At 38.4% G+C, this 115,343-nt stretch carries 110 protein-coding genes, 12 tRNA genes, 8 rRNA genes, 1 pseudogene and 2 other annotated features (2 of these 133 only partly in view); of the genes and pseudogenes, 128 read left to right on the forward strand and 3 right to left on the reverse strand.

Going from position 1 to position 115,343, the window contains the following annotated elements:
* The 4 genes from NSQ92_RS22545 to rrf (NSQ92_RS22560) all read left to right on the forward strand — a co-directional run.
* A tRNA-Ile gene (locus NSQ92_RS22545) sits at positions 1-15 on the forward strand; it begins 62 nt to the left of the window's first position.
* A 28-nt stretch (positions 16-43) separates the two neighbouring features.
* Positions 44-119: transfer RNA gene (locus NSQ92_RS22550), tRNA-Ala, on the forward strand.
* A gap of 261 nt (positions 120-380) precedes the next feature.
* Positions 381-3,316, forward strand: a 23S ribosomal RNA gene (locus tag NSQ92_RS22555).
* Positions 3,317-3,445: 129 nt separating this feature from the next.
* Positions 3,446-3,562 (forward strand): 5S ribosomal RNA (gene rrf / locus NSQ92_RS22560).
* A 49-nt stretch (positions 3,563-3,611) separates the two neighbouring features.
* Here rrf (NSQ92_RS22560) and NSQ92_RS22565 read toward each other — a convergent pair.
* Entirely contained in the window at positions 3,612-3,815 is a 204-nt protein-coding gene (locus NSQ92_RS22565) for a sigma factor G inhibitor Gin (protein WP_047944345.1), read from the reverse strand.
* Positions 3,816-4,071: 256 nt separating this feature from the next.
* On the opposite strand from NSQ92_RS22565, the gene NSQ92_RS22570 reads away from it, so the two are divergent.
* From NSQ92_RS22570 to rsmI, 10 genes and pseudogenes are all read left to right on the forward strand, one after another.
* A complete protein-coding gene (locus tag NSQ92_RS22570) occupies positions 4,072-5,508 on the forward strand; it encodes an aminotransferase class I/II-fold pyridoxal phosphate-dependent enzyme (protein ID WP_341153244.1) in 1,437 nt (478 codons plus the stop codon).
* 20 nt (positions 5,509-5,528) lie between these two features.
* Positions 5,529-6,158 (forward strand): dTMP kinase, encoded by a 630-nt coding sequence (gene tmk, locus NSQ92_RS22575; RefSeq protein WP_061801128.1) that lies wholly within the window; start codon positions 5,529-5,531, stop codon positions 6,156-6,158.
* Positions 6,159-6,332: 174 nt separating this feature from the next.
* Entirely contained in the window at positions 6,333-6,662 is a 330-nt protein-coding gene (locus tag NSQ92_RS22580) for a cyclic-di-AMP receptor (protein ID WP_016204713.1), read from the forward strand.
* A gap of 340 nt (positions 6,663-7,002) precedes the next feature.
* Positions 7,003-7,098 (forward strand): annotated as a pseudogene (locus NSQ92_RS26885) (hypothetical protein); the annotation flags it as partial.
* 126 nt (positions 7,099-7,224) lie between these two features.
* Positions 7,225-8,232, forward strand: coding sequence for a DNA polymerase III subunit delta' (gene holB / locus NSQ92_RS22585; protein ID WP_047944349.1), 1,008 nt, complete (start codon positions 7,225-7,227; stop codon positions 8,230-8,232).
* On the forward strand, positions 8,225-9,052 hold the full coding sequence (locus tag NSQ92_RS22590; protein ID WP_047944350.1) for a PSP1 domain-containing protein: 828 nt from the start codon (positions 8,225-8,227) through the stop codon (positions 9,050-9,052). Before holB ends, NSQ92_RS22590 begins: the two co-directional genes overlap by 8 nt.
* Before the next feature lie 12 nt (positions 9,053-9,064).
* Entirely contained in the window at positions 9,065-9,442 is a 378-nt protein-coding gene (yabA, locus tag NSQ92_RS22595; protein ID WP_047944351.1) for a DNA replication initiation control protein YabA, read from the forward strand.
* Between the two features lie 127 nt (positions 9,443-9,569).
* Positions 9,570-10,313: a tRNA1(Val) (adenine(37)-N6)-methyltransferase gene (locus tag NSQ92_RS22600; RefSeq protein WP_047944352.1), complete on the forward strand. Its 744-nt coding sequence runs from the start codon at positions 9,570-9,572 to the stop codon at positions 10,311-10,313.
* Entirely contained in the window at positions 10,303-10,590 is a 288-nt protein-coding gene (locus NSQ92_RS22605; protein WP_047944353.1) for a GIY-YIG nuclease family protein, read from the forward strand. The genes NSQ92_RS22600 and NSQ92_RS22605 overlap by 11 nt, the downstream gene beginning before the upstream one ends.
* Positions 10,568-11,431, forward strand: a complete 864-nt coding sequence (gene rsmI, locus NSQ92_RS22610; protein ID WP_047944354.1) for a 16S rRNA (cytidine(1402)-2'-O)-methyltransferase — start codon at positions 10,568-10,570, stop codon at positions 11,429-11,431. The genes NSQ92_RS22605 and rsmI overlap by 23 nt, the downstream gene beginning before the upstream one ends.
* 169 nt (positions 11,432-11,600) lie before the next feature.
* On the opposite strand, the gene NSQ92_RS22615 is transcribed toward rsmI, so the two are convergent.
* Positions 11,601-11,885, reverse strand: a complete 285-nt coding sequence (locus tag NSQ92_RS22615) for an AbrB/MazE/SpoVT family DNA-binding domain-containing protein (protein WP_047944355.1) — start codon at positions 11,883-11,885, stop codon at positions 11,601-11,603.
* A gap of 469 nt (positions 11,886-12,354) precedes the next feature.
* On the opposite strand from NSQ92_RS22615, the gene metG reads away from it, so the two are divergent.
* From metG to NSQ92_RS22755, 28 genes are all read left to right on the forward strand, one after another.
* A complete protein-coding gene (metG, locus tag NSQ92_RS22620; RefSeq protein ID WP_047944356.1) occupies positions 12,355-14,343 on the forward strand; it encodes a methionine--tRNA ligase in 1,989 nt (662 codons plus the stop codon).
* 196 nt (positions 14,344-14,539) lie between these two features.
* Complete coding sequence (locus tag NSQ92_RS22625; RefSeq protein WP_061801127.1) at positions 14,540-15,307, forward strand: TatD family hydrolase; 768 nt, start codon at positions 14,540-14,542, stop codon at positions 15,305-15,307.
* Positions 15,308-15,544: 237 nt separating this feature from the next.
* Entirely contained in the window at positions 15,545-16,726 is a 1,182-nt protein-coding gene (locus NSQ92_RS22630) for a G5 and 3D domain-containing protein (protein ID WP_061801126.1), read from the forward strand.
* 260 nt (positions 16,727-16,986) lie between these two features.
* Complete coding sequence (gene rnmV / locus NSQ92_RS22635; RefSeq protein ID WP_047944360.1) at positions 16,987-17,547, forward strand: ribonuclease M5; 561 nt, start codon at positions 16,987-16,989, stop codon at positions 17,545-17,547.
* The gene (gene rsmA, locus NSQ92_RS22640; RefSeq protein WP_047944362.1) at positions 17,540-18,421 is read left to right on the forward strand and encodes a 16S rRNA (adenine(1518)-N(6)/adenine(1519)-N(6))-dimethyltransferase RsmA; all 882 of its coding nucleotides are present in this window, start codon (positions 17,540-17,542) and stop codon (positions 18,419-18,421) included. The genes rnmV and rsmA overlap by 8 nt, the downstream gene beginning before the upstream one ends.
* Positions 18,422-18,674: 253 nt before the next feature.
* Positions 18,675-19,559, forward strand: coding sequence for a sporulation peptidase YabG (yabG, locus tag NSQ92_RS22645; protein WP_047944409.1), 885 nt, complete (start codon positions 18,675-18,677; stop codon positions 19,557-19,559).
* Positions 19,560-19,884: 325 nt separating this feature from the next.
* Positions 19,885-20,148, forward strand: coding sequence for a biofilm formation stimulator Veg (gene veg, locus NSQ92_RS22650; RefSeq protein ID WP_016204729.1), 264 nt, complete (start codon positions 19,885-19,887; stop codon positions 20,146-20,148).
* 199 nt (positions 20,149-20,347) lie between these two features.
* A complete protein-coding gene (locus NSQ92_RS22655; RefSeq protein WP_016204730.1) occupies positions 20,348-20,530 on the forward strand; it encodes a small, acid-soluble spore protein, alpha/beta type in 183 nt (60 codons plus the stop codon).
* Positions 20,531-20,949: 419 nt separating this feature from the next.
* The gene (gene ispE, locus NSQ92_RS22660) at positions 20,950-21,819 is read left to right on the forward strand and encodes a 4-(cytidine 5'-diphospho)-2-C-methyl-D-erythritol kinase (protein WP_047944410.1); all 870 of its coding nucleotides are present in this window, start codon (positions 20,950-20,952) and stop codon (positions 21,817-21,819) included.
* Positions 21,820-21,874: 55 nt separating this feature from the next.
* Entirely contained in the window at positions 21,875-22,696 is an 822-nt protein-coding gene (purR, locus tag NSQ92_RS22665; protein WP_047944363.1) for a pur operon repressor, read from the forward strand.
* Between the two features lie 20 nt (positions 22,697-22,716).
* Positions 22,717-23,091: a RidA family protein gene (locus NSQ92_RS22670; RefSeq protein ID WP_061801125.1), complete on the forward strand. Its 375-nt coding sequence runs from the start codon at positions 22,717-22,719 to the stop codon at positions 23,089-23,091.
* A gap of 185 nt (positions 23,092-23,276) precedes the next feature.
* Complete coding sequence (gene spoVG, locus NSQ92_RS22675) at positions 23,277-23,567, forward strand: septation regulator SpoVG (protein ID WP_026574035.1); 291 nt, start codon at positions 23,277-23,279, stop codon at positions 23,565-23,567.
* A gap of 302 nt (positions 23,568-23,869) precedes the next feature.
* Complete coding sequence (gene glmU / locus NSQ92_RS22680) at positions 23,870-25,228, forward strand: bifunctional UDP-N-acetylglucosamine diphosphorylase/glucosamine-1-phosphate N-acetyltransferase GlmU (protein ID WP_047944365.1); 1,359 nt, start codon at positions 23,870-23,872, stop codon at positions 25,226-25,228.
* An 85-nt stretch (positions 25,229-25,313) separates the two neighbouring features.
* Positions 25,314-26,270 (forward strand): ribose-phosphate diphosphokinase, encoded by a 957-nt coding sequence (locus NSQ92_RS22685; RefSeq protein ID WP_047944366.1) that lies wholly within the window; start codon positions 25,314-25,316, stop codon positions 26,268-26,270.
* 169 nt (positions 26,271-26,439) lie between these two features.
* The gene (locus tag NSQ92_RS22690; RefSeq protein ID WP_047944368.1) at positions 26,440-27,081 is read left to right on the forward strand and encodes a 50S ribosomal protein L25/general stress protein Ctc; all 642 of its coding nucleotides are present in this window, start codon (positions 26,440-26,442) and stop codon (positions 27,079-27,081) included.
* A 156-nt stretch (positions 27,082-27,237) separates the two neighbouring features.
* Complete coding sequence (pth, locus tag NSQ92_RS22695) at positions 27,238-27,801, forward strand: aminoacyl-tRNA hydrolase (RefSeq protein ID WP_341153245.1); 564 nt, start codon at positions 27,238-27,240, stop codon at positions 27,799-27,801.
* Between the two features lie 89 nt (positions 27,802-27,890).
* Entirely contained in the window at positions 27,891-28,121 is a 231-nt protein-coding gene (locus NSQ92_RS22700) for an anti-sigma-F factor Fin family protein (protein WP_047944370.1), read from the forward strand.
* 415 nt (positions 28,122-28,536) lie between these two features.
* Entirely contained in the window at positions 28,537-32,076 is a 3,540-nt protein-coding gene (mfd, locus tag NSQ92_RS22705; RefSeq protein WP_047944371.1) for a transcription-repair coupling factor, read from the forward strand.
* A 628-nt stretch (positions 32,077-32,704) separates the two neighbouring features.
* Positions 32,705-33,241 (forward strand): stage V sporulation protein T, encoded by a 537-nt coding sequence (gene spoVT, locus NSQ92_RS22710; protein ID WP_047944373.1) that lies wholly within the window; start codon positions 32,705-32,707, stop codon positions 33,239-33,241.
* A 169-nt stretch (positions 33,242-33,410) separates the two neighbouring features.
* Positions 33,411-33,794 (forward strand): GntR family transcriptional regulator, encoded by a 384-nt coding sequence (locus NSQ92_RS22715; protein ID WP_321198374.1) that lies wholly within the window; start codon positions 33,411-33,413, stop codon positions 33,792-33,794.
* A gap of 4 nt (positions 33,795-33,798) precedes the next feature.
* Positions 33,799-34,896 carry a DUF1648 domain-containing protein gene (locus NSQ92_RS22720; protein WP_321198373.1) on the forward strand — a complete coding sequence of 366 codons (1,098 nt, stop codon included), beginning with the start codon at positions 33,799-33,801 and terminating at the stop codon, positions 34,894-34,896.
* Positions 34,897-35,291: 395 nt separating this feature from the next.
* Positions 35,292-36,902 carry a putative polysaccharide biosynthesis protein gene (locus NSQ92_RS22725; RefSeq protein ID WP_082138432.1) on the forward strand — a complete coding sequence of 537 codons (1,611 nt, stop codon included), beginning with the start codon at positions 35,292-35,294 and terminating at the stop codon, positions 36,900-36,902.
* 1 nt (position 36,903) lies between these two features.
* The gene (gene mazG, locus NSQ92_RS22730; RefSeq protein ID WP_095323099.1) at positions 36,904-38,361 is read left to right on the forward strand and encodes a nucleoside triphosphate pyrophosphohydrolase; all 1,458 of its coding nucleotides are present in this window, start codon (positions 36,904-36,906) and stop codon (positions 38,359-38,361) included.
* A 21-nt stretch (positions 38,362-38,382) separates the two neighbouring features.
* On the forward strand, positions 38,383-38,640 hold the full coding sequence (locus tag NSQ92_RS22735; RefSeq protein WP_016204747.1) for an RNA-binding S4 domain-containing protein: 258 nt from the start codon (positions 38,383-38,385) through the stop codon (positions 38,638-38,640).
* Between the two features lie 135 nt (positions 38,641-38,775).
* Positions 38,776-39,078: a sporulation protein YabP gene (gene yabP / locus NSQ92_RS22740; RefSeq protein WP_047944382.1), complete on the forward strand. Its 303-nt coding sequence runs from the start codon at positions 38,776-38,778 to the stop codon at positions 39,076-39,078.
* A complete protein-coding gene (yabQ, locus tag NSQ92_RS22745; protein WP_047944383.1) occupies positions 39,075-39,698 on the forward strand; it encodes a spore cortex biosynthesis protein YabQ in 624 nt (207 codons plus the stop codon). Before yabP ends, yabQ begins: the two co-directional genes overlap by 4 nt.
* Before the next feature lie 19 nt (positions 39,699-39,717).
* Positions 39,718-40,113 carry an FtsB family cell division protein gene (locus NSQ92_RS22750; RefSeq protein ID WP_047944384.1) on the forward strand — a complete coding sequence of 132 codons (396 nt, stop codon included), beginning with the start codon at positions 39,718-39,720 and terminating at the stop codon, positions 40,111-40,113.
* A 94-nt stretch (positions 40,114-40,207) separates the two neighbouring features.
* On the forward strand, positions 40,208-40,690 hold the full coding sequence (locus tag NSQ92_RS22755) for a S1 domain-containing RNA-binding protein (RefSeq protein ID WP_047944385.1): 483 nt from the start codon (positions 40,208-40,210) through the stop codon (positions 40,688-40,690).
* Between the two features lie 173 nt (positions 40,691-40,863).
* On the opposite strand, the gene NSQ92_RS22760 is transcribed toward NSQ92_RS22755, so the two are convergent.
* Positions 40,864-40,937: transfer RNA gene (locus NSQ92_RS22760), tRNA-Met, on the reverse strand.
* 404 nt (positions 40,938-41,341) lie between these two features.
* Between NSQ92_RS22760 and spoIIE the strand changes: the two genes are divergently transcribed.
* The 86 genes from spoIIE to secY form a co-directional block, all read left to right on the forward strand.
* Positions 41,342-43,819, forward strand: a complete 2,478-nt coding sequence (gene spoIIE, locus NSQ92_RS22765; RefSeq protein WP_047944387.1) for a stage II sporulation protein E — start codon at positions 41,342-41,344, stop codon at positions 43,817-43,819.
* Between the two features lie 184 nt (positions 43,820-44,003).
* Positions 44,004-44,738 (forward strand): vWA domain-containing protein, encoded by a 735-nt coding sequence (locus tag NSQ92_RS22770; RefSeq protein ID WP_047944388.1) that lies wholly within the window; start codon positions 44,004-44,006, stop codon positions 44,736-44,738.
* Positions 44,707-45,714, forward strand: a complete 1,008-nt coding sequence (locus NSQ92_RS22775) for a serine/threonine-protein kinase (RefSeq protein WP_328283079.1) — start codon at positions 44,707-44,709, stop codon at positions 45,712-45,714. The genes NSQ92_RS22770 and NSQ92_RS22775 overlap by 32 nt, the downstream gene beginning before the upstream one ends.
* A 150-nt stretch (positions 45,715-45,864) precedes the next feature.
* On the forward strand, positions 45,865-47,250 hold the full coding sequence (tilS, locus tag NSQ92_RS22780) for a tRNA lysidine(34) synthetase TilS (protein ID WP_095320978.1): 1,386 nt from the start codon (positions 45,865-45,867) through the stop codon (positions 47,248-47,250).
* Positions 47,251-47,272: 22 nt separating this feature from the next.
* Positions 47,273-47,821, forward strand: a complete 549-nt coding sequence (gene hpt / locus NSQ92_RS22785; RefSeq protein WP_047944392.1) for a hypoxanthine phosphoribosyltransferase — start codon at positions 47,273-47,275, stop codon at positions 47,819-47,821.
* 107 nt (positions 47,822-47,928) lie between these two features.
* A complete protein-coding gene (gene ftsH, locus NSQ92_RS22790; protein WP_047944393.1) occupies positions 47,929-49,836 on the forward strand; it encodes an ATP-dependent zinc metalloprotease FtsH in 1,908 nt (635 codons plus the stop codon).
* A 219-nt stretch (positions 49,837-50,055) separates the two neighbouring features.
* Entirely contained in the window at positions 50,056-50,832 is a 777-nt protein-coding gene (locus NSQ92_RS22795; RefSeq protein WP_047944396.1) for a type III pantothenate kinase, read from the forward strand.
* Between the two features lie 60 nt (positions 50,833-50,892).
* Positions 50,893-51,771, forward strand: coding sequence for an Hsp33 family molecular chaperone HslO (gene hslO / locus NSQ92_RS22800; RefSeq protein WP_095259495.1), 879 nt, complete (start codon positions 50,893-50,895; stop codon positions 51,769-51,771).
* Positions 51,772-52,134: 363 nt separating this feature from the next.
* Entirely contained in the window at positions 52,135-53,067 is a 933-nt protein-coding gene (cysK, locus tag NSQ92_RS22805; RefSeq protein WP_047944399.1) for a cysteine synthase A, read from the forward strand.
* A gap of 170 nt (positions 53,068-53,237) precedes the next feature.
* Positions 53,238-54,650, forward strand: coding sequence for an anthranilate synthase component I family protein (locus NSQ92_RS22810; protein WP_047944400.1), 1,413 nt, complete (start codon positions 53,238-53,240; stop codon positions 54,648-54,650).
* Entirely contained in the window at positions 54,647-55,228 is a 582-nt protein-coding gene (gene pabA / locus NSQ92_RS22815) for an aminodeoxychorismate/anthranilate synthase component II (RefSeq protein ID WP_047944401.1), read from the forward strand. The genes NSQ92_RS22810 and pabA overlap by 4 nt, the downstream gene beginning before the upstream one ends.
* A 3-nt stretch (positions 55,229-55,231) precedes the next feature.
* A complete protein-coding gene (pabC, locus tag NSQ92_RS22820; protein WP_047944402.1) occupies positions 55,232-56,107 on the forward strand; it encodes an aminodeoxychorismate lyase in 876 nt (291 codons plus the stop codon).
* The gene (folP, locus tag NSQ92_RS22825) at positions 56,101-56,934 is read left to right on the forward strand and encodes a dihydropteroate synthase (protein ID WP_047944403.1); all 834 of its coding nucleotides are present in this window, start codon (positions 56,101-56,103) and stop codon (positions 56,932-56,934) included. Before pabC ends, folP begins: the two co-directional genes overlap by 7 nt.
* The gene (gene folB, locus NSQ92_RS22830; RefSeq protein WP_047944404.1) at positions 56,927-57,292 is read left to right on the forward strand and encodes a dihydroneopterin aldolase; all 366 of its coding nucleotides are present in this window, start codon (positions 56,927-56,929) and stop codon (positions 57,290-57,292) included. Before folP ends, folB begins: the two co-directional genes overlap by 8 nt.
* Positions 57,289-57,816, forward strand: a complete 528-nt coding sequence (folK, locus tag NSQ92_RS22835; protein ID WP_047944405.1) for a 2-amino-4-hydroxy-6-hydroxymethyldihydropteridine diphosphokinase — start codon at positions 57,289-57,291, stop codon at positions 57,814-57,816. Before folB ends, folK begins: the two co-directional genes overlap by 4 nt.
* Positions 57,765-57,980 (forward strand): helix-turn-helix domain-containing protein, encoded by a 216-nt coding sequence (locus tag NSQ92_RS22840; protein WP_047944406.1) that lies wholly within the window; start codon positions 57,765-57,767, stop codon positions 57,978-57,980. The genes folK and NSQ92_RS22840 overlap by 52 nt, the downstream gene beginning before the upstream one ends.
* Positions 57,981-58,006: 26 nt before the next feature.
* Entirely contained in the window at positions 58,007-59,008 is a 1,002-nt protein-coding gene (gene dusB / locus NSQ92_RS22845; RefSeq protein WP_047944407.1) for a tRNA dihydrouridine synthase DusB, read from the forward strand.
* 192 nt (positions 59,009-59,200) lie between these two features.
* Positions 59,201-60,691 (forward strand): lysine--tRNA ligase, encoded by a 1,491-nt coding sequence (gene lysS / locus NSQ92_RS22850; protein ID WP_047944408.1) that lies wholly within the window; start codon positions 59,201-59,203, stop codon positions 60,689-60,691.
* A gap of 452 nt (positions 60,692-61,143) precedes the next feature.
* A 16S ribosomal RNA gene (locus NSQ92_RS22855) occupies positions 61,144-62,691 on the forward strand.
* 219 nt (positions 62,692-62,910) lie between these two features.
* A 23S ribosomal RNA gene (locus NSQ92_RS22860) occupies positions 62,911-65,846 on the forward strand.
* Positions 65,847-65,935: 89 nt separating this feature from the next.
* Positions 65,936-66,052 (forward strand): 5S ribosomal RNA (gene rrf / locus NSQ92_RS22865).
* 9 nt (positions 66,053-66,061) lie between these two features.
* A tRNA-Val gene (locus tag NSQ92_RS22870) sits at positions 66,062-66,137 on the forward strand.
* Between the two features lie 25 nt (positions 66,138-66,162).
* Positions 66,163-66,238: transfer RNA gene (locus tag NSQ92_RS22875), tRNA-Thr, on the forward strand.
* Between the two features lie 6 nt (positions 66,239-66,244).
* A tRNA-Lys gene (locus tag NSQ92_RS22880) sits at positions 66,245-66,317 on the forward strand.
* A gap of 14 nt (positions 66,318-66,331) precedes the next feature.
* Positions 66,332-66,416: transfer RNA gene (locus tag NSQ92_RS22885), tRNA-Leu, on the forward strand.
* Between the two features lie 22 nt (positions 66,417-66,438).
* Positions 66,439-66,513 (forward strand) — tRNA-Gly (locus tag NSQ92_RS22890).
* Positions 66,514-66,522: 9 nt separating this feature from the next.
* Positions 66,523-66,611: transfer RNA gene (locus NSQ92_RS22895), tRNA-Leu, on the forward strand.
* A gap of 16 nt (positions 66,612-66,627) precedes the next feature.
* Positions 66,628-66,704, forward strand: a tRNA-Arg gene (locus NSQ92_RS22900).
* Between the two features lie 8 nt (positions 66,705-66,712).
* Positions 66,713-66,789 (forward strand) — tRNA-Pro (locus NSQ92_RS22905).
* Between the two features lie 15 nt (positions 66,790-66,804).
* A tRNA-Ala gene (locus NSQ92_RS22910) sits at positions 66,805-66,880 on the forward strand.
* 184 nt (positions 66,881-67,064) lie between these two features.
* A 16S ribosomal RNA gene (locus NSQ92_RS22915) occupies positions 67,065-68,612 on the forward strand.
* 219 nt (positions 68,613-68,831) lie between these two features.
* Positions 68,832-71,767 (forward strand): 23S ribosomal RNA (locus NSQ92_RS22920).
* An 89-nt stretch (positions 71,768-71,856) separates the two neighbouring features.
* Positions 71,857-71,973 (forward strand): 5S ribosomal RNA (rrf, locus tag NSQ92_RS22925).
* The 16S, 23S and 5S rRNA genes sit together here with 9 tRNA genes alongside, the layout of an rRNA operon.
* Positions 71,974-72,152: 179 nt before the next feature.
* Positions 72,153-72,638, forward strand: a complete 486-nt coding sequence (gene tnpA, locus NSQ92_RS22930; protein ID WP_047944525.1) for an IS200/IS605 family transposase — start codon at positions 72,153-72,155, stop codon at positions 72,636-72,638.
* 433 nt (positions 72,639-73,071) lie between these two features.
* A complete protein-coding gene (locus NSQ92_RS22935; RefSeq protein WP_047943688.1) occupies positions 73,072-73,533 on the forward strand; it encodes a CtsR family transcriptional regulator in 462 nt (153 codons plus the stop codon).
* A gap of 30 nt (positions 73,534-73,563) precedes the next feature.
* Complete coding sequence (locus tag NSQ92_RS22940) at positions 73,564-74,112, forward strand: UvrB/UvrC motif-containing protein (protein ID WP_047943689.1); 549 nt, start codon at positions 73,564-73,566, stop codon at positions 74,110-74,112.
* A 1-nt stretch (position 74,113) separates the two neighbouring features.
* Positions 74,114-75,181 (forward strand): protein arginine kinase, encoded by a 1,068-nt coding sequence (locus tag NSQ92_RS22945; protein WP_047943690.1) that lies wholly within the window; start codon positions 74,114-74,116, stop codon positions 75,179-75,181.
* A 22-nt stretch (positions 75,182-75,203) separates the two neighbouring features.
* Positions 75,204-77,657 carry an ATP-dependent protease ATP-binding subunit ClpC gene (clpC, locus tag NSQ92_RS22950; RefSeq protein ID WP_047943691.1) on the forward strand — a complete coding sequence of 818 codons (2,454 nt, stop codon included), beginning with the start codon at positions 75,204-75,206 and terminating at the stop codon, positions 77,655-77,657.
* 138 nt (positions 77,658-77,795) lie between these two features.
* Positions 77,796-79,175, forward strand: coding sequence for a DNA repair protein RadA (gene radA / locus NSQ92_RS22955; RefSeq protein ID WP_047943692.1), 1,380 nt, complete (start codon positions 77,796-77,798; stop codon positions 79,173-79,175).
* Between the two features lie 374 nt (positions 79,176-79,549).
* Complete coding sequence (locus NSQ92_RS22960; protein WP_047943693.1) at positions 79,550-80,623, forward strand: PIN/TRAM domain-containing protein; 1,074 nt, start codon at positions 79,550-79,552, stop codon at positions 80,621-80,623.
* 17 nt (positions 80,624-80,640) lie between these two features.
* A complete protein-coding gene (gene ispD / locus NSQ92_RS22965; protein WP_047943694.1) occupies positions 80,641-81,345 on the forward strand; it encodes a 2-C-methyl-D-erythritol 4-phosphate cytidylyltransferase in 705 nt (234 codons plus the stop codon).
* Positions 81,346-81,390: 45 nt separating this feature from the next.
* On the forward strand, positions 81,391-81,873 hold the full coding sequence (ispF, locus tag NSQ92_RS22970) for a 2-C-methyl-D-erythritol 2,4-cyclodiphosphate synthase (protein WP_061800919.1): 483 nt from the start codon (positions 81,391-81,393) through the stop codon (positions 81,871-81,873).
* A 96-nt stretch (positions 81,874-81,969) separates the two neighbouring features.
* Positions 81,970-83,427, forward strand: coding sequence for a glutamate--tRNA ligase (gltX, locus tag NSQ92_RS22975; protein WP_047943696.1), 1,458 nt, complete (start codon positions 81,970-81,972; stop codon positions 83,425-83,427).
* Between the two features lie 42 nt (positions 83,428-83,469).
* Positions 83,470-83,708, forward strand: a binding site (T-box leader).
* A gap of 258 nt (positions 83,709-83,966) precedes the next feature.
* Positions 83,967-84,617, forward strand: coding sequence for a serine O-acetyltransferase (gene cysE, locus NSQ92_RS22980; protein WP_047943697.1), 651 nt, complete (start codon positions 83,967-83,969; stop codon positions 84,615-84,617).
* Positions 84,617-86,017, forward strand: coding sequence for a cysteine--tRNA ligase (gene cysS, locus NSQ92_RS22985; protein WP_061800916.1), 1,401 nt, complete (start codon positions 84,617-84,619; stop codon positions 86,015-86,017). Before cysE ends, cysS begins: the two co-directional genes overlap by 1 nt.
* Before the next feature lie 3 nt (positions 86,018-86,020).
* Positions 86,021-86,428, forward strand: coding sequence for a Mini-ribonuclease 3 (locus NSQ92_RS22990; protein WP_047943699.1), 408 nt, complete (start codon positions 86,021-86,023; stop codon positions 86,426-86,428).
* A gap of 11 nt (positions 86,429-86,439) precedes the next feature.
* Positions 86,440-87,183: a 23S rRNA (guanosine(2251)-2'-O)-methyltransferase RlmB gene (gene rlmB / locus NSQ92_RS22995; protein WP_047943700.1), complete on the forward strand. Its 744-nt coding sequence runs from the start codon at positions 86,440-86,442 to the stop codon at positions 87,181-87,183.
* Positions 87,184-87,185: 2 nt separating this feature from the next.
* Entirely contained in the window at positions 87,186-87,695 is a 510-nt protein-coding gene (locus NSQ92_RS23000) for an NYN domain-containing protein (RefSeq protein ID WP_061800915.1), read from the forward strand.
* Positions 87,696-87,765: 70 nt separating this feature from the next.
* A complete protein-coding gene (gene sigH / locus NSQ92_RS23005) occupies positions 87,766-88,425 on the forward strand; it encodes an RNA polymerase sporulation sigma factor SigH (protein WP_047943702.1) in 660 nt (219 codons plus the stop codon).
* Positions 88,426-88,527: 102 nt separating this feature from the next.
* Positions 88,528-88,671, forward strand: coding sequence for a 50S ribosomal protein L33 (gene rpmG / locus NSQ92_RS23010; protein ID WP_047943703.1), 144 nt, complete (start codon positions 88,528-88,530; stop codon positions 88,669-88,671).
* Positions 88,672-88,714: 43 nt separating this feature from the next.
* Positions 88,715-88,897 carry a preprotein translocase subunit SecE gene (gene secE, locus NSQ92_RS23015; RefSeq protein ID WP_047943704.1) on the forward strand — a complete coding sequence of 61 codons (183 nt, stop codon included), beginning with the start codon at positions 88,715-88,717 and terminating at the stop codon, positions 88,895-88,897.
* Between the two features lie 171 nt (positions 88,898-89,068).
* Positions 89,069-89,602, forward strand: coding sequence for a transcription termination/antitermination protein NusG (gene nusG / locus NSQ92_RS23020; RefSeq protein WP_016204544.1), 534 nt, complete (start codon positions 89,069-89,071; stop codon positions 89,600-89,602).
* Positions 89,603-89,769: 167 nt separating this feature from the next.
* Entirely contained in the window at positions 89,770-90,195 is a 426-nt protein-coding gene (rplK, locus tag NSQ92_RS23025; RefSeq protein ID WP_031537888.1) for a 50S ribosomal protein L11, read from the forward strand.
* Positions 90,196-90,309: 114 nt separating this feature from the next.
* Positions 90,310-90,999 (forward strand): 50S ribosomal protein L1, encoded by a 690-nt coding sequence (rplA, locus tag NSQ92_RS23030; protein ID WP_047943705.1) that lies wholly within the window; start codon positions 90,310-90,312, stop codon positions 90,997-90,999.
* 56 nt (positions 91,000-91,055) lie between these two features.
* Positions 91,056-91,207, forward strand: a sequence feature (ribosomal protein L10 leader region).
* Positions 91,208-91,239: 32 nt separating this feature from the next.
* Complete coding sequence (rplJ, locus tag NSQ92_RS23035; protein ID WP_047943706.1) at positions 91,240-91,740, forward strand: 50S ribosomal protein L10; 501 nt, start codon at positions 91,240-91,242, stop codon at positions 91,738-91,740.
* A 54-nt stretch (positions 91,741-91,794) separates the two neighbouring features.
* Positions 91,795-92,154 (forward strand): 50S ribosomal protein L7/L12, encoded by a 360-nt coding sequence (gene rplL, locus NSQ92_RS23040; RefSeq protein WP_047943707.1) that lies wholly within the window; start codon positions 91,795-91,797, stop codon positions 92,152-92,154.
* A 271-nt stretch (positions 92,155-92,425) separates the two neighbouring features.
* Positions 92,426-93,031 (forward strand): class I SAM-dependent methyltransferase, encoded by a 606-nt coding sequence (locus tag NSQ92_RS23045; protein ID WP_047943708.1) that lies wholly within the window; start codon positions 92,426-92,428, stop codon positions 93,029-93,031.
* A gap of 248 nt (positions 93,032-93,279) precedes the next feature.
* Complete coding sequence (rpoB, locus tag NSQ92_RS23050; RefSeq protein WP_047943709.1) at positions 93,280-96,840, forward strand: DNA-directed RNA polymerase subunit beta; 3,561 nt, start codon at positions 93,280-93,282, stop codon at positions 96,838-96,840.
* A gap of 205 nt (positions 96,841-97,045) precedes the next feature.
* Positions 97,046-100,645 (forward strand): DNA-directed RNA polymerase subunit beta', encoded by a 3,600-nt coding sequence (gene rpoC / locus NSQ92_RS23055; protein WP_047943710.1) that lies wholly within the window; start codon positions 97,046-97,048, stop codon positions 100,643-100,645.
* A gap of 216 nt (positions 100,646-100,861) precedes the next feature.
* Positions 100,862-101,110 carry a 50S ribosomal protein L7ae-like protein gene (locus tag NSQ92_RS23060; RefSeq protein ID WP_047943711.1) on the forward strand — a complete coding sequence of 83 codons (249 nt, stop codon included), beginning with the start codon at positions 100,862-100,864 and terminating at the stop codon, positions 101,108-101,110.
* A 100-nt stretch (positions 101,111-101,210) separates the two neighbouring features.
* The gene (gene rpsL / locus NSQ92_RS23065; protein WP_047943712.1) at positions 101,211-101,633 is read left to right on the forward strand and encodes a 30S ribosomal protein S12; all 423 of its coding nucleotides are present in this window, start codon (positions 101,211-101,213) and stop codon (positions 101,631-101,633) included.
* Between the two features lie 40 nt (positions 101,634-101,673).
* A complete protein-coding gene (gene rpsG / locus NSQ92_RS23070) occupies positions 101,674-102,144 on the forward strand; it encodes a 30S ribosomal protein S7 (protein ID WP_016204554.1) in 471 nt (156 codons plus the stop codon).
* Positions 102,145-102,191: 47 nt separating this feature from the next.
* Complete coding sequence (gene fusA, locus NSQ92_RS23075; protein WP_047943713.1) at positions 102,192-104,267, forward strand: elongation factor G; 2,076 nt, start codon at positions 102,192-102,194, stop codon at positions 104,265-104,267.
* Positions 104,268-104,384: 117 nt separating this feature from the next.
* The gene (gene tuf / locus NSQ92_RS23080; RefSeq protein ID WP_047943714.1) at positions 104,385-105,572 is read left to right on the forward strand and encodes an elongation factor Tu; all 1,188 of its coding nucleotides are present in this window, start codon (positions 104,385-104,387) and stop codon (positions 105,570-105,572) included.
* A 546-nt stretch (positions 105,573-106,118) separates the two neighbouring features.
* Positions 106,119-106,427, forward strand: coding sequence for a 30S ribosomal protein S10 (gene rpsJ, locus NSQ92_RS23085; RefSeq protein ID WP_009336571.1), 309 nt, complete (start codon positions 106,119-106,121; stop codon positions 106,425-106,427).
* Between the two features lie 39 nt (positions 106,428-106,466).
* Positions 106,467-107,093, forward strand: a complete 627-nt coding sequence (gene rplC / locus NSQ92_RS23090) for a 50S ribosomal protein L3 (RefSeq protein WP_047943715.1) — start codon at positions 106,467-106,469, stop codon at positions 107,091-107,093.
* Between the two features lie 28 nt (positions 107,094-107,121).
* Entirely contained in the window at positions 107,122-107,745 is a 624-nt protein-coding gene (gene rplD, locus NSQ92_RS23095; RefSeq protein WP_047943716.1) for a 50S ribosomal protein L4, read from the forward strand.
* Complete coding sequence (gene rplW / locus NSQ92_RS23100) at positions 107,745-108,029, forward strand: 50S ribosomal protein L23 (protein ID WP_016204560.1); 285 nt, start codon at positions 107,745-107,747, stop codon at positions 108,027-108,029. Before rplD ends, rplW begins: the two co-directional genes overlap by 1 nt.
* A gap of 30 nt (positions 108,030-108,059) precedes the next feature.
* The gene (rplB, locus tag NSQ92_RS23105) at positions 108,060-108,890 is read left to right on the forward strand and encodes a 50S ribosomal protein L2 (RefSeq protein ID WP_016204561.1); all 831 of its coding nucleotides are present in this window, start codon (positions 108,060-108,062) and stop codon (positions 108,888-108,890) included.
* A 60-nt stretch (positions 108,891-108,950) separates the two neighbouring features.
* A complete protein-coding gene (rpsS, locus tag NSQ92_RS23110; protein ID WP_016204562.1) occupies positions 108,951-109,229 on the forward strand; it encodes a 30S ribosomal protein S19 in 279 nt (92 codons plus the stop codon).
* Between the two features lie 18 nt (positions 109,230-109,247).
* Positions 109,248-109,589 carry a 50S ribosomal protein L22 gene (gene rplV / locus NSQ92_RS23115; protein WP_047943717.1) on the forward strand — a complete coding sequence of 114 codons (342 nt, stop codon included), beginning with the start codon at positions 109,248-109,250 and terminating at the stop codon, positions 109,587-109,589.
* 3 nt (positions 109,590-109,592) lie between these two features.
* Positions 109,593-110,249 (forward strand): 30S ribosomal protein S3, encoded by a 657-nt coding sequence (gene rpsC, locus NSQ92_RS23120; RefSeq protein WP_047943718.1) that lies wholly within the window; start codon positions 109,593-109,595, stop codon positions 110,247-110,249.
* Position 110,250: 1 nt separating this feature from the next.
* The gene (gene rplP / locus NSQ92_RS23125) at positions 110,251-110,685 is read left to right on the forward strand and encodes a 50S ribosomal protein L16 (RefSeq protein ID WP_016204565.1); all 435 of its coding nucleotides are present in this window, start codon (positions 110,251-110,253) and stop codon (positions 110,683-110,685) included.
* The gene (gene rpmC / locus NSQ92_RS23130) at positions 110,675-110,878 is read left to right on the forward strand and encodes a 50S ribosomal protein L29 (protein ID WP_003351417.1); all 204 of its coding nucleotides are present in this window, start codon (positions 110,675-110,677) and stop codon (positions 110,876-110,878) included. Before rplP ends, rpmC begins: the two co-directional genes overlap by 11 nt.
* Positions 110,879-110,898: 20 nt before the next feature.
* The gene (rpsQ, locus tag NSQ92_RS23135) at positions 110,899-111,162 is read left to right on the forward strand and encodes a 30S ribosomal protein S17 (RefSeq protein ID WP_031537905.1); all 264 of its coding nucleotides are present in this window, start codon (positions 110,899-110,901) and stop codon (positions 111,160-111,162) included.
* A 38-nt stretch (positions 111,163-111,200) separates the two neighbouring features.
* Positions 111,201-111,569 carry a 50S ribosomal protein L14 gene (gene rplN / locus NSQ92_RS23140; protein ID WP_016204567.1) on the forward strand — a complete coding sequence of 123 codons (369 nt, stop codon included), beginning with the start codon at positions 111,201-111,203 and terminating at the stop codon, positions 111,567-111,569.
* Between the two features lie 36 nt (positions 111,570-111,605).
* Positions 111,606-111,917: a 50S ribosomal protein L24 gene (gene rplX, locus NSQ92_RS23145; RefSeq protein WP_016204568.1), complete on the forward strand. Its 312-nt coding sequence runs from the start codon at positions 111,606-111,608 to the stop codon at positions 111,915-111,917.
* 27 nt (positions 111,918-111,944) lie between these two features.
* Entirely contained in the window at positions 111,945-112,484 is a 540-nt protein-coding gene (gene rplE, locus NSQ92_RS23150; RefSeq protein WP_047943719.1) for a 50S ribosomal protein L5, read from the forward strand.
* A 25-nt stretch (positions 112,485-112,509) separates the two neighbouring features.
* Positions 112,510-112,695, forward strand: coding sequence for a 30S ribosomal protein S14 (gene rpsN, locus NSQ92_RS23155; protein WP_009499044.1), 186 nt, complete (start codon positions 112,510-112,512; stop codon positions 112,693-112,695).
* Positions 112,696-112,725: 30 nt separating this feature from the next.
* Positions 112,726-113,124, forward strand: coding sequence for a 30S ribosomal protein S8 (gene rpsH / locus NSQ92_RS23160; protein ID WP_016204570.1), 399 nt, complete (start codon positions 112,726-112,728; stop codon positions 113,122-113,124).
* 31 nt (positions 113,125-113,155) lie between these two features.
* Positions 113,156-113,692 (forward strand): 50S ribosomal protein L6, encoded by a 537-nt coding sequence (rplF, locus tag NSQ92_RS23165; protein WP_047943720.1) that lies wholly within the window; start codon positions 113,156-113,158, stop codon positions 113,690-113,692.
* A 32-nt stretch (positions 113,693-113,724) separates the two neighbouring features.
* Entirely contained in the window at positions 113,725-114,087 is a 363-nt protein-coding gene (gene rplR, locus NSQ92_RS23170) for a 50S ribosomal protein L18 (protein ID WP_047943721.1), read from the forward strand.
* Positions 114,088-114,111: 24 nt separating this feature from the next.
* Complete coding sequence (gene rpsE / locus NSQ92_RS23175; RefSeq protein ID WP_047943722.1) at positions 114,112-114,612, forward strand: 30S ribosomal protein S5; 501 nt, start codon at positions 114,112-114,114, stop codon at positions 114,610-114,612.
* A 13-nt stretch (positions 114,613-114,625) separates the two neighbouring features.
* Positions 114,626-114,808 (forward strand): 50S ribosomal protein L30, encoded by a 183-nt coding sequence (gene rpmD / locus NSQ92_RS23180; RefSeq protein ID WP_016204574.1) that lies wholly within the window; start codon positions 114,626-114,628, stop codon positions 114,806-114,808.
* A 32-nt stretch (positions 114,809-114,840) separates the two neighbouring features.
* A complete protein-coding gene (gene rplO, locus NSQ92_RS23185) occupies positions 114,841-115,281 on the forward strand; it encodes a 50S ribosomal protein L15 (protein WP_047943723.1) in 441 nt (146 codons plus the stop codon).
* Positions 115,281-115,343, forward strand: the 5' end (the start) of a protein-coding gene (gene secY / locus NSQ92_RS23190; protein ID WP_047943724.1) for a preprotein translocase subunit SecY. It continues 1,233 nt past the right edge of the window; 63 of the gene's 1,296 nt are visible here — the first part of the coding sequence; it begins with the start codon at positions 115,281-115,283; its stop codon lies beyond the right edge, outside the window. The genes rplO and secY overlap by 1 nt, the downstream gene beginning before the upstream one ends.

A 115,343-nucleotide genomic window follows, 5' to 3' on the forward strand; every position in this document is an offset into this window, starting at 1 on the left:
CATTTAGGCCCACCATTTTTTTGAAAAAACATATACCATTTTTGGGGCTTTAGCTCAGCTGGGAGAGCGCCTGCCTTGCACGCAGGAGGTCAGCGGTTCGATCCCGCTAAGCTCCACCAAAATTGTTCTTTGAAAACTAAATCATTTAATAGAAGTAACCAAGATAAACCGAGTAATCGCCATCTTAGATTCTCTATTTTAGAGAATTACTTCTTTGAAAGTAGTCGTATTAAACGAATACTCCTTCAAAGATTGGAGAGCAAAGAGAAGCAAGTAGGTCAAGGAAGCGACCGAACGAGCACCGGAGCGTACGAAAATACGTGAGGAGCAGAGTGAAGAAGCTGACGAAGAGATACGCCGCTTATCTTTGGTCGAAACTAAGTTAAGTTAGAAAGGGCGCACGGTGGATGCCTTGGCACTAGGAGCCGATGAAGGACGGGATTAACACCGATATGCTTTGGGGAGCTGTAAGTAAGCTTTGATCCAGAGATTTCCGAATGGGGAAACCCTCTATCCGTAATGGGATAGAATCTTTACCTGAATACATAGGGTACTGAAGGCAGACCCGGGGAACTGAAACATCTAAGTACCCGGAGGAAGAGAAAGCAAACGCGATTCCCTGAGTAGCGGCGAGCGAAACGGGATTAGCCCAAACCAAGAGGCTTGCCTCTTGGGGTTGTAGGACACTCTATATGGAGTTACAAAGGAACGGGGTAGACGAATCGATCTGGAAAGGTCAGTCGTAGAAGGTAAAAACCCTGTAGTCGAAACTTCGTTCCCTCTTGAGTGTATCCTGAGTACGGCGGGACACGAGAAATCCCGTCGGAAGCAGGGAGGACCATCTCCCAAGGCTAAATACTCCCTAGTGACCGATAGTGAACCAGTACCGTGAGGGAAAGGTGAAAAGCACCCCGGAAGGGGAGTGAAATAGATCCTGAAACCGTGTGCCTACAAGTAGTTAGAGCCCATTTATGGGTGATAGCGTGCCTTTTGTAGAATGAACCGGCGAGTTACGATTACATGCGAGGTTAAGTTGAAGAGACGGAGCCGCAGCGAAAGCGAGTCTGAATAGGGCGAAATAGTATGTGGTTGTAGACCCGAAACCAGGTGATCTACCCATGTCCAGGGTGAAGTCCAGGTAACACTGGATGGAGGCCCGAACCCACGCACGTTGAAAAGTGCGGGGATGAGGTGTGGGTAGCGGAGAAATTCCAATCGAACTTGGAGATAGCTGGTTCTCTCCGAAATAGCTTTAGGGCTAGCCTCAAGATTTAGAGTATTGGAGGTAGAGCACTGTTTGGACTAGGGGCCCCCATCGGGTTACCGAATTCAGACAAACTCCGAATGCCAAATACTTATTCTTGGGAGTCAGACTACGAGTGATAAGATCCGTGGTCAAGAGGGAAACAGCCCAGACCACCAGCTAAGGTCCCAAAGTATACGTTAAGTGGAAAAGGATGTGGAGTTGCTTAGACAACCAGGATGTTGGCTTAGAAGCAGCCACCATTTAAAGAGTGCGTAATAGCTCACTGGTCGAGTGACTCTGCGCCGAAAATGTACCGGGGCTAAACGTATCACCGAAGCTGTGGATTGACATCTATGATGTCAGTGGTAGGAGAGCGTTCTAAGGGCGTTGAAGCTAGACCGTAAGGACTGGTGGAGCGCTTAGAAGTGAGAATGCCGGTATGAGTAGCGAAAGATGAGTGAGAATCTCATCCACCGAATGCCTAAGGTTTCCTGAGGAAGGCTCGTCCGCTCAGGGTTAGTCGGGACCTAAGCCGAGGCTGAAAAGCGTAGGCGATGGACAACAGGTTGATATTCCTGTACCACCTTTAAATCGTTTGAGCAATGGGGGGACGCAGGAGGATAGGGTAAGCGTGCTGTTGGATTAGCACGTCCAAGCAGTTAGGCTGGTAATGAGGCAAATCCCATTACCACATAAGCGGAGCTGTGACGGCGAGGGAAATATAGTACCGAAGTTCCTGATTCCACACTGCCAAGAAAAGCCTCTAGTGAGATTTAGGGTGCCCGTACCGCAAACCGACACAGGTAGGCGAGGAGAGAATCCTAAGGTGAGCGAGAGAACTCTCGTTAAGGAACTCGGCAAAATGACCCCGTAACTTCGGGAGAAGGGGTGCTCTTGCGGGTGCAAGCCTGCGAGAGCCGCAGTGAATAGGCCCAGGCGACTGTTTAGCAAAAACACAGGTCTCTGCGAAGCCGCAAGGCGAAGTATAGGGGCTGACACCTGCCCGGTGCTGGAAGGTTAAGAGGAGGGGTTAGCACGTTAGTGCGAAGCTCTGAATTGAAGCCCCAGTAAACGGCGGCCGTAACTATAACGGTCCTAAGGTAGCGAAATTCCTTGTCGGGTAAGTTCCGACCCGCACGAAAGGTGTAACGATCTGGGCACTGTCTCAACGAGAGACTCGGTGAAATTATAGTACCTGTGAAGATGCAGGTTACCCGCGACAGGACGGAAAGACCCCGTGGAGCTTTACTGCAGCCTGATATTGAATTTTGGTACAGCTTGTACAGGATAGGTAGGAGCCTTGGAAGCCGGAGCGCCAGCTTCGGTGGAGGCATTGGTGGGATACTACCCTGGCTGTATTGACATTCTAACCCGCACCCCTGATCGGGGTGGGAGACAGTGTCAGGTGGGCAGTTTGACTGGGGCGGTCGCCTCCTAAAAAGTAACGGAGGCGCCCAAAGGTTCCCTCAGAATGGTTGGAAATCATTCGTAGAGTGTAAAGGCACAAGGGAGCTTGACTGCGAGACCTACAAGTCGAGCAGGGACGAAAGTCGGGCTTAGTGATCCGGTGGTTCCGCATGGAAGGGCCATCGCTCAACGGATAAAAGCTACCCCGGGGATAACAGGCTTATCTCCCCCAAGAGTCCACATCGACGGGGAGGTTTGGCACCTCGATGTCGGCTCATCGCATCCTGGGGCTGTAGTCGGTCCCAAGGGTTGGGCTGTTCGCCCATTAAAGCGGTACGCGAGCTGGGTTCAGAACGTCGTGAGACAGTTCGGTCCCTATCCGTCGTGGGCGTAGGAAATTTGAGAGGAGCTGTCCTTAGTACGAGAGGACCGGGATGGACGCACCGCTGGTGTACCAGTTGTCTTGCCAAAGGCATCGCTGGGTAGCTATGTGCGGAAGGGATAAGTGCTGAAAGCATCTAAGCATGAAGCCCCCCTCAAGATGAGATTTCCCATAGCGCAAGCTAGTAAGATCCCTGAAAGATGATCAGGTTGATAGGTCAGAGGTGGAAGCGTGGCGACATGTGGAGCTGACTGATACTAATAGATCGAGGACTTAACTAAAATGAAAAGCGGAAACGCCTGTTTATCGGAAGTTTGATAGGCGTTGGAGCTGGACAAAATGATTACTTGGCAACTTGGAATACTTCTAAATGATTTAGTTTTGAGAGAATAATTCTCGAAATAAATAAGTCTGGTGGCGATAGCGAGAAGGTCACACCCGTTCCCATACCGAACACGGAAGTTAAGCTTCTCAGCGCCGATGGTAGTTGGGGGTTCTCCCCCTGTGAGAGTAGGACGTCGCCAGGCAATAAGGAAACAAGCATCTATTCGTTAGATGCTTGTTTTTTATTTATATCTAAGCTTGTCGTCTTTCCTGAAGAGTTCGTGCTTTTCCCATTTGATGAACAAAAAATCGATATTTGGGATCATTTGTCTTCGTATTAACAATCTCTCTTTCGCAATCCATACATATAAAGGATTCGAATAGATGAATGCCTTCTAATTTATATTCTTCGCATATGAGACAGGCTTCTGCTCTACTTGATTGATACTTCCCCATTTCTCCACCTCCATAGACATTATTCTAACCATTTTAGTAATCACGCATACCTTTATTCTTGAAAACTACTAAACTAAAATATTACTAATAAGAAAGACTAAAGGGGTATTGATAAATAGCCCAGTATGAATGAATAAGGGATTTATATTATCTAAATAAAATACTTTAAATAAGAAAATAGAAAGAAGCGTAAATTACTTCCTATAAAGAAAAAATGATAAAATAAATAGAGTGAAAAAAGAAAAGAGGAATACAATTGCAAGAAAACACACCGTTATATTCTAAACTTTTGCAATTTCAGTCGAAAAATAATATTTCTTTTCATGTACCTGGTCATAAGAATGGAGAATTAATTTCTCCGGAAGATGAGTGGAAAGGACCTTTATGGAATTTTGATGTGACAGAGCTTAATGGCTTAGATGATTTACATGCACCAACTGGTGTTATTGCAGATGCAGAAAAACTACTAACAGATTTTTATGGAGTTAAGAAAAGTTATTTTCTTGTAAATGGGAGTACTGTTGGTAATTTAGCAATGATATTAGCCACCTTAACAGCAGGTGACAAAGTATTTGTACAAAGGAATAGCCATAAATCAATTATGAATGGAATAAAGTTAGCAAAGGCACAGCCCATTTTACTTAGCCCGGATTATGAGGAAGATTGGAAAGTCGATACAGTCCTTTCGAAAAAAACAATTGAGCAGGCAATTGCACGATTTCCAGAAGTCAAAACGCTTATTTTAACTTCTCCTAATTATTATGGAATGGTTGGAAATTTACAAGAGATTATTGACTTAGCCCATGCTAATGGAATTTGTGTATTAGTAGATGAAGCGCATGGGGCTCATTTTAAAGGAAATTCAAATTTTCCACCTTCAGCAGTTGAGTCAGGTGCAGATATAGTTGTTCAATCAGCACATAAGACGCTTCCAGCATTAACAATGGGTGCTTATTTACATTATAATACGGCATTCGTTCAACAAGAGGATGTTAAACATTACTTAGACATTTTACAGTCCACCAGTCCCTCTTACCTTATTATGGCCTCCCTAGATAAGGCTAGGCATTATATAGCAAACTATAGCATGGAGGATTGGGAATACCTACATACAATGGTAACTTTTTTTCGGGAACAACTTCATACAATTCCTCAGCTAAACGTACTAAACTATCCTTATGATGGAGATCCTTTAAAAATTACTATTCAATCAACAGAAAATAGAAGCGGATTTGAATTACAAAAAGAATTAGAAAAAGAGGGTATATATACGGAGTTAGCTGATTCAAATAATATATTATTTGTCTTTCCATTGTTAAAGAAAGGAATCTCTTATCCTTTAGAGAAGATTATTTTTAAAATAAAAAGGGCGCTTCTTAAAAATATACATACTCATTCTGCTCAGAGTGAGACAGTTGAATCTATAAAAAAGCGTGAGGATATAGTAGAATTAAAACTTAGTGAAAAAGAACAAGCCACACGAAGTAAGGTGGAAGTTTCATTAAGTGAAGCTTTACATGCAGTTTGTGCAGAAACAATTATTCCATATCCACCAGGAATTCCTATTTTAATGCCTGGAGAGGAAATAACGAACTATCATATTAAACAAATAACGAACTTATTAAAGGATGGAGCAAGATTTCAAGGAAGCCCATCTATATATAAAAATAAAATTACCATTTTTGAGAAATGACAACTTAGGAGGACAATAAGGTGACAAAAGGTATCTTTATTACATTAGAAGGACCAGAGGGAGCGGGAAAGACAACCGTTATTGATATGTTGTTAAATTATTATCAAGAAAAAGAACTACAGATTATAAAGACAAGGGAGCCAGGTGGTATTCCTATTTCAGAAAAAATTAGAAATATTATATTAGATCCTAAGCATACTGAAATGGATGCGCGAACAGAAGCATTGCTTTATGCAGCTGCTAGAAGACAGCATTTAGTAGAGAAGGTCATTCCAGCTTTAAACGACGGAGCGATTGTATTATGTGACCGTTTCATTGATAGTTCATTGGCATATCAAGGGCATGCAAGAGGAATTGATATGGATGAAATTTGGGAAATTAATCAATTTGCAATTGGAGATACCATGCCTGAGCTAACCATTTATTTTGATTTAGATCCAAGGGTTGGTTTAGCAAGAATTAGTAATACGAGTGATAGAGAAATTAACCGTTTGGATTTAGAAAAGATTGAATTCCATGAAAAAGTACAAGAAGGCTATTATAAGGTAATAGAAAGATTTCCAGAGAGAATCATAAAAGTAGATGCATCGAAACCATTAGAACAGGTTTTGGAGGATACAGTAGATATTATTAATCGTTTTTTAAAGTAGAAGTGCGTTGCTATTTAAATAATAGGGTATTATGCATATAGTGATGACAAAATAAAAAATGGATAGGCTCTCAAAGAATTATTTTTTCTTTCAGCTGTTTGTTTTTATATTTATTGCTATAATAGGAACAAGTTATAAAATCATTCGGAAACTATAATAAGGGGCGGGATAAAAATGAAATTAATTCTAACAGTCATTCAAGATAAAGATAGTAACAAATTACTTAATGCACTAGTTGAAAATAATTTTAGAGCGACAAAGCTTGCAAGTACTGGCGGATTCTTGAAATCTGGAAATACCACCTTTATGATAGGAACGGAAGATATACGTGTGGAAAAGGCATTACAAATCATTAAAGAAAATTGTCAATCAAGAGACCAATTAGTAGCACCTGTATCGCCAATGGGAGGAAATGCAGATTCTTATGTCCCTTATCCAGTAGAAGTAGAAGTTGGCGGAGCAACAGTCTTTGTATTACCTGTAGAGCAATTTAAACAATTTTAAGCTGTACATCGGTAACTTCTGTTACCGATGTACTTTCATAGTTAAATGATAAAAGTTAAAAAGTAGGATACGCATATCCTTTTCTAATAAGTAGCAGACCGCTCTTCAGGAGGAAAAATAGAAGTTAATAAAGAGATTTGAATCAATCTGGAAAATAGATTAGAAACAAAGGTAGTCTTAGGAGCTTCTAAATTTCAGATATGTCCAACAACAAAATGAGAAATTAAAGGTCGATCAGCTTCAAAATTGTTGAAAAACATCGATGATATTAAAGCAATAGGTTAGGGAAACCCAAAATTTCAAAGACTTAACTAAATATAAATCTCTTGTTAAACAGTTTGTAAAAGAAGCTGTTGAATTTGGGATGAAAGGTAAAAAGTACAACGCGAGGGATCAGTTTGGCCTAGGAAAATTCGCGTGTTGTACAGGTAATTGATGATAAGTTAGTATAATCAACAGAAGAAGTAATCGCGAATGAGAAAAATGGCATAAATACCTTAGATAAAAATGGTAAAATTAAAGGTCTACTAATTAATATATATATGTAAATGGAGTGATTGTCTTGACAAGGACGTGGGAACAGCTTGAAGGGACACAACCCATTGTTTTAAAGATGCTAAAAAACAGCTTAAAAAAAGAGCGATTAGCTCATGCTTATCTTTTTGAAGGAATGAAGGGAACAGGTAAAAGGGAAATAAGTCTAGTTCTCACTAAGAGCATTTTATGTGAAAATACTATAGAAGGATATGTTCCATGTGAAACATGTTCAAATTGCAAGCGGATAAATAATGGTAACCATCCTGATGTGCATTTACTTGAGCCAGATGGATTATCCATAAAGAAGCATCAAATACAAAGCCTACAAGAAGAGTTTTCCAAGACTGGAGTAGAGTCAAAGCAAAAGGTGTATATTCTTGTTCATGCAGATAAAATGACTACAAATGCGGCTAACAGTTTACTGAAGTTTTTAGAGGAACCGAATGCAGAAACAACGGCCATTTTAATAACAGAACAAATTCAGCAAATATTGCCGACTATTTTGTCTCGGTGTCAGGTCCTTTCCTTTACACCATTATCCCCAAATGAAATGGCTAAAGAACTAGTAAGAAATGGAATAAAACCAAATGAAGCCCCTTTACTTGCGCAAATTACCAATAATTTTGAAGAGGCATTGTCACTTAGTACGGATGAATGGTTTGTACAAGCGCAAAAAATAGTGGTAAAATTATATGAGGCTCTTAAAGGAGCTCCTTTAGAAGCATTAGTAGCTCTTCAAAGAGACTGGTTTTCTCAATTTAAAGAAAAGGACCAGTTTGATAGAGGACTTGATTTATTATTGCTGCTTTATAAAGATTTATTATATATACAGCTTGGCAAGCACGATCAGATTGTATACGTTAGCGAAAAGGGACGATTAGATACTTACGCTTTAAGAACTTCTAACAGACGCTTAACGGAACAAATGACAGCTATTTTTGAAGCAAAGCGAAAGCTGCAGGGGAATATGAATCCACAGTTATTGATGGAGCAGCTGGTGCTAGAGCTGCAGGAGGGATCTTCAGTTGTATGATGTTGTAGGAATCCGCTTTAAAAAAGCTGGAAAAATATATTATTTTGATCCAAATGAATTAATCATTCAAAAGGGAGACTTCGTCATCGTCGAAACTGTTCGGGGTGTAGAATTCGGGAGAGTAGTTATTGGACCGAAAAAAGTAGATGAAAATGATGTAGTTTTACCTTTGAAAAAAGTATTAAGAATCGCGGATCATAAAGATCAGATGATTGTAGCCGAAAACAAGGTTGCAGCAAAAGAGGCTTATGATGTTTGTTGTGAGAAAGTGACGCTGCATGAATTAGATATGAAATTAGTGGATGTAGAATATACATTTGACCGTAATAAAATCATTTTTTATTTTACCGCAGATGGTCGAGTAGACTTTAGGGAATTGGTAAAAGATTTAGCTTCCATTTTTCGAACAAGAATTGAACTTCGTCAGATTGGTGTAAGAGATGAAGCGAAAATGCTAGGCGGGATTGGTCCTTGTGGAAGAATGTTATGCTGTTCGACTTTCTTAGGGGATTTCGAACCAGTATCTATTAAGATGGCAAAAGACCAAAACCTTTCCTTAAACCCAACGAAAATTTCCGGATTATGCGGGCGACTAATGTGTTGTTTAAAATATGAGAATGACGATTATGAAGCTGCAAAGGAACTTTTACCAGACTTAGGTGATTGGATTGATACACCGGATGGAAAGGGAAAAGTTGTTGGTTTAAATATTTTAGAACGTGTACTCCAAGTGGAAATTTCTGAACAAGAACGAGTGCTTGAATATACATTAGATGAGATACTGCAAGAGGATGCTGTTTCAGTTCAATCCACAGATTAATGAGGTGGAAGAGTGGATAAAAAAGAAGTTTTTGAATCAGTAATAAATATGGAAAGTCAAATTGGTAATTTATATAAGCAATTAGGTGATCTTAAACAGCATGTAGCAGAGCTTATTGAAGAGAATAATAGGCTGCAGCTAGAAAATGAAAATCTAAGAAGGCACTTAGAGGATATACCAAGAGAAAAGGATTCGAAACAAGATAAAAATAAAAGAAGGAACATAAAACAAGGTAAGATGATAGAGGAGAAAAATATTGATATAGGGGAAGGGTATGACAACCTGGCAAGACTATATCAAGAAGGTTTTCATATTTGTAATCTTCATTTTGGAAGTCCTCGAAAAGATGGAGATTGTCTTTTTTGTTTATCGTTTCTTAATAAAAAATAAGGATGTCTCAAAGAAATTATTGCCCGAGTATGTAAGCAATACAACCAATGTATTGTCAGGGGATGACTCTTCTTCTTGAGACATCTCTTTTTCTATGCAGGAAATAGGAAAGATGGAGGTATAAAGAGTGGTTCCATTAATTGGAGATGAAAGATTAGATTATTTGCTGGATGAACGATTAAGAATTATTCAAAGTCCATCTGTTTTCTCCTTCTCATTAGATGCAGTATTATTAGCGGATTTTGTCTCTATTCCTGTGAAAAGGGGGGCGATTGTTGATTTATGTAGTGGGAATGGAGTAATTCCACTCTTTTTGTCGCTTCGAACAGAGGGAGATATTGTAGGAGTAGAAATACAAGCAAGATTATATGATATGGCAAATAGAAGCATTCAGTATAATCGTTTAGAGCAAAAGATAAAAATGATTCATGGTGATATTAAGGATGCTCCTGGTTTACTTGGGTATGAGAAATATGACGCAGTGACGTGTAATCCACCTTACTTTAAGAAGACTAATTCAGTGGAAGAGATTAATGGTAATGAGCATCTTGCTATTGCGAGACATGAGATCCTCTGTACGCTAGAGGATACAATTAGTATATCCAGTCAATTGGTTAAACAAGGTGGAAAAGTAGCTTTTGTTCATCGACCAGGAAGACTATTAGATATTATTACATTAATGAGGGCAAATCGATTGGAACCAAAGCGTATCCGATTTGTTTATCCAAAGGAAGGAAAAGAAGCGAATATTTTATTAGTTGAAGCGATAAAAGATGGGAAACCAGATTTAAAAGTTCTCCCTCCGTTATTTGTTTATAAAGATGGCAACAATTATACAGAGGAAATGAGCAGAATACTGTATGGAAAATAAGAGTCATTATTTTTATGTATTAATGTGTAAGGATGGCAGCTATTATGCTGGCTATACAAATGATCTTCAAAAGCGCGTAAAAACGCATAATGAAGGTAAAGGAGCAAAATATACAAGAGGACGTTTACCGGTATCTGTTATTTACTATGAGGAATTTCAGACAAAACAAGAAGCCATGAAAGCAGAGTATGCTTTTAAACAGCTAGATAGAAAGAAGAAGGAAAAGTTTTTATGGAAGGAAGTAGGTGAAGGAAATGAAACAACAAAAAAGCTTTAAAGAAAAAGGGGGAGCGTTGTATTTAGTCCCTACTCCTATCGGGAATTTAGAAGATATGAGTTTTCGAGCAATTAGAATTTTGAAAGAGGCAGATATTATTGCTGCAGAAGATACACGTAATACAAAAAAACTATGCAATTATTTTGAAATTGCTACTCCAGTAGTCAGCTATCATGAACATAATAAAGAGGCTAGTGGTCAAAAGCTAATACAAGCTTTGAAAGAGGATAAAATAATCGCATTAGTAAGTGATGCGGGAATGCCAACCATTGCAGATCCAGGATATGAACTAGCTATAGATGCTATTAATCAAGAAATACCAGTTATTCCTCTTCCAGGAGCGAATGCAGCATTAACAGCACTGATTGCTTCGGGGCTTCCGACACATCCTTTCTACTTTTATGGTTTCCTTAATCGCCAAAAGAAGGAGAAGAAAAAGGAGTTGCTTTTTCTAAAGAACGTTCCAGGCACGCTGCTCTTATATGAATCCCCACATCGTTTAAAAGAAACATTGGTTTTAATAAGGGAGATTCTCGGTAATAGAAAGATTACATTATGTAGAGAGCTGACAAAGATATATGAGGAATTTATTCGTGGAACTCTAGAGGAAGCAATTGCTTGGTCTCAATCAGAAGAAATAAGAGGAGAGTTTTGTTTAGTTATTGAACAAGGAGAATTACAAACAGAAGAAAATAATTGGTGGGAAGACTTGTCTATTGTTCAACATGTAGATCACTATGTGGAAAAAGAGGGAATTACGGTAAAAGAAGCAATTAAAAAGACTGCATTAGATAGAGAAATGCAAAAAAGAGACATATATCAAGAATATCATATTCAATAAGAAAAAGGGCTGCTGCCTTAAATCGGAACATCAAAAATATGATGGTGTTCCCCTTTAAGGCGGCAGTCCTTTAGTTTATAAAAAGAACGAATAAGTATTTCTCTTAATTTTTTTCAAGAAGCTACGAATCAATAAAGAGTGATGTACTTACACATTGCTTACTTTATTTTTATTTTGCAAGTTCAAAATTGCTTTTGATTTCCGCGATTAATTGCTCTGCACCTTCACGGCTGAGGATTAATTTACCACCAGCTAAAGATAGATTATCATCTGATACTTCGCCAGTAACTTGGCAAGTCATGTTTGGTTTATATTTTTTTAAGATGATTTTTTCATCATCTACATAAATTTCTAGAGCATCCTTTTCAGCAATTCCTAATGTACGTCTTAATTCGATTGGAATAACCACACGACCTAATTCATCAACTTTACGAACAATACCTGTAGATTTCATTTTCTTTTCTCCTCCCAAAAGTAAGTATTTATATTTTTTTTCGCTAATTTTCGACAAATTTCTTTGTATGTTTATTATAATACCAGCCATTCCCATAAACGTCAATTATTTTATTTTGAAATTATTGTATTTTAAAAACCTTATTAAATTAGGCTTTTCAGGAGAATAAATTGATAAATAAACATAGGATGGGATAAATTGGTATAGTCTTTTTGTTCTATTTTTATTATTTTTTCGACAAAAAACAACATTTTTATTTCTCATTCTTTCTTCCAAAACATCGCTGTTGCATTACTAATTATTTTTAGGTATATTTTGATGGGATAAAAGGAAAAATGGCAATAATTATGCGGTTTATAAATGTTCTTATACTTTTTTGTTTCGATAAAAAAGAAGAATGGTTACAATAGTAATAGCAGTTATCTTACTAAAGGTACATATTATATACATATATATAGGAGGAAATTAAGTGAAGGATCAAGAAAAAACTTTTTATATTACTACGCCAATCTATTATCCAAGTGGCAATTTACATATTGGACATGCTTACACAACAGTTGCTGGAGATGCAATGGCTCGTTATAAAAGAATGAGAGGATATGAAGTTCGTTACTTAACTGGAACGGATGAACATGGGCAAAAAATTCAGCGCAAAGCAGAAGAAGCAGGAATTACACCTATTCAGTATGTAGATGAAATTGTGGCAGGAATAAAGGAATTATGGGATAAGCTTGATATTTCCTATGATGATTTTATCCGTACAACAGAAAAACGACATACAGATGTTGTCGAAAAAATGTTTAAGAAATTAGTGGATCAAGGAGATATTTATTTAGATGAATATCAAGGATGGTATTCTGTTTCTGATGAAACATATTATACAGAACTGCAGTTGGTTGATCCTATTTACGATGAACATGGCAAAATAATTGGAGGGAAAAGCCCCGACAGTGGTCATGCCGTTGAACTAGTAAAAGAGGAATCCTATTTCTTTAGAATGGGAAAATATGCAGATCGCTTGTTAGCATTTTACGAGGAAAATCCAGAATTTATCCAGCCAGAATCTCGCAAGAACGAGATGATCAATAACTTTATTAAGCCTGGATTGGAAGACTTAGCAGTATCAAGAACTACTTTTGATTGGGGAATTAAAGTGCCAGGGGATCCGAAGCATGTGGTATATGTATGGATCGATGCCCTTTCCAATTATATTACTGCGCTAGGATATGGCTCTGATGATGAGAGTCTATATAAAAAGTTTTGGCCGGCAAATGTACATTTAGTTGGGAAGGAAATTGTTCGTTTCCACACGATATATTGGCCAATCATGCTTATGGCATTAGATCTACCATTGCCAAAGAAAGTCTTTGCACATGGCTGGATTCTAATGAAAGATGGCAAAATGTCTAAATCAAAAGGAAATGTGGTTAATCCAGTGACGTTAATTGACCGTTATGGATTAGATGCTCTTCGTTATTATTTATTAAGAGAAGTACCATTTGGCTCTGATGGTGTGTTTACTCCTGAAGCGTTTGTAGAGAGAGTAAATTTCGATTTAGCAAATGACTTAGGGAATTTATTAAATCGTACAGTGGCGATGATTAATAAGTACTTTAATGGTGAAATTCCTACCTATAAAAATTCAGAAGGCACTTTTGAAAAGTCACTTGTGGAAGCACATCAAGAAACGGTTAAGAAATATGCGGAGCATATGGAGAATATGGAGTTCTCTGTTGTACTAACAACATTATGGCAATTAGTCAGCAGAAATAATAAATATATCGATGAAACACAGCCATGGGTATTAGCGAAAGAGGAAAAGACAGAAGAATTAGCAGTTGTGATGAATCATTTAGCAGAATCTTTAAGAAGAATCGCCATTTTGTTAAAACCATTTTTAACAAGAACACCTGACAAGATTTTTAGACAGTTGAACATACAAGACGAATCCTTACAGACATGGGACAGCCTGGAACGTTTTGGTGTCATTCCTGCGGGTACTATAGTAGAGAAGGGAGATCCTATTTTCCCTAGATTAGACATTCAAGAAGAAGTGGAATTTATCAAAAGCGAAATGAAGGGACCTCAAATGGAAGAGGAAAAGAAACAAGAGGTTCAAGAAGTTCCGGACGTAGAGGAAATTACAATAGATGACTTTATGAAAGTAGACTTACGTGTAGCACAAGTACTGGAAGCTGAACCTGTAAAAAAAGCGGACAAGTTATTGAAGTTACAATTGGATCTAGGTTATGAAAAAAGACAAGTTGTTTCTGGAATCGCTAAATATTATTCTCCTGAAGACTTGGTAGGACGAAAAGTTATTTGTGTAACAAATTTAAAACCAGTTAAATTAAGAGGCGAGCTTTCACAGGGAATGATTTTAGCTGGAAGTCATGACGGTGAATTGTCTCTAGCGACAATCGCAGAGGCTTTACCACTCGGTGCAAAAGTAAAATAAAATGATATAAAAAACATGGAGATGTTTTAATGGGGAAATCGCCAAGATCTTTTATGGAGAAGAATGGGCGGGGAAATTCCATATTTTAATCATCTCTATGTTTTTTCTTCTTTCATTAAGACTGTGGCGCAAGGATAGAACGGTCTTAAAAAATAAAGTGTAAATATATCTAACAGATGATGGAGGGATGTTTATCATGTTATTTGATACACATACACATATTAACGCAAATGAGTTTCAAGATGATATAGAAGAAGTGATACAACGGGCACTTGATGTAGGAATGGAAAAAATGGTAGTGGTGGGGTTTGATAGACCTACTATTACAAAGGCGATGGAGCTTATTGAGCAGTACGATTTTGTTTATGCAAGCATAGGATGGCATCCTGTAGATGCTATCGATATGGTAGATGAAGATTTGGCTTGGATTGAAGAATTGGCAAAGCATCCAAAGGTCATTGCAATAGGAGAAATGGGACTAGATTATCATTGGGATAAATCGCCAAAAGATATTCAAAAAGAAGTATTTAGAAAGCAAATTCAATTAGCAAAAAAAGTAAAACTCCCGATAATTATTCATAACCGTGAAGCGACTGCTGATATTGTTGAAATCTTAAAAGAGGAGGATGCAAAAGAGGTAGGCGGGATTATGCATTGTTATGGAGGAAGCGTAGAAACTGCACTGGAATGCATAAATATGAATTTTTATATTTCGCTTGGTGGAACGGTTACTTTTAAAAATGCACGAAAGCCAAAGGAAGTTGCAGAAGCCATTTCGTTAGATCATTTATTAATCGAAACGGACTGCCCATATTTGGCTCCGACCCCTTTTAGAGGAAAACGCAATGAACCTAGTTATGTAAAACTAGTAGCAGAAGAGATAGCTGCTATTAAAGGGATTTCCTATGAAGAGGTGGCATCAAAAACAACTGAAAACGCAAAAAAATTATTCGGCATAAACTGATAAAGTTTTTTGTCGAATGCAGAAAGAGCTTGTCCGAACTTCCTCTTATTTTTAATGGTTCTACATTGCTTCCTTTTCTCATAGACTAATTATGTCGAGATTTCTTTCTTTCCTTTCGCTGGTTTTTTTTGCATAATAGGATATACGTTCAGAGATTCTAAAGGGTTGACAGCGGACATGATACTCTATATAATCACTCCGAGAGAAAAGGAGGCGTTTTTCATCGTAATCAAAAACATGAAAAACCTGTTTTCAAAATCTTTGAGCAAGAAGAAAGTGTCTATCTTTTTAGCTAGTTTCATCGTTTTTGCGAGTAGTATTGGATTTATAATTTATGAAACTACTAAAAGTACTGTGGCACTAACGCTAAATGGTAAAGAACAAATCATCGAGACGCACTCATCTACTATACAACAAATATTTGATGATTTAGGCATTACCGTTGGCTCAGAAGATTATGTGTTTCCCTCGTTAAACACAAAGGTGACAGATAACTTAGAAGTTGTCTGGAAAGAAGCTAAACAGGTTGAATTGCAAAAAGACGACGAGAAGAAAACGGTTTGGACAACAGTTGATACTGTTAAGGAGTTTTTAGAAGAACAAAAAATTTCTTTGAACGAGCATGACCAGATCAATCAGAAAGAAAATAACCCTATAGAACATAAAATGGAAGTTGTCGTACATACAGCATTTCCAGTAACACTAGTAGACGCAGGAAAGAAAAAGCAAGTATGGTCCACTTCGACTACGGTCGCTGACTTTTTAACACAACAGAAGATCTCACTTGATAAATTAGACCGAGTTGAACCAGCTCTAAAGGAAAAAGTGAAAGACGAAGCCATTGTTAATATAACAAGAATAGAAAAGGTCACCGATGTAGTGGAACAACCGATTAATTTTGCCGTAATCACCCAAAAGGACGATGATCTTCCACACGGAACAGAAAAAGTACTTAAAGAGGGAACAGAAGGAGTGGTCTCTAAAAAGTATGAGGTGACGAAGGAAAACGGCAAAGAGATTTCCCGAAAATTGCTAAGTGAAACAACAGTGAAAGAAAAGCAGGATAAAATTGTATCTGTTGGAACAAAAGACGACGTCATTCAACTTGCATCCCGTGGTGAAGAAAATGGGCAAGAAGTGTTCGTCAATTCAACAGCATATACTGCTAGCTGTAATGGATGTTCTGGCCGAACGGCTACTGGTATTGATCTGAAAGCTAATCCGAATGCAAAAGTAATCGCTGTCGACCCAAGTTTTATCCCTTTAGGAACAAAAGTTTATGTTGAAGGCTATGGCTACGCTGTTGCCGCAGATACTGGCGGAAGTGTAAAAGGGCAGAAAATAGATGTTTTCTTTTCCACGAAAGCCGAAGCTTACCGTTGGGGTAACAGGCAAGTTAAGATAAAAATAATTAATTAGGTAAAATAGAAATCTCGACATTTTATCATCTAATATCGATGATAGAAAGATAGCTGATTTGGCAGAGGAAGCATCTCCTCTGTCTTTTTTATGGTTCAATATCTGTTAATTAACTTGCAAAGAGTCAGCCATTTGTTTAAACATAAATATTAGCTATAATGATAATAATTAAAATATTTCTCTCTCTGTATATATAGACGATTCATGTTACAATTATGTTTCATTTTTTTTTCAAATTTTAAATATTTTTTGGAGGTTCCATGAAGATTAAAGAAATAATAGTAGTGGAAGGTCGAGATGATACCACCGCTATTAAGCGAGCGGTTGATGCAGATACAATTGAAACAAACGGTTCAGCCATTAATCAAGAGACATTAGATAAAATAAAGCTAGCACAAAAAACAAGAGGAGTTATTGTTTTGACTGACCCAGACTATCCAGGTCAAAAAATTCGTCATACAATTGAAATGCATATTCCTGAATGCAAGCATGCCTTTATCCCGAAGGAGCTTGCTATCCATAAGCATGGTAAAGGTGTTGGGGTGGAACATGCATCAGTAGAAGTAATTAGAGAAGCATTAAAAGAAGCACATTTGATGCAGGAAACAATAAAGGAAGAAATTACGAAAGAAGATTTAATTGATGCAGGCTTAATTGGCGGTGCTGATTCTAAGGAGCGAAGAGAACAGTTAGGTAGGCTGCTTAAAATTGGGTATACAAATGGAAAACAGCTTTATAAACGATTACTGATGTTTCATATTACAAAGGCAGAGTTTGCACAAGCGATTAAGGAAATACGCCAGGAGGATAAGCATGTATAAAGATATAGCAACACCCGCGAGGACGAGAGCAATACTAGATAAATATGGATTTTCCTTTAAGAAAAGCTTAGGACAGAACTTTTTAATTGATACAAACATTTTAAGGAATATTGTGGATCATGCGCAGTTAACAGAAGAATCAGGCGCAATAGAGGTTGGTCCTGGAATTGGTGCATTGACAGAACAATTAGCAAAGCGCAGCAAAAAGGTTGTAGCGTATGAGATTGATCAACGTCTATTACCGATTTTAAAAGAGACACTTGAACCATATCCTCATGCAAAAATTATCCACCAGGATATTTTAAAGGCAAATGTAAAGGAAATGTTAGACACAGAGTTTAAAGATATTAAGGATATTATGCTTGTTGCTAATTTACCTTATTATGTTACAACGCCGATTATTATGAAGATATTAGAAGAAAAATTACCCTTAAGAGGCATTGTTGTGATGCTTCAAAAAGAAGTGGCGGAACGAATTTCAGCGAAGCCAGGAACGAAGGAATATGGTTCTCTTTCAATTGCCATTCAGTATTATACAAAACCAGAAGTGGTTATGATTGTACCAAAAACTGTTTTTGTTCCTCAACCAAATGTGGATTCAGCTGTTATTCGTCTTACGATTAGAGAAACACCGTCTGTTGTAGTGAAAAACGAAGCATTCTTCTTTCAAGTAACAAGAGCAAGCTTTGCCCAAAGAAGAAAAACGATTCTCAATAACTTATCGAGCCAATTAGAGGGTGGAAAAGAAAAGAAGGCAGAAATCATAGCAGCGCTGGAACAAGCGGGAATTGAGCCTTCTAGACGCGGAGAATCATTATCTATTGAAGAGTTCGCAAAGCTAAGTGACATACTTTATGAAACATTTGGAAAATAATGATGATAAATAGGTGTACAGATTAATTTCTCTTCCTTAAAAAATTTCAAGGAAGAGGAAGCTTTCTGTGCACCTTTTTATATGATGCTTTATTTGATAAAGGTTGTTGTTAGAAAGAGAGCAGCAGATGTTTTAATTCTTCTTTTTGAATTGCTCACACCTTTATAGACGTATGCATAATTTATCAGAGATAGATATTGAATAATAATATCCACTCAGGAGAGACATGTTTGGGTTAATTGGAGTGACAAGAGTGACTATAAATATCATGGATATCGTCGGTAGAGAGTCTTATCAATGTGATTTATTGTTTCGAATAATTGACATGAAAGAGGTAAATGGCCAAAAAATTGCCATTCTTTATGGAGAAGATTTTCGCTTGATTGCAGATGCTCCATATGAGGATTTAGTATTGATTAATCAACCGATGCAACGAAAAATTTCCCAAAAGGTTCAGTTGATGGAGGAACAATCTCTCCAATTATTTCGACAAGATGTGAATCTTTTGCGCAGAAAGCAGGAGTATCAAGTAACAGAAGCTTATAGCAAGCCTTCTAACTATTTTCAATTACCAGGTAAGGTACTCCATATTGATGGAGATCCAAACTATTTGAAAAAGTGTCTCACTTTATACGAAAAAATTGGGATACCCGTAAATGGAGTGCACTGCAATGAAAAAGAGATGCCAAGTAAAATAGGCAGTCTTTTGGATTACTATCGCCCTGACATACTAGTTATAACAGGTCATGATGCTTATTCTAAAGCGTTAGGAGATAAAAGTGATATTAATGCCTACCGACACTCGAAATACTTTGTACAGACCGTCAGAGAGGCGAGAAAGAAGCTTCCTAATCTGGATCAGTTAGTTATTTTTGCTGGTGCTTGTCAATCCCACTTTGAATCGCTTATTTATGCAGGAGCTAATTTTGCAAGTTCCCCCTCAAGAGTAAATATTCATGCCCTTGATCCAGTTTATATTGTTGCCAAGATAAGTTTTACACCATTTATGGAAAGAGTAAATGTTTGGGATGTTTTAAGGAATACATTAACGGGTGAAAAGGGGCTAGGTGGAATTGAAACAAAGGGAGTTTTGCGAACAGGCATGCCATATCATGTAGATTCAACAGAAGAGGTGTGACAAAGATAGAAGCATATACTAGGTTTAACTATTACACACAGGATAAGGTAAGCTTTTGCCCTTTAATAAGGGGGTTATGCTAGCTGGATTCTGTGTGTTTTTATCCTGAATAATCTTTATTGCAATTGAAAGATATAAGTATTTGAAAAAAATTGAAATTTTCTACATATTTATGCTCACTTTGTGCAAACTATCTTTGTTGAAAAATTGGAGAAAAATAAGAATAAAAAATATTGACAACTTCTAAAAAAGACTGTTATAATTTATGTTTTTATTTGACTCTGTTGTGTCAGTATGATATACTTTACACAGTGAGGTGGACCGAATGGCAAAAACATTATCAGATATAAAAAAAGCTCTTGATTCAAATTTAGGAAAAAGACTTATGCTGAAGGCAAATGGCGGTCGTCGGAAGACAATTGAACGTTCAGGAGTATTAGCAGAGACTTATCCATCTGTGTTTGTAGTGGAGTTAGATCAGGATGAAAATGCATTTGAACGTGTATCATACAGCTATGCAGATGTTTTAACAGAAACGGTTCAAATTACCTTCTTCGAGGATACATCAGGACAAATTGCTTTAAGCTAACTATTATTGCTTGAAAGCATTAAGCGGCAGTGAACAATTTGTTTGCTGCTTTTTTCATGGAGAAAAATAATGATATGGCAAATAAAGATGCTTATAGATGTATAAATAAGCATATGTTTTGGCAACAAATAGATAACATGAAAAACTAGTGATGGATACATACTAAGCTTACCGTGGGTGATGAAAGGGGAGATTCACTTTGGGTAGACGAAAAGGAATTATGTCCGAAGGATTAAAGGAAGAATTAGCAAAAGAGCTTGGTTTCTATGATGTGGTCCAGAAAGAGGGCTGGGGCGGTATTCGTGCAAGAGACGCAGGGAATATGGTCAAAAGGGCAATAGAAATAGCAGAGCAAAGTCTTCTTACTCAAAATAAAGAGTAACCTGTAACTTCAAAATTCACTTTACGTCCATCTTATTTGTACGATAATCAAATTGGATTTACCCACGGCAATTTATAGAATCTATCATTAGCGAATATCTATATTATCCATTAAATAGTATAGATATAAGGAGTTAATGATAGATTCTTTTTTTATTCAAGATAATGGGGAGTAAGACCGCACCTCAAATGTTGATAAATTATAGGGAAAACACAATCTCGATTGTATGTAAGAGAATAATTTGTGGTAAAATCACTATATCTATATAGAAGATTAGATGAGCATAAAGCTTGTTAGACACGGAATAAGGGTAAGATAAAGTTCGTCTAGCCTACTATTATTATCTCCTTTAAGGAAAATCCTCTTTCGTTAGTTGGAGAAAAAAGTAAATGATGAAATTTGTTAAGTGGGTGGAAATATTGAAGCTTTTGGTGAAAGCGCCAGCTAAAATCAATTTGTCATTAGATGTGCTTCATAAGAGACCAGATGGGTATCATGAAGTAGAAATGATTATGACGACAATTGATTTAGCAGATAGAATTGAGCTAGCATTGTTAGACAACGATGTAATAAAAATAGTTTCTCTTAATAGGTTTGTTCCTGATGACCAAAGAAATCTTGCTTATCAGGCAGCAAGTATATTAAAGGAAAAATTTGATGTGAAAAAAGGCGTAGAAATTAAAATTGAGAAACATATTCCTGTTGCAGCAGGTCTTGCTGGAGGAAGCAGCGATGCAGCGGCAGTATTACGTGGTTTAAATAAGTTATGGGATTTAGGGTTAACATTAGATGAATTAGCTGTCATTGGAGCTGAAATTGGGTCTGATGTGTCCTTTTGCGTCTATGGGGGCACTGCCCTTGCAACTGGAAGAGGGGAAATCATTAAGGAATTGCCTGCGCCACCAGTGTGCTGGGTTATTTTGGCAAAACCGTTTATTGGTGTATCAACAGCTGATATTTATAAAAGACTAGATACTGAGACAATACAGCATCCAAATACGGAAAAAATGATTGAGTCCATTTCAGCGAAAGATTATGATTTAATGTGTGAAAATGTCGGGAATGTGTTAGAGAATGTTACTCTAACCTTATACCCAGAGGTTGCTCAAATTAAAGAACAAATTTGCAAATTTGGTGCAGATGCTGTTCTTATGAGTGGAAGTGGACCTACTGTTTTTGGATTGATTCAACATGATTCAAGGATGAATCGTGTTTATAATGGTTTAAGAGGATTTTGTGATCAAGTATTTGCGGTTCGAATGATTGGACAGCGACATACCCTTGATTAAATCCGTATAATAATGTAAAATTGTCTTTAAATATTCGGATTTTGGGGGTTCAGTTATGAAATTTCGTCGTAGTGAGCGTTTAATAGACATGACGAATTACTTGCTGGAGCATCCTAGGCAGTTAGTATCTCTTTCTTACTTTGCAGAAAAGTACGGTGCAGCCAAGTCTTCAATCAGCGAAGATTTGGCTATTATTAAAGAAACATTTGAGCAAAGAGGAATAGGGACTTTACATACATTGCCAGGAGCAGCCGGTGGAGTAAAGTATCAAGTAAAAGTCAGTGATGAAGCAGCGAAACCATTTGTTGAAGAGCTTTGTGATTTGATAAAAAGTCCAGAAAGACTTTTGCCCGGTGGTTATCTATATATGAATGATATTCTGGGAAATACGACTATCATGCAAAAAGTGGGGAGACTGTTTGCCTCTGCCTTTGCTGATACGGATATTGATGTGGTCATGACAGTTGCTACTAAAGGAATTCCTTTGGCATATGCAGTTGGAACTTATTTAAATGTTCCTGTAGTTATGGTTAGAAGAGATAGTAAAGTAACAGAAGGTTCCACGGTGAGTATCAATTATGTTTCTGGTTCTACAAAAAGAATCCAAACGATGTTGCTTTCTAAAAGAAGTTTAGAAGATGGCTCAAAAGTTTTGATTGTGGATGACTTTATGAAAGCTGGCGGTACCATCAATGGTATGATTAGTCTATTAGAGGAATTTAATGCAAGCGTTGCAGGAATCGCAGTATTAGTAGAAGCCGAGGAAGCCGAGGAAAGACTAGTGGATGATTATTTATCACTAGTAAAATTATCCGGTGTCGATGTAAAAGAAAAGAAAATTTCTGTGGAAAATGGTAATTATTTCGACAAAAAGTAACTCTTAGGGGGAAAAGACAAATGAAAGTTGTTCAAACAAATAACGCACCAGCAGCTATCGGACCGTATTCTCAAGGGATTATTGTGAATAATTTATTTTTCAGTTCTGGTCAAATTCCTTTAACTGCAGAAGGTAACTTAGTAGAGGGAGATGTGCAGACACAGACACATCAAGTATTCAAAAACTTAGCAGCTGTTCTTAAAGAGGCAGGTGCTTCCTTTGAAACAGTTGTGAAAGCGACTGTATTTATTAAAAATATGGAAGACTTTCAAGCAATCAATGAAGTGTATGGAGAATATTTCTCTACACATAAGCCCGCTCGTTCATGTGTAGAAGTAGCTAGGCTCCCTAAAGATGTATTAGTTGAAATCGAAGTCATCGCGCTCTGTAAATAAGTTGCTTCCTGAAGGAGGATAGTCGGAGAATAAGTGGAAAAAACAGAAGATTTTATCACTTTTCGGCACTTTTTCTTTATTTTATTCCTAAATATTCTAAAAAATTTCACCTAAAAGAAGGAGTTATGAAAATTCTGTTGAATTTAATAACTAGATTTTATCTTCTAGTAAAGGTGGTGAACAGGATGGAAGTAACTGATGTAAGGCTACGCCGAGTTAACACGGATGGACGTATGAGAGCTATTGCCTCTATTACACTAGATAATGAATTTGTTGTTCACGATATTAGGGTAATTGACGGAAATAACGGACTATTTGTAGCGATGCCAAGTAAACGAACTCCAGATGGTGAGTTTAGGGATATCGCTCATCCAATTAACTCTGGTACAAGAGGAAAAATCCAGGAAGCAGTTTTGGCAGAATACCACCGCCTGGGTGAATTAGAAATTGAATTTGAAGAAGCTGGAGCTTCCTAAAATAATCTGCAGCTAGAGCCTACTTCCTAAGAGTAAGGCTCTTTTTTTATTTCTATTTCTCTCCTATTTACCCCTTGATTTTCCAATGAAAACAATTTGTTCTTTTAGTATCATAAAATAGATAAGGTTTATCACTTTCTCATGGTTGGCGAAGGTATTCTCTATAGGGAAAAAAGAAAATGTTACAATTAATAAAACAGCTTTTATAAAGAAGCATACATAAAATGTGAATCCTTCCTTGAAATCAAGATGTATTTGAGATATATTTTTTAGTGGATAAAAAGGTTATTGGAGGCCTGTGAATGACAACTCGTTACGCAGTGATTTTAGCCGCAGGACAGGGTACTAGAATGAAGTCAAAACTTTATAAAGTACTTCATCCTGTTTGTGGGAAACCGATGGTACAGCACGTTGTAGATCAAGTGGAAAAGCTACAAGTGGATTCAATCGTAACAGTAATTGGCCACGGTTCAGAAAAAGTAAAAGCACAGCTTGGTAATAGTGTGAAATACGTAAATCAAAAAGAACAGCTTGGAACGGCACATGCAGTAATACAAGCAAAAGATCTCCTTGTAGACAAAGAAGGAGTGACACTCGTTATATGCGGGGATACGCCACTTATGACAAGTGAAACGATAGAAGCACTCTTTTTACACCATGAGAAAGTAGGAGCGAAGGCAACCATTTTAACGGCAAAGGCAAGTAAGCCAGATGGGTACGGCAGAATCATTCGTAATTCAATGGGAGTAGTAGAGAAAATTGTAGAACACAAGGATGCAACGGATGAAGAAAGAAAAATAACAGAAATTAATACAGGTACCTATGTATTTGATAATGCACTGCTATTTCAGGCGTTGGCTAATGTCTCCAATGAAAATGTTCAAGGAGAGTACTATCTGCCAGACGTTATTGAGATTTTAAAAAAGCAGGGAGAAACAGTAAGTGCATTCCAAACCACAGATTTCAATGAAACAATTGGTGTGAATGACCGGATTGCTTTATCTGAAGCAGAATCAATCATGAGAAAGCGAATCAATGAACAGCATATGCGGAATGGCGTAACGATAATTGATCCGTCCAATACTTATATTGAAGCAGACGTAGCAATTAAAGAGGATACCGTTATATATCCTGGAAGTATGATTAAAGGAAATACTGTAATAGGTGCAGATTGTATTATTGGGCCAAATACAGAAATAAATAATTGTACAGTGGGAAATAATACGGCTATTAAACAATCTGTCGCCCATGATAGCAGCATTGGCTCTGATGTGAATATTGGACCGTTTGCACATATTCGTCCAGCATCCATGATTGATGATGAAGTGAAGATTGGAAACTTTGTTGAAATCAAGAAAGCGACATTTGGAAAAGGCAGTAAGGCATCTCATTTAAGTTATATTGGAGATGCGAATGTTGGTAGTGATGTCAATATTGGCTGTGGAACCATTACAGTTAATTATGATGGCAAAAATAAGTTTATGACGACGATAGAAGATGGCGCATTTATTGGATGTAATTCCAATTTGATTGCACCTGTCACAGTTGGAAAAGGTGCTTATGTTGCAGCAGGCTCCACCATTACAGATAACGTTCCTTCTGAGGCACTTTCGATTGCCCGTGCACGTCAAGTTAATAAAGAGAATTATAAACGTAAATAAATAGGTTAAAAGGAAGAATAATTCGTTTAATAGATATGTTTCATTCTTCGTACTATAAGAGGAAAAAGACCAGTGGAGGTTCAGCATGCCAGTTAAGAATTTAGATCCAAATTTGAAGGTATTCAGTTTAAACTCTAATCCAGCTTTAGCGCAGGAAATTGCCGATTCAATTGGAGTAGAATTAGGGAAATGTTCAGTAACACGTTTTAGCGATGGTGAAATTCAAATTAATATTGAGGAAAGTATCCGTGGTTGTGACGTCTATGTTATTCAGTCAACAAGTGCACCTGTTAACGAACATATTATGGAGTTATTAATCATGATTGATGCATTGAAGCGTGCCTCAGCTAAGACGATTAACCTAGTAATTCCTTATTATGGGTATGCTAGACAAGATAGAAAAGCAAGAGCACGAGAACCAATTACAGCGAAATTGGTAGCTAATTTATTAGAGACAGCTGGAGCAACTCGTGTTATTACATTAGACTTGCATGCACCACAAATTCAAGGTTTCTTTGATATTCCGATTGATCACTTAATGGGTGTGCCAATCCTTGGTAATTACTTCAGTCAACGTGAATTCGATGGAGAGCTTGTGATTGTTTCTCCAGATCATGGCGGGGTTACAAGAGCAAGAAAACTTGCAGAACGATTAAAGGCGCCAATTGCTATTATTGATAAAAGACGTCCAAAGCCAAATGTTGCGGAAGTTATGAATATTGTTGGTAATATCGAAGGGAAAATTGCTATCCTTATTGATGATATTATTGATACAGCTGGAACCATTACACTTGGTGCCAATGCTCTCGCAGAAAATGGAGCAAAAGAGGTTTATGCATGCTGTACACATCCTGTTTTGTCAGGACCTGCAATGGAAAGAATTAATAATTCTAAAATCAAAGAATTAGTTGTAACAAATTCTATCGAATTGGGTGAAAAGAAACTTTCAGCTAACGTTATTCAATTATCAGTTGCTGACCTATTAGGTGAAGCGATTTTACGTGTTCACCAAGACCAATCAGTAAGTTTCTTATTTGATTGATAGAACCCTTTATATCATTCAGATTAGTCGCTTGTCTAAAAGGCAGGCGGCTATTGGTATTGTGCCTTTCTTTTAAACAGAAAGCAAATTCTTTATGTTTAAATATCTTCCATTTAGGGCATTTTTTATATAAGAGTGTTCATTTGATAAAATAATGGAAGGTGAAATCATGACAACAACTTTACAGGCAAAAAAACGTACGATGGACAAACATTCAAGCTTAACAAAATTAAGAAATAATGGAGAAATTCCAGGTATTGTTTATGGATCAAAAATAGAAAATACGGCAATTTCCTTGAGTGAGGCTAATTTCTTGAAAACGATTCGTGAAGTTGGAAGAAATGGCGTTATTTCACTAGATATTGATGGGGAAAATTATAATGTCGTTTTAAATGAGTATGATGCTGATCCAATTAAGCGAGGTATTATACATGTGGATTTTTTAGCGGTAGACTTATCAAAGGCTATCAGTGCACCAGTAAAAGTATCTTTAGTGGGGGAAGCTGCTGGAGTAAAAGATGGCGGCGTTATGCAGCAGGCTTTACACGAAGTAACAGTGACAGCAAAGCCTAATGATATCCCATCTAGTATTGATATTGATGTAACAGAGCTTCAGGTAGGAGATACGATTACTGTCGGAGATGTGAAGGGTTATGATAAAATAGAAATTAACCACGAAAAAGAGGAAGTTATCGCATCAATTCTTGCACCAAGACAGGAAGAAGAAATTAGTACAGGAGAACAACAAGAAGAAGGTATGCCGGATAATGTGGAAGGCAGAGAAACAGAGCCAGAAACAGCTGAAGAATAATCCGATTTATCTAAATGTATTCTCCCTGTACTTTTTTAGAAAGGGATTTCTAGAAAAGCAAAAGCAAGAAAAAGGTTTGACCGATTAGCATTCTATTGGCCAAACCTTTTTCTTGTATGATATAGGAGTATAGAATGAAAAAGCAGGGGGATTCATATGAAATTAATTGTAGGTCTTGGTAACCCAGGGAAGCAATATGATAGAACAAGACATAATATTGGATTTGAAGTAATTGATTTTTTATCAAGTCATTATAATATTCCATTAGATAAGGCAAAATTCAAAGGAAATTATGGAATAGGAGTTATTGGCGGTGAAAAAATGATTTTATTAAAGCCGCTTACATATATGAATCTTTCTGGGGAGTCTATTCGTCCAATTATGGATTACTATGATCTAGAGCCAGAAGATTTAGTCGTTATTTATGATGACCTAGATCTGCCAGTCGGAAAAATCCGACTTCGACAAAAAGGAAGCTCTGGCGGACATAATGGGATTAAGTCAACTATTCTTCATGTTGGCACAGAAAAGTTCAATCGTATAAGAGTTGGTATTGATCGTCCTAAAAATGGAATGAAAGTAGTTGATTATGTCCTTGGAAAATTTACTAAAGAAGAAATGGACATATTAGAGGGAACCATAAAAAAATGTGCAGATGCGTGTGTCCAATGGGCAGAAGAACCCTTTTTACAAGTAATGAATAAATATAATATCCAGTAAGATAGAGAACCATCCGCTTATTTTGGTTATATTTACATCCGAATAGGTGAATACTAGCAATATTAATGTGCTAGTAAGGAGGCCTAGGGATGGCTATACATTATCATTGCAGACATTGTGGTGTGCATATGGGAACACTTGATACAGAGTCCATTGCAGCAAATCGCTTAGGATTTGATCATTTATCGGACGAAGATCGATCAGAAATGATTCAATATCATCAAACAGGTGATATTGAGGTAAAGTCTATTTGTGAGGACTGCCAAGAATCATTGTCAAAAAACCCAGGCTACTATGAAAATGATTATTTGATTCATTAGAGGATTGTTTTTTAATTCGGAAAAAGCTTTGGAATAATCCAAAGCATTTTTCCGTTGTCTATATATTTGTTTTCTTGCGGGTAGCAGGAATATAGGCAAGATATCTCGTATATAACAACATTAAGGAGTATTTTCTTTCATCTTTTTTTAAATGATGTCATGATAAGCATGATTCCATTCTGCTTAAGGGGCATGAGCTGAAGGATTAATAGTAACTAGTCATTAATTAGGAAATAAATAGATTGCAATCATAGATATATCGTGTAAGATAAGAACAAATTATCAGGAATGGATGCACGTTGAAAATAAAAAGAGCTAGCAAGCAGGAAGTCATATACTTTACTAAAAAATAAGAAAAAACTAGCTCAACACCATTTTATGGTGTCTTTTGCTTTCGAATGGGAGGGAAAATTTTTTGTTAGGGCTAAAACAATTATTTAAACAGCAAGAAGATATACAAAATGTCATTTCAGGACTAGATGCTGGATTACATGAACAATTAGTTTCAGGACTTTCCAATTCAGCACGTACTTTATATATGACATCAATTTATGAAAAAACAAAGAAGCCATTATTAATTGTGACTCATAATTTATTACAGGCGCAAAAGCTATACGATGATATTACCAATATAGTGGACGAAAAGGACGTTTTTCTCTATCCTGCTAATGAATTAATTGCAGCTGAAATTAGTATTGCAAGTCCAGAATTAAAGGCTCAGCGTATAGAGGTATTGAATTATTGGGCGAAAAAAAAGTCGGGAATCATGATTGCGCCAGTAGCAGGTCTGAGAAAGCTGCTTCCTCCAAAAAAGTTATGGAAGGAAGCGCAATTAAAGCTTGAAATTGGGCAAGATCTTGATTTAGAAGCCTTTTTATTAAAGCTTGTTCATATGGGATATGTACGCTCGGAGATGGTTTCATCGCCGGGAGAATTTAGTGTGCGCGGTGGAATTTTAGATATTTATCCATTAACAGAGGAAGATCCGCTCCGTATTGAATTATTTGATACAGAAATTGATTCGATTAGAGCCTTTTCGCTTGAGGATCAACGCTCGAAGGAAAAAAAGGAAAACGTAAGCATTGGACCGGCGACAGAAATTCTTTATGATGAGAATGCAGTCGGCGACTTGCTGGCTATGCTGGAAAAAGGCTTAGCCCAAAGCTTAAAAAAAATAAAAGATGAAGCGACAAGAACGTTACTGACACAGAATATTAGCAGGGAAATGGAACAGCTAAGAAATGGGCAAAAGCCAGAACAACTATATAAATACTTATCCATTCTCTATGGAGAACATGTCAGTTTAATAGATTATTTACCGAGTAACGGTTTTTTAATTGTCGATGAAATTAGTAGAGTGCAAGAAATGAATGACACGCTTGAGAAAGAAGAAGCTGATTGGTATACAAGCTTGTTAGGTGAGGGAGAAATTATTCATGGGTTAACCTTATCTCAAAGTATCAATCATCTTTTACATCAGGCAAAACAGCCAATTGTCTATTTATCTTTATTCTTACGCCATGTTCCAAATACTAATCCGCAAAATATCATAAATGTATCCTGTAAACAAATGCAGAATTTCCACGGGCAAATGAATGTTTTGAAGACAGAAATGGAAAGATGGAAAAAAAATCATTACACCGTTGTTCTGCTTGGTAATAGTGAGGAGCGCTTAGAAAAGTTAGAGCAAGTTCTTCAAGATTATGATATGGAAGTAATGATTCAAAAAAACGCTAAGAAGATTTCCGAAGGGAAAATTCAATTATTAGAAGGTCATCTGCAGTCAGGATTTGAGCTTCCTATCCTAAAACTAGCGGTAATAACAGAAGAAGAACTATTTAAGACAAAGACTAAAAAGTTATCCAAAAGAAGACAAAAACTAACAAATGCAGAGCGTATAAAGAGTTACTCTGAGTTAAATGTTGGTGACTATGTAGTCCATGTTAACCATGGTATTGGTAAATACCTTGGGATTGAAACACTTCAAATTAATGGTGTCCACAAGGATTACCTACATTTACGATATCAAGGAAATGATAAGTTATACGTTCCTGTTGAGCAGATTGATTTGGTCCAAAAATATGTTGGATCAGAGAGCAAAGAACCAAAAATATACAAATTAGGCGGTAACGATTGGAAGAAAGTAAAGAAAAAGGTAGAGTCTTCTGTTCAAGATATAGCGGATGATCTTATTAAGCTGTATGCGGAAAGAGAGGCTTCTGTTGGTTATGCCTTCTCTCCAGACGGGGAAATGCAGCGAGAATTTGAAGCGGCATTTGCCTACCAGGAAACAGAGGATCAATTACGGTCTATTCATGAAATCAAAAAAGACATGGAAAGAGAAAGACCGATGGATCGTCTTCTTTGCGGAGATGTTGGTTACGGGAAAACAGAGGTTGCAATCAGAGCGGCTTTTAAAGCGATAGCGGATGGAAAGCAAGTAGCTTTCTTGGTTCCAACAACTATTTTAGCGCAGCAGCATTATGAAACGTTGAGAGAGCGTTTTCAAGATTATCCAATTGAAATTGGCTTACTCAGCAGATTTAGAACGAGAAAACAGCAAAATGACACGCTAAAAGGACTTAAAGCAGGAACCATTGATATTGTCGTAGGAACGCATCGGATTTTATCAAAAGATATCTCTTATCGAGATTTAGGTTTATTGATTATCGATGAGGAACAACGCTTTGGTGTAACGCATAAAGAGAAAATAAAACAATTAAAAACGAATATTGATGTATTGACGCTAACGGCTACACCAATTCCAAGAACACTCCATATGTCTATGCTAGGTGTACGTGACTTATCAGTTATCGAGACCCCTCCGGAAAATAGATTCCCTATTCAAACCTATGTAATGGAGTATAACGGTGGACTTGTAAGAGAAGCGATTGAAAGAGAACTTGCCAGAAATGGCCAAATTTATTTTCTGTATAACCGGGTTGAAGACATTGAGAGAAAGGCTGAGGAAATTTCAATGTTGGTGCCTGACGCCAGAGTTACTTATGCTCACGGGAAAATGACAGAAAATGAATTAGAATCAGTAATGCTTGGGTTTTTAGAAGGGGAATATGACGTTTTAGTAAGTACGACGATTATTGAAACAGGAGTAGATATACCAAATGTAAATACACTAATTGTCCAGGATGCAGACCGTATGGGGCTGTCGCAATTATACCAATTACGAGGCAGGGTTGGACGTTCGAATCGAGTAGCTTATGCATATTTTACGTATAAGAAGGATAAAGTTCTAACAGAGGTCGCAGAAAAAAGATTGCAAGCAATCAAAGAGTTTACGGAGTTAGGATCTGGCTTTAAAATTGCCATGCGCGATTTGACTATTCGTGGTGCAGGAAATCTTCTCGGTGCCCAACAACATGGATTTATTGATTCAGTCGGGTTTGACTTATACTCTCAAATGCTAAAAGAAGCTATTGAAGAGAGAAAAGGAACAATTAGTGAAGAACTAAGGCAGACGATTGAAATCGACTTAGATATAGATGCCTATATTCCTGATTTTTACATTAATGATGGACAGCAAAAAATTGAAATGTATAAGCGTTTTAGAGGTGTTACTTCCTTAGAGGATATGGAAGAGCTAAGAGAAGAATTAATTGATCGTTTTGGAGACTATCCAGAAGAAGTTTCGTATCTTTTCAAAATTACAGAAATGAAGATTTATGGAAAGCAAGCAGGAGTAGAGTTGATCAAGCAGACGAAGGATGAAGTACTTATTTTATTATCGGAACATGGAAGCGACCGTATGGATGGCCAAAAAATATTTGAGAAGAGTTCTAAGTATGGTCGAATGATTGGTCTTGGTATGGAAGGAAGAAAATTAAAAATGATCTTCCATGTAAAGGGTGTTGAAAAAGAAAAGTGGCTGAAGGCTTGCCATGAAATGGTAGAAGCATTAAATACATTTAAAAAAGAACCAGAACAAGTTACTAAATAATAGGGATGAGTTTCCTTACAGTCTTGTGATTGGAATGTAAGTATTCCCACAAAGGAGAAACCCGAATGATTATACGGATGCTAACATTTCGTATAATCATTTGGGTTTTTCATTTTCAAAGATCTAAAATCCTCTAATTTGGAAAGTGTTCTCCACAATTGGCTTATAAATACTATATGAGAAACCAGTTATTATGGAAATCGTTATATAGATTACCCATCTTTCCACATTAGCTATTCTTTGTGCACCTTCCTTTCCATTTACCTATTTTATAAAGAAAATAGCGTGAATAGGATGTTTAATATAGGGGGACAAGGGTATAAACAATATAGATAACAATAGTAGATTTTCTTTGGAATGACATCTAAGTAAATACAATAATAAATAAATAAATAAATGGTTTATCCCAATCTGGGAGGTAAAATTGATAATATGGTAAATCATCTTTTTCCTTCTTGAAATATTCAAAAAGGAAAATAAAGCTACCTAGAGAAAATTTTGCATGATTAATGTATAGAACTTACCATATGAAAGATACTATGTTTAAATATGGTGAACATTTCATGTATAGTGAGAATGCTTTCGCCAATTTAAAAAAAATCATCTGATGAAAGTGAGGCAACACGGAATGAAAGCAACTGGAATTGTGCGTCGAATCGATGATTTGGGTCGTGTCGTTATCCCAAAAGAAATCAGAAGAACATTACGAATTCGCGAAGGGGATCCATTAGAGATTTTTGTTGATCGAGATGGAGAAGTAATTTTAAAGAAATATTCACCTATAAGTGAATTAAGCGATTTTGCTAAGGAATATGCTGAGGCTCTCTATGATAGTTTAGGAAATGCTGTGCTAATTTGTGATAGAGATTCTTACATCGCTGTTTCGGGTGGATCGAAAAAGGACTATTTAAATAAGAACATTAGTAGTGTAGTGGAAAAGGCAATGGAGGATAGAGGGTCCATACTGATGAATCAACAAGACCAAGTATCCTTAGTTGATGGTACTACTGAAACGATTTCTGCCTATACTATTGGTCCTATTATTGCAAATGGTGATCCAATTGGGGCAGTTGTCATTTTCGCAAAAGAGGATTCACTTGGTGATGTAGAGAAAAAGGCAGTTGAAACCGCAGCAGGATTTTTAGCTCGCCAAATGGAATCATAAGGTTTGCCTAACATTTTTACTAAACCATATATTTTAAAAGTCGACAAACTCGGGAAAGAGCTGTCGACTTTTTTTGTTTACGAAAAGAATAGCACTCTATGATGAAAATTGTTCTACTAAAAGTAGAACAAATCTGTTATAATGAGAATATAACAGTATGAGGTGATTAATGATGTATATACAAATAAATCCTGAATTGGAAATGCCCATCTATGAACAACTTACTATGCAAATCATGATAGGGATAATTAGGCAAGAATTACAGGATGGTGATGTGTTACCATCTGTTCGTTCACTGGCCGCTGATTTAGGTGTCAATATGCATACTGTGAATAAAAGTTATCATGCTCTCGAAAAAAAGGGGCTTATTCAAATTATTCCTAAATCTGGTGCAATCATTCGAACAAACAATGGGATTCCAACCCAAGAAGAGCAGGACAGAATTTCAAATAGCTTAAAACCAATGATTGTGGAGGCGTTAGTAATAGGAATGAAGGAAAAAGAAATAACTGGGTTAATACAATCCATTATCCATAAATTAAAGGAGGAATAAAAAAATGGAAACCATTATTTTTATTAGTATGATCATCATTACTGTTTTTTTTGAAGCGGCTATGCCTTTTCTAGTACGAAAAACAGTTGTATTTGGGGTAACCATTCCCAACAAACAAGTAAATAATCCGCAAATTTCAACCTATAAAAGACGATATTCTCTCTTCGTTATCGTTCCTTCTCTTATTGGGATTATAGCTTATTATATTTGGCAAGCGGCGAATAATATTCAAGCAGATCAAGTAGCGATTGGTGGAACCGTTTTGCTGTTTGCTATTTTGTTTTGGAGCTTAAGTCTCTACTTTTACTTTCACGGAAAAATGATGGCACTAAAAGCAGAGAATAAGTGGGAGGAGGAGCTAAAAGAAATAAATGTAACAGAAATTGGAGTTAGACAAAAGGATGAGATGCTCCCGTGGTATGTATTTCTTATTCCAATAATTATTACGGTAGGATTTTTGGTCTTTACGGCAACACAGTATCATTTATTACCAGCGGAAATACCTGTACACTGGGGATTGTCTGGAAAAGCTGATCGATTTACGAAGAAGACGCCTATATCTGGTGTGTCCATGCTATTGATTTTACTGGTTATGCAGATTATGTTCTTAAGTATAAACAGCGCCACTAAAAAATCAGGGATTAAAATAAGTGCCAATAATAAACAAGCATCTAAGCTTAGACAGCTAAAGTATCGCAAATATACAAGCTGGTTCTTTCTTCTTACGTCTATTGCTATAACGGTTCCTATCATATTGTTACAATTAACAATTTTATACGATAATATCTTCAGTGATCACTTAGTCTTTCTTATTCCAATTATTATTACCTTATCTTTATTAATTGGAGCAATTTTCTTTACGATTAAATTAGAAAGATTAAATCGCGGAGCGGAGGGAGAAGAACAGGACACCAAAGAAATCTCATCTTTTGATGGAGATAGCTATTGGAAAGGTGGTTTATTTTATTTTAATAAAAGCGATCCTTCTATTTTTGTGGAGAAGCGTTTTGGTGTTGGCTGGACATTAAACTTTGCTAATCCAATTGGGTATGTCATTGTTTTTCTACCAATGCTTATTATTATCTTGATAAGCATTATGTAATAAGGGGATTTGTTTTTAGGCGTGGCTGGGAAAAAACAAAATATATAATGGATAAAGATGAACAACCTCTAATTTAGTTGTGAAACCAATTCGTTCCATTACGCTACAGACACTCTATGCGCCGAGGAGGCTTGGCGCTCGCCCCATGGGAAGCGAAGTGTATTCAGTCTGCGGGTGATTACCACAACCTCTCTTTCATAAAATAGATAAAAGCCTCGGACAATTATACGAATTTTGTTTGCGTATAATTGTTCGGGGTTAAATTTGACTTAAACACTTATGTCCCCCTCCTCTTTTTATGTTAATTTATGGAAAAAGTGTTATGTGCAAGGATACATCTTCCATCTAACTATGCTATAATACTAGCGAAAGTAATTATGGAAGGAGCTAGACATGTGAAGACTTCGCAATCAAATGTCTGGTTTAAAGGCGCTTTTATTCTCATGATAGCTGCCTTAATAACTAAAGTACTAAGTGCTGTATATCGAATACCGTTTCAAAATATTGTTGGTGATAAAGGCTTTTATATCTATCAGCAAGTTTATCCCTTTTATGGGGTAATTATTGCTTTATCTACATATGGTTTTCCAGTCGTACTATCAAAATTGTATATGGAAATGAAAGTAGAGGGGAATCAATCAGGTATAAATAGACTTGTGAGTTCCTCTTTTTTCTTATTTGTTCCCATTGGCATGATAGCTTTTCTAGCTCTATTTTTTAATGCAGGAAGACTTGCCTCTTGGATGGGAGATCCTCATCTGGCATCCTTAATGAAAGTTATTTCTTTTGCGTTTCTGTTTTCCCCTTTGATTGCTATTTTGAGAGGGATTTTCCAAGGGGAAGGAAATATGATTCCGACAGCAGTTTCACAGGTGGGCGAACAATTAATCAGAGTAGGGATTATTCTGTTCGTCGCTGTGTTTTTTTCTTATCAAGGTTACTCCTTATATGCCATTGGGGCAGGTGCTATGTTTGGCTCTGTTGTCGGAGGCTTACTCTCCTTGTTCGTCTTAATTTATTTTTATAGGAAATCCGCCCTTTCTTTTTCGCTTTTTCACTTTTCGCTTCTTTTTGAAAAGGAGAATCGTATTCTTTGTAAAAGAGTAATATATGAGGGCATAACTATTTCTATTAGTAGTATGCTTTTAGTGTTATTGCAATTAGCAGATTCATTGAATTTATATTCCTTATTAATGGAAAATGGCATGGCTGATGAAAAGGCCAAAGTGATGAAAGGAATTTATGATAGAGGGCAGCCGCTCATACAAATTGGAAGTATCATTTCTACTTCGATGGCTTTAAGTATTGTCCCGCTTATTACAAAGAATCGCCAAAAGACAAGTAAGAGGGATCTTATGAGAAATATCCATTTCTCTCTTTTAGTCAGTTTTTTTATTGGACTTGGAGCGACTGTAGGGCTAATTGGGATTATTCGAGAGACAAACAGCATGCTGTTTAAGAATGATGCCGGTTCAGAAGTGCTTACTGTTCTGTTTTTTGTAATATTCCTTAATGCTATTATTGCAACGATAATGGCCGTTCTTCAAGGCTTAGGGCAATCTTTCTATCCAGCCCTTTTGATTGTATTAGGTTTTATAGGGAAGTATGTTCTTAACATTGTGCTCATTCCTGCCTTTGGGATAGATGGAGCAGCCTATGCATCGCTTATTGTATTATCTATCATTCTAATTTTAATGGCAGTAAAATTGAAAAAAATAGTCAAAGAACCGCTTATTAGTTTAAAACAGATAATGATTATAAGTGGTGCGAGTCTAGTTATGTTACTTGTACTGAGAGGATATATACCACTTACTTCTATACTGCTTGAAGGGATCGAGCATGACCGGATTAAAAGCGCTATTCAAGCAGTATCCGGGGTAGTAATAGGTGGAATAATATATGTGGCAATCGTGTTGCGAGGAAATGTTTTTAAAGAAAAGGAATTATCATTATTACCATTAGGAAGTAAACTAAAATGGTTTTTACCGAAAAAAGGAAGGAAATAAAATGAGTCAAATAAAAATTATTGGATTAGGAGCTGGGGATATAGACCAGCTGCCGTTAGGTGTCTATCGCAGCTTAATTGATGACAATAAAACTGTATATGTCCGGACGAAGGATCATCCCGTTATCTCAACGCTTAAGCAAGAGGGAATAACCTTTTATTCCTTTGATTCTATTTATGAAAAACATAATCAATTTGAAGCCGTATATGAGGAGATTGTTGAATTCCTTTTAGAAAAAGCAAAAGAGATGGATATTGTCTATGCTGTTCCAGGTCACCCGCTTGTTGCAGAGAAAACAGTACAACTCTTAATAGAAAAAGATAAAGAAGGAATTGCCTCTATCGAAATTGCTGGTGGTCAAAGCTTTTTAGACAGTATTTTTCAGGCATTGCGAATTGATCCAATTGAGGGCTTTCAGCTGCTAGACGGAACTGCTCTTAATCGAGCAAGTATTCAGCTTAGAAATCATTTGATTATTGGCCAGGTATATGATACTTTTTCTGCATCGGAAGTGAAGTTAACCTTAATGGATATGCTGCCATATGATTATCCAATTAAGATTGTCACTGCAGCGGGAAGCAGTCTAGAAAAGATAAAAGAAATAGAGCTGCATGAGTTGGATAGAGAGGTAGATTTAAATAATTTAACAAGCATATATGTGCCTCCTGTTCAGGAAGAAAAATTCTTATATAAAGAATTTTCTCAACTGAGGCAGATAATAGCAGAGCTTCGTGGACCAAATGGCTGCCCATGGGATAAAAAGCAAACCCATGAAAGCTTACGGAAATATTTACTGGAAGAAAGCTATGAATTAATTGAAGCCATTAATGAAGGAGATATTGACCACATTATTGAAGAGCTTGGAGACGTATTATTGCAAGTGATGCTTCATAGTCAAATCGGAGAAGATGAAGGTTATTTTTCTATTGATGATGTATTGGAAGGGATTTCCGATAAAATGATTCGTAGACATCCACATGTATTTGGAGAAGAACAAGCAGATTCTGTTGATGATGTGATGAAACATTGGCAAAATGCGAAAAAACAAGAAGAAAAAACGGACAGGGAGTCTGTTTTAGAGGGAATAAATAGTGCGTTGCCTAACTTAATGCAAGCTTATGAACTGCAAAAAAGAGCGGCAAAGATAGGATTTGATTGGCCGAATGTAGAAGGAGCTTGGGAAAAGGTAAAAGAGGAAATTCTGGAGTTTCAAGAGGAATTAAAAGAGGTTAATAATAATGAACAAATAGAAAGTGAATTTGGTGATATTTTGTTTTCGCTTGTAAATATTGCTAGGTTTTATAAAGTGGATCCAGAATTAGCCATCTTCCGGACAAATAAAAAGTTTATACAGCGCTTTTCTTATATAGAAGAAAGGGTAAAAGAGTCTGGGAAGGAATGGAGCCAAATGAATTTAGAAGAATTAGACCAATTTTGGAATGAAGCAAAGAAAAAATAACAATATGAAGGAGCTATTAGGATGAGACTGGATAAATTCTTGAAAATTTCGCGCTTAATTAAACGAAGAACATTGGCAAAGGAAGTTGCGGATCAAGGAAGAATTTTAGTGAATGGACAGCAGGCGAAAGCAAGCACAAATGTGAAGGTCGGCGATGAGCTACAGGTTCGTTTTGGGCAAAAGCTAGTTACAGCTAAGGTGGAAATGTTGCAGGAATCCACGAAAAAAGAAGATGCTGCCAATATGTATAAAATAATTAAAGAAGAAACACTTTCTTAAGTTTAGTAATCGATATAGATGGCAATAAACAAAGTAGGGTTATTTTCTTCGCTTATAAGGCTTGTTCTAAAATAAGGATTCCTCACATATATTTGTACAAGTAGAGATTGTACTAATGGATTGTGAGGGATAATGATGAGCCAATATCATGAATCAAATATGACCAAAAGTAATACTGTAGACCATGATGTGATTATGAGAGGAAGAAAGCTGCTTGATATTACGGGTGTAAAGCAAGTAGAGAGTTTTGATAACGAAGAATTTATATTAGAAACAGTAATGGGATTTTTATCTATTCGCGGTCAAAATCTGCAAATGAAAAACCTTGATGTAGAAAAGGGAATCGTCTCTATTAAAGGTAAGGTATTTGATTTAGTTTATGTGGATGATCAAAGTGGAGATAAGGCTAAGGGATTCTTTAGCAAGATATTCCGATGACACTATCTACACAATTTATGACCATGCTGGCAATGGTTAGCATGGGTCTATTCTTTGGAATAAGTTTAGATACATATCAATACTTCTTGAAAAGGCCAAAAAGGAAAAGAAGTATTGTTTTTATCCATGATATCCTTTTTTGGGTTTTGCAAGCTCTTCTTATGTTTTATGTTCTTTTTCTAGTAAACAAAGGAGAAGTTCGCATTTACTTGGCTTTAGCATTGCTATTAGGTTTTGCTATGTACAAAAGTTTATTTCAAACTCTTTACCTTCAATTATTAAAAGGAATTATTTCTTTTTGTGTCCATGCTTATCGTTTTCTCCTTAGAATAGGTGTAAATATTGTATATAAGCCAATTAAATCTATCATTTTCTTCCTTTTGTCGATAATAATTGCTCTAGGTAAGGGACTTATGGCACTTGTCAATGGTATAATTAGGACATTAAGATTTATCATAGGAATACTCTTTAAACCAATTGAATGGCTTTTATCCCTGCTGTGGCTAATTGTGCCGAAAAAGGGTAAATTATTCGTCGAGAGAATTTTTAATAAATTGGCAGGATATTACTTTGAAATAAAGAACTATTTGAAACAATGGATGGCTAAAAGAAAAAAATAATGGAAAGGAGGAGCCTCATATGAGTGCCATAAGAAAACCAGATGTTACAACATTTCCAACAGAATATAATTTACAGCATCAAGCTAATAGTCTTAGTGGAGCTAGAAAGAAAAAGCTATTGATGCGCAGGCTGACAACGTTCTTTGTATGTGCTGCTGTTATTGGCTTTATCATGATTTCCACACTCATATCACAAAGCTCCACTTTAAAAGAGAAAAGAGCAGAGAAAGAAAAGTTAGATGGACAACTTGTTGCATTAGAAAAGAAAGAGGCAGACCTAAAAGACCAAATTGCTAAGTTAAATGATGAAGAGTATTTAGCTAAATTAGCAAGGAAAGACTTATTACTTTCAAAAAAAGGGGAAATTATTTTTAATATCCCTGAAAAAGATGTAAAAAACACAACTGGAAAATAATAAGGTCAGCAGTAATATTGACACTCTTTTTTTCCATTCTGTATAATATAAGTAAGTACGATTTTTTATATCCTTAAGGAGGCAAAACTTTTTTATGTCAATCGAAGTAGGCAGCAAGTTACAAGGAAAGGTAACAGGAATTACTAATTTTGGTGCGTTTGTTGAGCTCCCAGAAGGCGCAACAGGTCTTGTTCATATTAGTGAGGTCGCAGACAATTATGTAAAAGACATTAATGATCACTTAAAAGTAGGCGATGAAGTCGAAGTGAAAGTGATTAATGTCGAGAAAGACGGAAAAATTGGACTATCTATTAAGAAAGCAAAAGATAGACCAGAAAGACCCGAGAGACCAGAAAGACCACAATACGAACGCGGAGAAAGAAGAGAATCAAGAGGCGGCTATTCCGGAGGGAATTCTCAAAGGTCACGTAATGCAAAATCAAATGAAAATCGTGCTCCTAAGGAGAATTTCGAATCGAAAATGGCTCGTTTCTTAAAAGACAGTGAAGATCGATTAGCTTCTCTGAAACGAAATACTGAGTCGAAACGCGGGGGAAGAGGCGCTAGACGAGGGTAACTTGCTGCTGAATAACCAAATAGATAGCAGGGTTTATCGTTTATATATTCCCATAGCTTAGGCAAGCCAATTTGGCTTGCTTTTTATATTTTTATAGGAAGTTTGTCTGTTCAGCTATGCAGTAAAAAAGAATACAAAAAAACCACGTAAATTTTTTTACGTGGTTTTTTGGATAGCGGCGGAGGGGATCGAACCCCCGACCTCACGGGTATGAACCGTACGCTCTAGCCAGCTGAGCTACACCGCCATAATATTAACAAGACAATTAATATAATACAAATAAATAATCGCAATGTCAATAGATTTTAGACATTTATTTAATAGGGTAGTTTAATGTATGTTTAAGCACTTGTTAATGAGTAGAAAGACCAAAAAGCATATTGCATGAAATGACAAAAACAAGCAAGAAATATAAAAAAAGTGACAGTAGAAAAGACCATTTATATTAAGCTTGTCTGTTGATAAGGCTCACTAATTATAAAGTAACTACTTTTTCCTGGATAGAAGGAATCTATCGAATTTTGTATTTCCATAAAAAATTGGAGGAAAGAAGTCGAGCGAAAGATTGGAACTGCTTCGTTATTTTGACAAACTTTTAAATAGCTACCTTCTATAATGTGGAGCAACGATACTTGTTAGGGAGTGTGGTTTATGGAGAAAGTGGAAAGGGATATAATCGATCCGATTGGTGAAGTTGATTTTGGGAAGTCACGGGATAGCTTCAGTTCATTAGTTCATAAATTTTATACAAAAGTAGAAAACTTCTTTTTAGTAAAGGGCTTTTTACTATTAATTCTCGGTTTTTTACTTGGACGAGCCTTAATATTAGGACAACTTACTCCTTTTGCTCTTCCATTTTTTGCAGCAGTATATCTATCAAGGAAAGATAAAGCACCACTCGCGCTTATTGGATTAATAGCCGGTGCTGCTACTTTAGGGGTAACAGAGGCAGCTTCTAATTTTGTCTTGTCTTTCTTCTTTTTGATTAGCTATAAAATCATTTTAAATTGGAAAAATAAAGAGCAGCAACTTGTACCATTATTTGTGTTTGGACTAGTCTTTTTAGGCAGCTTAGTGAAAGCCTATCTTTTAACAAATGGTTTTACACTGTATGGTGGAATGTTAGCGTTTGTAGAAGGAAGTCTTGGCTATATACTTACATTAATTTTTTTACAAAGTCTGCCGTTACTCACGGTCAATAAAAGAAGACAAGCCCTTAAAACAGAAGAAATTGTCTGTCTTATCATTATGCTAGCTTCTATTATGACTGGAACAATTGGCTGGGCTGTTTATGGCTTATCGATTGAACATATTATGTCTCGTTATTTAGTTCTCCTCTTTTCCTTTATTGCAGGGGCCACTATTGGCTCGACTGTTGGCGTTGTTACCGGATTAATTTTTAGTCTTGCAAGCATCTCTAGCTTCTATCATATGAGCTTATTGGCTTTTTCTGGTCTTCTAGGTGGATTGCTGAAAGAAGGAAAGAAAATCGGTGTAGCACTTGGTTTATTTATTGCTACTCTCCTTATTGGCATGTATGGAGAAGGTGGGGGCGTCCTATCTGTTTCATTGATGGAAACAACTATAGCTGTTTTCCTATTTCTTATGACACCGAGAAGTTTAACCTCACGCATAGCAAAGCATATACCAGGAACAGCAGAATATTCCCAAGAACAACAGCAATATATGAGAAAAATGAGAGATGTAACAGCTCAAAGAGTATCTCAGTTTTCCAATGTATTTCAAGCACTCTCTAAAAGTTTTTCTCCCACAAATATAAGTGAAATGATAGAGGAAGAAGACAAGGAGCTAGACTACTTTTTAAGCAATGTGACAGAAAAGACGTGTCAGACATGTTTTCGTAAAGAACATTGCTGGGCACGTAACTTTAATACAACCTATGACTATATGAAAGATATTATGACTGAAATGGCTGATACTGGTGGGAATATTTCCTCTAGCCTTCAAAGGGAGTGGGATAAGCATTGTACAAGGTCGAAGAAGGTGACAGATGCAATCCATCAAGAATTGACATTGTATCAGGCAAATCAAAAATTAAAAAAACAAGTACAGGAAAGCAGAAAATTAGTTGCAGATCAATTGCTCGGTGTTTCTGAGGTAATGGGTGATTTTGCGAAAGAAATTCAAAGAGAAAGAGAAAATCACTACAAGCAGGAGGAATTAATCCTAGAAGCTATTCAAGAGTTTGGCATTCATATTGAAAATGTTGAAATATACAGCTTGGAACAAGGAAATGTAGATATCGATATCACTATTCCATACAATACAGGCTACGGAGAATGTGAAAAACTAATTGCACCAATGCTATCCGATATTCTTGGCGAGACCATTATTGTAAATAAAGAGGAGGTTTCTGAGTATTCCAAAGACTATAGTCATGCAACATTCCGGTCAGCAAAAGCTTATACAATAGAGACTGGTGTTGCGCATGCAGCAAAGGATGGCGGGTTTATTTCAGGAGATAGCTACTCTACTATTGAACTAGGTTTAGGTAAATACGCTATGGCAATTAGTGATGGAATGGGGAATGGGAAGCGGGCACATGTAGAAAGTGAAGAGACCCTTCAATTATTGCAAAAAATTCTGCAATCAGGGATTGAAGAACAAGTAGCGATAAAATCAATTAATTCTATTCTTTCTTTGCGAACAACGGATGAAATTTTTTCCACACTGGATTTAGCAATGATTGATCTCCAAAACGCAGCAGTCAAATTTCTGAAAATTGGCTCTACACCTAGTTTCATCAAAAGAGGGTCAAAGGTTATGAAAATACAGGCAAGTAATTTGCCAATGGGAATCCTGCAAGAATTTGATGTGGATGTTGTGAGTGAACAATTAAAGGCTGGAGATCTTCTCATTATGATGAGTGATGGTGTGTTTGAAGGACCAAAACATGTTGAAAACTTTGAGATTTGGATGAAGAGAAAAATTAAGGAATTAAAAACAGAGAACCCTCAAGAGGTAGCAGATTTAATTATGGAGGAGGTTATCCGCTCCCGCTTAGGGTTAATTGAAGACGACATGACCGTATTAGTTGCGAAAATCGACCATAATATTCCAAAGTGGGCGTCCATTCCAGTAAAAGGCTTTAAGCAAATTGCAAACTAAATTTGTCAGTTTAAAATGGTCCTTCTAGTTCTATAAAAATTTAAATGGACTAACATTCAGTAGGAGAAAAATACTGTTTGTTAGTTTTTTATTATACTAATCTGTTTATCCTTCAGAACAGGTATAAATACTTCTCTTTTCGTCGAGAATGGGACTAACTCATAAAGATGGAGGGGAGATATTTATGAAAACAGGTACGTTAAAGCAGATTTTGCTTATCACAGATGGATGTTCTAATAAAGGAGAAGATCCTGTCGCAATGGCAGCATTAGCAAATGAACAAGGAATTACAGTAAATGTTATTGGGGTAATGGAACAAGATACAATTGATGAGCAGGGGATGAAAGAAATTGAAGGCATTGCACTCTCTGGAGGCGGTGTTAGTCAAGTGGTTTATGCACAGCAGTTAAGTCAGACTGTCCAAATGGTAACAAAAAAGGCGATGACCCAAACACTCCAAGGGGTAGTAAATAAAGAGCTTCAGCAAATATTAGGTTCCTCTAAGACGATGGAGGATCTTCCTCCCGAAAAAAGAGGAGAGGTAATGGAGGTTGTGGACGAACTGGGGGAAACTGTTGAGCTGGAAGTGCTAGTATTACTAGATACAAGCGCTAGTATGAAACATAAACTACCAACTGTAAAAGAAGCTTTGCTTGATCTATCTTTAAGCTTGAATGCTCGATCTGGCGAGAATCGCTACTCTGTGTTTGTATTTCCCGGGAAAAAGAAAGATGTCGAAAAATTAATGGATTGGACACCTCGTCTTGAATCTTTAACAAGTATCTTTCCAAAGTTATCGACAGGAGGCATTACACCAACAGGTCCAGCTTTAAAGGAAGCCATTCGTTACTTTAAGCATAAGCGCTCATTAAGGAGCTTGATTTCAAGTGATGATGAATACATCGAAGAGTCAATTTAAAATAAATAGTGGAACAGTAATAAAAGGAAAGTGGCATAACAAGCAATATACAATCTTAAAGGAACTTGGCTATGGAGCGAATGGGACAGTTTTTTTAGCAGATTCCAAAATAGGAAGAGTTGCTTTGAAATTAAGCAACAACAGTGTATCTATAACTTCTGAAGTAAATGTTTTGAAATCCTTCGCAAAGGTCCAAGGTTATAGCCTTGGACCTTCTTTAATAGATGTAGATGATTGGGTAACAAATAGAGGAACTATTTCTTTTTATGTAATGGAGTATATTAATGGACCTGATTTACTAACCTTTATCCATAATAAGGAAGACTTATGGATCGATGTGCTAATGATCCAATTATTAAAGGACTTACAAAATCTTCATGAAAATAATTGGGTGTTTGGAGATTTAAAACCAGAAAACCTGATTATTACAGGACCTCCAACGAGAATTAGATGTATTGATGTAGGGGGGACAACCATAAAAGGGAGAGCGATTAAAGAATTTACCGAGTTCTTTGATAGAGGATACTGGGGGGCAGGCACAAGAAAGGCAGAGCCAAGCTATGATTTGTTTGCTGTTGCGATGATTATACTGAATCTTTATTATCCAAAGCGCTTTAATAAAAAAGAGGGCGGGATCAAACAGCTGCATATGATGATTCGACAAAAGCAGGAATTAATGCGTTTCGAGGGGATTCTACTAAATGCGTTAACAGGAAAATATCTATCTGCAAAAGAAATGCGATTAGATTATTTAAAATTAACAAGTGGAGAATCAAAAAAAACAAGTAGAAGCACGATAACAGCTGGAACGAATAGAAGTAAAGCTCGCCAAGCGAACATTCAACCTGCTCCATCTGCTCAAACAAGAAGTAAATTGGTTAAAAAGAAGAAAAAGGCAGGATGGGCTGAATCTATACTCATCATTATCCTTATCTCTATTTGTTATATTTTGTATATATATGGTCAATTAACTTGAAAAGAGGATTTTCAGCAATTTTTAGAGAATAGTCTTTGGTATCACTTTTAAAAAAGTGATATCCTTGACTATAGTAACTACAACCTCTGATGAAAAAGTAATAACATCAAGGCCGGTAGAATAGTGATAGTGATAAGGAAGTAATGAAAAATGTTTGAGGATCAAATTTTAAATTACCTGCAAGGAAAAAATATGAACCTAGAAGGTAAGAAAATCTTGGTTGGAGTTTCTGGAGGACCAGATTCTTTAGCGCTTCTTCATTTTTTATGGACAAAACAAGAAGAATGGAAAATCAAGGTTTTTGCTGGACATGTGGATCATATGTTTAGAGGGGAGGAGTCGCTCGATGAAGCTGAGTTTGTAAAATCGTTCTGTGAAGAAAGAAACATTCCTTTTTCTTGGGAGCGAATAGATTTACCAGCATTTATCCAAAAAACAGGAATGAATTCACAAAAAGCAGCAAGAGAATGCAGGTATTCCTTCTATGAAAAAGTAATGAAAAGGCATAACTTAGATTACTTAGCGTTAGGTCATCATGGAGATGACCAAATAGAAACTATCTTAATGCGATTAACGAGAGGAAGTTTAGGGAAAGCAAGGGCTGGAATTCCTTTTATGCGTCCTTTTGGTACAGGGAAAATTATTCGTCCCTTTTTATGTTTAGAAAGGGAAGACATTGAGGAATATTGTAAAGTACATAATCTTAATCCAAGAAGAGATCCAAGCAATGAAAAAGATACCTATAGCCGCAATAGATACAGAAAACACGTTGTGCCCTTTTTAAAAAAAGAAAATATTCATGCGGCGAAGCATTTTCAACGGTTTAGTGAAGAATTAACAGACGATGAAACCTATTTAATGAAGCAGGCTGAAGAAAAGCTTTCTGATGTAATGGTTGAAAAAAAGGCTGCGGAAGTAGTAGTTGATATTAATCGTTTTCTTTTAATAGCTATTCCTTTACAAAGAAGATGTATTCAACTAATATTAAATTATCTCTATGACGAGATACCTATTTCATTATCCGCATTACATACTGAGCAAATGATGATATTACTTAAGAGTCCTCATTCTTCTGGAAATATTGATCTCCCGAATGGTTTGAAAGTGAAAAAGTCGTATCATTTTCTTCATTTTCAACTTAATTTTTCTCCAGCACAATCCTTTTATTATGAATTATCAAAAATGGGAGAGTTATTATTACCAAATGGGTACAATATTAAGGTAGAATATATAGACGGTGAAACGATTATTGATGACCATTGTATTCTTTTGGATGCATCTTCTATTTCCTTTCCTCTTATTATCCGTACTAGAAGAGATGGCGATAGAATTCATTTGAAAGGGATGAATGGAAGGAAAAAAGTGAACCGTATTTTTATCGATGAAAAGATTCCAATCCATAAGAGGGAGAATTGGCCGATCGTTACGGATAGCAAAGGTGAAATTCTTTGGATTCCAGGACTAAAAAAATCGATATATTCTCATAGTAATACGAATAGTGGTAGTAATCTATTAATAACATATAAAAAGCAATGATCTTCTAGGGGGCACACAAGAAATGAAACACGATATTGAAAAAATATTGATATCTGAAGAGGAAATACAAGGTAAAATCAAAGATTTGGCATTTCAGCTTACAGAGGAATATCAAGATAAATTTCCTTTGGCAATTGGAGTATTAAAAGGTGCTATGCCCTTTATGGCAGATCTTTTAAAGCGCGTGGATACATACCTTGAAATGGATTTTATGGATGTGTCAAGCTACGGTAATTCTACTGTATCTTCTGGAGAAGTAAAAATCTTAAAAGATTTGGATACTTCTGTGGAAGGAAGAGACATACTAATTATCGAGGACATTATTGATAGTGGTTTAACTTTAAGCTATCTTGTAGAGTTGTTCCGTTATCGTAAAGCAAAATCAATCAAAATTGTGACACTTCTTGATAAACCAACTGGTAGAAAGACAGATCTTAAAGCTGATTATGTAGGATTTATCGTACCAGACGCTTTTGTTGTTGGCTATGGATTAGACTACGCGGAAAGGTATCGAAATCTACCATATATTGGTGTTTTAAAACCGGAAGTTTATACGAGTGACAGTGAATAAGTACATGAAAAGAGGAATTCTAGCCCGGAGAGGGTAATTCCTTGAATTTACTTAATTTTCTATGTTACTATACTCTATAGTTTGTTTACCGTGGGAGGAGGTAAGGGATGAACCGTATTTTTCGTAATACCATTTTTTATTTATTAATATTTTTAGTAATTATCGGTGTGGTTAGTTTTTTCAATGGAAATAATCAGCCTACCAAGCAATTAACATATACTGAATTAATAAATCACCTTGATGCTGGTGATGTTGCCGAAATAACGCAGCAGCCTGAAAGAGGTGTCCTTGAAATACGCGGGAAATTAAAAGGCTATAAAGAAAATGAAACGTTTGTTTCCTATGTAACTAATAATGAAACAAATGCTCAAGTGATCTTAAAGGCTGCTACAGAAGGTTCCAAAATCGATGTCAAGCCTGCACAAGAAACAAGTGGATGGATCACATTCTTTACTTCAATTATTCCGTTTGTGATTATTTTTATCTTATTTTTCTTCTTGTTAAATCAAGCCCAAGGTGGCGGCGGCGGCCGTGTAATGAACTTTGGTAAGAGTAAAGCAAAACTGTACAATGAAGAAAAGAAAAAGGTTCGCTTTAATGATGTAGCGGGCGCAGATGAAGAAAAGCAAGAGCTGGTAGAAGTGGTGGAATTCTTAAAAGATCCACGGAAATTTGCTGAGCTAGGTGCTAGAATACCAAAAGGTGTCCTGCTTAATGGACCTCCAGGAACAGGTAAAACATTACTTGCTAGAGCTGTAGCGGGAGAAGCTGGTGTACCTTTCTTCTCTATCAGTGGTTCTGACTTCGTGGAAATGTTTGTTGGGGTAGGGGCTTCTCGAGTTCGTGATTTATTTGAAAATGCGAAGAAAAATGCTCCTTGTATTATCTTTATTGATGAAATCGATGCTGTAGGTCGTCAGCGTGGCGCTGGTTTAGGCGGAGGACACGATGAACGTGAACAAACGTTAAACCAACTATTAGTTGAAATGGATGGATTCGGTGCAAATGAAGGGATTATTATCATTGCTGCTACAAACCGTCCTGATATTCTTGACCCTGCATTGTTACGTCCAGGTCGTTTTGACCGACAAATTACGGTAGATAGACCAGATGTTAATGGTCGTGAGGCGGTATTACGTGTACATGCTCGTAATAAGCCGTTAGATGAGTCTGTTAATTTAAAAAGCATCGCTCAACGTACTCCAGGATTCTCTGGTGCGGATTTAGAAAACCTTCTAAATGAAGCTGCACTTGTTGCAGCGAGAGCGGATAAAAAGAAAATCGACATGGAAGACATGGATGAAGCGACAGATCGTGTTATTGCTGGACCTTCCAAGAAAAGTCGTGTTATTTCCAAAAAAGAAAGAAACATTGTTTCTTACCATGAAGCTGGACATACGATTATTGGTGTTGTATTAGATGAGGCGGATATGGTTCATAAAGTAACAATCGTACCTAGAGGCCAAGCTGGTGGATATGCAGTTATGCTTCCTAAGGAAGATCGTTTCTTAATGACGAAACAAGAGCTTCTTGATAAGATTACTGGATTACTTGGCGGTCGTGTTGCTGAGGATATCGTATTTGGGGAAGTAAGTACTGGAGCTCATAATGATTTCCAACGAGCTACAGGTATTGCCCGTAAAATGGTAACAGAATATGGAATGAGTGATAAACTTGGACCATTACAATTTGGTCAAGCGCAAAGTCAAGTATTCCTAGGTCGTGACTTAAATAATGAACAAAATTATTCAGATGCAATTGCATATGACATTGATTTAGAGATTCAACGAATTATAAAAGAATGTTACGAAAGAGCAAAACAAATTCTTACAGAAAACCGTGAGAAGTTGAACTTAATCGCTGAAACACTTCTTGAAATTGAAACGTTGGATGCAGAACAAATCAATAGCTTATACAAAGATGGTGTCTTGCCTGACCGTACGAAAAAGGCCGATACTACCTTAGGCACGGAAGATCTAAAAGTAAATATTAACAAAAAAGATGATAACGAGTAATCGTTGGAAAAAGATGCGCTTTCGAGCGTGTCTTTTTTTTGTCAAAACCTTTACAACCGTATCTTTTCGAAGCAGTCATTGCTTTAGGCTTTGTCTCTTTCTGGTTGTATGTTATGATATTTCCAGTATTGGATAGACTCTAGGTATAGCTTTCCTAAGTAAATAAAGTGATACGAGATAATGACGGGAAAATGAAATTAATAAAAAGTGGTGACTATAATGATTTTTGTCTTTGATATTGGAAATACAAATATAGTATTAGGTGTTTATGATAAAGAAGAATTAAAGCATCATTGGAGAATTGAAACAAATCGTTATAAAACGGAAGATGAATATGGTATGATCATTAAATCCCTATTTGATCATGTCGGTTTAACGTTTTCAGATATTGATGGAATAATTATTTCTTCCGTTGTTCCTCCAATTATGTTTTCTTTAGAAAGAATGTGTCAAAAGTATTTTCACTTAAAACCGTTAGTTGTGGGTCCAGGAACAAAAACGGGACTAAACATAAAATATGATAATCCTAAGGAAGTCGGAGCTGATCGAATTGTTAATGCAGTTGCGGCTATTCATGAATATGGGAGCCCGTTGATTATTGTTGATTTCGGGACTGCTACAACATTTTGTTATATAAATGAGCAAAAGCAATACATGGGTGGAGCGATAGCGCCAGGTATTAATATTGCGACAGAGGCATTGTATTCAAAAGCGGCCAAATTACCGCGTATTGAAATTGCAAGACCAGAAGGAGTAATTGGTAAAAATACCGTTTCAGCTATGCAGTCAGGAATTCTTTTTGGGTATGTAGGCCAGGTGGAAGGCATTGTGAAAAGGATGAAGGCAGAAAGCAATTTACAACCAAAGGTTATTGCTACAGGTGGATTAGCGAACCTTATTGCAAAAGAGTCAAATATTATTGATGAAGTAGACCCATTTCTTACTTTAAAAGGGTTACAGCTTATTTATAAGAAGAATAAGGATACACTAAAATAAAATATGTTTAAACGGAACTTTCATTCCGTTCATTAACTGATTAAAGATAAGGAGTAAACAATGAGCGATTATTTAGTAAAAGCGTTAGCGTTTGATGGTGAAGTTCGTGCGTATGCAGTCAGAAGTACAGAAACAGTAGGAGAAGGACAAAGAAGACATCATACTTGGCCAACAGCATCAGCTGCTCTAGGAAGATCATTAACAGCTACAGCAATGCTAGGAGCTATGCTAAAGGGAGATCAAAAACTAACAGTGAAAATCGATGGCGGTGGTCCGATTGGTCTTATCCTAGTAGACGGAAATGCTAAAGGGGAAGTACGCGGCTACGTTACTAACCCGCAAGTTCATTTCGATTTAAATGAACATGGAAAATTAGATGTTAAACGAGCTGTAGGAACAGAGGGCACACTATCTGTTGTAAAGGATATTGGAATGCGTGATTACTTCACTGGACAGGTGCCGATTGTTTCTGGAGAGCTTGGAGAAGATTTTACTTATTACTTGTTTAATTCAGAACAGGTGCCTTCCTCTGTTGGAGTAGGAGTTTTAGTAAACCCAGATAACAGCATTTTAGCTGCTGGCGGTTTCATTATTCAATTAATGCCTGGAGCGAAAGATGAAACGATTACAAAGATTGAACAAAGATTAAGTGAAATTCCGCCCATTTCGAAATTAATTGAAAAAGGCTTAACGCCAGAAGAGCTTTTAGAAGAAATTTGCGGAAAAGATAATGTGAAAATAATTGAAAATATGCCAATTTCCTTTACATGCACATGTTCGAAAGAAAGATTTTCAAGTGCAATTATTAGTTTAGGTCAAGCAGAAATCGAAGATATTATCAACACAGACGGACAAGCCGAAGCAGAATGCCATTTTTGTAATGAGAAATATCTGTTTACAAAGGATGAGCTAGAAACATTATTAGAAGAAGCAAAATAGTTATTAGACACCTGCAGAATTGGGATTCATTATCCCTTGCAGGTGTTTTTTATGAAGAATGTTTTCCGTTTTTGTAATGGGGTGGAGATGATGTGGTCGGTTAAAAAAAGGAAATTTTTGTCTGGAAGTCCAATAGCTTGGTTGAAAAACAAATTTGGTTTATATACTCAACGATTTGGCTCATACTTCCATGTGTTTAACCACTTTGTCCCTGATTTAAGTAAAAACTTCGACAGAAAAGAACTAATGATTAATTTTTCCGAAAATACAAACATATCGATTGACAAACAAAGGAGGTATTTGGTAAATTAATATTATAAAACCAATTAAAATACTCGGAATAAAGATAAGGGGAGATAGAAAATGTCAAGAATCGCAAATTCTGTAGTAGATCTTATCGGTGGCACACCCATTGTTAAATTAAATCGTTTAGTGGACGATTCAAGTGCAGATGTTTATTTGAAGTTAGAATATATGAATCCAGGAAGCAGTGTAAAAGACCGAATTGCGCTTGCGATGATTGAAGCTGCGGAAAAAAGCGGGGATTTAAAACCAGGCAGTACGATTATTGAACCAACAAGTGGAAATACTGGTATTGGCCTTGCGATGGTTGCTGCGGCAAAAGGTTACCGTGCGATTTTAGTTATGCCTGAAACGATGAGTGTGGAACGTCGACGACTATTGAAAGCTTACGGTGCTGAATTAGTATTAACTCCTGGACCAGAGGGCATGGGTGGAGCTATTCGTAAAGCGGAAGAATTAGCAAAAGAAAATGGTTACTTTATTCCGCAGCAGTTTAAAAATATCTCTAATCCTGAAGTACATAGATTAACAACTGGACCTGAAATTGTGGAGGCCTTTGGTGAGGAAGGCTTAGATGCGTTTATTGCTGGTATCGGTACAGGTGGAACCATTACTGGTGCTGGGGAAGTACTAAAAGAAAAATATAGCGATATTAAAATATATGCAGTAGAACCTGCTGATTCTCCTGTACTTTCAGGTGGAAAACCAGGACCGCATAAAATCCAAGGTATCGGTGCTGGATTTGTTCCGGAAATTTTAAATAGTGAAGTTTATGACGGTATTATTAAGGTTACAAATGAAGACGCTTTTGAATATGCTCGTCGTGCAGGGAAAGAAGAAGGCGTATTAGGTGGAATTTCTTCTGGTGCGGCTATTTATGCAGCATTACAAGTTGCAAAAGAGCTAGGAAAAGGTAAAAAAGTACTTGCAATTATCCCAAGTAATGGAGAACGTTACCTAAGCACACCTCTTTATCAATTTGATGAAGAATAAGGATAAAAATCAGCCTTGGAAATAGGCCTCCTTTGAAAAGGGGGCTTTTTGTTTTTTTTGATTAAAAAACTCCTGTTATGCAGCTATCTGACAAATAGGTGATTTTTTTGTATTTCTCTCGGTACATCTTGTATGATGAGAACAGATAAAAGATAAGGAGCGAAGTCTGTTTGAAAAATTACAAAGTATATAGTAAGACTATTCCTCTATCATATGACCAGTTTTTTAGGCGCTTTTTAACCCTTGCTGAAGATAAGTCCCATTATGTTCTATTAGAAAGTGGACGTGGTGGCAGGTATAGTATTGGCGGAATTTCACCTATAGTGAAAATGATAGGCAGAAATAATGGTTTAGAAGTGATAGACGGAAAAGGAACTGTACGAATCGAAGGAAATCCCCTTCATTCTATAAAAGAAGTGATGAATAAGTATGTTGTAGAGACTAATCCAGAGCTGCCAGATTTCCAAGGTGGAGCGATAGGATTCATTAGTTATGATTATATCCGTTATATTGAAAAAATCCCCAACCTGACGACAGATGATATGGAAATACCAGATGTTTTCTTTTTGTTATTCGAAGAATGGTTTACTTATGATCATAAAGAAAATAAATTATGGATTTCAGCCTTATATGAAGAAAATCAGTTAGCGATGATTCAAGATAAAGTAGAATCCTATATGCTAGGCTGGATAGATGAAGAGAAGGAAGAGATAGTTCAAGGACATGCAGAGAAATCGTCAGAATTAAAAGTATCGATGGAAGACAATGAATTTCAACAATCTGTCCGCAGAATTCAGAACTATATTTCTGAAGGAGATGTGTTTCAGGTTAACTTGTCAGTTCGGCAGGCTAAACCACTGCATGTATCTGCGCTTGATGTCTACCAGCAGCTAAGAGTTTTAAATCCTTCTCCCTATATGGGGTATTTTCATACACCTGAATTTCAGCTAGTTAGTGGATCACCAGAATTACTAGTTAAAAAGAAGGGAAAGGACGTAAGTACAAGACCTATAGCAGGAACAAGGTCCCGTGGGAGAGATGAAGCAGAGGATTCAGAGCTTGCTCGTGAATTAATCGAGAGTGAAAAGGAAAGAGCAGAGCATGTAATGTTAGTAGACCTTGAAAGAAATGATTTAGGGAGAGTATGTGCGTACGGAAGTGTTCGAGTAGACGAATTTATGGTAATAGAAAAGTATTCTCATGTTATGCATATTGTGTCTAATGTAAAAGGGCAGCTTGCGGACAATAAAGATGAGTATGATCTTATTGATAGTATGTTTCCTGGTGGAACCATTACGGGTGCGCCAAAGATAAGAACAATGGAAATTATTGAGGAACTAGAACCGGTGCGACGAGGCCCATATACCGGTTCATTAGGATGGATTGGTTTTAACCATGATATAGAATTGAATATTATGATCAGAACTATGTTGGTGAAGGAAAACCAAGCATATGTACAAGCAGGTGCGGGGATTGTAATTGATTCTATTCCTGCAAATGAATATAAAGAATCGATGAAAAAGGCCAGAGCGTTATGGAATGCAAAAGAATTAGCAGAAGAGAAATTAGGTGATGGCAATTGATTTATATGATTGATAATTATGATTCCTTCACCTATAATCTAGTCCAATACTTAGGTTCATTAGGGCAGGAACTGCAAGTGAAAAGAAATGATGAGACTTCTATCGAGGAGATTAAAGGGGAAAAGCCAATGTACTTAATGGTTTCTCCTGGACCATGTACGCCCAATGATGCAGGTATTAGTTTGGAAGCGATTCGTACTTTTGCTGGTGAAATACCGATTTTTGGTGTGTGCCTTGGTCATCAAGCAATTGGACAGGTTTTTGGAGGAGAGGTTGTGAAAGCGACCAATTTAATGCACGGAAAGACATCCCTTATTTATCATGATAATCAAACAATTTTTCATGGTTTACCTAATCCCTTCCCAGCTACGCGCTATCATTCGCTGATTGTAAAAAAGGAATCATTGCCAAAGTGTTTAGAGATCTCTGCTTGGACGGAAGAAGGAGAGATTATGGGGCTTAGACATAAAGAACTTCCTATCGAAGGAGTTCAGTTTCATCCAGAATCTATCATGACTAAGGCTGGGATGGAAATCTTACATAATTTTATCCAATTTTATCAAAAAGGAACTAAGTAGAAGATGTATATATATTTAAATGGACAAATAATTCGTCAGGAAGAAGCGGTTATCTCTGTTTTTGACCATGGATTTATGTATGGCTTAGGCTTATTTGAAACATTGCGTGTATATGATGGACATCCTTTCTTATTAGATGATCATCTTAAACGATTAAATGATGGGTTATCGGAGCTGAATATAGAAAAATTTTATGAGCGAGAAGAAGCAGTATCTATTATAAAAGCACTGCTCAGTATAAATAACATAGAAAATGCCTATATCCGCTGGAATGTTTCAGCAGGAAATGGCATGATTGGACTGCAAACAGAGCCGTATACACAACCAAATACGATTGTGTATATAAAACATCTTCCAAAGGCAGCTGGTATGGTTGAAAAAACAGGGCAAATAGTCACAGTTCCAAGGAATACACCAGAGGGATTCTTTCGCTTAAAATCACATCATTATTTAAATAATATTCTTGCCAAGAGAGAGATTGGGCCAGAGCCGACGAGGGAAGGAATTTTTTTGACGAAGGAAGGATATTTAGCAGAAGGTATTACCTCTAATATTTTCTGGGTTGTAGATGGAGAGCTTTATACTCCTAGCTTGCAGACAGGAATATTAAATGGCATCACAAGGCAGTTTATTGTAAAACTTGCACAGGTTTATGGGGTTGCTGTGAAAGAAGGCATTTTTTCACGAGATATTCTTGCAAGTGCCAAAGAGATATTTGCAACAAATTCCATTCAGGAAATTATTCCGATTAAAAGAATCGATAAGTATGAATATAAGGGAAAAGAGGGTCCTGTTGTTACAATGCTATATAATGAATATAGAAAACATACGAATCAATTATGGTCTGTAAAAGAGTTGGAGGGAATAAGGGAATGGTAAATAAAATTGATTGTGGTCCATATACGTTAAACTATGATCAAAAAACAATCATCATGGGAATTTTAAATGTAAATCCTGATTCTTTTTCTGATGGAGGAAAATATAACGAAATGGATAGAGCTGTTAAACATGCCGTCCAGATGGTGGAGGATGGAGCAGATATTATTGATATAGGAGGGGAATCCACCAGACCAGGTTATACAGAAATATCGATTGAAGAAGAATTAGAACGGGTAATTCCGATTATTGAACGATTAGCTAACGAAGTGAATGTTCCTCTATCGATTGATACATATAAAGGAGAAGTGGCGAGACAATCTTTACAGGCGGGTGCTCATATTATCAATGATATATGGGGAGCAAAAAGAGACCCTAGTATGGCTGAGGTTGCAGCTGAATATCAAGCTCCTATTATCTTAATGCATAATAGAGATAATCTTAGCTATACTTCTTTTTTGGAAGATGTAGTGTCTGATTTGCAGGAAAGTATTGATATGGTAAAGGGAGCTGGAGTTTCTGCGGAGAAAATCATTCTTGATCCAGGTATTGGATTTGCGAAAGATTTAAAGGGGAATTTGGACATGATGCGCGGCTTAGATAAGCTTGTTGAAATGGGCTATCCTGTCTTGTTGGGAACCTCGAGGAAATCATTGATTGGCCATGTATTAAATTTACCTGTTAGCGAACGATTAGAAGGAACAGGTGCAACTATATGCTATGGCATTCAAAAAGGATGTCAGTTAATTCGCGTTCATGATGTGAAAGAAATGACAAGAATGGCGCGGATGATGGATGCTTTGATGGAAAAGGGTGAGTACAGTGGATAAAATAATATTAAACCAAATGGAGTTCTATGGTTACCATGGTGTGTTTAAAGAAGAGACTAAGTTAGGCCAGCGTTTTATAGTGGATTTACAAGCAGATGTAGATTTAGCAAAAGCGGGAGCAACAGATGACTTACAGTATTCGGTTAATTATGGCCAGCTATTCTTCGATGTAAAGGAGATTGTGGAAGGGGAGCCATATAAATTGATTGAAGCGGTAGCGGAGAATATTGCAAAAAAATTATTAGAATCCTACTCTCTTATTGAAGGTTTAACAGTTCGGATCATTAAGCCAGATCCACCGATTCCAGGACACTATAAATCAGTTGCGGTAGAAATCACAAGGAAAAGAAAAGAATGAATAAAGTTTATTTATCTTTAGGGTCGAATATAGGAAATCGGTTGGAATATATACATGAAGCTGTACAAATGCTACATAATCAGGAAGAGATAAAGGTGGTAAATATTTCATCTGTTTATGAGACGGATCCAGTTGGATATGAGGAACAAGCACTATTTTTGAATATTGTCATACAGGTTGAAACTTCCTTAAATCCATGTTCCTTATTAGAACAATGTCAAAATATCGAAAGTGAACTTGGAAGAAAAAGGATAATTAGATGGGGGCCAAGAACAATAGACCTTGACATTTTATTGTATAATCAAGAAAATATAGTATCAGAGAAGCTGATTATTCCACATCCAAGAATAGAAGAGAGAGCATTTGTTTTAGTGCCATTAATAGAAATTGCTCCAGACATAAAGTTACCAAATAAACCAATACTTTTAAAAGAAAGTTTGCAGCTTTTGCGAGATAGAGAAGGAGTAAGGGTATGGAAACAACGGAAAAATGGGGAAGACGTATTCGGGCTTTTCGGAAGCTAAAAGGATATACACAGGAAGGTTTAGCAAAAGAGTTACTCGTTTCTGTTTCTATTTTAGGAGAGATTGAGCGAGGTAATCGGATGCCTTCAGAAGAAATGATTGATTCTATTGTAGATGTGCTAAAGATAACGAGAGAAGAGTTAGATCCACTTCAAAATAAATAAGCACGGTTCATCAGGGAGGTAAAAGATTGTTTAAAATAGGAAATGTTGAAATTAGTAACCGTGTTGTTCTTGCGCCAATGGCTGGTATTTCAAATTCTGCTTTTCGTCTAACAGTGAAGGAATTTGGAGCGGGTCTTGTTTGTGCGGAAATGATTAGTGATAAAGGGATTGTTTTAAAAAACAAAAAAACAATGAACATGCTCTATATTGATGAGCGTGAAAATCCAATGAGTTTACAGATTTTCGGCGGAGAAAAGGAAACATTAGTAGAAGCGGCGCAATTTGTTGATCAGAATACCAATGCAGATATTATCGATATTAACATGGGATGTCCGGTTCCAAAGATTACAAAATGTGATGCAGGGGCTAAATGGCTGTTAGATCCGGATAAAATTTATGATATGGTTTCTGCTGTTGTAGAAAATGTTCGTAAACCAGTAACGGTTAAAATGCGTATGGGCTGGGATGAAGACCATATATATGCAGTAAGAAATGCTCAAGCGGTTGAACGCGCAGGTGGAGCGGCGGTTGCCCTGCATGGCAGAACTCGTGTCCAGCTTTATGAAGGGACTGCAAACTGGGATATTATTCGTGAAGTAAAACAATCAATCAATATTCCTTTAATGGGGAATGGAGATGTAAATACACCCCAAGATGCGAAAAGAATGTTAGATGAAACTGGCTGTGATGGTGTTATGATTGGAAGAGCTGCGCTTGGAAATCCATGGATGATTTATAGTACGGTTAAGTATTTAGAAACGGGTGCGTTAGTTAGTGATCCATCCGTTCGAGAGAAGATGGATGTATGCATCTTGCACTTGGATCGGTTAATCCATTTAAAAGGGGAGTATGTAGCCGTTCGAGAAATGCGAAAACATGCTGCTTGGTATTTGAAGGGCATTAAAGGAAATGCGAAAACAAGAAGTGCTATTAATGAATGTGAGACTAGGGAACAATTAGTAACGATCTTGAATGCATTAGTCTTGGAAGTAGAAGCAAGAGGACATTCTGAAATCGAAGTAGGTTAATTTTGAACGTAACTGTTTAAATTTCCTGTAATATGTGTAAAAATAAAGCTGTTAGACAAAAAAATCTAACAGTTTTTTTTCTTTTTTAGTGTCTGTATTCGTGACATTGTGTAGAATAATAAAGTATGTATAAATTGAACGATTCCTTTTTTAGGTGATCATACATAAAAAAGATGTTGGAGATGATTAAGCATGAGTCATGAAGAATTAAACTTAAATGACCAATTACTAGTTAGACGTAACAAAATGAATGAGTTGCGTGAACAAGGAATAGATCCGTTTGGTAAACGTTTTGATAGAACTCATTTATCTGAAGCTTTAAAAAAACAATATGAATCTCTAGATAAAGAAGAACTAGAGGAAAAGAATATCTCTGTTTCTATTGCGGGAAGAGTAATGACAAAAAGAGGAAAAGGGAAAGCTGGATTTGCTCATATTCAAGATCTTGAAGGACAAATTCAACTGTATGTTCGTAAAGACAATGTAGGCGAAGAGCAATACGCTATTTTTAACTCTGTGGATTTAGGAGATATTGTTGGTGTAGAAGGTGTTTTATTTAAAACGAACGTAGGGGAACTTTCTGTTAAGGTTCAAGATTTTACTTTACTTACAAAGGCTCTTCGTCCTTTACCTGATAAATTCCATGGTTTGAAAGATATTGAGCAACGTTATCGCCAACGATACTTAGACTTAATTTCAAGTGAAGAAAGTAAGAATACATTTATTCTGCGCAGCAAGATCATTCAATCCATGCGCCGTTATTTAGATAGCCATGGCTATCTAGAAGTAGAAACGCCAATGATGCATTCTATTGCAGGTGGAGCTTCTGCACGTCCGTTTATTACACATCATAACGCGTTAGATATGCCTTTATATATGCGTATCGCTATTGAGCTTCATTTAAAAAGATTGATAGTTGGCGGATTAGAAAAAGTATACGAAATTGGCCGCGTATTCCGTAATGAAGGAGTATCAACAAGACATAATCCAGAATTTACGATGATTGAGCTTTACGAAGCTTATGCTGATTATCGTGATATTATGAGTCTTACAGAAAACTTAGTTGCTCATATTGCACAAGAAATCCATGGCTCTACAACTGTAACATACGGAGACTACCAAGTTGATTTAAAACCAGAATGGACAAGACTTCATATGGTAGATGCGATTAAGGAATACACAGGTGTAGACTTCTGGCCAGAGATGAGTGTGGAAGAGGCTAGGAGATTAGCGAAAGAAAATGATATTGAAATTAATGAAAATATGACGTATGGCCATATTGTTAATGAGTTTTTTGAGCAAAGAGTAGAAGAAAAATTAATTCAGCCTACTTTCATTTATGGTCATCCTTTAGAGATTTCGCCATTAGCGAAGAAAAATGAAAAAGATCCTCGTTTTACAGATCGTTTTGAACTGTTCATAGTAGGAAGAGAGCATGCAAATGCCTTCACTGAATTAAATGATCCTATTGATCAACGTGAAAGATTTGAAGCACAATTAAAAGAACGTGAGCAAGGAAATGATGAAGCACACTTAATGGATGAGGATTTTGTAGAGGCATTAGAATATGGGATGCCTCCAACAGGTGGATTAGGTATTGGTATTGACCGCCTAGTAATGCTGTTAACAAATTCTCCTTCTATTAGAGATGTACTATTATTCCCGTTAATGAGACATCGCTAAATAGGATATGGCACCCTTAAAAGGTGCCGTATTTTTATATTAGTAATGATGTTGAACTATATAGAAGAGAGGGGGAAAGGGATAAGAAAAATAGTATAAGGTTAGCAGGAGAACTTATTTATCCCTTATTATATTATCTGAATAAAGAGAGAATACGCAGAAGAATAATAAGAATATTTTTTCTTTTAAAAAGTAGTTGCATAGAGAGTTAAACGGTGGTATATTAATATTCGTTGCTGAAATAAGCGACGATGAAACAAAAAAGAAAATGAAAAAAGTGTTGACATCGAAAATGGCTTCTGGTAATATTAAAAAGTCGCCGATGACGACGATGAAATTGCTCTTTGAAAACTGAACAAACAAACGTCAACAATAAATCGTTTTATAACTAACGTTATAGAATGATAACAAGTAATAAAAAGCTAGAGTTTAGCAATGAGCTAATCAACTCTTTATTGGAGAGTTTGATCCTGGCTCAGGACGAACGCTGGCGGCGTGCCTAATACATGCAAGTCGAGCGGACTTTAAAAGCTTGCTTTTAAAGTTAGCGGCGGACGGGTGAGTAACACGTGGGCAACCTGCCTGTAAGACTGGGATAACTTCGGGAAACCGGAGCTAATACCGGATAATCCTTTTCCTCTCATGAGGAAAAGCTGAAAGACGGTTTACGCTGTCACTTACAGATGGGCCCGCGGCGCATTAGCTAGTTGGTGAGGTAACGGCTCACCAAGGCGACGATGCGTAGCCGACCTGAGAGGGTGATCGGCCACACTGGGACTGAGACACGGCCCAGACTCCTACGGGAGGCAGCAGTAGGGAATCTTCCGCAATGGACGAAAGTCTGACGGAGCAACGCCGCGTGAGTGATGAAGGTTTTCGGATCGTAAAACTCTGTTGTTAGGGAAGAACAAGTACAAGAGTAACTGCTTGTACCTTGACGGTACCTAACCAGAAAGCCACGGCTAACTACGTGCCAGCAGCCGCGGTAATACGTAGGTGGCAAGCGTTGTCCGGAATTATTGGGCGTAAAGCGCGCGCAGGCGGTCCTTTAAGTCTGATGTGAAAGCCCACGGCTCAACCGTGGAGGGTCATTGGAAACTGGGGGACTTGAGTGCAGAAGAGAAGAGTGGAATTCCACGTGTAGCGGTGAAATGCGTAGAGATGTGGAGGAACACCAGTGGCGAAGGCGACTCTTTGGTCTGTAACTGACGCTGAGGCGCGAAAGCGTGGGGAGCAAACAGGATTAGATACCCTGGTAGTCCACGCCGTAAACGATGAGTGCTAAGTGTTAGAGGGTTTCCGCCCTTTAGTGCTGCAGCAAACGCATTAAGCACTCCGCCTGGGGAGTACGGCCGCAAGGCTGAAACTCAAAGGAATTGACGGGGGCCCGCACAAGCGGTGGAGCATGTGGTTTAATTCGAAGCAACGCGAAGAACCTTACCAGGTCTTGACATCCTCTGACACTCCTAGAGATAGGACGTTCCCCTTCGGGGGACAGAGTGACAGGTGGTGCATGGTTGTCGTCAGCTCGTGTCGTGAGATGTTGGGTTAAGTCCCGCAACGAGCGCAACCCTTGATCTTAGTTGCCAGCATTCAGTTGGGCACTCTAAGGTGACTGCCGGTGACAAACCGGAGGAAGGTGGGGATGACGTCAAATCATCATGCCCCTTATGACCTGGGCTACACACGTGCTACAATGGATGGTACAAAGGGCAGCAAAACCGCGAGGTCGAGCAAATCCCATAAAACCATTCTCAGTTCGGATTGTAGGCTGCAACTCGCCTACATGAAGCTGGAATCGCTAGTAATCGCGGATCAGCATGCCGCGGTGAATACGTTCCCGGGCCTTGTACACACCGCCCGTCACACCACGAGAGTTTGTAACACCCGAAGTCGGTGGGGTAACCTTTTGGAGCCAGCCGCCTAAGGTGGGATAGATGATTGGGGTGAAGTCGTAACAAGGTAGCCGTATCGGAAGGTGCGGCTGGATCACCTCCTTTCTAAGGAAAATGGAATTTACATTCCATCAAAGATTGTTGACGATTTGATTGTTCAGTTTTGAGGGAGCAATTCCTCAAAATGATAGGCTGAATAAGCCTGATTGTTCCTTGAAAACTAGATTATGAAAAGTAAGAACCAAGAAAGAAACCGAGTAATCGCCATCTTAGATTCTCTATTTTAAATAGAAGAATGAAAAAAACTAAGGCTTTAAGCCAATTAGTTAAGTTAGAAAGGGCGCACGGTGGATGCCTTGGCACTAGGAGCCGATGAAGGACGGGATTAACACCGATATGCTTTGGGGAGCTGTAAGTAAGCTTTGATCCAGAGATTTCCGAATGGGGAAACCCTCTATCCGTAATGGGATAGAATCTTTACCTGAATACATAGGGTACTGAAGGCAGACCCGGGGAACTGAAACATCTAAGTACCCGGAGGAAGAGAAAGCAAACGCGATTCCCTGAGTAGCGGCGAGCGAAACGGGATTAGCCCAAACCAAGAGGCTTGCCTCTTGGGGTTGTAGGACACTCTATATGGAGTTACAAAGGAACGGGGTAGACGAATCGATCTGGAAAGGTCAGTCGTAGAAGGTAAAAACCCTGTAGTCGAAACTTCGTTCCCTCTTGAGTGTATCCTGAGTACGGCGGGACACGAGAAATCCCGTCGGAAGCAGGGAGGACCATCTCCCAAGGCTAAATACTCCCTAGTGACCGATAGTGAACCAGTACCGTGAGGGAAAGGTGAAAAGCACCCCGGAAGGGGAGTGAAATAGATCCTGAAACCGTGTGCCTACAAGTAGTTAGAGCCCATTTATGGGTGATAGCGTGCCTTTTGTAGAATGAACCGGCGAGTTACGATTACATGCGAGGTTAAGTTGAAGAGACGGAGCCGCAGCGAAAGCGAGTCTGAATAGGGCGAAATAGTATGTGGTTGTAGACCCGAAACCAGGTGATCTACCCATGTCCAGGGTGAAGTCCAGGTAACACTGGATGGAGGCCCGAACCCACGCACGTTGAAAAGTGCGGGGATGAGGTGTGGGTAGCGGAGAAATTCCAATCGAACTTGGAGATAGCTGGTTCTCTCCGAAATAGCTTTAGGGCTAGCCTCAAGATTTAGAGTATTGGAGGTAGAGCACTGTTTGGACTAGGGGCCCCCATCGGGTTACCGAATTCAGACAAACTCCGAATGCCAAATACTTATTCTTGGGAGTCAGACTACGAGTGATAAGATCCGTGGTCAAGAGGGAAACAGCCCAGACCACCAGCTAAGGTCCCAAAGTATACGTTAAGTGGAAAAGGATGTGGAGTTGCTTAGACAACCAGGATGTTGGCTTAGAAGCAGCCACCATTTAAAGAGTGCGTAATAGCTCACTGGTCGAGTGACTCTGCGCCGAAAATGTACCGGGGCTAAACGTATCACCGAAGCTGTGGATTGACATCTATGATGTCAGTGGTAGGAGAGCGTTCTAAGGGCGTTGAAGCTAGACCGTAAGGACTGGTGGAGCGCTTAGAAGTGAGAATGCCGGTATGAGTAGCGAAAGATGAGTGAGAATCTCATCCACCGAATGCCTAAGGTTTCCTGAGGAAGGCTCGTCCGCTCAGGGTTAGTCGGGACCTAAGCCGAGGCTGAAAAGCGTAGGCGATGGACAACAGGTTGATATTCCTGTACCACCTTTAAATCGTTTGAGCAATGGGGGGACGCAGGAGGATAGGGTAAGCGTGCTGTTGGATTAGCACGTCCAAGCAGTTAGGCTGGTAATGAGGCAAATCCCATTACCACATAAGCGGAGCTGTGACGGCGAGGGAAATATAGTACCGAAGTTCCTGATTCCACACTGCCAAGAAAAGCCTCTAGTGAGATTTAGGGTGCCCGTACCGCAAACCGACACAGGTAGGCGAGGAGAGAATCCTAAGGTGAGCGAGAGAACTCTCGTTAAGGAACTCGGCAAAATGACCCCGTAACTTCGGGAGAAGGGGTGCTCTTGCGGGTGCAAGCCTGCGAGAGCCGCAGTGAATAGGCCCAGGCGACTGTTTAGCAAAAACACAGGTCTCTGCGAAGCCGCAAGGCGAAGTATAGGGGCTGACACCTGCCCGGTGCTGGAAGGTTAAGAGGAGGGGTTAGCACGTTAGTGCGAAGCTCTGAATTGAAGCCCCAGTAAACGGCGGCCGTAACTATAACGGTCCTAAGGTAGCGAAATTCCTTGTCGGGTAAGTTCCGACCCGCACGAAAGGTGTAACGATCTGGGCACTGTCTCAACGAGAGACTCGGTGAAATTATAGTACCTGTGAAGATGCAGGTTACCCGCGACAGGACGGAAAGACCCCGTGGAGCTTTACTGCAGCCTGATATTGAATTTTGGTACAGCTTGTACAGGATAGGTAGGAGCCTTGGAAGCCGGAGCGCCAGCTTCGGTGGAGGCATTGGTGGGATACTACCCTGGCTGTATTGACATTCTAACCCGCACCCCTGATCGGGGTGGGAGACAGTGTCAGGTGGGCAGTTTGACTGGGGCGGTCGCCTCCTAAAAAGTAACGGAGGCGCCCAAAGGTTCCCTCAGAATGGTTGGAAATCATTCGTAGAGTGTAAAGGCACAAGGGAGCTTGACTGCGAGACCTACAAGTCGAGCAGGGACGAAAGTCGGGCTTAGTGATCCGGTGGTTCCGCATGGAAGGGCCATCGCTCAACGGATAAAAGCTACCCCGGGGATAACAGGCTTATCTCCCCCAAGAGTCCACATCGACGGGGAGGTTTGGCACCTCGATGTCGGCTCATCGCATCCTGGGGCTGTAGTCGGTCCCAAGGGTTGGGCTGTTCGCCCATTAAAGCGGTACGCGAGCTGGGTTCAGAACGTCGTGAGACAGTTCGGTCCCTATCCGTCGTGGGCGTAGGAAATTTGAGAGGAGCTGTCCTTAGTACGAGAGGACCGGGATGGACGCACCGCTGGTGTACCAGTTGTCTTGCCAAAGGCATCGCTGGGTAGCTATGTGCGGAAGGGATAAGTGCTGAAAGCATCTAAGCATGAAGCCCCCCTCAAGATGAGATTTCCCATAGCGCAAGCTAGTAAGATCCCTGAAAGATGATCAGGTTGATAGGTCAGAGGTGGAAGCGTGGCGACATGTGGAGCTGACTGATACTAATAGATCGAGGACTTAACTAAAATAATCTTAGCGTAAGCTAAGAAAGATTACTCATTCTTTCTTTTACTTCATAATCTAGTTTTGAGGGAACAACCTCACAAATAAATAGTCTGGTGGCGATAGCGAGAAGGTCACACCCGTTCCCATACCGAACACGGAAGTTAAGCTTCTCAGCGCCGATGGTAGTTGGGGGTTCTCCCCCTGTGAGAGTAGGACGTCGCCAGGCGTTATAAATGGAGGATTAGCTCAGCTGGGAGAGCATCTGCCTTACAAGCAGAGGGTCGGCGGTTCGATCCCGTCATCCTCCACCATTTATTATTGGACAACTATATTTACGCCGGTTTAGCTCAATTGGTAGAGCAACTGACTTGTAATCAGTAGGTTGGGGGTTCAAGTCCTCTAGCCGGCACCACTTTATGAGCCATTAGCTCAGTTGGTAGAGCATCTGACTTTTAATCAGAGGGTCGGAGGTTCGAATCCTCCATGGCTCATCTTATTTTTGTCTGCGGGTGTGGCGGAATTGGCAGACGCACTAGACTTAGGATCTAGCGCCGCAAGGCGTGGGGGTTCGACTCCCTTCACCCGCACCAATTTACTATCAATTAAATAGATGCGGAAGTAGTTCAGTGGTAGAACACCACCTTGCCAAGGTGGGGGTCGCGGGTTCGAATCCCGTCTTCCGCTCCATAAAACAATGCCGGGGTGGCGGAACTGGCAGACGCACAGGACTTAAAATCCTGCGGTAGGTGACTACCGTACCGGTTCGATTCCGGTCCTCGGCACCATTGTTTTTATATTAATGCGCCCGTAGCTCAATTGGATAGAGCGTCTGACTACGGATCAGAAGGTTATGGGTTCGACTCCTTTCGGGCGCGCCATTATATTTCGGGAAGTAGCTCAGCTTGGTAGAGCACTTGGTTTGGGACCAAGGGGTCGCAGGTTCGAATCCTGTCTTCCCGACCATTATTTTCATTATATGGGGCCTTAGCTCAGCTGGGAGAGCGCCTGCCTTGCACGCAGGAGGTCAGCGGTTCGATCCCGCTAGGCTCCACCAAAAAAATATATTGACAGGTTTATTTATAACTGTTATTATATAAAAGTTGCCTCTGATGGCAACGATAAATTGCTCTTTGAAAACTGAACAAACAAACGTCAACAATAAATCGTTTTATAACTAACGTTATAGAATGATAACAAGTAATAAAAAGCTAGAGTTTAGCAATGAGCTAATCAACTCTTTATTGGAGAGTTTGATCCTGGCTCAGGACGAACGCTGGCGGCGTGCCTAATACATGCAAGTCGAGCGGACTTTAAAAGCTTGCTTTTAAAGTTAGCGGCGGACGGGTGAGTAACACGTGGGCAACCTGCCTGTAAGACTGGGATAACTTCGGGAAACCGGAGCTAATACCGGATAATCCTTTTCCTCTCATGAGGAAAAGCTGAAAGACGGTTTACGCTGTCACTTACAGATGGGCCCGCGGCGCATTAGCTAGTTGGTGAGGTAACGGCTCACCAAGGCGACGATGCGTAGCCGACCTGAGAGGGTGATCGGCCACACTGGGACTGAGACACGGCCCAGACTCCTACGGGAGGCAGCAGTAGGGAATCTTCCGCAATGGACGAAAGTCTGACGGAGCAACGCCGCGTGAGTGATGAAGGTTTTCGGATCGTAAAACTCTGTTGTTAGGGAAGAACAAGTACAAGAGTAACTGCTTGTACCTTGACGGTACCTAACCAGAAAGCCACGGCTAACTACGTGCCAGCAGCCGCGGTAATACGTAGGTGGCAAGCGTTGTCCGGAATTATTGGGCGTAAAGCGCGCGCAGGCGGTCCTTTAAGTCTGATGTGAAAGCCCACGGCTCAACCGTGGAGGGTCATTGGAAACTGGGGGACTTGAGTGCAGAAGAGAAGAGTGGAATTCCACGTGTAGCGGTGAAATGCGTAGAGATGTGGAGGAACACCAGTGGCGAAGGCGACTCTTTGGTCTGTAACTGACGCTGAGGCGCGAAAGCGTGGGGAGCAAACAGGATTAGATACCCTGGTAGTCCACGCCGTAAACGATGAGTGCTAAGTGTTAGAGGGTTTCCGCCCTTTAGTGCTGCAGCAAACGCATTAAGCACTCCGCCTGGGGAGTACGGCCGCAAGGCTGAAACTCAAAGGAATTGACGGGGGCCCGCACAAGCGGTGGAGCATGTGGTTTAATTCGAAGCAACGCGAAGAACCTTACCAGGTCTTGACATCCTCTGACACTCCTAGAGATAGGACGTTCCCCTTCGGGGGACAGAGTGACAGGTGGTGCATGGTTGTCGTCAGCTCGTGTCGTGAGATGTTGGGTTAAGTCCCGCAACGAGCGCAACCCTTGATCTTAGTTGCCAGCATTCAGTTGGGCACTCTAAGGTGACTGCCGGTGACAAACCGGAGGAAGGTGGGGATGACGTCAAATCATCATGCCCCTTATGACCTGGGCTACACACGTGCTACAATGGATGGTACAAAGGGCAGCAAAACCGCGAGGTCGAGCAAATCCCATAAAACCATTCTCAGTTCGGATTGTAGGCTGCAACTCGCCTACATGAAGCTGGAATCGCTAGTAATCGCGGATCAGCATGCCGCGGTGAATACGTTCCCGGGCCTTGTACACACCGCCCGTCACACCACGAGAGTTTGTAACACCCGAAGTCGGTGGGGTAACCTTTTGGAGCCAGCCGCCTAAGGTGGGATAGATGATTGGGGTGAAGTCGTAACAAGGTAGCCGTATCGGAAGGTGCGGCTGGATCACCTCCTTTCTAAGGAAAATGGAATTTACATTCCATCAAAGATTGTTGACGATTTGATTGTTCAGTTTTGAGGGAGCAATTCCTCAAAATGATAGGCTGAATAAGCCTGATTGTTCCTTGAAAACTAGATTATGAAAAGTAAGAACCAAGAAAGAAACCGAGTAATCGCCATCTTAGATTCTCTATTTTAAATAGAAGAATGAAAAAAACTAAGGCTTTAAGCCAATTAGTTAAGTTAGAAAGGGCGCACGGTGGATGCCTTGGCACTAGGAGCCGATGAAGGACGGGATTAACACCGATATGCTTTGGGGAGCTGTAAGTAAGCTTTGATCCAGAGATTTCCGAATGGGGAAACCCTCTATCCGTAATGGGATAGAATCTTTACCTGAATACATAGGGTACTGAAGGCAGACCCGGGGAACTGAAACATCTAAGTACCCGGAGGAAGAGAAAGCAAACGCGATTCCCTGAGTAGCGGCGAGCGAAACGGGATTAGCCCAAACCAAGAGGCTTGCCTCTTGGGGTTGTAGGACACTCTATATGGAGTTACAAAGGAACGGGGTAGACGAATCGATCTGGAAAGGTCAGTCGTAGAAGGTAAAAACCCTGTAGTCGAAACTTCGTTCCCTCTTGAGTGTATCCTGAGTACGGCGGGACACGAGAAATCCCGTCGGAAGCAGGGAGGACCATCTCCCAAGGCTAAATACTCCCTAGTGACCGATAGTGAACCAGTACCGTGAGGGAAAGGTGAAAAGCACCCCGGAAGGGGAGTGAAATAGATCCTGAAACCGTGTGCCTACAAGTAGTTAGAGCCCATTTATGGGTGATAGCGTGCCTTTTGTAGAATGAACCGGCGAGTTACGATTACATGCGAGGTTAAGTTGAAGAGACGGAGCCGCAGCGAAAGCGAGTCTGAATAGGGCGAAATAGTATGTGGTTGTAGACCCGAAACCAGGTGATCTACCCATGTCCAGGGTGAAGTCCAGGTAACACTGGATGGAGGCCCGAACCCACGCACGTTGAAAAGTGCGGGGATGAGGTGTGGGTAGCGGAGAAATTCCAATCGAACTTGGAGATAGCTGGTTCTCTCCGAAATAGCTTTAGGGCTAGCCTCAAGATTTAGAGTATTGGAGGTAGAGCACTGTTTGGACTAGGGGCCCCCATCGGGTTACCGAATTCAGACAAACTCCGAATGCCAAATACTTATTCTTGGGAGTCAGACTACGAGTGATAAGATCCGTGGTCAAGAGGGAAACAGCCCAGACCACCAGCTAAGGTCCCAAAGTATACGTTAAGTGGAAAAGGATGTGGAGTTGCTTAGACAACCAGGATGTTGGCTTAGAAGCAGCCACCATTTAAAGAGTGCGTAATAGCTCACTGGTCGAGTGACTCTGCGCCGAAAATGTACCGGGGCTAAACGTATCACCGAAGCTGTGGATTGACATCTATGATGTCAGTGGTAGGAGAGCGTTCTAAGGGCGTTGAAGCTAGACCGTAAGGACTGGTGGAGCGCTTAGAAGTGAGAATGCCGGTATGAGTAGCGAAAGATGAGTGAGAATCTCATCCACCGAATGCCTAAGGTTTCCTGAGGAAGGCTCGTCCGCTCAGGGTTAGTCGGGACCTAAGCCGAGGCTGAAAAGCGTAGGCGATGGACAACAGGTTGATATTCCTGTACCACCTTTAAATCGTTTGAGCAATGGGGGGACGCAGGAGGATAGGGTAAGCGTGCTGTTGGATTAGCACGTCCAAGCAGTTAGGCTGGTAATGAGGCAAATCCCATTACCACATAAGCGGAGCTGTGACGGCGAGGGAAATATAGTACCGAAGTTCCTGATTCCACACTGCCAAGAAAAGCCTCTAGTGAGATTTAGGGTGCCCGTACCGCAAACCGACACAGGTAGGCGAGGAGAGAATCCTAAGGTGAGCGAGAGAACTCTCGTTAAGGAACTCGGCAAAATGACCCCGTAACTTCGGGAGAAGGGGTGCTCTTGCGGGTGCAAGCCTGCGAGAGCCGCAGTGAATAGGCCCAGGCGACTGTTTAGCAAAAACACAGGTCTCTGCGAAGCCGCAAGGCGAAGTATAGGGGCTGACACCTGCCCGGTGCTGGAAGGTTAAGAGGAGGGGTTAGCACGTTAGTGCGAAGCTCTGAATTGAAGCCCCAGTAAACGGCGGCCGTAACTATAACGGTCCTAAGGTAGCGAAATTCCTTGTCGGGTAAGTTCCGACCCGCACGAAAGGTGTAACGATCTGGGCACTGTCTCAACGAGAGACTCGGTGAAATTATAGTACCTGTGAAGATGCAGGTTACCCGCGACAGGACGGAAAGACCCCGTGGAGCTTTACTGCAGCCTGATATTGAATTTTGGTACAGCTTGTACAGGATAGGTAGGAGCCTTGGAAGCCGGAGCGCCAGCTTCGGTGGAGGCATTGGTGGGATACTACCCTGGCTGTATTGACATTCTAACCCGCACCCCTGATCGGGGTGGGAGACAGTGTCAGGTGGGCAGTTTGACTGGGGCGGTCGCCTCCTAAAAAGTAACGGAGGCGCCCAAAGGTTCCCTCAGAATGGTTGGAAATCATTCGTAGAGTGTAAAGGCACAAGGGAGCTTGACTGCGAGACCTACAAGTCGAGCAGGGACGAAAGTCGGGCTTAGTGATCCGGTGGTTCCGCATGGAAGGGCCATCGCTCAACGGATAAAAGCTACCCCGGGGATAACAGGCTTATCTCCCCCAAGAGTCCACATCGACGGGGAGGTTTGGCACCTCGATGTCGGCTCATCGCATCCTGGGGCTGTAGTCGGTCCCAAGGGTTGGGCTGTTCGCCCATTAAAGCGGTACGCGAGCTGGGTTCAGAACGTCGTGAGACAGTTCGGTCCCTATCCGTCGTGGGCGTAGGAAATTTGAGAGGAGCTGTCCTTAGTACGAGAGGACCGGGATGGACGCACCGCTGGTGTACCAGTTGTCTTGCCAAAGGCATCGCTGGGTAGCTATGTGCGGAAGGGATAAGTGCTGAAAGCATCTAAGCATGAAGCCCCCCTCAAGATGAGATTTCCCATAGCGCAAGCTAGTAAGATCCCTGAAAGATGATCAGGTTGATAGGTCAGAGGTGGAAGCGTGGCGACATGTGGAGCTGACTGATACTAATAGATCGAGGACTTAACTAAAATAATCTTAGCGTAAGCTAAGAAAGATTACTCATTCTTTCTTTTACTTCATAATCTAGTTTTGAGGGAACAACCTCACAAATAAATAGTCTGGTGGCGATAGCGAGAAGGTCACACCCGTTCCCATACCGAACACGGAAGTTAAGCTTCTCAGCGCCGATGGTAGTTGGGGGTTCTCCCCCTGTGAGAGTAGGACGTCGCCAGGCTGCCAAAAAGTTCTAAAAGCGTTAAGCTTTTAGAACTTTTTTTATTTATAGAAAAGAAAACCCTGGGCTATGCCTAGGGTTCCAAAAAGCTTACAGCGCGGTATTAAAAAAACTTCCTCTTGGTGCTAAAATATTTTTTGGTTCGCCAACCGAAAATAAATAGCCAGGAGGAAGTCCTTATGTCAAAAGACAATAATAGTTTAGCACACACAACTTGGAATTGTAAGTATCACATAGTATTTGCACCAAAATATAGAAGACAAATAATTTACGGGAAAATAAAGAAAGATATTGGGCAAATCTTACGTACCTTATGTGAGAGGAAAGGCGTGGAGATAATAGAAGCAACAGCGTGTAAGGATCACGTACATATGTTAGTGAGTATTCCGCCAAAATTAAGTGTATCAGCATTCGTAGGCTATCTAAAAGGGAAAAGTAGCTTGATGATATTTGATCGACATGCACAATTGAAATATAAGTATGGAAATCGAAAATTTTGGTGTACAGGATATTATGTAGATACGGTAGGAAGAAACAAGAAGGTAATTGAAGAATATATCCGTAATCAAATACAAGATGATATAGTCGCAGAACAATTAACAATGATGGAATATATTGATCCATTTACAGGGGAAGAAGTGAAGAAAAAGAAACGAAAAAATTAGGAGAGAAGGCCTTTGAGGTCTGGCCAGTAGAAGTAGTACAATTGGCGAACCTTTCAGTAGCCCTTTAGGGTTTGGTCAGTAATAAAGGCTTTCAGCCGCAGAGAAAACCACCCGTTCTCACGGGTGGTCCTTATTGCTTTTATCGATAAATGACTTTCTTCCAATTCCCCCCATACTATGTAAAAAAGCCTCTTTTTTTATCACATTAAAAGATATACATTACACAAATTATTAAACTTGAAAATTGCAATAAATCAGACTATAGTTAATATAATCTTTAAACATATGCCTTTTCTTCCATGAAAGAATGGGGATAGCAGGTTTGGAATAACTAAAAAATGGGAAAATTAATAAAACGTCTTCCTTGCTAAATAATATTTTTATCGTGTATAATTATAGTCAAATATAGTCAAAGTCAGAAGGGGGAGGCTTGGTGAGAAATATTTCGGATATAATTGAGAATTACTTAAAAGAAGTATTAGAAATGAGCGAAAAATCATTAGTAGAAATAAAACGAAGTGAAATCGCTGATAAATTTGAGTGCGTACCATCACAGATTAATTATGTAATCAATACTCGTTTTACGATAGAAAAAGGGTATGTGGTGGAAAGTAAACGTGGTGGCGGTGGTTTTATTCGAATTATGAAAGTCCAAACATATGATCATGCCCATTTAATTGACCAATTACTATCCCTTATTCAAAGTCGGATACCTCAAAATAGTGCAGAAGATTTAATTCTTCGATTAGTAGAAGAAGATGTTATCAATAAGCGAGAAGCGAAGATAATGTTAAGCGTAATTGATCGTTCTGTATTATATTTAGAATTACCATATAGAGATGAATTAAGAGCAAGATTATTAAAGGCGATGTTAACTTCATTAAAATATAAATAATATCCCTGTGTATAAATTGAGGTGAGGATTATGATGTGTTCCGAATGTAATCAAAGACCAGCTACTTTACATTTTTCTAAAAATATCAATGGCAAAATAACAGAGTTCCATTTGTGTGAGCATTGTGCAAAGGAAAATGGTGATATATTTATGACGAATGGCTCATCTGGTTTATCTTTGAATAGTTTATTAGCTGGGTTATTAAATATAGAGCCAAGTTTTCAACATATCACAGAAGATACCTATAAGAGACAGCAGCCGTTACAGTGCAAAGAGTGTAATATGACATTTTCTCAATTCAGGAAATTGGGTAAACTAGGTTGTCCTCATTGCTACGATACATTTAAAGACCAGCTGCTGCCATTTATAAAGCGGCTCCATGGTGGGAATATTGAGCACAAAGGAAAAATTCCAGAGCGTATTGGAGGCCATTTTCTCATTAAAAAGGAAATTGAGCAGTTGCGAATAGAGTTAAAAGAACTAATAAACAACGAAGAATTTGAAAAGGCAGCAGTCATTCGAGATGAAATAAAAGATAAAGAAAAGCAGTTAACTTCTTTTACTGAGGGAGGGGAGTAACGTGTCTTTAGAAAAATTTATAAGTAAAGCACGAACTTCATGGATGTGTTCCGATGGTCCTGATTCTGAAATCGTTCTTACCTCTCGAATCCGATTAGCAAGGAATATAGAGGGCGTGAAATTTCCTCTTTTATTTTCAAAAGAAGAAGCTGAGAATGTGATTCAACAGGTTGAGGGTGCAATCATAAATGAGTCCAATCAACCTTTTGGTCAATTGGAACTTCTTTCGATGAATAATTTAAATACATTGGAAAAAAGAGTCCTTGTGGAGAAACATTTAATTAGTCCTCAGCTGGCAGAGCAGTCTCCTAATGGAGCAGTCATCTTATCAGAGGATGAAGAAGTAAGTATTATGATTAATGAGGAAGATCATATTCGTATTCAGTGTATAAAGCCTGGTCTTCAAATAGAAGAAGCGATTAAAGAAGCTAATATAATTGATGATTTATTAGAAAAAAAGGTCAATTATGCTTACCATGTAGAAATGGGATATCTGACAAGCTGTCCAACTAATATCGGAACAGGATTAAGAGCTTCTGTTATGATGCATCTACCGGGAATGGTATTAACCCAGCAAATGAACCGAATTATTCCAGCGATTCAACAGCTTGGATTAGTAGTTAGAGGAATCTATGGAGAAGGCAGCGAAGCCCTCGGAAATATTTTTCAAATTTCTAATCAGATAACACTAGGTAGATCAGAAAAAGACATCATCGAGGAACTAAAAAGCGTTGTTACTCAATTAATTGAGCAAGAAAAAGAAGCAAGGAATGCATTAGCACAAACCTCAAACATACAATTAGAAGATAGGGTTTTTCGTTCATACGGTATACTGTGTAATAGTCGTATTATGGAAACAAAGGAAGCAGCTAAATGTCTATCCGATGTTCGGTTAGGAATTGATATGGGATATATAAAAAATATATCGAAAAGCATCCTGAATGAATTAATGATTCTTACCCAGCCTGGATTTTTACAACTATATGCTGGAGAAGAGATGAATCCAAATGAACGCGATATTCGTCGTGCAGTCTTAATAAGAGAAAGATTAAAATTGGAAACAGAATAGAGATTCTAAGGAGGATGAAAGTATGATGTTTGGCCGATTTACAGAAAGAGCGCAGAAAGTATTAGCACTTTCCCAGGAAGAAGCAATTCGATTAGGTCACAATAATATTGGTACAGAGCATATCTTATTAGGATTAGTTCGTGAAGGAGAGGGAATTGCTGCAAAGGCATTGCAAGCACTTGGATTAGGTGCTGAAAAAATCCAAGAGGAAGTAGAAAACTTGATTGGTCGTGGTCAAGATACAACTCAAACCGTACCACATTATACACCAAGAGCTAAAAAAGTGATTGAACTATCCATGGATGAAGCAAGAAAATTAGGTCACTCCTATGTGGGCACAGAACATATTCTTTTAGGCTTAATTCGAGAAGGTGAAGGGGTAGCTGCCAGAGTATTAAATAATTTAGGTGTAAGCCTAAATAAAGCGCGTCAACAAGTCCTCCAGTTGCTTGGCAGTAGTGAATCAGGAAACCATCCAGGCGGCTCTGCTGCTAGTGCTAATACACCAACGCTTGATAGTTTAGCTCGAGATTTAACTGCTATTGCAAGAGAAGGAAGTCTTGATCCTGTTATAGGGAGAAGCAAAGAAATCCAACGTGTTATTGAAGTATTAAGCAGACGGACAAAAAATAATCCTGTATTAATAGGGGAACCTGGTGTTGGTAAAACTGCTATTGCGGAAGGTCTTGCACAACAAATTGTTCAAAATGAAGTTCCAGAAATTTTGAGAGATAAACGTGTAATGACATTAGATATGGGAACAGTTGTTGCTGGTACGAAATACCGTGGTGAATTTGAGGATCGCTTGAAAAAGGTGATGGATGAAATTCGCCAGGCTGGTAATATCATTCTTTTCATTGATGAGCTGCATACATTAATCGGTGCAGGTGGTGCAGAAGGTGCTATTGATGCTTCAAATATTCTAAAGCCATCCTTAGCTAGAGGAGAGCTTCAATGTATTGGTGCCACAACATTAGATGAATATCGTAAATATATTGAAAAAGATGCAGCGTTAGAAAGAAGATTCCAGCCGATCACGGTTGATGAGCCTACTAGTGATGAATCTATTCAAATTTTAAAAGGCTTAAGAGACCGTTATGAGGCGCACCATCGGGTATCAATTACAGACGATGCAATTGAAGCAGCTGTAAAATTATCTGATCGCTATATTTCAGATCGTTTCTTACCAGATAAAGCAATTGACTTAATTGACGAAGCTGGTTCTAAGGTTCGATTAAGATCTTATACAACTCCACCAAACTTGAAAGAATTAGAAGTGAAGTTAGAAGAAGTACGTAAAGAGAAGGATGCTTCTGTGCAAAGTCAAGAGTTCGAAAAGGCTGCTTCTTTACGGGATACAGAACAAAGATTAAGAGAACAGTTAGAAGAAACGAAGAAAAATTGGAAAGAGAAGCAAGGACAAGAAAATACAGAGGTGACAGTAGAAGATATTGCGAGTGTAGTATCTAGCTGGACTGGAATCCCTGTATCTAAGCTTGCGCAAACAGAAACCGATAAATTACTGAACATGGAAAATATCCTTCATAATCGCGTAATTGGTCAAGAAGAAGCAGTTATTGCTATTTCTAAAGCAGTAAGACGTGCAAGAGCTGGTTTGAAAGATCCGAAGAGACCAATAGGTTCCTTTATTTTCCTTGGTCCTACTGGGGTAGGGAAGACTGAACTTGCTCGAGCGCTGGCAGAGTCCATGTTTGGTGATGAAGATGCCATGATCCGTATTGATATGTCTGAATATATGGAGAAACATTCTACTTCTAGATTGGTAGGATCTCCTCCTGGTTATGTAGGATATGAAGAAGGCGGACAATTGACAGAGAAGGTTAGAAGAAAACCATATTCTGTTGTTCTTTTAGATGAAATTGAAAAAGCGCATCCCGATGTATTTAATATTTTACTTCAAGTGCTGGAGGATGGCCGTCTAACAGATTCGAAAGGAAGAACGGTTGATTTCCGAAACACTGTATTAATTATGACTTCCAACGTTGGAGCTTCTGCATTAAAACAAAATAAATATGTTGGATTTAATGTGCAAGATGGAGATCAAGATTATAAAGATATGAAGGGCAAAGTAATGGAAGAGCTGAAAAGAGCATTCCGTCCAGAGTTCTTAAACCGTATCGATGAAACAATCGTTTTCCATGCATTAGAGAAGAAGCATTTAAAGGAAATTGTTACTTTAATGGCAGATCAGTTAGTTAAACGTCTAACAGAACAGGATATTCAATTGACTATCACAGAAGCGGCCAAAGAAAAAATTGCGGAAGAAGGCTATGATCCGGAGTATGGAGCGAGACCACTTCGTCGTGCAATACAAAAACATATAGAAGATCGATTATCTGAAGAACTTCTAAAGGGCACAGTATTAACTGGTCAGCAAATTGAATTGGATGTCGAAAATGGTGAGTTTACTGTGAAGGTGAACGGTGCAGAGCCAGCGGTAAATCTACAAAAATAATACCAAGAACAATTATAAAGTGACACACGTATTACAGCTTTACGTGTGTCCTTTCTTTATTTAAGATAAAATAGAAAAAATTAAATATCTATTGTTTGGGTTGGAGACGTTAGTAATAAAAGGGGAAGGAGGCTGAATATGGCCAAAAGAAAAACAAAGTTTCTTTGCCAGGAATGTGGATATGAATCAGCAAAATGGATGGGGAAATGTCCTGGTTGTGGAAACTGGAATACAATGGTGGAAGAAGTAGAGAAGAGTGCTGTTCAAAGAAAAGGTGCGTTTGCTCACACTGCAGCTAGTACTGTTGCAGCAAAGCCTATTCCTATAACAAGCATTGAAACGGTTAATGAGCCAAGAATATATACCGACTTAATGGAGTTAAACCGTGTTCTTGGCGGAGGAGTCGTGCGTGGTTCTCTTGTATTAATAGGTGGAGATCCCGGGATTGGAAAATCAACGCTTCTTTTACAAGTATCCTCGCAGTTAGCACATAAGAAACATTCTGTCTTATATGTTTCTGGAGAAGAATCGCAAAAGCAGACAAAGTTAAGAGCAGACCGATTGGGTGTAGTTTCCGATCATTTGCTTGTGTATTCAGAAACCAATCTAGAGGAAATAAGTAGAACCATTGAAAATACGAATGTGGAATTTGTGGTTATTGATTCGATTCAGACAATCTATCATCCGGAGGTCACCTCTGCCCCAGGAAGTGTTTCTCAAGTTAGAGAATGTACAGCAGAATTAATGCGGATAGGAAAAACAAAAGGAATAGCAATCTTTATTGTAGGACATGTCACAAAGGAAGGATCGATTGCAGGACCAAGATTATTGGAGCATATGGTTGATACTGTACTGTATTTTGAAGGAGAAAGACATCATACATATCGTATTTTACGCGCTGTAAAGAACCGTTTTGGCTCTACTAATGAGATGGGTATTTTTGAGATGAAGGAATTTGGACTGGAAGAGGTAGAGAATCCCTCTGAAATTTTCTTAGAAGAGCGATCACAGGGTGCCGCTGGTTCCACTGTTGTAGCATCAATGGAAGGAACAAGACCAGTTCTGGTTGAAATCCAAGCATTGATTTCACCGACTAGTTTTGGGAATCCACGAAGGATGGCAACGGGCATAGATCATAATAGAGTGCCGTTGTTAATGGCAGTATTAGAAAAAAGAGTTGGTATGTTATTGCAGAATCAAGATGCTTATTTAAAAGTAGCTGGTGGTGTAAAACTAGATGAGCCTGCCATTGATTTGGCGATTGCTGTAAGCATTGCCTCGAGTTTTAGAGATAAACCGACAAGAGCAACTGATTGTATTATTGGGGAAGTTGGCTTAACTGGAGAAGTTAGAAGAGTATCCCGTATTGAGCAAAGGGTGCAGGAGGCTGCTAAATTAGGTTTTGAGCGTGTTATTATTCCAGCTAATAATTTAAGTGGTTTGAAGGCTCCAAAGGGCTTAGAGGTCGTTGGCGTTCATACGGTTGCGGATGCTTTAAAAGCGGCTTTAGGTGATTAGCTTTTTGGAAAAAATACATTGATGTGAATTTTTAGTTGTGTTAAAATGTAATATTTAATTATTTGACTTGCGTTTATTTTTAATGCTAATCTAGTTTTATAAATAAAATAGGTATTTATCTCTTTGTCTGTGTTATATTTCCATTTTTGTAAGGGTTTAAGGATTTTTCCTGAGTTATTATTAAATGTTTCTATTGAATATAGATAATCGGGCATTATTTCCCGAGCAATGGAAAAAGGGCATTTTTAACACTAGTATATGACATAGTCATCATATCTATAAAAATAACTTTTTCATTACAAATAAAAAATTCCTGTAATATTAGGTTTCAAAACTGGGAATTTGTTTATAATGTGAAAGAGGAGGTGGAAGTATTGTTAAAACGCATTGTTCAAGTTTGTTTTTTAATTATTGGAGGAACAATCGGGTTTTTATTTATTCCTGATTTATTCTCGGTAATGTCTATCGATCATGATCTTATTAATAACGCATATGTGTCTGCAATACTTGGTGCCATTATTTTTTATCTTATTACTTTTTGGGCGATTGATTATATTGTTAACTTTATTAAGTTTTTAGAAGAATCAATTGTAAAGGCTCCGATAACGGATATAATTTTCGGTAGTCTTGGAATAGGATTTGGGTTAACTCTAGCCTTTTTAGTAGGCTATGCATTAACATCTGTTCCTGTGCTTAATACTGTCGCTCCAATCCTTTTATCATTACTTTTTGGATATTTAGGCTTTCAAGTTGGGTTTAAAAAGAGAGATGAGCTATTAACACTCTTCACAACTAGAAAGAAGAAGGTAGTGGAAGAGGAACCCACAAAAGTTGAGAAAAGTAATTTAAAAATATTGGATACTAGTGTTATTATTGATGGAAGAATAGCTGATATTTGTCAAACAGGTTTCCTGGAGGGCACAATTGTTATTCCGCAATTTGTACTGGGAGAACTTCAGCATATAGCAGATTCATCTGATGCGCTAAAACGTAATCGTGGACGAAGAGGGCTAGATATTCTAAATCGAATTCAAAAGGAATTAGCGATTAAAGTAGAAATTTACGAAGGTGATTTTGAAGATATCACGGAAGTAGATAGTAAACTAGTCAAATTAGCTAAATTAACAAATGGTGTTGTTGTTACAAATGATTTTAATTTAAATAAAGTTTGTGAACTGCAGAAGGTTGCTGTTCTTAATATTAATGATTTGGCAAATGCTGTAAAGCCAGTGGTTCTTCCAGGGGAAGAAATGAAAATACAAATTATTAAAGATGGAAAAGAACATAATCAAGGTGTTGCCTATTTAGATGATGGCACGATGATTGTAGTAGAAGAAGGTCGCAATTATATTGGAAAACATATAGATGTTCTCGTAACGAGTGTATTGCAAACGTCTGCAGGTCGAATGATCTTTGCAAAACCAAAATTATTAGAAAAAGCATTGTAAGAATAGGGGTTAGTTATATGACTTATGAAGTCATTATTCCGGCAGCAGGACAAGGGAAACGAATGGGACTAGGAAAAAACAAATTATTTCTTGAGTTAGACCGTTTACCAGTATTTATTCATACCTTAATTGTTTTCGAAAATGATCCAAACTGTAATGGAATTTGGTTGGTAGTTAGTTCAGATGATAAAAAAGAAATGAATGAACTAGTAAAAAAATATGCAATTACAAAGGTTATTGCTCTTATTGAGGGTGGTACAGAAAGACAGCATAGTGTTTACCATGCAGTAAAGGAATTATCGGACGATACAATTGTTCTTGTTCATGATGCGGCGAGACCTTTTATTCAAACAGAGCAAATAGCTAGATTAACAAAGGTTGCAGTAGAAAGCGGCGCAGCTGTTTTAGCAGTACCAATTAAAGATACGATCAAAAAAGTTGATGGTGATTTGGTAGTGGAAACAGTTGAGCGTTCAAGCTTGTGGGCGATTCAGACCCCACAAGCTTTTCGTGTTTCTATTTTAAAAGAAGCACATGAAAAGGCGATTGTCGATACATATATAGGTACAGATGATGCTAGTTTGGTGGAACGATTAGGACAAGCTGTTCAAATCGTAGAAGGAAACTATGACAATATTAAATTAACGACACCAGAAGATTTATACTTTGCCGAAGCAATTGTGGCAAAGCGAAAAGAAAATATAGCAGATAGTAATAAATAAGTTTTGAAAAGTTTTAACATAAGTAAATGAATGGAGGAGTTAAAGATGTTTCGCATAGGACAAGGGTTTGATGTTCATCAATTAGTAAGTGGAAGGCCACTGATTATCGGAGGGATAGAGATACCATATGAAAAGGGTCTTCTAGGACACTCTGATGCAGATGTTTTACTACATACGATTGCTGACGCTTGTTTGGGTGCTATTGGTGAAGGGGATATCGGAAAACATTTTCCTGATACAGATGAAGCCTTTAAAGATGCTGATTCTGCAAAATTATTGCAGCATGTATGGCAAATAGTAAAGGAAAAGGGTTATGAATTAGTGAATGCTGATTGTACGATAATGGCTCAACAGCCGAAAATGGCGCCACATATTCAAGCAATGCAAGCGAGAATTGCAGAATTGCTGGAGACAGAACAAGATAATATTAATGTAAAAGCAACAACAACAGAGAAATTAGGATTTACCGGAAGAGGAGAAGGGATTGCTTCCCAAGCAGTTGTATTGCTCCAAAAAAGAAATGTATAAATGATAACCAATTATAGAGGCGAACACCTTTTAAAGGAAAAAGCAAAGTGATAGAATAGATTAGAAAAAAGCGTAAGTAATCAAGGAGGCACAAGCATGTCTAACGAAATTCGTGTTCGTTATGCTCCAAGTCCAACAGGGCATTTGCATATAGGGAATGCGCGTACAGCGTTATTTAATTATTTATTTGCACGTAGTCAAAGCGGAAAATTTATTATCCGAATTGAAGATACGGACAAAAAAAGAAATATTGAAGGTGGAGAAGAAAGCCAATTAAAATATTTAAAATGGCTTGGTATGGATTGGGATGAAAGTACGGATGTTGGTGGAGAATACGGTCCGTATCGTCAATCTGAAAGAAATGACATTTATAAGAAGTATTACACAGAATTACTAGAAAAGGGACTTGCTTATAAGTGTTACTGTACAGAAGAGGAAATTGAAGCAGAAAGAGAAGAACAAGTAAGTAGAGGGGAAACACCTAAGTACTCTGGCAAATGTCGTCATTTAACAAAGGAACAGCAAGCGGCATTAGAAGCGGAAGGAAGACAGCCGAGTATTCGAATTCGTGTTCCTGAAAATGTTGTTTATGAATTTAATGATATGGTTAAAGGAGAAGTTTCATTCGAATCAGCAACAATTGGCGATTATGTTATTGTGAAAAAGGATGGTACTCCTACCTATAATTTTGCAGTAGCAATTGATGATCATTTAATGGATATCACACATGTATTGCGTGGAGATGATCATATTACCAATACACCAAAACAATTAATGATCTATGATGCACTAGGTTGGGACAGACCTATTTTTGGACATATGACTTTAATCGTCAATGAAAGCAGAAAGAAATTGAGTAAGCGGGATGAATCCATTATTCAATTTATTGAGCAATATGAAGAATTAGGCTATTTGCCTGAAGCATTGTTCAATTTCATTGCTTTATTAGGATGGTCTCCAGAGGGAGAAGAGGAATTATTCTCTATAGAAGAATTTATCCGCATCTTTGATCCAGCAAGGTTGTCTAAGTCTCCTGCGTTATTTGATCAAAATAAATTAGCATGGATGAATAATCAATATATCAAAAAGGCTGATTTAGAAACGGTTGTTCGTCTAGCTGTTCCTCATTTAGAGAAAGCAGGCTTAGTAAGTGAAAATCGCTCAGCTGATGAAGAGGCATGGGTAAATAATTTGGTTGGTTTATATCAAGAGCAAATGAGCTGCGGTGCTGATATTGTAAACTTATCTACGTTATTCTTCAGTGATGAATTGCAATATGATGAAGAGGCAAAAGAGGTTTTAGCTGGTGAACATGTTCCGGCTGTAGTCCAAGCATTTAAAGAAGCATTAGCTGAAATGTCAGAGTGGAGTGCAGAGCAAATTAAAGCCGCTATTAAAGTGGTTCAAAAAGCTACTGGTCAAAAGGGCAAAAACTTATTTATGCCGATACGCGTGGCTACAACAGGTCAGACACATGGTCCTGATTTACCAAAAGCGATCGAGCTATTAGGTAAAGAAAAAATTGATGCGCGATTAACAGCATTAATTAGTTAACATTTTGGAGAAAATATAATATAGTAGTAGGAAAGCTATATAGAAAAAACGAAGATGAGGAAAAGTAAAAAAGGAGAAGCTTATTAGAGAGAATCATCACCCGGCTGAAAGTGATTCAAGTAACCTCTTTTTTGAAGTGCGCCTCAGAGTCCTGTATCGAAAAAGAATTTATTTTAGTAGATAGAGGCGGAACCTATCCGTTAACAGGGATGAGTGGAGATTATTGCTTAAAAGCAGTAATCTAAACAGAGTGGAACCGCGCCTAAATAAGCGTCTCTGTCTTTTAGACAGAGACGCTTTTTATATGGATAAAAAGCTTCGGTGAGATCAAGGGGAAGAGACGCAGTAGTTTTACTTTTTTGGCTGGAGTTTTGGGATAAAAATGGAGTAGTAAAAAATAGGGATTAAAATGTTTTTCTTGTATATAAGATATATAGACATTTAAAGGGAAACAGTGGTAAAGGAAATGACATCTTTTACGAGTGTGATGATTGCTAGAAAGCAGCATTGGAGTTGCAAAACAGGGGGGGGAGATTTGTATGTTTCGGCGCATGAAAGAGGATATTGCTGTAGTGTTTGAACAAGATCCTGCTGCAAGGAGCTCGATAGAAGTTATTTTAACTTATTCTGGGTTGCATGCTATATGGTTTCACAGAATTGCTCATTTCTTTTTTAGACACAATCGTTTTTTCTTAGCAAGAGTTATCTCGCAATTTAGCCGCTTTATGACAGGGGTGGAAATACATCCAGGAGCAAAGATCGGCAATCGTCTATTCATTGATCATGGTATGGGTGTGGTGATAGGGGAAACCTGTGAGATAGGGGATAATGTCACTATTTTTCAGGGAGTAACGCTTGGGGGAACGGGAAAAGAAAAAGGAAAAAGGCATCCAACCGTTAAAGATAATGCTCTTATTGCCTCTGGTGCAAAAGTATTAGGATCTATTGTAATTGGGGAAAATGCCAAAATTGGTGCAGGATCAGTTGTATTAAAAGATGTTCCTGCAAATTCGACTGTAGTAGGTATTCCAGGAAGAGTTAAAGTACAAGATGGTATTAAAATAAAGAAAGACTTAAATCATTGTGATTTACCAGATCCGATTGCAGATCGACTGAAAGAAATGGAATTGGAAATTAGCTATTTAAGAGAACAACTAAAAGAATTACAGGAAGAAAGGAGTTATAAGTAATGCCTATTCAAATATATAACACATTAACACGAGCAAAGGAGGATTTTGTTCCGCTAGAAGAGGGAAAGGTAAAAATGTATGTATGTGGACCAACTGTCTATAACTATATCCATATTGGAAATGCTCGCCCAGCAATTGTCTTTGATACTGTGCGCCGTTATCTAGAGTTTCGTGGATACGATGTACAATTCGTATCTAATTTTACCGATGTAGATGATAAGTTAATAAAAGCGGCCAATGAGCTAGGAGAAACGGTGCCGGTTATCGCTGACCGCTTTATTGACGCATATTTTGAAGATGTTTCCGCGTTAGGCTGCAAAAAGGCTGATTCTCATCCGCGTGTAACAGAAAATATGGATATTATTATCGATTTTATTGCAGCATTAATAGATAAGGGGTTTGCTTATGAGTCAGAAGGAGACGTGTATTATCACACTAGAGCTTTTGATGGATATGGAAAGCTTTCTCATCAATCTATTGATGAACTCCGCTCAGGTGCAAGAATTGCAGTTGGGGAGAAGAAACAAGATTCATTAGATTTTGCCCTATGGAAGAAGGCAAAAGATGGCGAGATTTTCTGGGAGAGTCCTTGGGGGAAAGGGCGTCCAGGCTGGCATATTGAATGCTCTGCGATGGTGCGCAAATATTTAGGTGATACAATTGATATCCATGCAGGTGGGCAGGACTTAGCATTTCCACATCATGAGAATGAAATTGCTCAGTCTGAAGCATTAACAGGTAAGACCTTTGCTAATTATTGGATGCATAATGGTTATATTAATATTGATAATGAAAAGATGTCTAAATCATTAGGGAATTTTATTACTGTAAACGATATTATTAAGATTCATGATCCACAAGTGTTAAGATTCTTTATGCTTTCTGTGCATTACCGTAATCCAATTAATTATAGCGAAGAAGTATTGGAAAATACGAGAGCAGGGTTAGAGAGAATCAGAACATCTTATGAAAATTTAAAACATCGCAGTATCGCGAGTACGGATCTTACAGATACAAATGAGGAATGGATTGCAAAAATTACCGATCTTCGAAAACAATTTGTTGATAGTATGGATGATGATTTTAACACAGCGAATGGTATTTCTGTTCTTTTTGAACTATCGAAGCAAGCAAATTATTACCTGCTTGAAAAAACCACCTCTCCTGCTGTTATTCATGCTTTTATGAATGAGTTTGAAGAATTATTTGCAGTGCTTGGTTTATCTTTATCTGCGAATGAGGAATTATTAGATGATGAAATCGAGGCGCTAATAGAAAAAAGAACGCAAGCAAGAAAGGATAGGGATTTTGTGCTTGCCGATCAAATTAGGGATCAATTAAAAGCAATGAACATCATTTTAGAAGACACCGCACAAGGTATACGATGGAAAAGAGGGTAAAAGATGCTCCTCTATGATAAAAAAGTAGATGAAAAACAATTGAACAGCCTTGCCCTTGCTTATATGGGCGATGCTGTTCTTGAAATATATGTAAGAAGGCATTTATTGTATAGCGGAAAGGTGAAGCCTAATCAACTTCATCGAGAAGCGACAAAATATGTTTCAGCGAAGGGACAGGCAAAGGTAGTGCATGGTCTTTTGGAAAAAGGATTTTTCTCTGAAGAAGAGATTGCGGTATTAAAGCGAGGGCGAAATGCGAAATCAGGCACAATTCCTAAAAATACCGATGTGCAAACCTACCGATATAGTACTGGTTTTGAAGCGGTTTTGGGTTATTTATATTTAGCGAAGCGAGAAGAGCGTCTTGAGGAAATAATCAAAGCTGCTTTTTCTATCATTGAAAGCAAATAGGAGGAGCAAAAGTGTCAAGTGACTTTATTGTTGGAAAAAATGCTGTTATTGAAGCGTTAAAATCAGAAAGAGATGTAAATAAAATACTTATTGCGGAAGGTTCCCAAAAAGGTCAAATGCAAACAGTAATTGGTTTAGCTAAACAAGCAAATGTGCTTGTTCAGTTTGTTCCTAAAAAGAAATTGGATAGCTTAGTAGACGCAAATCACCAAGGTGTAGTAGCACAAGTTGCTGCTTATCAATATGCTGAAATAGATGATTTATTTGCACTAGCAGAAAAGAAGCAGGAAACGCCTTTTTTCTTGTTGCTTGATGAAATTGAGGATCCTCATAACTTAGGATCCATCATGCGAACGGCTGATGCGGTGGGTGCTCATGGAATTATTATTCCACGGAGAAGAGCGGTTGGGTTAACAGCTACAGTTGCAAAGGCATCTACTGGTGCTATCGAGCATATTCCCGTTGCACGAGTAACAAATATGGCAAGGACGATAGAGGAACTTAAAACGAGAGGAATATGGATTGCAGGAACGGATGCAAAAGGAAGTGAAGATTATCGCAAATTTGATGGAACGATACCATTAGGATTAGTGATTGGCAGTGAAGGAAAAGGCATGGGAAGATTGATTAAGGAAAAATGCGATTTTCTTATTCATTTACCAATGGCTGGAGCTGTTACGTCTTTAAATGCTTCTGTTGCAGCGGCACTTTTAATGTATGAGGTATATCGGAAACGCCATCCGCTTGAGGGATAATAATGGACATTCTTATTGTTGACGGCTATAACATTATTGGTGCTTGGCCAGAATTAAATGCACTAAAGAATAGAGACCTTGCAGCAGCAAGAGATGCTTTAGTAGCGAAAATGGCAGAATATCAGGGCTATTCCGGATACAGAGTAATGGTTGTTTTTGATGCATACTATGTAAAAGGCACAGAGAAAAAATATAAAGATTACAAGGTGGAAGTCATTTTTACCCGTGAAAATGAAACGGCTGACGAGCGTATCGAAAAACTAGCTATTGAACTAAATAACAGAAAAACACAAATTCATGTTGCAACTTCAGATTTTACAGAGCAATGGGCTATTTTTGGACAAGGTGCCCTGCGGAAATCAGCGCGCGAATTATTGTTAGAAATGGCTGGGATGGAACAGGAAATCGGAAAGAAAGTAAAAAAAATTAAAGAAAAAAAACCAGCTGCAAAGATTCCGCTTTCAAGAGAAGTGGAAGAAATTTTCGAAAAATGGCGACGTGGAGAGAAATGAGTTGTTGACGCTCAAAAAAAGGCTAGAGTATAATGGATTTATCCATGATTGCACGGTCGGGGGGATCTGTATGAGTACTGACAGCTGGACTAAGAGTAACAAGTATATTGGAAATTATATGGAACTTGAAGATGAAGTGTTGGTGGAATTGGTGCATCAAGGGGAAAGTGATGCTTTGGATTATTTAATTCAAAAGTATCGTAACTTTGTGCGAGCTAAAGCCAGATCCTATTTCTTAATCGGAGCGGACAAAGAAGATATTGTGCAAGAGGGAATGATCGGCCTTTATAAGGCAATACGCGATTTTAAAGAGGACAAGCTTTCTTCCTTTAAGGCATTTGCTGAATTGTGTATAACAAGACAAATCATTACTGCGATCAAAACGGCCACTAGGCAGAAGCATATTCCTTTAAATTCTTATGTCTCTTTGGACAAGCCCATTTACGATGAAGAATCTGATCGAACGTTAATGGATATTATCTCTGGAGCAAAGGTTCTTGATCCAGAAGAATTGATCATTAATCAGGAAGAATATGATCACATTGAGATCAAAATGTCTGAATTATTGAGTGATTTAGAAAGAAAAGTATTGTCTCTATATCTTGATGGTCAATCCTATCAAGAAATTTCTGAGGAATTGAATAGGCATGTGAAGTCTATTGATAATGCCCTTCAGCGGGTGAAAAGAAAATTGGAGCGGTATTTAGAAATAAGAGAATTCTCGCTATAAGCGTAAAAGGTTGAAATAGCAAATATTTACTGATATTGACATCTTACGCCTGTCCATGATACAGTTTGAGAAGATATAAAGGACGTAGTAGGTGTAGGTCGAATGAGAAAAAAGATTGTATTAGCATGTGAAAAATGTGGGTCAAGAAATTATTCTACTGTGAGTAACAATGGTACAGAACGTTTAGAAGTAAAGAAATTTTGTCAAAATTGTAATGCTCATACTGTTCATAAAGAAACAAAATAATGATTTTGGATAATGCCCGCTCTTAAAGATGGAGGTAACAAAAATGCAAAGTGCTGTTAAGTATTTTCGTGAAGTTGGTAGAGAATTAAAGAAAGTTAGCTGGCCGAAAAAAAAGGAGTTAACTAATTATACACTCACAGTCCTTGTGACAGTTGTCTTTTTTGCTATCTTCTTTGCTGTTGTTGATTTAGGAATTTCCGAACTTATTCGTTTAATACTTGAATAACAGTTGTCTACTCATGGTATAATGGTAAAACGATAGGAAACATTTACAAAAGCCCGGTAACGGGTTTTTTCATTTGCTGAAAAATAAATGACTTGTTCCTTACAGATACTATAAAAAACAGCACGAAAAAAATAATGTTGCAGGGAGGGACGGACGAAGTAGTCCTCTTTTATGGAAAAAAACTGGTATGTAGTGCATACGTACTCTGGATATGAGAATAAGGTGAAAGCTAATTTAGAAAAACGGGTAGAAACAATGGCGATGCAAGATAAAATTTTTCGCGTGGTTGTACCTGAAGAAGAAGAAACAGATATCAGAAACGGTAAAACAAAAGTAGTAAAAAGAAAAGTATTCCCAGGTTATGTGTTGGTAGAAATTGTTATGACCGATGATTCTTGGTATGTCGTACGTAATACCCCTGGTGTAACTGGATTCGTTGGTTCCGCTGGGTCTGGATCAAAACCAACGCCGCTTTTACCAGAAGAAGTCCAAGTAATTCTGAAAAGAATGGGCGTAGAAGAACAAAGAATTGAAATTGAGTTTGAATTAGGAGAAACAGTAAAAGTAAATGAAGGTCCATTTGCTAATTTCACTGGTACAGTTGAGGAAATTGATAAGGATAAAGCAAAGGTTAAAGTACTAGTAAATATGTTTGGTAGAGATACTCCTGTAGAGCTCGATTTTACACAAATTGAAAAATTTTAACTAGAAAACTTGAAATGGTATTGAAAAAGTGTTACTATTTCATAGGTCAGTATATCTCATAAAGAGATAAGATATTGTCAAATTTCTTTATTTCATATAAAGACGATAAGTTGAGTGGGAGGGGAAACCCCTATTACCACATCACGGACTTTAAGGAGGTGTGTCTCGTGGCTAAAAAAGTAATTAAAGTTGTTAAATTGCAAATCCCAGCAGCTAAAGCGAATCCGGCACCACCAGTTGGTCCTGCATTGGGTCAAGCTGGCGTAAATATTATGGGATTCTGTAAGGAGTTTAACGCTCGTACAGCTGAACAAGCTGGTTTAATCATTCCTGTTGAGATTACGGTTTTCGAAGACCGTTCATTTACATTTATTACAAAAACTCCACCTGCTGCAGTTTTACTTAAAAAAGCAGCTGGTATCGAGTCTGGTTCTGGTGAACCAAATCGTAATAAAGTAGCAACTGTTAAGCGTGATAAAGTACGCGAGATTGCTGAAACAAAAATGCCTGATTTAAATGCAGCTAGTGTTGAATCTGCTATGCGCATGGTTGAAGGTACTGCCCGTAGCATGGGTATTGTTATTGAAGACTAAACCTATATATGGTTAGTGTTGATTAAGGTTGTGACGACGGTGAATCTTTAGTCGCAACCTTTATTCGTGGGAGGTAATTCCGCTAAAACCACAATTCAAGGAGGAAATATAGTTATGGCTAAAAAAGGTAAGAAGTATTTAGAAGCTATCAAACTTGTTGATCGTACTAAAGCTTACCCAATTCAAGAAGCAATTGAGTTAGTGAAAAAAACTAGCACTACAAAATTTGATGCATCAGTTGAAGTTGCTTTCCGTCTAGGAGTAGACCCTAAGAAAGCAGACCAACAAATCCGTGGAGCAGTAGTTCTTCCAAACGGTACTGGTAAAACTCAACGCGTTTTAGTTTTCGCTAAAGGTGAAAAATTAAAAGAAGCAGAAGCAGCAGGTGCAGACTATGTAGGCGATGCTGAATATATAAATAAAATCCAACAAGGTTGGTTTGATTTTGACGTAATCGTTGCAACTCCAGATATGATGGGTGAAGTTGGTAAACTTGGTCGTGTATTAGGACCTAAAGGTTTAATGCCAAACCCTAAAACTGGTACAGTTACATTTGATGTAACAAAAGCAGTTAACGAAATCAAAGCTGGTAAAGTAGAATACCGTGTAGACAAAGCTGGTAACGTACATGTTCCAATCGGTAAAGTTTCTTTCGATGAAACTAAACTAGTTGAGAACTTCAAAACTATCTTTGATACAATGTCAAAAGCAAAACCAGCTGCTGCAAAAGGTACTTACATGAAGAACGTATCTGTTACTTCAACAATGGGACCTGGCGTAAAAGTAGATCCATCTACTGTTTGATAAAAATTGGTATTTGACAAAATAAGATGGATAGCATATACTTCATCTTGTTGAAAAAATAAATAACATTTGTACCGTAGACAGTAGGTGCTAATTTTTTAGCTTAATTCCCTGCCGAGGTAATACGATAGATTATTTGATCAGTTGTGAGAACGACTATTGTATACACCTCCATGTCTGAAAGATATGGAGGATTTTATTTGTCGGTATGAATGTAGAAATTCTACAGGAGGTGTAAAGATGAGCAGCGTAATCGAACAAAAGAAACAAATAGTATCTGATATTGCGGAGAAATTCAAAGCAAGTAAATCAACTATCGTTGTTGACTACCGTGGTTTGACTGTTTCAGAAGTAACTGAACTTCGTAAACAACTTCGTGATGCAGGAATCGAGTTTAAAGTTTTCAAAAACTCTTTAACTCGCCGTGCTGCAGAATCTGTTGAATTAGCAGGTTTAAACGAATCCTTAACTGGTCCAAACGCTATTGCGTTCAGTAATGAGGATGTTGTTGCACCAGCAAAAATTCTAAATGACTTCGCTAAAAACCATGAAGCATTAGAAATTAAAGCGGGAGTAATCGAAGGGAACTTAGCAACAGTTGAAGAAGTAAAAGCTCTAGCTGAACTTCCATCACGCGAAGGTTTACTTTCTATGTTACTCAGCGTTCTTCAAGCACCAATCCGCAACCTTGCTCTTGCTACAAAAGCAGTTGCAGATCAAAAAGAAGAACAAGGCGCATAATCTTTTATACGGAAACGTATCATAAAACCCCAAAAAACAAGGAGGAAACATATAATGTCTAAAGAACAAATCTTAGAAGCAGTTAAAAATATGACTGTTTTAGAATTAAACGATTTAGTAAAAGCAATTGAAGAAGAATTTGGAGTAACTGCTGCTGCTCCTGTAGCTGTAGCTGCAGGTGGCGGAGAAGCTGCTGCTGAAAAATCTGAGTTTGATGTAGTTCTTGCATCTGCTGGAGATCAAAAAATCAAAGTTATCAAAGTTGTACGTGAAATCACAGGTCTTGGTCTTAAAGAAGCAAAAGAACTTGTTGACAACACTCCAAAAGCAGTTAAAGAAGGAGCTTCTAAAGAAGAAGCTGAAGAAATCAAAGCTAAACTTGAAGAAGTTGGAGCTAACGTTGAAGTTAAGTAATGTTAGTTAAAAAGAAGCTCGCTATTTTAGCGGGCTTTTTTTTCCTGAAAGTGAGAAGGACTTAAGAAAAGTTAGCCGCAATTTACCAAGTTAGAAGTGAAATATGAACTGCTGGGAGAATTATCTTCTAAGGAGTCTCTAAATAAGCTACTGTTGGTATATGATAGCTTTAGGATAAGTCGTCTGCGCTTTTTTATTGATTACAATCTAAGTTTTGTAGTCAATCCTCAAGTAGTCTTCCTTAAATAAATTCTCCTAAGGAGGTGTTCGTATGACGGAACATTATTATTCCCGAACCCAAAATGTAAATAGCGATCCAAATTACTGGAATTTTACGCTTAAAGGTAATACAATACGTTTTAAAACAGATAATGGAGTCTTTTCTAAAAAGGAAGTGGACTTTGGATCCAGATTATTGATAGAGACGTATACCTTGCCTGATTTAGATGGAGATATATTAGATGTAGGTTGTGGATATGGCCCGATAGGTTTATCTATTGCGAAGACTTCCCCAAATAGAATGGTCCATATGGTTGATGTTAATTTACGTGCTATTGAATTAGCAGAAGAAAATGCCAGACAAAACGGCGTTGAAAATGTTCGTATTTATGAAAGTGATCGACTTCTTCGTGTAAAGGGAAAAAAATTTGCCTCTATTTTAACCAATCCGCCAATAAGAGCGGGGAAGAAAGTAGTTCATGATATTTTTGAGCAAAGCTATGACTGCTTAGTACCTAATGGGGAATTATGGGTTGTGATTCAAAAGAAACAAGGAGCACCCTCTGCTATTGCAAAATTAGAAGAATTCTTTAAAGAGGTAAACGTAGTAGAAAAGAAAAAAGGCTATTTTATAATTCAAGCAAAAAAGATTGACTAGTCCTTTTTGTTGTGATAGCATTGTATAATGCCAATATAATATTTTTCTGAAACTCGCAATTTTATCTAAGTTACTGTATAAAATTGGTGTAAGAAGGAAAAACTAACAGAATAATATTAGAAATATGAAAATGTGGTTTTTTGATTGGAAAACCCTTTTTCTTTTTGTCTTATAAAAATGGGTCTAATATCCTTTTTTATAAGATGTTAATAGATGTACTATAACGTTTGATTTGAGGGGTGAATCAGTTGACAGGTCAACTTGTTCAGTATGGACGACACCGCCAGCGGAGAAGCTACGCACGAATTAGTGAGGTTTTAGAATTACCAAATCTTATTGAAATCCAAACCTCTTCCTATCAATGGTTTTTAGATGAGGGATTGCGAGAAATGTTCCAGGACATTTCACCTATTGAAGATTTTACTGGCAATTTATCACTTGATTTCATTGATTATAGCTTAGGAGATCCTAAGTATTCAGTGGAAGAATCGAAAGAGCGAGATGTTACATATTCTGCACCTTTGCGTGTGAAGGTTCGTCTTGTGAATAAAGAAACAGGAGAAGTAAAAGACCAAGATGTATTCATGGGTGATTTCCCGCTTATGACTGAAACTGGTACTTTTGTTATTAATGGTGCGGAACGGGTTATCGTTTCTCAATTAGTACGTTCTCCAAGTGTTTATTATAATGGAAAACTTGATAAGAACGGTAAAAAAGGATTTACTGCTACAGTAATTCCTAACCGTGGAGCATGGCTAGAGTATGAAACAGATGCAAAGGATGTAGTATATGTACGTATTGATCGCACACGTAAACTTCCTGTTACTGTTCTGTTACGCGCTTTAGGATTTGGTTCCGATCAAGAGATTATTGAATTGATTGGTGACAATGAGTATTTGCGTAACACTTTAGAAAAAGATAACACAGAAGGAACAGACAAAGCGCTATTAGAAATTTATGAGCGTCTTCGTCCGGGAGAACCACCTACTGTGGAAAATGCAAAAAGTCTATTGGTATCAAGATTTTTCGATCCAAAAAGATACGATCTTGCGAATGTAGGTCGTTATAAAATTAATAAAAAGCTTCATATTAAAAATAGATTATTTAATCAGCGTTTAGCAGAAACATTAGTGGATCCTGAAACTGGCGAGATTATCGCTGAAAAAGGAACTCTTTTAGATCGCCGTGCGCTTGACCGTATTATTCCTAATCTAGAAAACAATATCGGCTTTAAAAAGCTGAGCCCATATGGCGGAGTATTAGAAGATGATGTTGTTGTACAATCGGTGAAAATTTATTCACCACTAGATGAAGGGGATAAAGAAATTAATGTTATTAGTAATGCATATGTAGAAGAAGCTGTGAAAAACATCTCTCCTTCAGATATCATTGCTTCTATCAGTTATTTCTTTAATTTATTGCATGGAGTAGGTCTAACAGATGATATTGACCATTTAGGTAACAGACGTCTTCGTTCTGTAGGCGAATTGTTGCAAAACCAATTCCGTATTGGTTTATCTAGAATGGAGCGTGTTGTTCGCGAAAGAATGTCTATTCAAGACACGAATACTATTACACCGCAGCAGCTAATTAATATCAGACCTGTTATTGCATCTATCAAAGAATTCTTTGGAAGCTCTCAGCTTTCTCAATTCATGGACCAAACAAATCCATTAGCAGAATTAACACACAAACGTCGTTTGTCTGCATTAGGACCTGGTGGTTTAACAAGAGAGCGTGCAGGAATGGAAGTTCGTGACGTTCACTATTCTCACTATGGCCGTATGTGTCCGATTGAAACACCTGAGGGGCCAAACATTGGTTTGATTAACTCCTTATCTTCTTATGCAAAAGTAAATCGTTTCGGATTTATCGAAACACCGTACAGACGTGTTGATCCTGAGACAGGTAAAGTATCGTCGCGAATAGATTATTTAACAGCTGATGAACAAGATAACTATGTTGTTGCCCAAGCGAACGCTCGTTTAGGTGAAGATGGTTCCTTCTTAGATGAAGATGTTGTAGCACGTTTCCGTGATGAGAACGTTGTTGTTAAGCGTGATCGTGTAGACTATATGGACGTATCTCCAAAGCAGGTTGTATCTGCTGCGACAGCGTGTATCCCATTCTTAGAAAATGATGACTCTAACCGTGCCTTAATGGGTGCGAACATGCAGCGTCAAGCAGTACCTTTAATGCAGCCGGAAGCTCCAAGAGTAGGAACTGGAATGGAATATGTTTCAGGAAAAGACTCAGGTGCAGCTGTTATCTGTAAGCATCCTGGTATTGTTGAACATGTAGAAGCACGTGAAGTGTGGGTTAGACGTATTTCTGAAGTAGATGGTCAAGAAGTAAAAGGAAATCTTGATAAATATAAAATGCTTAAGTTTGTTCGTTCAAACCAAGGTACTTGTTATAATCAACGCCCGATTGTTGCTGTAGGTGATAAAGTAACAAAAGGCGAGGTTTTAGCAGATGGTCCTTCTATGGAACTTGGTGAATTAGCCCTTGGACGTAACGTATTAGTTGCCTTTATGACATGGGACGGATACAACTACGAGGATGCTATTATCATGAGCGAACGCTTGGTAAAAGATGATGTTTATACTTCTATTCATATTGAAGAATATGAATCAGAATCTCGTGATACAAAATTAGGACCGGAAGAAATTACGCGTGATATTCCGAATGTCGGAGAAGATGCTTTACGCAACTTAGATGATCGCGGAATTATTCGCATCGGTGCTGAAGTAAAAGATGGTGACTTGCTTGTTGGTAAAGTTACACCTAAAGGGGTAACTGAATTAACAGCAGAAGAACGATTATTACATGCTATCTTTGGTGAAAAAGCACGTGAAGTACGTGATACAAGTTTACGTGTTCCACATGGTGGCGGCGGTATCGTCCACGATGTTAAAGTCTTCAATAGAGAAGATGGAGACGAATTACCACCAGGTGTTAACCAATTAGTACGTGTATATATTGTTCAAAAACGTAAAATCCATGAAGGCGATAAGATGGCAGGTCGTCACGGTAATAAAGGGGTTATCTCCCGAATTCTACCTGAAGAAGATATGCCATACTTACCAGACGGAACACCAGTTGATATCATGTTAAATCCACTAGGTGTACCATCACGTATGAATATCGGTCAGGTGTTAGAATTGCATCTTGGAATGGCTGCAAGAAGCTTAAATATCCATGTTGCATCTCCAGTATTCGATGGTGCTCGTGAGGAAGATGTATGGGAAACAATTAGAGAAGCCGGAATGGCGCAAGATGCGAAAACAGTACTATATGACGGACGTTCAGGTGAACCTTTTGATAACCGTGTATCCGTTGGAGTTATGTATATGATCAAACTTGCTCATATGGTTGATGATAAGCTACATGCTCGTTCAACAGGACCATATTCTTTAGTAACGCAACAACCACTAGGAGGAAAAGCTCAATTCGGTGGTCAGCGTTTTGGAGAGATGGAGGTTTGGGCGCTTGAGGCTTATGGAGCTGCTTATACTTTACAAGAAATTCTTACTGTTAAATCAGATGACGTTGTTGGTCGTGTGAAAACATATGAAGCTATTGTAAAAGGAGAAAACGTTCCAGAACCTGGAGTTCCTGAATCATTCCGCGTATTAATGAAAGAGTTGCAAAGTTTAGGGTTAGATGTAAAAATCTTATCTAGCACGGAAGAAGAAATTGAAATGAGAGACACAGACGATGATGATGATATTCATCAAGCTGAATCTCTGACAATTGTTTCCGAAACACAAGAGCCTGAGTCAGAAAAGGTAGGCATGCAAGAATAATAAAGTAATGAACATGGCCTGTCTAAAAACGAAAGGGTCAGACTCCACTGCGAAGACATCTAAATAGAAGATCCTTTTATATCTTTTAAAATAGATTATTCAAGTGAAGTCAGACCCTTTTGTGACGGCCTGTCTTTGATTATATAAGTTTTTAGAAGTTTTTAAGTAAGGCAAAAGCCTGAAGATCGAAAGGGAGGTAGGACCCTTGTTGGATGTTAATAATTTTGAATATATGAAAATAGGCCTAGCTTCGCCAGATAAAATCCGTTCATGGTCATTTGGTGAAGTTAAAAAGCCAGAAACAATTAACTATCGTACTTTAAAACCGGAAAAAGATGGCTTGTTCTGTGAGCGTATTTTTGGTCCTACAAAAGACTGGGAATGTCACTGTGGTAAATACAAGCGTGTTAGATACAAAGGAGTAGTCTGTGACCGTTGTGGAGTAGAAGTTACCCGTGCAAAGGTTCGTCGTGAACGTATGGGACACATTGAATTAGCGGCTCCAGTATCACATATTTGGTATTTCAAAGGAATCCCAAGCCGTATGGGTCTAGTGTTAGATATGTCTCCACGTGCACTGGAAGAAGTTATTTACTTTGCTTCTTATGTTGTAACAGATCCAGGTGACACTGCTCTTGAGAAGAAACAACTTCTTTCAGAGAAAGAGTATAGAGCATACCGTGATAAATACGGTGTGAAGTTCCAAGCTTCAATGGGTGCTGAATCTATTAAGAAGTTATTATCAGATATTGATTTAAATAAAGAAGTAGATGCTTTAAAGGAAGAATTAAAAACGGCACAAGGGCAAAGAAGAACTCGTGCGATTAAAAGACTAGAAGTATTAGAAGCGTTCCGTGGTTCTGGGAATGAGCCTTCTTGGATGATTCTTGACGTACTTCCAGTGATTCCTCCAGAATTGCGCCCGATGGTTCAATTAGATGGTGGCCGCTTTGCGACTTCTGACCTAAATGATTTATACCGCCGTGTTATTAACCGTAATAATCGTCTGAAAAGATTATTAGACTTAGGTGCACCAAGCATTATCGTGCAAAACGAAAAACGTATGCTTCAAGAAGCTGTAGATGCGTTGATTGATAATGGCCGTCGTGGACGACCGGTAACTGGTCCTGGTAATAGACCACTTAAATCATTGTCACATATGCTTAAAGGTAAACAAGGACGTTTCCGTCAAAACTTATTAGGAAAACGTGTTGATTACTCTGGTCGTTCTGTTATTGTTGTAGGTCCGAACTTAAAGATGTATCAATGTGGTCTGCCTAGAGAAATGGCGATTGAATTATTTAAGCCTTTCGTAATGAAAGAGTTAGTAGAAAAGGGTATTGCTCACAATATCAAATCTGCGAAAAGAAAAATCGAAAGACTTCAACCGGAAGTTTGGGATGTGCTGGAGGAAGTTATTAAGGAGCACCCTGTTTTACTTAACCGTGCACCGACTTTACACAGATTAGGTATTCAAGCATTTGAACCAACACTAGTAGAAGGCCGTGCAATTCGTCTTCATCCGTTAGTATGTACAGCTTACAACGCGGACTTTGACGGAGACCAAATGGCGGTTCACGTTCCATTATCATCTGAAGCACAAGCAGAAGCTCGTTTACTTATGCTTGCGGCTCAAAACATCTTGAACCCTAAAGATGGTAAGCCAGTTGTTACTCCTTCACAAGATATGGTATTAGGAAACTACTACCTAACATTAGAGCGTGAAGGTGCAGTTGGAGAAGGTATGATCTTCAATGATACAAATGAGGCTTTATTAGCTTATCAAAATGGTTACGTGCATCTACACACTCGTGTGGCAGTACGTGCTAGTTCTTTAAATAACGAAACATTTACAGAAGAACAGAATAAACAATTGTTATTAACAACAGTAGGTAAGTTAGTGTTCAATGAAATTTTACCAAAATCTTTCCCGTACATTAACGAACCAACGAAAACAAACTTAGAAGAAAAAACTCCTGAAAGATACTTTGTTGAGCCAGGTGTAGATGTACCTGCCGCAATTAGGGAGCTGCCAATTATCGAACCGTTCAAAAAGAAAATTTTAGGTAATATAATTGCTGAAGTATTTAAACGTTTCAAGATAACGGAAACTTCTAAGATGTTGGACAGAATGAAAGACTTAGGATTTAAGCATTCTACTAAAGCTGGTATTACTGTTGGTGTAGCTGACATTGTAGTATTAGGCGAAAAACAAGAAATTATCGAAGAAGCACAAAGTAAAGTAGATAATGTAATGAAACAGTTTAGACGTGGATTAATCACAGAAGAAGAGCGCTATGATCGCGTTATTTCTATCTGGAGTGCTGCAAAAGATACTATCCAGGCAAAACTGATGAAATCTTTAGATAAACGTAATCCAATCTTTATGATGAGTGACTCTGGAGCCCGTGGTAATGCATCTAACTTCACACAGCTTGCTGGTATGCGTGGTTTGATGGCCAACCCGGCTGGTAGAATCATCGAATTACCGATTATCTCAAGTTTCCGTGAAGGTTTAACTGTATTAGAGTACTTTATCTCTACACATGGTGCGCGTAAAGGTCTTGCCGATACAGCACTGAAAACAGCAGACTCTGGTTACTTAACTCGTCGTCTTGTTGACGTAGCACAAGATGTCATTGTTCGTGAGGATGATTGTGGTACGGACAGAGGATTATTAGTTTCTGCGCTTAAAGAAGGTACAGAAATTATCGAATCACTAGATGAGCGTTTAATCGGAAGATATGCAAGAAGATCAATTAAACACCCAGAAACGAATGAAGTTATTGTTCCAGAAAACGGACTTATTACAGAAGATTTAGCAGTAGAAATTGTTGAAGCTAATATCGAAGAAGTATGGATCCGTTCTGCGTTTACATGTAATACTCGTCATGGTGTATGTAAAAAATGTTATGGTCGCAACCTAGCAACTGGTCAAGAAGTGGAAGTAGGAGAAGCTGTTGGTATTATTGCAGCACAATCTATCGGGGAACCGGGTACACAGTTAACAATGCGTACATTCCATACTGGTGGGGTTGCTGGAGACGATATCACACAAGGTTTACCTCGTATCCAAGAAATATTCGAAGCTCGTAATCCAAAAGGGCAAGCGGTTATTACGGAAATGGCAGGGGTTGTTGTTGGTATCAACGAAGGCAGAGACCGTCAACATGAGATTGTTGTTCAAGGTGAATTAGAAACTAGAACATATACTGCTCCTTATACAGCAAGGCTTAAAGTAAAAGTTGATGATGTAGTAGAGCAAGGGCAGGAATTAACAGAAGGTTCTATTGATCCGAAAGAATTAATTAAAGTGAAAAACGTTACAGCAGTACAAGAATATCTACTTCGTGAAGTACAAAAGGTTTATCGTATGCAAGGGGTAGAAATTGGTGATAAACACGTAGAAGTAATGGTTCGCCAAATGCTTCGCAAAATCAGAGTAGTAGACGCTGGTGAAACAGATGTATTACCAGGTACTCTATTAGATATTCACCAATTCACTGATGCAAACGCAAAAGCTTTAAGAGAAGGAAAACTTCCTGCAACAGGAAGACCAGTATTACTTGGTATCACAAAAGCATCTCTGGAAACAGATTCATTCTTATCAGCTGCATCTTTCCAAGAAACTACAAGAGTTCTGACAGATGCTGCGATTAAAGGTAAACGCGATGAATTACTAGGATTGAAAGAGAATGTAATTATTGGTAAATTAGTTCCTGCTGGTACTGGTATGCCAAGATATCGTCATGCTGAACCTATTACTGCAGAAGAACTGACAGAAGAGTCTGTTACTGTAGAGTAATAGCGATAAATTAGAATCTTTCCTAAAAAGGCATATGGTTATTATGTTGACCTATCTATCATTTATGAATTAATAGATAGGTCAACATCCATAGCTTTGATAAACAGATCTAGGTATTAAAGGAAAGTTTTTTAGGAAAATAATTGACATCTAATTTTATAGATGATACTATATCAAAGGTGCTCCTATTCACCTGTTGCTTTGGAGGATATAAAAATGTCTTATGAAAAAGTACGACAGGCAAGTAAAATAGTAGTAGGAACAAAGCAAACAGTAAAAGCGTTAAAAAAAGGGATTGCAACTGAGGTTATCGTTGCAGAGGATGCCGATCCGATGATCATTAGAAAGGTATCTGAGGTAGCTGAAGAAGTGAATATTCCTATTATACTTGTTGAATCCATGAAGAAGCTTGGCGAATCATGCGGAATAGAAGTAGGCGCAGCAACTGTTGCCATAATTATTTAAAACTGTTTTTATGGAATTAACCATGAGAACTTTGTTTTTGCCCTAATATGAACCACCTGGATGTGTGGGCTTCAAACATAAAGGAAGGGAGGAAAAAGAAATGCCAACAATTAACCAATTAGTGCGCAAGCCTCGTCAATCTACTGAAGAGAAGTCGAAGTCTCCTGCGTTAAACAAAGGTTATAACAGTTTCAAAAAAGCACAAACAAACGTATCTTCACCTCAAAAACGTGGGGTATGTACTCGTGTTGGTACAATGACACCGAAAAAACCAAACTCTGCATTACGTAAATATGCACGTGTTCGTTTAACAAACGGTATCGAAGTAACAGCATACATTCCTGGTATTGGTCACAACCTACAAGAACATAGTGTTGTACTAATCCGTGGAGGACGTGTAAAAGACTTACCGGGGGTACGTTATCATATCGTACGCGGTGCGCTTGATACTGCTGGAGTTAACAACCGTATGCAAGGTCGTTCTAAATACGGTACTAAAAAACCAAAAGCAGCAAAAAAATAATAAAATAGAATTTATAGCATAATTGAAAGGAGGAAATCAAATGCCACGTAAAGGTCCTGTAGCAAAAAGAGACGTATTACCAGATCCGATTTACAATTCAAAGCTTGTATCTCGTTTAATCAACAAAATGATGATTGATGGTAAAAGAGGGAAATCGCAAGCTATCCTATATTCAGCATTCGAAATCGTTGCTGAGCGTTCTGGAAAAGAAGCGATTGAAGTATTTGATCAAGCATTAAAGAATATCATGCCAGTTCTTGAAGTAAGAGCACGCCGTGTTGGTGGTTCTAACTATCAAGTTCCAGTGGAGGTTCGTCCTGAAAGACGTACTACTTTAGGTCTTCGCTGGTTAGTTAACTATGCTCGTCTTCGCGGAGAGAAAACAATGGAAGAGAGATTAGCTAACGAAATCTTAGATGCAGCTAACAACACTGGTGCATCAGTTAAGAAACGTGAAGATACACACAAAATGGCAGAAGCGAACAAAGCGTTTGCTCACTACCGTTGGTAATATTATAATTTACAAAAATACTTTCATTATGAAAGGAGAAAGACCAAATGGCAAGAGAGTTCTCCTTAGAAAACACTCGTAATATTGGTATCATGGCACATATTGATGCTGGTAAAACGACTACAACTGAGCGTGTACTTTACTACACTGGTCGTATCCACAAAATTGGTGAAACTCACGAAGGTGCATCTCAAATGGACTGGATGGAGCAAGAACAAGAGCGTGGAATTACCATCACATCAGCAGCAACAACTGCACAATGGAAAGGTAACCGTGTAAACATCATCGATACTCCAGGACACGTAGACTTCACTGTTGAAGTTGAACGTTCCCTACGCGTACTTGATGGTGCTGTTGCAGTACTTGATGCACAATCTGGTGTTGAACCACAGACAGAAACAGTTTGGCGTCAAGCTACAACATATGGTGTACCTCGTGTAGTATTCGTAAACAAAATGGATAAAATCGGTGCAGACTTCCTTTATTCATTAAAAACTTTACATGAACGTTTACAAGCAAACGCTCATGCAATTCAACTACCAATTGGTGCTGAAGATCAATTCGAAGGTATCATTGACTTAGTTGAAATGAAAGCAACTTTCTACGGAAATGACCTAGGAACAGATATTCAAGAACGTGAAATTCCAGAAGACTACAGAGAGTTAGCAGAAGAATACCATGAGAAATTGGTTGAGGCTGTAGCTGAACTTGATGAAGAGTTAATGGAAAAATATCTTGGTGGTGAGGAAATCACTACTGATGAATTAAAAGCTGCTATCCGTAAAGGTACAGTTAACGTTGAATTCTACCCAGTAATCTGTGGTTCAGCTTTCAAAAACAAAGGTGTACAAAAAATGCTTGATGCTGTTATTGAGTACTTACCATCTCCATTAGACGTACCTGCAATTAAAGGTACTGCTCCTGATTCAGATGAAGTAATCGAAAAGCACTCAAGTGATGATGAGCCATTCGCTGCTCTTGCGTTCAAAGTAATGACAGATCCATTCGTTGGTAAACTGACATTCTTCCGTGTATACTCTGGTACATTGAGCTCTGGTTCATATGTACAAAACTCTACAAAAGGTAAGCGTGAGCGCGTAGGACGTATTCTGCAAATGCACGCAAACAGCCGTCAAGAGATTACAGAAGTATATGCTGGTGATATCGCAGCAGCTGTAGGTTTAAAAGATACTACTACTGGAGATACTCTATGTGATGAAAAGGATTTAGTAATCTTAGAATCAATGGAATTCCCAGAGCCGGTTATCGAATTGTCTATTGAACCTAAATCAAAAGCTGACCAAGATAAAATGACAACTGCACTACAAAAATTACAAGAAGAAGATCCAACGTTCCGTGCGCATACTAACCAGGAGACTGGTCAAGTTATCATTGCTGGTATGGGTGAACTTCACTTAGATATTCTTGTAGATCGTATGCGTCGTGAATTCAAAGTTGAAGCTAATGTTGGTGCTCCTCAGGTTGCTTACCGTGAAACATTCCGTTCTTCTGCAGCAGTTGAAGGGAAATTCACACGTCAATCTGGTGGACGTGGACAATATGGACACGTTTGGATTGAGTTCTCACCAAATGAAGAAGGTAAAGGATTCGAATTTGAAAATGCTATCGTCGGTGGTGTTGTTCCACGTGAATACATCGCTCCAGTTCAAGCTGGTTTAGAAGATGCGTTACAAAGAGGAGTGCTTGCTGGTTATCCAATGGTAGACATCAAAGCTAAATTATTTGATGGATCATACCATGATGTTGACTCATCTGAAATGGCGTTCAAAATCGCTGCTTCAATGGCATTGAAAAATGCAGCATCTAAATGTAATCCTGTAATTCTTGAGCCTGTTATGAAGGTAGAAGTTATCATTCCAGAAGAATACATGGGTGATATCATGGGTAATATCACTTCACGTCGTGGACGTGTTGAAGGTATGGAAGCTCGTGGTAACGCACAAGTTGTTCGTGCGATGGTTCCTCTTTCTGAAATGTTTGGTTATGCTACGACATTACGTTCAAGCACGCAAGGTCGTGGAGTATTCTCAATGGTGTTTGATCACTATGAAGAAGTACCAAAATCAATCTCTGAAGAGATCATCAAAAAAAATAAAGGGTAATTGTTGATTTTACCTTTTTAATGAAGTATAACTACTATGTAGGCAATAAAGCTGTGATCATTAATCACAGCTCTATAAAAATACTTATTTTTTACAAATCAAAGGAGGATTTTCCTAATGGCAAAAGCTAAATACGATCGTTCTAAGCCACACGTAAATATTGGAACAATTGGTCACGTTGACCATGGTAAAACTACATTAACAGCTGCTATCACAACTGTACTTTCTAAAGTTGGTGGCGGTGAAGCTCGCGGTTATGATCAAATCGACGCTGCTCCAGAAGAGCGTGAGCGTGGAATCACAATCTCTACTGCACACGTTGAGTACGAAACTGCTACTCGTCACTATGCACACGTTGACTGCCCAGGACATGCTGACTATGTTAAAAACATGATCACTGGTGCTGCTCAAATGGATGGCGGTATCTTAGTAGTATCTGCTACTGATGGTCCAATGCCACAAACTCGTGAGCACATCCTTCTTTCTCGTCAAGTTGGTGTACCTCACTTAGTAGTATTCTTAAACAAATGTGATATGGTTGATGACGAAGAACTATTAGAATTAGTAGAAATGGAAGTACGCGACCTATTATCAGAATATGAATTCCCTGGTGATGATATTCCTGTAATTAAAGGTTCTGCTCTTAAAGCTCTTGAAGGAGATGCTGCTTGGGAAGAAAAAATCACTGAGCTTATGGCTGCAGTTGATGAATATATCCCAACTCCAACTCGTGACACTGACAAACCATTCATGATGCCAGTTGAGGATGTATTCTCAATTACTGGTCGTGGTACAGTTGCAACTGGTCGTGTTGAGCGTGGACAAGTTAAAGTTGGTGACGTTGTAGACATCATCGGTTTAGCTGAAGAGAAAAAATCAACTACTGTAACTGGTGTTGAAATGTTCCGTAAATTACTTGATTATGCTGAAGCTGGAGATAACATTGGTGCACTTCTTCGTGGGGTTGCTCGTGAAGAAATCCAACGTGGTCAAGTATTAGCAAAACCAGGTACAATTACTCCACACGTAAAATTCAAAGCTGAAGTTTACGTATTATCAAAAGAAGAAGGTGGACGTCACACTCCATTCTTCACTAACTACCGTCCTCAGTTCTACTTCCGTACAACTGATGTAACTGGTATTTGTAACTTACCTGAAGGCGTAGAAATGGTTATGCCTGGTGACAACATTGAAATGGATGTTGAATTAATTTCTTCTATCGCTATCGAAGAAGGAACTAAATTCTCTATTCGTGAAGGTGGACGTACAGTAGGCGCTGGTGTAGTTGCTACTATCGTTGAATAATAACCTTTGATAAAAACAAGCTGATTCGTCAGCTTGTTTTTTTTGTAATTAAATCTATTGTTAATAAAATTGATACAGGTATGTAAATGGTAATTTTAATATTTGAAGATAGAGATAAATGTTAGTCGAAGTAAATATGTTTAATTATTTTAAGGTTAGCTATAATAGATAGAGTTATTAATATAGAAGAAAGTGGTTTTCCAAAATCTTTCTATATAATGTTTCACTACTTTTTGTTAGAATATAAAAGTCTTACTAATAGTTTTCTTAAATCTAAATGGTTCATTACCAATTGACTGACAATTATACATTGGGTTGAAATATGATCATAGAATATGTATAATAATCTGAGTGTACTAAAACGAAAGAAAAATAATAAATGTTGTTGCTTTTCTAGGCGTTTTTATGTATAATAGACAATGTTGGTCTTTGACTTGCGATGATGTGGGAGGTTGCTGACACACCCGGCCGCTTTGCCATGGCGAGTGTGTGGGAAATTCCTGCGGAGAATGTCTATTCTAAAATAGGCGAAAAGGAGGGAAAATAATGGCAAAACAAAAAATTCGTATTCGTTTAAAAGCGTATGATCATAGAATTTTAGATCAATCAGCTGAGAAAATCGTTGAAACTGCAAAACGTTCTGGTGCTGCTGTATCTGGACCGATTCCGTTACCAACAGAGAAGTCTATATACACAATCCTACGTGCGGTTCATAAATATAAAGATTCTCGTGAACAGTTTGAAATGCGTACGCATAAACGTCTAATCGACATCGTGAACCCAACTCCACAAACAGTTGATTCACTAATGCGTCTGGATTTACCGTCAGGTGTAGATATCGAAATTAAATTATAATTGAAATAAACATTTAAACAATCAGGAGGTGTGACTTAAATGACCAAAGGAATCTTAGGAAGAAAAATAGGTATGACTCAAGTATTCGCTGATAACGGCAATCTTATCCCTGTAACAGTAGTGGAAGCTGCTGAAAACGTTGTTCTTCAAAAGAAAACTGTTGAAGCTGATGGCTATGCAGCAGTACAAATCGGTTTTGAAAACAAACGTGAAAAGTTAGCTAACAAACCTGAACAAGGACATGTTGCTAAAGCAAGTACTGCTCCTAAGCGCTTCGTTCGTGAATTTAGAGATGTTAGCGTAGAAGAGTATGAGGTTGGTCAAGAAGTCAATGTAAGTATTTTCGCTGAAGGCGATATAGTGGATGTAACAGGTATCTCTAAAGGGAAAGGTTTCCAAGGTTCAATCAAGCGCCATGGACAATCTCGCGGACCAATGGCTCACGGTTCTCGTTACCATCGTCGTCCAGGTTCAATGGGACCTGTAGCGCCAAACCGTGTATTCAAAGGTAAAGCATTACCAGGACGTATGGGTGGAGAACAGATTACTGTTCAAAACTTAGAAATTGTTAAAGTGGATGCAGAGCGCAATCTACTATTAATCAAAGGTAATGTACCTGGAGCTAGAAAAGCTTTATTAAAAATTAAAACTGCTGTTAAAGCATAATTATTAATCTGGAAAGGAGGAAATAAGAATGCCTAAAGTTGCATTATTCAACCAAGACGGTAAGCAAGCTGGAGATATCGAATTAAATGAATCAGTATTTGGTATCGAGCCTAACAAAAGTGTTTTATTTGAAGCAGTTGTTATGCAAAGAGCTTCTTTACGTCAAGGAACTCATAAAACTAAAATTCGTTCTGAGGTTGCTGGTGGTGGACGTAAGCCATGGCGCCAAAAAGGTACAGGACGTGCACGTCAAGGATCTATCAGATCTCCACAATGGCGTGGTGGTGGTACGGTATTTGGACCGGTACCGCGTAGCTACAGCTATAAATTACCTAAAAAAGTTCGTAGATTAGCAATTAAGTCTGCATTATCTACTAAAGTATTAGAAGAAAATATTTTAGTATTACAAAGCCTTGCTTTTGAGGCACCTAAAACTAAAGATTTCAAAGCCGTATTAGGTAATCTTTCTGTAGAAAAGAAAGCATTAATCGTTACAGCTGACCTTGATGAAAACGTAGCATTATCTGCTCGTAACATCCCGGGGGTAACAGTTGTTACTGCTTCTGGAATTACAGTGTTAGATGTTTTAAACCATGATAAATTAATCATGACAAAAGCAGCGGTTGAAAAAGTAGAGGAGGTGCTTGCATAATGGATGCACGCGATACGATTAAGCGCCCCGTTATCACTGAACGTTCTACTGATTTAATGGTTGATAAAAAATACACGTTTGAAGTTGATGTAAGAGCTAATAAAACTCAAGTTAAAGATGCTGTTGAAGAAATCTTTGGCGTTAAAGTTGAAAAAGTTAACATCATGAACTACAAAGGTAAATTCAAGCGTATGGGACGTTTTGGTGGATACACAAACAAACGTCGTAAGGCAATTGTTAAATTAACAGCTGACAGCAAAGAAATCGAATTCTTTGAAGCTTAATAATAATATTTAGAAGAGGAGGGAACACAAATGGCGATTAAAAAATATAAACCTACCTCCAATGGTCGACGTAATATGACATCTTCAGACTTTAGTGAAATCACTACAAGTACTCCTGAAAAGTCATTACTTGCTCCTTTACACAGAAAAGGCGGCCGTAATAACCAAGGTAAGTTAACTGTTCGTCATCAAGGTGGAGGTCATAAGCGTCAATATCGTGTAATCGATTTTAAACGTGACAAAGATGGCATTCCAGGACGCGTTGCTACAATTGAGTACGATCCAAACAGATCTGCTAATATCGCGTTAATCAATTATGTAGACGGTGAAAAACGCTACATTCTTGCACCGAAAAATTTAGAAGTTGGATTAGAAGTTATGTCAGGACCTGAGGCTGATATCAAGCCAGGTAATGCATTACCACTTGCTAACATTCCAGTTGGTACAGTAATCCACAACATCGAGTTAAAACCAGGTAAAGGTGGACAATTAGTTCGCTCTGCTGGAACAAGCGCTCAAGTGCTTGGTAAAGAAGGAAAATACGTACTTGTACGTTTAAATTCTGGTGAAGTTCGTTTAATTCTTGCTACTTGCCGTGCATCAATCGGTCAAGTTGGTAATGAACAACACGAATTAATCAACATTGGTAAAGCAGGTCGTAATCGTTGGTTAGGTAAACGCCCAACTGTACGTGGATCTGTAATGAACCCTAATGACCATCCACACGGTGGTGGTGAAGGACGCGCTCCAATCGGACGTAAATCACCAATGTCTCCATGGGGTAAACCAACACTTGGTTACAAAACGCGTAGCAAGAAAAATAAATCTGATAAATTTATTGTACGTAGCCGTAAAAAATAACGGGGTTGAACTACGGTTCAATGATAGAACCGTAGAACAATCACGAAGGGAGGTTCCATTATGGGTCGCAGCTTAAAAAAAGGACCTTTTGTTGATGATCATTTACTAACAAAGATCGAAAAATTAAGTGATAGTGATAAGAAGCAAGTTGTGAAAACTTGGTCTCGTCGTTCTACGATCTTCCCACAATTCATCGGTCAAACAATCGCTGTTTATGATGGTCGTAAACATGTTCCAGTTTATGTTACTGAAGACATGGTAGGTCACAAACTTGGAGAATTTGCTCCAACTCGTACTTACAAAGGTCATGCAAGTGACGATAAGAAAACAAGACGTTAATGAGAGGAGGGCATTCTAATGCAAGCAAAAGCTGTTGCAAATACAGTTCGTATTGCTCCTCGTAAAGCTCGTTTAGTCGTAGATTTAATTCGAGGAAAGCAAGTTGGTGAAGCGGTAGCTATTTTGAAGTTAACTCCAAAAGCAGCTTCTCCAATCGTAGAGAAAGTTTTAAAATCTGCTATTGCTAACGCAGAGCATAACTACGAAATGGATATTAATAACCTAGTGGTTGAGCAAGCATACGTTAATGAAGGACCAACTCTAAAGAGATTCCGTCCACGTGCACAAGGTCGTGCAAGTCAAATCAACAAACGTACTAGCCACATCACTATCGTTGTATCAGAAAAGAAGGAGGGGTAATTAGTGGGTCAAAAAGTAAATCCAGTCGGTTTACGTGTTGGGATCATTCGTGACTGGGAATCTAAATGGTTCGCAGGTAAAGATTATGCTGATCTTTTACACGAAGACCTAAAGGTACGTGAGTATATTACAAAACGCCTAAGTGATGCTTCTGTTTCTAAAGTAGAAATCGAGCGTGCTGCTAACCGCTTAAATGTTACTATCCACACTGCTAAACCAGGTATGGTTATTGGTAAAGGTGGTACAGAAGTTGAAGCTTTACGTAAAGCTCTTAACTCACTTACTGGCAAACGTGTACACATCAATATTTTAGAAATTAAAAGAGCAGATATGGATGCAAAACTAGTTGCTGAGAACATTGCTCGTCAATTAGAAAACCGTGTATCTTTCCGCCGTGCTCAAAAACAAGCAATCCAACGTTCAATGCGTGCTGGTGCTAAAGGTATCAAAACAATGGTATCAGGTCGTCTAGGCGGCGCAGATATTGCACGTTCAGAGTCTTATAGCGAAGGAACTGTTCCATTGCACACTCTACGCGCAGATATCGACTATGCAACTGCTGAAGCTGATACAACTTATGGTAAATTAGGTGTAAAAGTTTGGATCTATCGTGGAGAGATCCTTCCAACGAAGAAGAAAACTGAGGAAGGAGGCAAATAATATGTTACTACCTAAACGTGTAAAATATCGTCGTGTTCATCGTGGTAAAATGCGTGGTCAAGCAAAAGGTGGTACAGAAGTTGCATTCGGTGAATACGGTTTACAATCTTTAGAAGCTTCTTGGATTACAAACCGTCAAATCGAGTCTGCTCGTATTGCAATGACACGTTACATGAAACGTGGCGGTAAAGTTTGGATTAAAATTTTCCCTCATAAGCCTTACACTGCTAAGCCTCTTGAAGTCCGAATGGGTTCCGGTAAGGGTGCTCCTGAAGGTTGGGTAGCAGTAGTTAAGCCTGGAAAAATTATGTTCGAAGTAGCTGGTGTATCTGAAGAGATCGCTCGTGAAGCTCTTCGTCTTGCAGCGCACAAACTTCCTGTTAAATGTAAGTTTGTAAAACGTGAAGAAATTGGTGGTGAAACTAATGAAAGCTAATGAAATTCGTGACCTTACCACTGCTGAAATTGAACAAAAAGTTAAATCCTTAAAAGAAGAGCTTTTCAACCTTCGCTTTCAATTAGCGACTGGACAACTTGAAAATACAGCTCGCATTCGTGAAGTACGCAAAGCGATCGCTCGAATGAAAACTGTCATTCGTGAGAGAGAAATCGGCGTCAATAATCGATAAGTTGAGAGGAGGTTCGTAGAATGAGCGAACGCAATCAACGCAAAGTCTATACTGGTCGTGTTGTATCTGATAAAATGGATAAAACCATTACAGTTGTTGTTGAAACATACAAAAAACACCCTTTATATGGCAAACGCGTGAAATACTCTAAGAAGTATAAAGCTCATGATGAGCAAAACACAGCAAAAACTGGCGATATCGTACGCATTATGGAAACTCGCCCGTTATCAGCTACAAAACGTTTCCGTCTTGTAGAAGTAGTAGAAAAAGCAGTTATTATATAATTGTTCGGAATTAAGCATCCCGAAGGGAGGTTACACACATGATTCAACAAGAATCACGTTTGAAAGTTGCTGACAACTCTGGTGCTCGTGAAGTACTTACTATTAAAGTTCTTGGTGGTTCAGGACGTAAAACTGCAAACATCGGTGATATCATCGTCGTTACTGTGAAACAAGCAACACCAGGTGGCGTTGTTAAAAAAGGTGACGTAGTTAAAGCAGTAGTCGTTAGAACTAAAAGTGGTGTTCGTCGTGCAGACGGTACTTACATTCGTTTCGATGAAAACGCATGTGTAATTATCCGTGATGATAAGAGTCCACGTGGAACACGTATCTTTGGACCAGTTGCACGCGAACTTCGCGATAACAACTTTATGAAGATTGTATCATTAGCTCCAGAAGTACTATAATATAAATTTTAATTGCCTTTAAGGAGGTGCGAAAAGATGCATGTTAAAAAAGGTGACAAAGTAATGGTCATCTCTGGTAAGGATAAAGGCAAAACTGGTGTTGTTCTTGCTGCATTCCCTAAAAAAGATCGCGTGATCGTTGAAGGAATCAACATTGTTAAGAAGCACTCTAAGCCATCCCAATTGAATCCACAAGGTGGAATCAATGACCAGGAAGCTGCTATTCATGTATCCAACGTTATGCCTATCGACCCTAAAACTGGTGAACCTACTCGTGTAGGATCAAAAACGGTTGATGGTAAAAAAGTACGCGTAGCGAAAAAATCCGGTGAAATTCTAGATAAATAGTTCAAATGAAGAAGGGAGGTACAATGAATGAACCGCCTAAAAGAAAAATTTGTTAAAGAAACTACTCCTGCTCTTATGAGCAAGTTCAATTATAAATCAGTTATGGAAGTTCCAAAACTGGAAAAAATCGTTGTTAACATGGGTGTCGGTGATGCTGTAGCAAATGCTAAAGCATTAGATGTTGCTGTTGAAGAATTAGCACAAATTACAGGTCAAAAGCCAGTAATCACTCGTGCTAAGAAATCAATTGCAGGTTTCCGTCTGCGTGAAGGAATGCCTATCGGAGCAAAAGTTACTCTTCGTGGAGAACGCATGTATCAATTCCTTGATAAACTTGTATCTGTTTCTCTTCCACGTGTACGTGACTTCCGTGGTGTATCTAAAAAATCATTTGACGGACGCGGTAACTACACTTTAGGTGTTAAAGAACAATTGATTTTCCCTGAAATTGATTACGATAAAGTAAACAAAGTTAGAGGAATGGACATTGTTATCGTTACAACTGCAAAAACAGATGAAGAAGCTCGTGAACTGTTAACTCAATTTGGAATGCCGTTCCAAAAGTAATCTCTAATTAGAGGGAGGCGAAGATGTGGCTAAGAAGTCAATGATTGCGAAACAAAAACGCACGCCTAAATATAAAGTACAAGAATACACACGTTGCGAACGTTGTGGTCGTCCACATTCTGTGTACCGTAAATTTAAGCTTTGCCGTATTTGTTTCCGCGAATTAGCGTATAAGGGACAAATTCCTGGTGTGAAAAAAGCTAGCTGGTAAAACCCGATATTGGGAAGGAGGTAAATACAAATGGTTATGACAGATCCAATTGCAGATTTGCTTACAAGAATCCGTAATGCGAATATGGTTCGTCACGAAAAATTAGAAGTTCCTGCTTCTAACATCAAAAAAGAGATCGCTGAAATCCTAAAGCGTGAAGGTTTTGTACGTGATGTAGAATATATCGAAGACAACAAACAAGGTATTATCCGCATTTTCTTAAAATACGGTTCAAGCAACGAGCGTGTAATTACTGGACTTAAAAGAATTAGTAAACCTGGTCTTCGTGTTTATGCGAAAGCAACAGAAGTACCTCGTGTATTAAACGGTCTTGGAATTGCATTAGTTTCTACTTCTCAAGGAGTACTTACTGATAAAGAAGCTCGTGCGAAACAAGTTGGCGGAGAAGTATTAGCATACGTTTGGTAATAATAGGTTTAATGAATGGAGGTGCAACTAAATGTCTCGTGTAGGTAAAAAACCAATCGAAGTACCAGCAGGCGTTACAGTTACTATTGATAAAAGTACTGTAACGGTGAAAGGTCCTAAAGGTGAATTAACTCGTACTTTTAATTCTGATATTGCGATCAGCTTAGAAGAAAACGTGATTAATGTAACTCGTCCTTCTGATGTGAAGGAACATCGTGCATTACATGGAACAACTCGTGCATTGTTATCTAACATGGTGGAGGGTGTTTCAAAAGGCTTTGAAAGAGGTCTTGAATTAATCGGTGTCGGTTACCGTGCTCAAAAACAAGGAAACAAACTTGTATTGAACGTAGGTTACTCTCATCCAGTAGAAATCGAACCAGAAGCTGGTATTGAAATCGAAGTACCATCTGCTACGAAAGTAGTTGTAAAAGGAACTAGTAAAGAGCGTGTTGGAGCACTTGCTGCTAACATTCGTGACGTTCGTCCACCAGAACCTTATAAAGGGAAAGGTATCCGTTATGAAGGCGAATATGTACGTAGAAAAGAAGGTAAAACTGGTAAGTAATGCCGCATAGGTAAACGAAAGGAGTGACCTAAATGATTACGAAGGCTGATAAAAATCAAGTTCGTAAGAAAAGACACGCACGTGTGCGTTCTAAACTTAGCGGAACTGAAGCTCGTCCTCGTTTAAATGTGTTCCGTTCAAACAAACACATTTACGCTCAATTAATTGATGATGTTAACGGTGTAACAATCGCAAGTGCATCTTCATTAGATAAAGAGCTTAACCTTGAATCTACTGGTAATTTAGAAGCTGCAGTTAAGATCGGTGAATTAGTAGCTAAACGTGCTGTAGAAAAAGGAATTAAATCAGTAGTATTTGACCGCGGAGGATATTTATATCATGGTCGCGTAAAAGCTTTAGCTGATGCTGCTCGTGAGAACGGCCTAGAATTTTAATAGACAAAGGAGGGACATAAAAAGATGCGTCGTATTGATCCAAACAAACTTGAACTTGAAGAACGCGTAGTTACAGTTAACCGTGTAGCGAAAGTTGTTAAAGGTGGACGTCGTTTTCGTTTCTCTGCTCTAGTAGTAGTTGGGGACAAAAATGGTAACGTTGGTTTTGGTACTGGTAAAGCTCAAGAAGTACCTGATGCAATTCGCAAAGCGGTTGAAGATGCGAAGAAAAATCTTATTGAAGTACCAATGGTTGGTACAACAATTCCACACGAAATTATCGGACATTTCGGAGCTGGTGAAATCCTATTGAAGCCTGCTTCTGCAGGTACAGGGGTTATCGCTGGTGGTCCAGTACGTGCTGTGCTTGAATTAGCTGGTGTAGCTGATATCTTATCTAAGTCATTAGGTACTAACACACCAATTAACATGGTTCGTGCCACTTTAGACGGTTTAAAACAATTAAAACGTGCTGAAGACGTAGCGAAGTTACGTGGAAAATCAGTAGAAGAACTGTTAGGATAAGGAGGGAAATTAAATGGCAAACAATCTGGAAATTACCCTCACTAGAAGCGTAATTGGTCGTCCGCAAGACCAACGCGAAACAGTTAAAGCTTTAGGATTACGTAAGGTAAATCAAACAGTTGTTCAACAAGATAATGCTGCAATTCGCGGTATGATCAATAAAGTATCACATCTTGTAACTGTAAAAGAAAATTAAAAATCATTCTTCTTCAATAAGGAGGTGCCAAAATGAAACTTCATGAATTAAAACCTGCAGAAGGTTCTCGTCAAGAACGTAAACGCAAAGGGCGCGGTATCGGTTCAGGTAATGGTAAAACTGCTGGTAAAGGTCATAAAGGTCAAAACGCACGTTCAGGTGGGGGTGTAAGACCTGGATTCGAAGGTGGTCAAACGCCTTTATTCCGTCGTTTACCTAAACGTGGTTTTACTAATATCAACCGTAAAGAATACGCTATTGTTAATTTAGATACTCTAAATCGTTTTGAAGAGGGAACTGAAGTAACTCCAGAACTTCTTATCGAAACAGGAGTTGTTAGCAACGAAAAAGCAGGAATTAAGATTCTTGCAAAAGGCAACGTAGAGAAAAAGCTTACTGTTAAAGCTCATAAATTCTCCTCTGCTGCAAAGGAAGCTATTGAAGCTGCCGGCGGTCAAACAGAGGTGATCTGATGTTTCAGACAATCTCCAATTTTATGCGCGTGGGTGAAATAAGACGAAAAATCATATTCACC

The organism is Niallia sp. FSL M8-0099, from assembly GCF_038006945.1.
Lineage (GTDB): Bacteria > Bacillota > Bacilli > Bacillales > Cytobacillaceae > Niallia > Niallia circulans.

Excerpts from the sequence above, each read along its gene's own strand:
- NSQ92_RS22700 (WP_047944370.1), top strand. The coding sequence starts at position 27,891 with ATGGCTATACATTATCATTGCAGACATTGTGGTGTGCATATGGGAACA.
- rpmG (WP_047943703.1), top strand. The coding sequence starts at position 88,528 with ATGAGAAAAAAGATTGTATTAGCATGTGAAAAATGTGGGTCAAGAAAT.
- NSQ92_RS22840 (WP_047944406.1), top strand. The coding sequence starts at position 57,765 with ATGGAAACAACGGAAAAATGGGGAAGACGTATTCGGGCTTTTCGGAAG.
- rpsJ (WP_009336571.1), top strand. The coding sequence starts at position 106,119 with ATGGCAAAACAAAAAATTCGTATTCGTTTAAAAGCGTATGATCATAGA.
- radA (WP_047943692.1), top strand. The coding sequence starts at position 77,796 with ATGGCCAAAAGAAAAACAAAGTTTCTTTGCCAGGAATGTGGATATGAA.
- NSQ92_RS22750 (WP_047944384.1), top strand. The coding sequence starts at position 39,718 with ATGAGTGCCATAAGAAAACCAGATGTTACAACATTTCCAACAGAATAT.
- nusG (WP_016204544.1), top strand. The coding sequence starts at position 89,069 with ATGGAAAAAAACTGGTATGTAGTGCATACGTACTCTGGATATGAGAAT.
- rplW (WP_016204560.1), top strand. The coding sequence starts at position 107,745 with ATGGATGCACGCGATACGATTAAGCGCCCCGTTATCACTGAACGTTCT.
- rpmD (WP_016204574.1), top strand. The coding sequence starts at position 114,626 with ATGGCAAACAATCTGGAAATTACCCTCACTAGAAGCGTAATTGGTCGT.
- NSQ92_RS22685 (WP_047944366.1), top strand. The coding sequence starts at position 25,314 with ATGCCAGTTAAGAATTTAGATCCAAATTTGAAGGTATTCAGTTTAAAC.
- spoIIE (WP_047944387.1), top strand. The coding sequence starts at position 41,342 with ATGGAGAAAGTGGAAAGGGATATAATCGATCCGATTGGTGAAGTTGAT.
- clpC (WP_047943691.1), top strand. The coding sequence starts at position 75,204 with ATGATGTTTGGCCGATTTACAGAAAGAGCGCAGAAAGTATTAGCACTT.
- rpsG (WP_016204554.1), top strand. The coding sequence starts at position 101,674 with ATGCCACGTAAAGGTCCTGTAGCAAAAAGAGACGTATTACCAGATCCG.
- NSQ92_RS23060 (WP_047943711.1), top strand. The coding sequence starts at position 100,862 with ATGTCTTATGAAAAAGTACGACAGGCAAGTAAAATAGTAGTAGGAACA.
- rplF (WP_047943720.1), top strand. The coding sequence starts at position 113,156 with ATGTCTCGTGTAGGTAAAAAACCAATCGAAGTACCAGCAGGCGTTACA.
- cysK (WP_047944399.1), top strand. The coding sequence starts at position 52,135 with ATGTCAAGAATCGCAAATTCTGTAGTAGATCTTATCGGTGGCACACCC.
- hslO (WP_095259495.1), top strand. The coding sequence starts at position 50,893 with ATGAGCGATTATTTAGTAAAAGCGTTAGCGTTTGATGGTGAAGTTCGT.
- rplP (WP_016204565.1), top strand. The coding sequence starts at position 110,251 with ATGTTACTACCTAAACGTGTAAAATATCGTCGTGTTCATCGTGGTAAA.
- NSQ92_RS22615 (WP_047944355.1), bottom strand. The coding sequence starts at position 11,885 with ATGAAATCTACAGGTATTGTTCGTAAAGTTGATGAATTAGGTCGTGTG.
- sigH (WP_047943702.1), top strand. The coding sequence starts at position 87,766 with ATGAGTACTGACAGCTGGACTAAGAGTAACAAGTATATTGGAAATTAT.
- folP (WP_047944403.1), top strand. The coding sequence starts at position 56,101 with ATGGTAAATAAAATTGATTGTGGTCCATATACGTTAAACTATGATCAA.
- ispF (WP_061800919.1), top strand. The coding sequence starts at position 81,391 with ATGTTTCGCATAGGACAAGGGTTTGATGTTCATCAATTAGTAAGTGGA.
- rpsS (WP_016204562.1), top strand. The coding sequence starts at position 108,951 with ATGGGTCGCAGCTTAAAAAAAGGACCTTTTGTTGATGATCATTTACTA.
- rsmI (WP_047944354.1), top strand. The coding sequence starts at position 10,568 with ATGAAACAACAAAAAAGCTTTAAAGAAAAAGGGGGAGCGTTGTATTTA.
- mazG (WP_095323099.1), top strand. The coding sequence starts at position 36,904 with ATGAGTCAAATAAAAATTATTGGATTAGGAGCTGGGGATATAGACCAG.
- rnmV (WP_047944360.1), top strand. The coding sequence starts at position 16,987 with ATGAAGATTAAAGAAATAATAGTAGTGGAAGGTCGAGATGATACCACC.
- tilS (WP_095320978.1), top strand. The coding sequence starts at position 45,865 with ATGTTTGAGGATCAAATTTTAAATTACCTGCAAGGAAAAAATATGAAC.
- ftsH (WP_047944393.1), top strand. The coding sequence starts at position 47,929 with ATGAACCGTATTTTTCGTAATACCATTTTTTATTTATTAATATTTTTA.
- NSQ92_RS22670 (WP_061801125.1), top strand. The coding sequence starts at position 22,717 with ATGAAAGTTGTTCAAACAAATAACGCACCAGCAGCTATCGGACCGTAT.
- purR (WP_047944363.1), top strand. The coding sequence starts at position 21,875 with ATGAAATTTCGTCGTAGTGAGCGTTTAATAGACATGACGAATTACTTG.
- pth (WP_341153245.1), top strand. The coding sequence starts at position 27,238 with ATGAAATTAATTGTAGGTCTTGGTAACCCAGGGAAGCAATATGATAGA.
- NSQ92_RS22565 (WP_047944345.1), bottom strand. The coding sequence starts at position 3,815 with ATGGGGAAGTATCAATCAAGTAGAGCAGAAGCCTGTCTCATATGCGAA.
- gltX (WP_047943696.1), top strand. The coding sequence starts at position 81,970 with ATGTCTAACGAAATTCGTGTTCGTTATGCTCCAAGTCCAACAGGGCAT.
- rpmC (WP_003351417.1), top strand. The coding sequence starts at position 110,675 with ATGAAAGCTAATGAAATTCGTGACCTTACCACTGCTGAAATTGAACAA.
- yabP (WP_047944382.1), top strand. The coding sequence starts at position 38,776 with ATGAGCCAATATCATGAATCAAATATGACCAAAAGTAATACTGTAGAC.
- lysS (WP_047944408.1), top strand. The coding sequence starts at position 59,201 with ATGAGTCATGAAGAATTAAACTTAAATGACCAATTACTAGTTAGACGT.
- NSQ92_RS22605 (WP_047944353.1), top strand. The coding sequence starts at position 10,303 with ATGGAAAATAAGAGTCATTATTTTTATGTATTAATGTGTAAGGATGGC.
- rpsE (WP_047943722.1), top strand. The coding sequence starts at position 114,112 with ATGCGTCGTATTGATCCAAACAAACTTGAACTTGAAGAACGCGTAGTT.
- rplN (WP_016204567.1), top strand. The coding sequence starts at position 111,201 with ATGATTCAACAAGAATCACGTTTGAAAGTTGCTGACAACTCTGGTGCT.
- NSQ92_RS22795 (WP_047944396.1), top strand. The coding sequence starts at position 50,056 with ATGATTTTTGTCTTTGATATTGGAAATACAAATATAGTATTAGGTGTT.
- NSQ92_RS23045 (WP_047943708.1), top strand. The coding sequence starts at position 92,426 with ATGACGGAACATTATTATTCCCGAACCCAAAATGTAAATAGCGATCCA.
- rpsH (WP_016204570.1), top strand. The coding sequence starts at position 112,726 with ATGGTTATGACAGATCCAATTGCAGATTTGCTTACAAGAATCCGTAAT.
- ispD (WP_047943694.1), top strand. The coding sequence starts at position 80,641 with ATGACTTATGAAGTCATTATTCCGGCAGCAGGACAAGGGAAACGAATG.
- tnpA (WP_047944525.1), top strand. The coding sequence starts at position 72,153 with ATGTCAAAAGACAATAATAGTTTAGCACACACAACTTGGAATTGTAAG.
- rplV (WP_047943717.1), top strand. The coding sequence starts at position 109,248 with ATGCAAGCAAAAGCTGTTGCAAATACAGTTCGTATTGCTCCTCGTAAA.
- NSQ92_RS22715 (WP_321198374.1), top strand. The coding sequence starts at position 33,411 with ATGATGTATATACAAATAAATCCTGAATTGGAAATGCCCATCTATGAA.
- tuf (WP_047943714.1), top strand. The coding sequence starts at position 104,385 with ATGGCAAAAGCTAAATACGATCGTTCTAAGCCACACGTAAATATTGGA.
- rpsL (WP_047943712.1), top strand. The coding sequence starts at position 101,211 with ATGCCAACAATTAACCAATTAGTGCGCAAGCCTCGTCAATCTACTGAA.
- rplC (WP_047943715.1), top strand. The coding sequence starts at position 106,467 with ATGACCAAAGGAATCTTAGGAAGAAAAATAGGTATGACTCAAGTATTC.
- rplR (WP_047943721.1), top strand. The coding sequence starts at position 113,725 with ATGATTACGAAGGCTGATAAAAATCAAGTTCGTAAGAAAAGACACGCA.
- rplL (WP_047943707.1), top strand. The coding sequence starts at position 91,795 with ATGTCTAAAGAACAAATCTTAGAAGCAGTTAAAAATATGACTGTTTTA.
- rplO (WP_047943723.1), top strand. The coding sequence starts at position 114,841 with ATGAAACTTCATGAATTAAAACCTGCAGAAGGTTCTCGTCAAGAACGT.
- rpsQ (WP_031537905.1), top strand. The coding sequence starts at position 110,899 with ATGAGCGAACGCAATCAACGCAAAGTCTATACTGGTCGTGTTGTATCT.
- veg (WP_016204729.1), top strand. The coding sequence starts at position 19,885 with ATGGCAAAAACATTATCAGATATAAAAAAAGCTCTTGATTCAAATTTA.
- glmU (WP_047944365.1), top strand. The coding sequence starts at position 23,870 with ATGACAACTCGTTACGCAGTGATTTTAGCCGCAGGACAGGGTACTAGA.
- NSQ92_RS22735 (WP_016204747.1), top strand. The coding sequence starts at position 38,383 with ATGAGACTGGATAAATTCTTGAAAATTTCGCGCTTAATTAAACGAAGA.
- NSQ92_RS22755 (WP_047944385.1), top strand. The coding sequence starts at position 40,208 with ATGTCAATCGAAGTAGGCAGCAAGTTACAAGGAAAGGTAACAGGAATT.
- cysE (WP_047943697.1), top strand. The coding sequence starts at position 83,967 with ATGTTTCGGCGCATGAAAGAGGATATTGCTGTAGTGTTTGAACAAGAT.
- folK (WP_047944405.1), top strand. The coding sequence starts at position 57,289 with ATGAATAAAGTTTATTTATCTTTAGGGTCGAATATAGGAAATCGGTTG.
- hpt (WP_047944392.1), top strand. The coding sequence starts at position 47,273 with ATGAAACACGATATTGAAAAAATATTGATATCTGAAGAGGAAATACAA.
- spoVT (WP_047944373.1), top strand. The coding sequence starts at position 32,705 with ATGAAAGCAACTGGAATTGTGCGTCGAATCGATGATTTGGGTCGTGTC.
- NSQ92_RS22940 (WP_047943689.1), top strand. The coding sequence starts at position 73,564 with ATGATGTGTTCCGAATGTAATCAAAGACCAGCTACTTTACATTTTTCT.
- rsmA (WP_047944362.1), top strand. The coding sequence starts at position 17,540 with ATGTATAAAGATATAGCAACACCCGCGAGGACGAGAGCAATACTAGAT.
- rplJ (WP_047943706.1), top strand. The coding sequence starts at position 91,240 with ATGAGCAGCGTAATCGAACAAAAGAAACAAATAGTATCTGATATTGCG.
- NSQ92_RS23000 (WP_061800915.1), top strand. The coding sequence starts at position 87,186 with ATGGACATTCTTATTGTTGACGGCTATAACATTATTGGTGCTTGGCCA.
- secE (WP_047943704.1), top strand. The coding sequence starts at position 88,715 with ATGCAAAGTGCTGTTAAGTATTTTCGTGAAGTTGGTAGAGAATTAAAG.
- yabQ (WP_047944383.1), top strand. The coding sequence starts at position 39,075 with ATGACACTATCTACACAATTTATGACCATGCTGGCAATGGTTAGCATG.
- NSQ92_RS22770 (WP_047944388.1), top strand. The coding sequence starts at position 44,004 with ATGAAAACAGGTACGTTAAAGCAGATTTTGCTTATCACAGATGGATGT.
- rplA (WP_047943705.1), top strand. The coding sequence starts at position 90,310 with ATGGCTAAAAAAGGTAAGAAGTATTTAGAAGCTATCAAACTTGTTGAT.
- NSQ92_RS22625 (WP_061801127.1), top strand. The coding sequence starts at position 14,540 with ATGTTATTTGATACACATACACATATTAACGCAAATGAGTTTCAAGAT.
- fusA (WP_047943713.1), top strand. The coding sequence starts at position 102,192 with ATGGCAAGAGAGTTCTCCTTAGAAAACACTCGTAATATTGGTATCATG.
- rplE (WP_047943719.1), top strand. The coding sequence starts at position 111,945 with ATGAACCGCCTAAAAGAAAAATTTGTTAAAGAAACTACTCCTGCTCTT.
- spoVG (WP_026574035.1), top strand. The coding sequence starts at position 23,277 with ATGGAAGTAACTGATGTAAGGCTACGCCGAGTTAACACGGATGGACGT.
- NSQ92_RS22630 (WP_061801126.1), top strand. The coding sequence starts at position 15,545 with ATGAAAAACCTGTTTTCAAAATCTTTGAGCAAGAAGAAAGTGTCTATC.
- NSQ92_RS22580 (WP_016204713.1), top strand. The coding sequence starts at position 6,333 with ATGAAATTAATTCTAACAGTCATTCAAGATAAAGATAGTAACAAATTA.
- rplB (WP_016204561.1), top strand. The coding sequence starts at position 108,060 with ATGGCGATTAAAAAATATAAACCTACCTCCAATGGTCGACGTAATATG.
- NSQ92_RS22720 (WP_321198373.1), top strand. The coding sequence starts at position 33,799 with ATGGAAACCATTATTTTTATTAGTATGATCATCATTACTGTTTTTTTT.
- NSQ92_RS22690 (WP_047944368.1), top strand. The coding sequence starts at position 26,440 with ATGACAACAACTTTACAGGCAAAAAAACGTACGATGGACAAACATTCA.
- pabC (WP_047944402.1), top strand. The coding sequence starts at position 55,232 with ATGTATATATATTTAAATGGACAAATAATTCGTCAGGAAGAAGCGGTT.
- cysS (WP_061800916.1), top strand. The coding sequence starts at position 84,617 with ATGCCTATTCAAATATATAACACATTAACACGAGCAAAGGAGGATTTT.
- NSQ92_RS22990 (WP_047943699.1), top strand. The coding sequence starts at position 86,021 with ATGCTCCTCTATGATAAAAAAGTAGATGAAAAACAATTGAACAGCCTT.
- rplD (WP_047943716.1), top strand. The coding sequence starts at position 107,122 with ATGCCTAAAGTTGCATTATTCAACCAAGACGGTAAGCAAGCTGGAGAT.
- rplX (WP_016204568.1), top strand. The coding sequence starts at position 111,606 with ATGCATGTTAAAAAAGGTGACAAAGTAATGGTCATCTCTGGTAAGGAT.